Source organism: Leptospira bouyouniensis (assembly GCF_004769525.1).
GTDB lineage: Bacteria > Spirochaetota > Leptospiria > Leptospirales > Leptospiraceae > Leptospira_A > Leptospira_A bouyouniensis.
In genome coordinates this window covers 57,051-172,393 of the sequence record NZ_RQFT01000015.1, presented here as the reverse complement: position 1 = coordinate 172,393, position 115,343 = coordinate 57,051, and the positions used below count along the sequence as shown (strand labels likewise).

Annotated in this window: 104 protein-coding genes (2 of these 104 cut by a window edge); 36 read left to right on the top strand and 68 right to left on the bottom strand. The window is 36.8% G+C overall.

Annotated features, from left to right (window positions below; translation table 11 throughout):
• The 35 genes from EHQ43_RS18385 to EHQ43_RS18215 all read right to left on the bottom strand — a co-directional run.
• Positions 1–319: the start of an SIS domain-containing protein gene (locus EHQ43_RS18385; protein ID WP_135754301.1), read on the bottom strand. Its footprint begins 323 nt before the window's first position; only the first 319 of its 642 coding nucleotides appear in the window; its start codon is at positions 317–319; the stop codon falls past the left edge of the window.
• A 43-nt stretch (positions 320–362) separates the two neighbouring features.
• Positions 363–1,040 (bottom strand): 6-phosphogluconolactonase, encoded by a 678-nt coding sequence (gene pgl / locus EHQ43_RS18380; protein ID WP_135771974.1) that lies wholly within the window; start codon positions 1,038–1,040, stop codon positions 363–365.
• Positions 1,027–2,790, bottom strand: coding sequence for an LIC12162 family transferase (locus tag EHQ43_RS18375; RefSeq protein WP_135771973.1), 1,764 nt, complete (start codon positions 2,788–2,790; stop codon positions 1,027–1,029). Before EHQ43_RS18375 ends, pgl begins: the two co-directional genes overlap by 14 nt.
• Positions 2,791–3,645 (bottom strand): class I SAM-dependent methyltransferase, encoded by an 855-nt coding sequence (locus tag EHQ43_RS18370; protein WP_135754304.1) that lies wholly within the window; start codon positions 3,643–3,645, stop codon positions 2,791–2,793.
• Between the two features lie 5 nt (positions 3,646–3,650).
• Entirely contained in the window at positions 3,651–4,721 is a 1,071-nt protein-coding gene (locus EHQ43_RS18365; RefSeq protein ID WP_135754305.1) for an iron-containing alcohol dehydrogenase family protein, read from the bottom strand.
• Positions 4,721–5,347 carry an acylneuraminate cytidylyltransferase family protein gene (locus EHQ43_RS18360; RefSeq protein ID WP_135754306.1) on the bottom strand — a complete coding sequence of 209 codons (627 nt, stop codon included), beginning with the start codon at positions 5,345–5,347 and terminating at the stop codon, positions 4,721–4,723. Before EHQ43_RS18360 ends, EHQ43_RS18365 begins: the two co-directional genes overlap by 1 nt.
• A 1-nt stretch (position 5,348) precedes the next feature.
• Complete coding sequence (locus tag EHQ43_RS18355; RefSeq protein ID WP_135754307.1) at positions 5,349–6,533, bottom strand: DegT/DnrJ/EryC1/StrS aminotransferase family protein; 1,185 nt, start codon at positions 6,531–6,533, stop codon at positions 5,349–5,351.
• Between the two features lie 13 nt (positions 6,534–6,546).
• On the bottom strand, positions 6,547–8,808 hold the full coding sequence (locus EHQ43_RS18350; protein WP_135771972.1) for an N-acetylneuraminate synthase family protein: 2,262 nt from the start codon (positions 8,806–8,808) through the stop codon (positions 6,547–6,549).
• Between the two features lies 1 nt (position 8,809).
• Positions 8,810–10,066: a glycosyltransferase family protein gene (locus tag EHQ43_RS18345; RefSeq protein WP_135771971.1), complete on the bottom strand. Its 1,257-nt coding sequence runs from the start codon at positions 10,064–10,066 to the stop codon at positions 8,810–8,812.
• Positions 10,063–11,313, bottom strand: coding sequence for an N-acetyl sugar amidotransferase (locus EHQ43_RS18340; protein WP_135771970.1), 1,251 nt, complete (start codon positions 11,311–11,313; stop codon positions 10,063–10,065). Before EHQ43_RS18340 ends, EHQ43_RS18345 begins: the two co-directional genes overlap by 4 nt.
• A 54-nt stretch (positions 11,314–11,367) precedes the next feature.
• Positions 11,368–12,129, bottom strand: coding sequence for a HisA/HisF-related TIM barrel protein (locus EHQ43_RS18335; RefSeq protein ID WP_135771969.1), 762 nt, complete (start codon positions 12,127–12,129; stop codon positions 11,368–11,370).
• Positions 12,119–12,712 (bottom strand): imidazole glycerol phosphate synthase subunit HisH, encoded by a 594-nt coding sequence (gene hisH / locus EHQ43_RS18330; RefSeq protein WP_279631089.1) that lies wholly within the window; start codon positions 12,710–12,712, stop codon positions 12,119–12,121. The genes EHQ43_RS18335 and hisH overlap by 11 nt, the downstream gene beginning before the upstream one ends.
• A 20-nt stretch (positions 12,713–12,732) precedes the next feature.
• Positions 12,733–13,860 carry an N-acetyl sugar amidotransferase gene (locus EHQ43_RS18325; RefSeq protein ID WP_135754313.1) on the bottom strand — a complete coding sequence of 376 codons (1,128 nt, stop codon included), beginning with the start codon at positions 13,858–13,860 and terminating at the stop codon, positions 12,733–12,735.
• A gap of 5 nt (positions 13,861–13,865) precedes the next feature.
• Positions 13,866–14,990: a sulfotransferase family protein gene (locus EHQ43_RS18320; RefSeq protein WP_135771967.1), complete on the bottom strand. Its 1,125-nt coding sequence runs from the start codon at positions 14,988–14,990 to the stop codon at positions 13,866–13,868.
• Positions 14,987–16,360, bottom strand: coding sequence for a DUF4910 domain-containing protein (locus EHQ43_RS18315; RefSeq protein ID WP_135771966.1), 1,374 nt, complete (start codon positions 16,358–16,360; stop codon positions 14,987–14,989). Before EHQ43_RS18315 ends, EHQ43_RS18320 begins: the two co-directional genes overlap by 4 nt.
• Positions 16,361–16,362: 2 nt before the next feature.
• Positions 16,363–17,118 carry a phytanoyl-CoA dioxygenase family protein gene (locus EHQ43_RS18310; RefSeq protein ID WP_135754316.1) on the bottom strand — a complete coding sequence of 252 codons (756 nt, stop codon included), beginning with the start codon at positions 17,116–17,118 and terminating at the stop codon, positions 16,363–16,365.
• Between the two features lie 16 nt (positions 17,119–17,134).
• The gene (locus tag EHQ43_RS19835; protein ID WP_135754317.1) at positions 17,135–17,788 is read right to left on the bottom strand and encodes an acyltransferase; all 654 of its coding nucleotides are present in this window, start codon (positions 17,786–17,788) and stop codon (positions 17,135–17,137) included.
• A 9-nt stretch (positions 17,789–17,797) separates the two neighbouring features.
• Positions 17,798–18,406 (bottom strand): adenylyl-sulfate kinase, encoded by a 609-nt coding sequence (gene cysC / locus EHQ43_RS18300; RefSeq protein ID WP_135754318.1) that lies wholly within the window; start codon positions 18,404–18,406, stop codon positions 17,798–17,800.
• A 19-nt stretch (positions 18,407–18,425) separates the two neighbouring features.
• Positions 18,426–19,304: a hypothetical protein gene (locus EHQ43_RS18295; protein ID WP_135771965.1), complete on the bottom strand. Its 879-nt coding sequence runs from the start codon at positions 19,302–19,304 to the stop codon at positions 18,426–18,428.
• Between the two features lie 4 nt (positions 19,305–19,308).
• Complete coding sequence (locus tag EHQ43_RS18290) at positions 19,309–19,863, bottom strand: GNAT family N-acetyltransferase (protein WP_208731144.1); 555 nt, start codon at positions 19,861–19,863, stop codon at positions 19,309–19,311.
• A complete protein-coding gene (locus tag EHQ43_RS18285) occupies positions 19,836–21,113 on the bottom strand; it encodes a DegT/DnrJ/EryC1/StrS family aminotransferase (RefSeq protein ID WP_135771964.1) in 1,278 nt (425 codons plus the stop codon). Before EHQ43_RS18285 ends, EHQ43_RS18290 begins: the two co-directional genes overlap by 28 nt.
• Complete coding sequence (locus EHQ43_RS18280) at positions 21,110–22,075, bottom strand: Gfo/Idh/MocA family protein (RefSeq protein ID WP_135754322.1); 966 nt, start codon at positions 22,073–22,075, stop codon at positions 21,110–21,112. Before EHQ43_RS18280 ends, EHQ43_RS18285 begins: the two co-directional genes overlap by 4 nt.
• Positions 22,076–22,077: 2 nt before the next feature.
• A complete protein-coding gene (locus EHQ43_RS18275) occupies positions 22,078–22,818 on the bottom strand; it encodes a cytidylyltransferase domain-containing protein (RefSeq protein WP_135754323.1) in 741 nt (246 codons plus the stop codon).
• Between the two features lie 47 nt (positions 22,819–22,865).
• Positions 22,866–24,293, bottom strand: a complete 1,428-nt coding sequence (locus tag EHQ43_RS18270) for an FAD/NAD(P)-binding protein (protein ID WP_135754324.1) — start codon at positions 24,291–24,293, stop codon at positions 22,866–22,868.
• The gene (pseI, locus tag EHQ43_RS18265; RefSeq protein ID WP_135771963.1) at positions 24,280–25,323 is read right to left on the bottom strand and encodes a pseudaminic acid synthase; all 1,044 of its coding nucleotides are present in this window, start codon (positions 25,321–25,323) and stop codon (positions 24,280–24,282) included. Before pseI ends, EHQ43_RS18270 begins: the two co-directional genes overlap by 14 nt.
• A complete protein-coding gene (locus EHQ43_RS18260; protein WP_135754326.1) occupies positions 25,320–26,165 on the bottom strand; it encodes a methionyl-tRNA formyltransferase in 846 nt (281 codons plus the stop codon). Before EHQ43_RS18260 ends, pseI begins: the two co-directional genes overlap by 4 nt.
• Positions 26,166–27,134, bottom strand: coding sequence for a PseG/SpsG family protein (locus tag EHQ43_RS18255; protein ID WP_135771962.1), 969 nt, complete (start codon positions 27,132–27,134; stop codon positions 26,166–26,168).
• Positions 27,135–27,152: 18 nt separating this feature from the next.
• Complete coding sequence (locus EHQ43_RS18250) at positions 27,153–29,180, bottom strand: aminotransferase class III-fold pyridoxal phosphate-dependent enzyme (RefSeq protein WP_135771961.1); 2,028 nt, start codon at positions 29,178–29,180, stop codon at positions 27,153–27,155.
• Positions 29,177–30,055, bottom strand: coding sequence for an aldo/keto reductase (locus tag EHQ43_RS18245; RefSeq protein WP_135771960.1), 879 nt, complete (start codon positions 30,053–30,055; stop codon positions 29,177–29,179). Before EHQ43_RS18245 ends, EHQ43_RS18250 begins: the two co-directional genes overlap by 4 nt.
• Positions 30,056–30,057: 2 nt before the next feature.
• Positions 30,058–31,230, bottom strand: a complete 1,173-nt coding sequence (gene pseC / locus EHQ43_RS18240) for a UDP-4-amino-4,6-dideoxy-N-acetyl-beta-L-altrosamine transaminase (protein WP_135771959.1) — start codon at positions 31,228–31,230, stop codon at positions 30,058–30,060.
• Entirely contained in the window at positions 31,227–32,912 is a 1,686-nt protein-coding gene (locus tag EHQ43_RS18235) for an ABC transporter ATP-binding protein (RefSeq protein WP_167481826.1), read from the bottom strand. Before EHQ43_RS18235 ends, pseC begins: the two co-directional genes overlap by 4 nt.
• Positions 32,913–33,008: 96 nt before the next feature.
• Positions 33,009–34,745: an SLC13 family permease gene (locus tag EHQ43_RS18230; RefSeq protein ID WP_135771957.1), complete on the bottom strand. Its 1,737-nt coding sequence runs from the start codon at positions 34,743–34,745 to the stop codon at positions 33,009–33,011.
• 53 nt (positions 34,746–34,798) lie between these two features.
• Positions 34,799–35,743, bottom strand: coding sequence for a GDP-L-fucose synthase family protein (locus EHQ43_RS18225; protein ID WP_135771956.1), 945 nt, complete (start codon positions 35,741–35,743; stop codon positions 34,799–34,801).
• Between the two features lie 54 nt (positions 35,744–35,797).
• Positions 35,798–36,136: a MarR family EPS-associated transcriptional regulator gene (locus tag EHQ43_RS18220; protein WP_135594790.1), complete on the bottom strand. Its 339-nt coding sequence runs from the start codon at positions 36,134–36,136 to the stop codon at positions 35,798–35,800.
• 146 nt (positions 36,137–36,282) lie between these two features.
• Positions 36,283–36,858, bottom strand: coding sequence for a hypothetical protein (locus EHQ43_RS18215; RefSeq protein ID WP_135771955.1), 576 nt, complete (start codon positions 36,856–36,858; stop codon positions 36,283–36,285).
• 116 nt (positions 36,859–36,974) lie between these two features.
• Between EHQ43_RS18215 and EHQ43_RS18210 the strand changes: the two genes are divergently transcribed.
• Positions 36,975–38,087 carry a 1-acyl-sn-glycerol-3-phosphate acyltransferase gene (locus EHQ43_RS18210; RefSeq protein WP_135771954.1) on the top strand — a complete coding sequence of 371 codons (1,113 nt, stop codon included), beginning with the start codon at positions 36,975–36,977 and terminating at the stop codon, positions 38,085–38,087.
• Positions 38,084–38,278, top strand: coding sequence for a hypothetical protein (locus EHQ43_RS18205; RefSeq protein ID WP_135742283.1), 195 nt, complete (start codon positions 38,084–38,086; stop codon positions 38,276–38,278). The genes EHQ43_RS18210 and EHQ43_RS18205 overlap by 4 nt, the downstream gene beginning before the upstream one ends.
• Positions 38,279–38,294: 16 nt before the next feature.
• Here the strand turns inward: EHQ43_RS18205 and EHQ43_RS18200 are convergent, their stop codons facing one another.
• On the bottom strand, positions 38,295–39,143 hold the full coding sequence (locus tag EHQ43_RS18200; protein WP_244242892.1) for a TrmH family RNA methyltransferase: 849 nt from the start codon (positions 39,141–39,143) through the stop codon (positions 38,295–38,297).
• A 40-nt stretch (positions 39,144–39,183) separates the two neighbouring features.
• Positions 39,184–41,202, bottom strand: a complete 2,019-nt coding sequence (locus EHQ43_RS18195) for an oxidoreductase (protein ID WP_135771953.1) — start codon at positions 41,200–41,202, stop codon at positions 39,184–39,186.
• 79 nt (positions 41,203–41,281) lie between these two features.
• Here EHQ43_RS18195 and EHQ43_RS18190 point away from each other — a divergent pair, with 79 nt between their 5' ends.
• Entirely contained in the window at positions 41,282–41,698 is a 417-nt protein-coding gene (locus tag EHQ43_RS18190; protein WP_135742502.1) for a response regulator, read from the top strand.
• On the opposite strand, the gene EHQ43_RS18185 is transcribed toward EHQ43_RS18190, so the two are convergent.
• Both EHQ43_RS18185 and EHQ43_RS18180 read right to left on the bottom strand, forming a co-directional pair.
• Positions 41,695–44,307 carry a PAS domain S-box protein gene (locus EHQ43_RS18185; protein WP_244242897.1) on the bottom strand — a complete coding sequence of 871 codons (2,613 nt, stop codon included), beginning with the start codon at positions 44,305–44,307 and terminating at the stop codon, positions 41,695–41,697. The two genes, EHQ43_RS18190 and EHQ43_RS18185, sit on opposite strands and share 4 nt — an antisense overlap.
• Positions 44,308–44,385: 78 nt before the next feature.
• On the bottom strand, positions 44,386–45,144 hold the full coding sequence (locus tag EHQ43_RS18180) for an SDR family NAD(P)-dependent oxidoreductase (protein WP_135742286.1): 759 nt from the start codon (positions 45,142–45,144) through the stop codon (positions 44,386–44,388).
• Between the two features lie 135 nt (positions 45,145–45,279).
• On the opposite strand from EHQ43_RS18180, the gene EHQ43_RS18175 reads away from it, so the two are divergent.
• The 12 genes from EHQ43_RS18175 (at position 45,280) to lpxB (ending at position 60,738) form a co-directional block, all read left to right on the top strand.
• Positions 45,280–47,592 (top strand): PP2C family protein-serine/threonine phosphatase, encoded by a 2,313-nt coding sequence (locus EHQ43_RS18175; protein ID WP_135771951.1) that lies wholly within the window; start codon positions 45,280–45,282, stop codon positions 47,590–47,592.
• Between the two features lie 37 nt (positions 47,593–47,629).
• Entirely contained in the window at positions 47,630–49,036 is a 1,407-nt protein-coding gene (locus EHQ43_RS18170) for an Lcl C-terminal domain-containing protein (protein WP_135771950.1), read from the top strand.
• Positions 49,037–49,738, top strand: coding sequence for a hypothetical protein (locus EHQ43_RS18165; protein WP_135771949.1), 702 nt, complete (start codon positions 49,037–49,039; stop codon positions 49,736–49,738). It begins immediately after the preceding gene.
• A 9-nt stretch (positions 49,739–49,747) separates the two neighbouring features.
• Positions 49,748–51,127, top strand: a complete 1,380-nt coding sequence (locus EHQ43_RS18160) for a Vgb family protein (protein ID WP_244242891.1) — start codon at positions 49,748–49,750, stop codon at positions 51,125–51,127.
• An 89-nt stretch (positions 51,128–51,216) separates the two neighbouring features.
• Positions 51,217–53,124, top strand: a complete 1,908-nt coding sequence (locus tag EHQ43_RS18155; protein WP_135771948.1) for a PAS domain-containing sensor histidine kinase — start codon at positions 51,217–51,219, stop codon at positions 53,122–53,124.
• Positions 53,125–53,286: 162 nt separating this feature from the next.
• Positions 53,287–54,456 (top strand): ADP-forming succinate--CoA ligase subunit beta, encoded by a 1,170-nt coding sequence (sucC, locus tag EHQ43_RS18150; RefSeq protein ID WP_135754341.1) that lies wholly within the window; start codon positions 53,287–53,289, stop codon positions 54,454–54,456.
• Positions 54,457–54,468: 12 nt separating this feature from the next.
• A complete protein-coding gene (sucD, locus tag EHQ43_RS18145; RefSeq protein WP_015678143.1) occupies positions 54,469–55,359 on the top strand; it encodes a succinate--CoA ligase subunit alpha in 891 nt (296 codons plus the stop codon).
• Positions 55,360–55,417: 58 nt separating this feature from the next.
• Positions 55,418–56,959 carry a TolC family protein gene (locus tag EHQ43_RS18140; protein ID WP_135754342.1) on the top strand — a complete coding sequence of 514 codons (1,542 nt, stop codon included), beginning with the start codon at positions 55,418–55,420 and terminating at the stop codon, positions 56,957–56,959.
• A gap of 21 nt (positions 56,960–56,980) precedes the next feature.
• Positions 56,981–58,435 (top strand): SH3 domain-containing protein, encoded by a 1,455-nt coding sequence (locus EHQ43_RS18135; protein WP_135754343.1) that lies wholly within the window; start codon positions 56,981–56,983, stop codon positions 58,433–58,435.
• 10 nt (positions 58,436–58,445) lie between these two features.
• A complete protein-coding gene (locus EHQ43_RS18130) occupies positions 58,446–58,676 on the top strand; it encodes an FmdB family zinc ribbon protein (RefSeq protein WP_135742294.1) in 231 nt (76 codons plus the stop codon).
• A 12-nt stretch (positions 58,677–58,688) separates the two neighbouring features.
• The gene (locus tag EHQ43_RS18125) at positions 58,689–59,555 is read left to right on the top strand and encodes an LpxI family protein (RefSeq protein WP_135742295.1); all 867 of its coding nucleotides are present in this window, start codon (positions 58,689–58,691) and stop codon (positions 59,553–59,555) included.
• Positions 59,524–60,738 (top strand): lipid-A-disaccharide synthase, encoded by a 1,215-nt coding sequence (gene lpxB, locus EHQ43_RS18120; RefSeq protein WP_135771947.1) that lies wholly within the window; start codon positions 59,524–59,526, stop codon positions 60,736–60,738. The genes EHQ43_RS18125 and lpxB overlap by 32 nt, the downstream gene beginning before the upstream one ends.
• On the opposite strand, the gene EHQ43_RS18115 is transcribed toward lpxB, so the two are convergent.
• The 5 genes from EHQ43_RS18115 to EHQ43_RS18095 all read right to left on the bottom strand — a co-directional run bounded on the left by EHQ43_RS18115 (position 60,721) and on the right by EHQ43_RS18095 (position 66,626).
• Positions 60,721–61,083, bottom strand: a complete 363-nt coding sequence (locus EHQ43_RS18115) for a hypothetical protein (RefSeq protein WP_167481825.1) — start codon at positions 61,081–61,083, stop codon at positions 60,721–60,723. The two genes, lpxB and EHQ43_RS18115, sit on opposite strands and share 18 nt — an antisense overlap.
• Entirely contained in the window at positions 61,068–63,251 is a 2,184-nt protein-coding gene (locus tag EHQ43_RS18110) for an LIC_12586 family protein (RefSeq protein ID WP_135771946.1), read from the bottom strand. Before EHQ43_RS18110 ends, EHQ43_RS18115 begins: the two co-directional genes overlap by 16 nt.
• A gap of 6 nt (positions 63,252–63,257) precedes the next feature.
• Positions 63,258–63,947: a tetratricopeptide repeat protein gene (locus EHQ43_RS18105; RefSeq protein ID WP_108958518.1), complete on the bottom strand. Its 690-nt coding sequence runs from the start codon at positions 63,945–63,947 to the stop codon at positions 63,258–63,260.
• Positions 63,947–65,962 carry an ATP-dependent helicase gene (locus tag EHQ43_RS18100; protein WP_208731142.1) on the bottom strand — a complete coding sequence of 672 codons (2,016 nt, stop codon included), beginning with the start codon at positions 65,960–65,962 and terminating at the stop codon, positions 63,947–63,949. Before EHQ43_RS18100 ends, EHQ43_RS18105 begins: the two co-directional genes overlap by 1 nt.
• A gap of 67 nt (positions 65,963–66,029) precedes the next feature.
• Positions 66,030–66,626: a glutathione S-transferase family protein gene (locus EHQ43_RS18095; protein WP_135754347.1), complete on the bottom strand. Its 597-nt coding sequence runs from the start codon at positions 66,624–66,626 to the stop codon at positions 66,030–66,032.
• Positions 66,627–66,759: 133 nt separating this feature from the next.
• Here EHQ43_RS18095 and EHQ43_RS18090 point away from each other — a divergent pair, with 133 nt between their 5' ends.
• The 5 genes from EHQ43_RS18090 to EHQ43_RS18070 all read left to right on the top strand — a co-directional run bounded on the left by EHQ43_RS18090 (position 66,760) and on the right by EHQ43_RS18070 (position 70,797).
• Positions 66,760–67,302 (top strand): NUDIX hydrolase, encoded by a 543-nt coding sequence (locus EHQ43_RS18090; RefSeq protein ID WP_135771944.1) that lies wholly within the window; start codon positions 66,760–66,762, stop codon positions 67,300–67,302.
• 189 nt (positions 67,303–67,491) lie between these two features.
• Positions 67,492–68,277: a FecR family protein gene (locus EHQ43_RS18085; RefSeq protein WP_135754349.1), complete on the top strand. Its 786-nt coding sequence runs from the start codon at positions 67,492–67,494 to the stop codon at positions 68,275–68,277.
• Positions 68,278–68,284: 7 nt separating this feature from the next.
• Positions 68,285–69,265 carry an LBF_2017 N-terminal domain-containing protein gene (locus tag EHQ43_RS18080; protein WP_135771943.1) on the top strand — a complete coding sequence of 327 codons (981 nt, stop codon included), beginning with the start codon at positions 68,285–68,287 and terminating at the stop codon, positions 69,263–69,265.
• Between the two features lie 61 nt (positions 69,266–69,326).
• On the top strand, positions 69,327–70,568 hold the full coding sequence (locus EHQ43_RS18075) for an MFS transporter (RefSeq protein WP_135754350.1): 1,242 nt from the start codon (positions 69,327–69,329) through the stop codon (positions 70,566–70,568).
• Positions 70,569–70,611: 43 nt separating this feature from the next.
• Complete coding sequence (locus EHQ43_RS18070) at positions 70,612–70,797, top strand: hypothetical protein (RefSeq protein WP_135754351.1); 186 nt, start codon at positions 70,612–70,614, stop codon at positions 70,795–70,797.
• A gap of 8 nt (positions 70,798–70,805) precedes the next feature.
• Here EHQ43_RS18070 and EHQ43_RS18065 read toward each other — a convergent pair whose 3' ends face one another.
• Genes EHQ43_RS18065 through uvrC form a run of 4 tightly spaced genes read right to left on the bottom strand, consistent with a single transcriptional unit; the run spans position 70,806 to position 78,572 of the window.
• Positions 70,806–72,440 carry a phospholipase D-like domain-containing protein gene (locus EHQ43_RS18065; protein ID WP_135771942.1) on the bottom strand — a complete coding sequence of 545 codons (1,635 nt, stop codon included), beginning with the start codon at positions 72,438–72,440 and terminating at the stop codon, positions 70,806–70,808.
• A complete protein-coding gene (locus EHQ43_RS18060) occupies positions 72,437–73,828 on the bottom strand; it encodes an LA_2168 family protein (protein WP_135771941.1) in 1,392 nt (463 codons plus the stop codon). The genes EHQ43_RS18065 and EHQ43_RS18060 overlap by 4 nt, the downstream gene beginning before the upstream one ends.
• Positions 73,829–73,866: 38 nt before the next feature.
• Positions 73,867–76,692 (bottom strand): LIC11755 family lipoprotein, encoded by a 2,826-nt coding sequence (locus EHQ43_RS18055; RefSeq protein WP_135771940.1) that lies wholly within the window; start codon positions 76,690–76,692, stop codon positions 73,867–73,869.
• A gap of 35 nt (positions 76,693–76,727) precedes the next feature.
• Positions 76,728–78,572 (bottom strand): excinuclease ABC subunit UvrC, encoded by a 1,845-nt coding sequence (gene uvrC / locus EHQ43_RS18050; protein ID WP_135771939.1) that lies wholly within the window; start codon positions 78,570–78,572, stop codon positions 76,728–76,730.
• 74 nt (positions 78,573–78,646) lie between these two features.
• On the opposite strand from uvrC, the gene EHQ43_RS18045 reads away from it, so the two are divergent.
• Together EHQ43_RS18045 and lepB are read left to right on the top strand one after the other, a co-directional pair.
• The gene (locus EHQ43_RS18045) at positions 78,647–81,142 is read left to right on the top strand and encodes a methyl-accepting chemotaxis protein (RefSeq protein WP_167481824.1); all 2,496 of its coding nucleotides are present in this window, start codon (positions 78,647–78,649) and stop codon (positions 81,140–81,142) included.
• Positions 81,135–81,665 carry a signal peptidase I gene (gene lepB, locus EHQ43_RS18040; protein ID WP_135742310.1) on the top strand — a complete coding sequence of 177 codons (531 nt, stop codon included), beginning with the start codon at positions 81,135–81,137 and terminating at the stop codon, positions 81,663–81,665. The genes EHQ43_RS18045 and lepB overlap by 8 nt, the downstream gene beginning before the upstream one ends.
• A gap of 14 nt (positions 81,666–81,679) precedes the next feature.
• On the opposite strand, the gene EHQ43_RS18035 is transcribed toward lepB, so the two are convergent.
• Positions 81,680–83,338 carry a GAF domain-containing sensor histidine kinase gene (locus EHQ43_RS18035; protein WP_135771937.1) on the bottom strand — a complete coding sequence of 553 codons (1,659 nt, stop codon included), beginning with the start codon at positions 83,336–83,338 and terminating at the stop codon, positions 81,680–81,682.
• A 191-nt stretch (positions 83,339–83,529) separates the two neighbouring features.
• Between EHQ43_RS18035 and gap the strand changes: the two genes are divergently transcribed.
• The 7 genes from gap to EHQ43_RS18000 are packed head-to-tail and all read left to right on the top strand — an operon-like array spanning position 83,530 to position 89,607.
• Entirely contained in the window at positions 83,530–84,537 is a 1,008-nt protein-coding gene (gene gap / locus EHQ43_RS18030) for a type I glyceraldehyde-3-phosphate dehydrogenase (RefSeq protein ID WP_135642244.1), read from the top strand.
• A 1-nt stretch (position 84,538) separates the two neighbouring features.
• Positions 84,539–85,729, top strand: a complete 1,191-nt coding sequence (locus EHQ43_RS18025) for a phosphoglycerate kinase (RefSeq protein ID WP_135742312.1) — start codon at positions 84,539–84,541, stop codon at positions 85,727–85,729.
• 1 nt (position 85,730) lies between these two features.
• Positions 85,731–86,480, top strand: coding sequence for a triose-phosphate isomerase (tpiA, locus tag EHQ43_RS18020; protein WP_135742313.1), 750 nt, complete (start codon positions 85,731–85,733; stop codon positions 86,478–86,480).
• A gap of 9 nt (positions 86,481–86,489) precedes the next feature.
• The gene (gene secG, locus EHQ43_RS18015) at positions 86,490–86,822 is read left to right on the top strand and encodes a preprotein translocase subunit SecG (RefSeq protein ID WP_012389055.1); all 333 of its coding nucleotides are present in this window, start codon (positions 86,490–86,492) and stop codon (positions 86,820–86,822) included.
• Positions 86,782–87,450, top strand: a complete 669-nt coding sequence (locus EHQ43_RS18010) for an LIC_12096 family protein (RefSeq protein ID WP_135742314.1) — start codon at positions 86,782–86,784, stop codon at positions 87,448–87,450. The genes secG and EHQ43_RS18010 overlap by 41 nt, the downstream gene beginning before the upstream one ends.
• Position 87,451: 1 nt before the next feature.
• Positions 87,452–88,606, top strand: coding sequence for an LIC_12097 family sensor histidine kinase (locus tag EHQ43_RS18005; RefSeq protein WP_135742315.1), 1,155 nt, complete (start codon positions 87,452–87,454; stop codon positions 88,604–88,606).
• Entirely contained in the window at positions 88,603–89,607 is a 1,005-nt protein-coding gene (locus EHQ43_RS18000; RefSeq protein WP_135742316.1) for a response regulator transcription factor, read from the top strand. The genes EHQ43_RS18005 and EHQ43_RS18000 overlap by 4 nt, the downstream gene beginning before the upstream one ends.
• Positions 89,608–89,655: 48 nt before the next feature.
• On the opposite strand, the gene EHQ43_RS17995 is transcribed toward EHQ43_RS18000, so the two are convergent.
• From EHQ43_RS17995 to rpsF, 14 genes are all read right to left on the bottom strand, one after another.
• Positions 89,656–90,723 (bottom strand): hypothetical protein, encoded by a 1,068-nt coding sequence (locus EHQ43_RS17995; RefSeq protein WP_135742317.1) that lies wholly within the window; start codon positions 90,721–90,723, stop codon positions 89,656–89,658.
• A 3-nt stretch (positions 90,724–90,726) separates the two neighbouring features.
• The gene (locus EHQ43_RS17990) at positions 90,727–91,980 is read right to left on the bottom strand and encodes a nicotinamide-nucleotide amidohydrolase family protein (protein ID WP_135771936.1); all 1,254 of its coding nucleotides are present in this window, start codon (positions 91,978–91,980) and stop codon (positions 90,727–90,729) included.
• Between the two features lie 5 nt (positions 91,981–91,985).
• Positions 91,986–93,761: an arginine--tRNA ligase gene (argS, locus tag EHQ43_RS17985; protein WP_135771935.1), complete on the bottom strand. Its 1,776-nt coding sequence runs from the start codon at positions 93,759–93,761 to the stop codon at positions 91,986–91,988.
• A gap of 1 nt (position 93,762) precedes the next feature.
• A complete protein-coding gene (locus EHQ43_RS17980; protein WP_135742320.1) occupies positions 93,763–94,017 on the bottom strand; it encodes a hypothetical protein in 255 nt (84 codons plus the stop codon).
• A complete protein-coding gene (gene recO / locus EHQ43_RS17975; protein WP_135771934.1) occupies positions 94,014–94,763 on the bottom strand; it encodes a DNA repair protein RecO in 750 nt (249 codons plus the stop codon). Before recO ends, EHQ43_RS17980 begins: the two co-directional genes overlap by 4 nt.
• Entirely contained in the window at positions 94,764–95,228 is a 465-nt protein-coding gene (gene ybeY, locus EHQ43_RS17970) for an rRNA maturation RNase YbeY (protein WP_135742322.1), read from the bottom strand.
• The gene (locus tag EHQ43_RS17965; RefSeq protein ID WP_135771933.1) at positions 95,225–97,591 is read right to left on the bottom strand and encodes an HD family phosphohydrolase; all 2,367 of its coding nucleotides are present in this window, start codon (positions 97,589–97,591) and stop codon (positions 95,225–95,227) included. Before EHQ43_RS17965 ends, ybeY begins: the two co-directional genes overlap by 4 nt.
• A complete protein-coding gene (locus EHQ43_RS17960) occupies positions 97,588–98,595 on the bottom strand; it encodes a PhoH family protein (RefSeq protein WP_135754360.1) in 1,008 nt (335 codons plus the stop codon). Before EHQ43_RS17960 ends, EHQ43_RS17965 begins: the two co-directional genes overlap by 4 nt.
• Position 98,596: 1 nt before the next feature.
• Complete coding sequence (aspS, locus tag EHQ43_RS17955) at positions 98,597–100,402, bottom strand: aspartate--tRNA ligase (protein ID WP_135771932.1); 1,806 nt, start codon at positions 100,400–100,402, stop codon at positions 98,597–98,599.
• An 11-nt stretch (positions 100,403–100,413) separates the two neighbouring features.
• The gene (gene dnaB, locus EHQ43_RS17950; RefSeq protein ID WP_135742326.1) at positions 100,414–101,757 is read right to left on the bottom strand and encodes a replicative DNA helicase; all 1,344 of its coding nucleotides are present in this window, start codon (positions 101,755–101,757) and stop codon (positions 100,414–100,416) included.
• Between the two features lie 21 nt (positions 101,758–101,778).
• Positions 101,779–102,225: a 50S ribosomal protein L9 gene (rplI, locus tag EHQ43_RS17945; protein ID WP_015678360.1), complete on the bottom strand. Its 447-nt coding sequence runs from the start codon at positions 102,223–102,225 to the stop codon at positions 101,779–101,781.
• 9 nt (positions 102,226–102,234) lie between these two features.
• On the bottom strand, positions 102,235–102,519 hold the full coding sequence (gene rpsR / locus EHQ43_RS17940) for a 30S ribosomal protein S18 (RefSeq protein WP_174705011.1): 285 nt from the start codon (positions 102,517–102,519) through the stop codon (positions 102,235–102,237).
• Between the two features lie 72 nt (positions 102,520–102,591).
• The gene (locus tag EHQ43_RS17935) at positions 102,592–103,029 is read right to left on the bottom strand and encodes a single-stranded DNA-binding protein (protein WP_015678373.1); all 438 of its coding nucleotides are present in this window, start codon (positions 103,027–103,029) and stop codon (positions 102,592–102,594) included.
• Entirely contained in the window at positions 103,022–103,297 is a 276-nt protein-coding gene (gene rpsF, locus EHQ43_RS17930) for a 30S ribosomal protein S6 (RefSeq protein WP_135742327.1), read from the bottom strand. Before rpsF ends, EHQ43_RS17935 begins: the two co-directional genes overlap by 8 nt.
• A gap of 152 nt (positions 103,298–103,449) precedes the next feature.
• Between rpsF and EHQ43_RS17925 the strand changes: the two genes are divergently transcribed.
• Positions 103,450–104,172: a hypothetical protein gene (locus EHQ43_RS17925; RefSeq protein WP_135742328.1), complete on the top strand. Its 723-nt coding sequence runs from the start codon at positions 103,450–103,452 to the stop codon at positions 104,170–104,172.
• Here the strand turns inward: EHQ43_RS17925 and EHQ43_RS17920 are convergent.
• Genes EHQ43_RS17920 through EHQ43_RS17910 form a run of 3 tightly spaced genes read right to left on the bottom strand, consistent with a single transcriptional unit; the run spans position 104,127 to position 108,052 of the window.
• Entirely contained in the window at positions 104,127–105,269 is a 1,143-nt protein-coding gene (locus EHQ43_RS17920) for a CapA family protein (RefSeq protein ID WP_135771931.1), read from the bottom strand. The two genes, EHQ43_RS17925 and EHQ43_RS17920, sit on opposite strands and share 46 nt — an antisense overlap.
• Before the next feature lie 3 nt (positions 105,270–105,272).
• Complete coding sequence (locus tag EHQ43_RS17915) at positions 105,273–106,058, bottom strand: hypothetical protein (RefSeq protein ID WP_425269666.1); 786 nt, start codon at positions 106,056–106,058, stop codon at positions 105,273–105,275.
• Positions 106,058–108,052: a tetratricopeptide repeat protein gene (locus EHQ43_RS17910; protein WP_135771929.1), complete on the bottom strand. Its 1,995-nt coding sequence runs from the start codon at positions 108,050–108,052 to the stop codon at positions 106,058–106,060. The genes EHQ43_RS17915 and EHQ43_RS17910 overlap by 1 nt, the downstream gene beginning before the upstream one ends.
• A gap of 38 nt (positions 108,053–108,090) precedes the next feature.
• Between EHQ43_RS17910 and EHQ43_RS17905 the strand changes: the two genes are divergently transcribed.
• The 6 genes from EHQ43_RS17905 to EHQ43_RS17880 are packed head-to-tail and all read left to right on the top strand — an operon-like array spanning position 108,091 to position 113,958.
• Positions 108,091–109,347, top strand: a complete 1,257-nt coding sequence (locus EHQ43_RS17905; RefSeq protein WP_135742332.1) for a hypothetical protein — start codon at positions 108,091–108,093, stop codon at positions 109,345–109,347.
• Complete coding sequence (locus EHQ43_RS17900) at positions 109,325–110,455, top strand: cysteine desulfurase family protein (RefSeq protein WP_135754365.1); 1,131 nt, start codon at positions 109,325–109,327, stop codon at positions 110,453–110,455. The genes EHQ43_RS17905 and EHQ43_RS17900 overlap by 23 nt, the downstream gene beginning before the upstream one ends.
• 7 nt (positions 110,456–110,462) lie before the next feature.
• On the top strand, positions 110,463–111,818 hold the full coding sequence (locus tag EHQ43_RS17895) for a CHAT domain-containing protein (RefSeq protein ID WP_135742334.1): 1,356 nt from the start codon (positions 110,463–110,465) through the stop codon (positions 111,816–111,818).
• Positions 111,815–112,843: a hypothetical protein gene (locus EHQ43_RS17890; RefSeq protein WP_135742335.1), complete on the top strand. Its 1,029-nt coding sequence runs from the start codon at positions 111,815–111,817 to the stop codon at positions 112,841–112,843. Before EHQ43_RS17895 ends, EHQ43_RS17890 begins: the two co-directional genes overlap by 4 nt.
• Positions 112,840–113,409, top strand: coding sequence for an RNA polymerase sigma factor (locus EHQ43_RS17885; protein WP_135742336.1), 570 nt, complete (start codon positions 112,840–112,842; stop codon positions 113,407–113,409). The genes EHQ43_RS17890 and EHQ43_RS17885 overlap by 4 nt, the downstream gene beginning before the upstream one ends.
• A gap of 18 nt (positions 113,410–113,427) precedes the next feature.
• Positions 113,428–113,958, top strand: coding sequence for a hypothetical protein (locus EHQ43_RS17880; RefSeq protein WP_135742337.1), 531 nt, complete (start codon positions 113,428–113,430; stop codon positions 113,956–113,958).
• 139 nt (positions 113,959–114,097) lie between these two features.
• Here EHQ43_RS17880 and ychF read toward each other — a convergent pair whose 3' ends face one another.
• Positions 114,098–115,195, bottom strand: coding sequence for a redox-regulated ATPase YchF (ychF, locus tag EHQ43_RS17875; RefSeq protein ID WP_135742338.1), 1,098 nt, complete (start codon positions 115,193–115,195; stop codon positions 114,098–114,100).
• Between the two features lie 48 nt (positions 115,196–115,243).
• Positions 115,244–115,343 carry the 3' end of a hypothetical protein gene (locus EHQ43_RS17870; RefSeq protein ID WP_135771928.1) on the bottom strand. The gene runs 392 nt beyond the window's last position, so 100 of the gene's 492 nt are visible here — the last part of the coding sequence; its start codon lies beyond the right edge, outside the window — the gene reads right to left on this strand; its stop codon occupies positions 115,244–115,246.

The window sequence follows — 115,343 nt, the reverse complement described above, 5'->3', positions numbered from 1 at the left end:
TTCCTTCCGTAAAGGGTTCCTTCCCGTCGTTTGCTTGAGCCGTCAACCAAGCTGGATTGTCTAAACCATACACTCGGTAGAACTTTTGGCCAGCCTTCCCATTGATTTTTGTGCCTTTACCAAAATCGCAAGCCAGATGTGATGCAATCCCATGACTACCACCATTACCAAAGAAAAATATGTTTTTTCCTTTTTCTTTCGCTTCATATAACAATACAGCTACCTTAGCAATCGAATCAATATCCAATTCGTTTATTGATTTCTGAATTTCTGCTAAAAACTCTTTTGAAAATTTCTTTGCGCTATCAATGTTAGGCATGTCTAGATTCCTTTTTATTTCTCTTTTAAATGATTCATTCTCATTATCTTAAATAAAATAATTGCAACGATTCTTTCGGATTTAATTCCGCTATCGGATATCCCACCGTCTGGTCCATGATAGAATTCACAATTTTCTCTTTTCCTTTCACTTGGGTGAATATCAATTGAGTTTTTGCTTCGTTTAACCTTTCTAAGGTGAGTGTGATTCGATTCGACGGTTTTTTGGGTGCATTTTTCACAATGGCAACCGAATTCCCAAACATTTCAATATCAGATTGTTTACCTGGAAATAAACTGGCAATGTGCCCATCATCCCCAAGTCCAAAAAGGACCAAATCAAATGTTGGTGTATTCAAAATTTGATTTTCGTAATCCAGTGCCGAATTTTTTAAATCTAAATCTGTGTTGAATTTAAACACTTTTTTTGGATCATATTTAATTTTAGAAAAAAAATAATCATTGGCTAGATTAAAATTGAGTTCTTCACTCTCTTTATCTACATAACGTTCATCACCGAAAAAAAATTCACAACGATTCCAATCGATCCTCTCATTTACCAATGTTTCGTAAATTTTTTTGATCGTATTTCCGCCCGTTAACACAAAACGAAACACTCCAGAATGCTCGATATTTTTCTTTGCTATCTTCGAAATTAGACCACAAATCCCCTGAATAAAATCAACTTCTGAATCAAAGGCAACCGATTCAATGGGAAACAAAAGAACTCACCTCAATCGATTTGCTAAGTTCGGTGATAAAGTCATTCGATTTTTTTGCATATTGGTTTAGAAACTTTGTCACTCTCGATTGCCTTTTTTTGTCATACCACCAAGTTTCTACATCATTCCAAATATGATTCACTTCATTCGCACATTCCAAAGAAGTCTCAAAAAAAATTCCCACTTCTTTAAGTAAATCAAAGTATGGTTTTGCATCTTCTCTGATTTCCCAATGACGTGGATTCCAAAAGATCAGTGTTGGAATGTCTAAACTCATCGATTCCAAAAACGTTGTGGCGTTATAGGTAGAAATAAACAACCTAGTCGTTTTTAGAATTTGTTTCATATTGCTTTTTCGGTCTAAAATCTGAATTTTCGGAAATGATTCTCTCCACCTACGTTCATGTTCCCATCCATAATCTTGTGGATACAACTTTACATTACTTTTGACTTGGATCTCTGAGTTTAATGTTCTATAAAAAGAAAATTGATCGTTTAGATAAGCTAATACTTGTGATGATTGAGAAGAACTGTACAACCAATAGGAATACCTAGGCATAGAATTTTGGACTAATAATAAGTCACCATCTCGATCCCATTTGATTTTTTTCTGATTCCCATATTTAACACAAACAGAAGGGGTAACATTTTTATGTTGGCGGTCCTTCCAACCCCAAGTTAAGTATCGATTCGATGTTGTTACTTCATGGTCTTCATGAAATGAAAACTTACCAATCCCATAATGCCCTCCATGTTGCGAAAGAATCAACTGAGATCCATTCTGTTGTTTACGAGCCATCCAAATTTTAAATAGGTCATAACCAATATGGCTATTGCTTGTGAAGATGATTTTAGGTTGGAGTGGCCAACGTTTCACTGATGGGTGATCTTTTAAACTCTTGTAACCTTCTATATATGATCTTGGGATTTGTTTAGGAATCAGTTTCGAAACAATTTTCTCGAAACTAGACTCTCCTAAATCAATTGCCAATTTCTTACGGAGCTCCTGATTGGTTTCAAATTCAGGGATATCTTCTTCCATAAAACGTTTTGGAAATTGTCCCAGTTTTAACTGAAGGAGAAAAGAATATTTGATACCCAGATAATCTGAAATCAAAAAATACGAATCGCACTTTGCATTGGACCCAAAAATCCAGTAAATAAATTGTTTTATCACTTCTTTTGGAGAAACTTTATTACCATTTAGATTTTTCTTTGGAAAAACAAAGGATTCCTCTTTCTTTATGGTTTTGTTTGAATGCGAAAAACTGATGATGTTTTGGTATAAATTTTGGTTCCAAAGATCAGATACAAAAAACCGATAAAAATCATTCATATCATTGGGAACCAAACTTTCCTCATCGATGGATACAAGAGTTACAGATGTGATTGGATAATTGGTAAAGGCTATCCTGAGAGATTCATACCGATCCCAAAGCATATGGAGGAAATAACCTAACCAAGGGCCTATAATGATCCTCCAATAAGCGACTGTTTGGTTTTCTCCATGGATCAAATTCAAATGAGTTGTTAATTCGATTAATAACTTCTCATAAACCACCTTTAATGATTGGTAATCCTTGTAGAGTTTACCATTTTCATCCCAGTGATAGGGTAAAGTGATCGAATTGTAGTTAGACCAAAAATCCTTTTTCGAATGGAGTTTACACCACTCCCCTAAAAAAAGGACATTCGTTCCTTCTTTAGGCCAAGTGGATTCTAAAGCTGTTGTTATTAAATGATAGTTCAATTAACGATAAACTGAAAACAAAAGAGTATCACACATCCCAATAGATGCCAAACTCGCTTCATATGCCCGATTTAATTCTTCGGAATTTAAAACACTCCAATGGATATGACCACCAGGTTTTCCTTTAGATAACCAAAACAAATGATTGGACAATGGATACCTTTGCACTTGTTTAATCCAATGAATTTTTAAACCTGCTTTATCAACTAATTTAACAAGATTATTTGCATTAAATAAATACAAATGTTGACTCCAATAGGTAAACTCAGAGAACTCTTTTGACTCATACAAACGTAACAATACATCCGTTGCACTTGGAATTTCAAAAATCATTTTTCCATTTGGCTTCAATAAAAGAGCCAACTTTACCATGATATCACTTGGATCACTTAAATGTTCCAAAACATGAAACGAAGTAATGACATCAAACTTTTGTCCTGATTGTAAAGCATTCTCCAAATCCGAATACACTTTCAAACTATTGGATGTGAAATGGTCCTGTAATCTTCTCTCTAATTCAACACCATAACAGTTAGATGAAACTCCCTTTGCTTTAATTAAAAAACCACCATTACCACAACCAAAGTCTAAAACATCTTTCCCTCGAATGGTATTCTTTAAAAACTCAAACCTTCTTTCATCATCAACTTGAGTATCAGTAAGCCATTCTTGTATGGAAGGTAGGGCATTACCATGCATACCTGAATTTTTATAATGTTCTTCAGAAACGTGTTCTTGGCCTGAGAGATAAACCAAATGACAGTCATCACATTCAAAAATGTTTAGACTATCATTATCCCTTACCTTTCCCGGTAGTTTTTGAAAATGGGTGGAACCGCAAAGATAACAGCTCATCTAAATTACATTCTAGCGTAGAGTTGTAAAATTTTATCTGGAGTTAAAATCTGTTTCCAGTTTTCACCTAACGCATTGGTAAGTGGTCGTTCCATTCTCAAGGTCATCTCGACCATACGATTTAATGCAGCAGAATCCAAAGATTTTGTAACTCCTTTTGGTAAAACAATATTATGTTTTTTTAACATCTTCCTGAATTTTTCGACATAAGGTCCGTAGTATTCTTCTAAAACATCAAAGGCAATGCAATTGGCATATCCATGTCGATACCCAAGCTCTAAACTTAGACCATACGACAAAGCGTGACATACTCCTACTTCAGAATTGACAATGGAAACCCCACCTAAATAGGAAGCGGTCATCAACATATCGTCATCACCGTCAGCAAGAAACACTAGTTCGCATAAATCCAAAGCTTTACTCGCATACCCTCTTGCCAGTTCATTGATCATCGTTCCTTGTAAACTTTCAACACAATGGATATAACAATCCATCCCAGAATGGAATCTTTGATTAGTTGGCACATTTTTGATGAGAGTTCTATCCAAAATAATCGCATCAAACATACTAAAATCACTGTTAATCCCAAACTTACGATCTTTCCCCATGAGTACGGCAGTACGACTTGCTTCTGCACCGGAACCTGCAACCGTTGGAATCCCGATTTTATGGATACCAGGATTCGGAACTAAGTCCCAACCTTGGTACAAACTAGAAGAACCTTCGTTGCATAATACAACAGAAATTGCTTTGGCAACATCCATCGAACTACCACCACCAATTCCAATGATCGAAATTGGTTTTTGATTCCCCTTTTCTTTCATGATCCGTTCTTTAATTTCATCAACTTGGTAAGTAGCAGGTTCTTTTTTACTAGCAGGAAAATATTCAATGAAATCTGCATTTGTAAGATTCAACCGAGAAACAATATTCGAATCTTTATGTACATCATCAATAATAAAGACGTAATAATCCTTTGGATCTTTTTTAGCAGGTACTAATTCTGCTAAACGATTGATGCTATTTTCACCAAATAACAAACGTGGAACTTGTTTAAATATTCTAAAATTTGACATTATGCCTCGCTATACTCTTTCATTAACATTTCTAAGATTTTAAAATCAATTTCATCATCTATCTCAAAATTTTGTTCTTTTGAATTCTCAAATCGATAAATTTTTTCTCCGAACCATTTTCCTTGAGATACGATTGCTTTAGACAAAACGTAAACACTGCCATCATCGTAGAAAAAACCTTTATAGTCTTGTCGTCTCAAATTATTGTGTGAACCAAATTCTTTATACTTACACCAAAAACCAGTCGCCAAATTTGTATAATCACCTGATAAATAAGCGGCAATACAATCATCGATTAAGTTTTTTTTTCTAAAGGGAGATGTTGGCTGTAAAACGATAAAATTTTTGGCTTCCGGAATTTTTTTCGAGATGTCTTCAATCACGGAGATTGTTGTCGCTTCATCAGATGCAAGTTCTGGACTACGCATTAGCACTTCACAACCATTTGTTTCTGCGACTTTTGCAATCTCCTCACTATCAGTGGAAACCAAAACTCGATCCAACAGTTTCGCTTTTTTTGCAGCTTCAATGGACCAAACGATTAATGGTTTTCCATTTAACAAACGTATGTTTTTTCCTGGAAGACCTTTACTGCCACCTCTTGCTGGTATAATTGCTAGGTTCAATTTATCCTCTTAATTCGATTAAGGCTTTTTGAATCGAATCGATCATATAGTCAAAATCAGATTCAGACATTGTGATATGGAATGGAAAGGATACCATATTATCAAAAAAGGAATCTGCATTTGGACAGTTTGCTTCTCCAAAACCCATTTTTTTAAACAAATCGTATCGGTTGAGTGGATAATATTGTACGATCGCCTGTACTTTATATTTTTTACTTAACAAAGACAAAAATGCATCTCTTGACTTTCCTGATTCTTTCCCTTGGAACTTGGCTACCAGTAAATGATGGCTATGCGAATTTTCATTTGTAATCTTTTGGAATTTTAACTCAGGAAAATCGACCAGCGATTCTCGGAATTTTTTTGCTCTTTCTCTTCGATTGTTCGTGAGTGTATCGAGTCGGCCAAGTAAAACCGTTCCAAGGGCTGCTTGTGCTTCCGTTAAACTAAAATTGTGAGGCCAAATCCCATCAATATCCAAATCAACATTGGACATAGCGGGAATCCAATATTCAATTTTATTTAAAAATGGTGCATGACCATTATGGCGTATGCCAGGGATTTTTTTTGCTTGTGATTCATCTTTTAAAGTGATGACTCCACCTTCCCCGAGTGTCGTAATATTCTTTTGACCGTGGAAACTATAAGCTCCGTAATCACCAAAGGTTCCACACACTTTCGAATTCAATTTTGCACCTAAAGACTGCGCACAATCTTCCACTACCAAAATGTTCTTTGATTTAGCAAAATTGACTATTTCTTCAATATTTGGAATAATCATTCCATAAAGGTGAACCACAACGATTACTTTTGTTCTTTCATTCACTAAAGATTTAATACTATCTAACGAAACTAAAAAAGTATCTGGATCTACATCTGCCCAAACTAATTTTGCTCCAGTCCTTCCAAAAGGAATTGCAGAAGCACAATAAGTGTGAGAAGGAATGATAACTTCATCACCTTTTTTAACCCCTGTTAAATCAGCAATTAATTCCAATGCATGTGTAGCATTCGTCACACCAAAACAAGGTTGTCCGCCAATGTATCTTGAGAATGCACTTTCAAATTCATTCAAATACTTTCCTTGTGTTTGAGGATCTGCCGTTCTCATCACGTTCACAACTGCATTGATTTCCTCTTCCGTATAATCGATTGATTTACCAGACCACTTAACTTTGAAATCCATATTTACCCTTATATTAAAAATTAAATTTTTCTAATCTACTTAAAGCGACCCAAAAACCTTCACCTTGGTTTTTGTGGCCTTGCCAAATTTCTGGAATAAAAGATGCTTTTGGTGAAGATTCTCGGAGCAATCGAGCCAATTGAAAAAAATCAATCTCTCCTTCGCCAATTTGTAATCCTTCTCCATCCACTCCTGAAGCATCCACAACATGCATATGAGCAATGTAAGGAGAAATCTTTTCTATAAAATCAGTGAAAGACCAATGGAATTGGTTACACGCTAATTTTGAATGTGAAATATCCAAACAAACTCGAATTTTATACTTTTCACAATAATATTGGATATCCTCAAACGACATGAACAGGTTATGATACCTTTGACCACCAAAATGCCAAGGAAAAGGTGGCATCGTCTGTGGTATGATTTCTACTCCATCCAAATTTAACTCTTTTAACGATTGGAAATAATTCTCATATAACTTTGTTTTATCGGAATTTGGCAAAAAATAATCATTTGAAAATCCACCAACATTTGTAACAATGAGAGGATTTGATTGCATCTTTGGGAAAAACACTTTTAAAGATTTGGTTACATCAATCACACGTTGCATGTGTTTTATAGACTGTTGGCGATAACTTTCATCGTTCGAACAAAGATCTAGCAGATGATCACCTTCAAATAACTCAGGAGTGTGAACAACAAAATCGACACCATAAGTTCCACTTAAAAAATCACTGATGTTTAATTCTAAATCTTTATAACTCAAATGGAATTCAACGAGTTTCATACTCGATAATTTAACCATAGAATTAATATCGTGAAACCTAACTGGCAAACCCCAAGGGCGAGTGAAGGAATAGTTGTTTTTGATTTCGATAGCAGTTTCGCTTAGATCAGACGGAAAGAAAAAATCACCCTTCGAAAAATTACGTTTCGCTACTTTACCAATCAGATCTTTTTTGAAATAAGGAGCAAGTCCTTTCCCAGGACTCCTTGTAGTAATCATATTGGAAAGGATGACTTCACCCACCAGAATCTCTTGGTTACAAACCAAACTTTTTCCGAGAGTTTCTCGGTTCATCAATTCACCTTGTGTGATGATTCGATTCCGAGCCTCTCCAAGGGAATCTTCCACTTGTCGAATTCCAATGACCATCTCTTTGAATTCATCTGGAAGTAAACTAACCTTATGATCATTCCCTTCCATAGTTTTGTCCACAGTGAAATGTTTTTCAATTACCTTGGCTCCTAAAGCAATGGATGCGAGAGGTATATGGTATCCCCTTTCATGACCAGAATAACCGACAAGGCAATTCCCAATATCTTTTAGTCTTTTTAGGTATGATAGGTTGATATCCTTAAATGGTGCAGGGTAAGTTGAATTACAATGGAGTAAAATATACTGAGCTCCTACTTCTTGCAAAACTTTTACTGTATTTACAATTTCAGATTCATTTGTCATACCTGTGGAACAAATCAAAGGTTTTCCTGAAGTAGCTACTAATTTTATAAATTCATGATTCGTAAAATCTGCAGATGCTATTTTATAAGCCTCCATTCCATATTCTTCCAAGGCGTTAAAACTTTTTTCGTCCCAAGGAGTACAAAGTGGAAGGATTTCCAATTCTTTACAATAATCGAATAACTTAAAAAGTTCTTCATTCGATAATTGGAATTTATTTAATAAATCAAGAGTATATTGGGATCCCAAGTCTTCAGATGCATCATTCACATTTCCTTGGTTATTATATAGAGATAACAAATCTCTCATCTGGAATTTTGCACAATCTGCTCCCGATTTTTTAGCCAAATCAACGAGTTTTTTCGCTAGCTCAAAATCACCGTTATGGTTATTTCCAATTTCAGCAATGATGAAAGATGGACTAGATTCATCTAAAACAAAGTCACCAATTGATATCTCTTCTGAACCAATTCGTGCTACAGATTGTAATTTAAAATGATCATCAATGAGAGGAAGGATTGAAATTGTTTGGCTTAATGACTGGCGGATTCGGTCTGGGCTTTCATTCACATGTAAGTATTTAAAATTTCGATTGATGATTGATTCTACTTTCAAACTCAAGTCATGGTCTTGAATTGAGTCATCAAGTATCCACCTTCGAAAATCGCCATCGGTTAATACACCTAAAATACGATTATCTTCTGTTACCGCAAATACAGTCTTAGCTTTATTTGATTCGATTTTTTTTAATGAATTTCGAATCGAATCTTCACAAAAAACTATATATTTTGAAATCTTTTTATCTATGATCATTTCATTTGCCAAATATTTTTCTGTAATAGAATATCATAAAGCCACTAGGTCCATGAATCAAAGAATTATAATCATACTGCCTAAGATTCTGCATGGACCAAGCCCCAGAATTTTGGAGTAAACATCGTATCAAAACGAGAATTTCCAAAATCACTTTGATTGTATTAACATAGAAAATTTTAAATATACTACTCTTAGTTATACCTTGCAGATTCGTTACCATGTGTTTGACAACCGATTCTGTTGCATTTGATTTCCCTGCATCATCAATCGAATATAAATCCAAAAGATACTGGTTCAATTTTTTAGATGATTTTGGCTTTAAATCCTTGTCTAAGCATAAAGAATAAAGTTCCTTCGTATTTTTGGGAAGGTAACTTCCTTCTCTGGTTAATTTACGCCATTCTTCTAAATTTGGTGGCCCTTTATAATCAAACAAAGAGTCAATACAAATTGTTGGAATTCCTGCTAAATAAGGCTCTAGAAAGGCAGAGGATACAGTTCCAACTACCTTATCTAAAGATCCCAACCATTCATAGTAGTCAAATCCTTCATTGATTTCAAATCCATCTCCAAAAAAATTCTTCAGGATTTGATATGATTTTACGTTTTCATTTGGATGTGGGCGAAAAGATACCTTGTAACCATTGTTTAATAAATATTTTGTTAAATCCCTCACGATTAAAAAGGAATCTAAATCAACATGCCAACGTTCAATGTGTCGTTGTTCCATATACCGAAGGTTTTCAAAATTATGACGCCCATCAAATGAATTGATCAATTCATATCTACCGATGATTCCAATTCGATTTTCCTTTCGTGAAGAATCGATATATTTGATCAAATCATTCCTGATACATCCGGAAACTTCAATTTTACAGGAACCGATGGAACGTTTTTTTAGTAACCAATCCTTACTCCACTGGTTCCAAACATAAATTATATCAAAATTTTTAAATTGAACATATTCAGGGTAAGTTGCCGATATATCATGATCCACTCTCACAATACCTTCCACTTCTGTTATGACAATTTTGGTTCCTTTTCTACGAAGTTTATTTAAAAAATCATTCGGCAATGTAAAGGGATGAGAAAGGATTAGAAGGTCTGGAGTAAATAGTTTTAAAATATAATTGGTGCTTGATCTCGAAGTCATAATGACTTTAAAACCATTTTTCTCCAAATACTTTGATAGAAGCCATACCGAAGAATACTCTCGCCTTAGGGCATCAATATGTATTAATGCAATTGGTTTCATAAATCAGGATATCCCTTTCCAATCGTAACGTAATGATTGTTTTTCTTTTTATACTCATTTGATGTGGTCGGCCAAACCAATCTATTTTCTTTTTCACTGTTTTCTTCAAAATAAGTAGAGGGCCCTACAAATTGATAATTCCTATATTCAACCTCTTTCCAAAAGTATGGATGTTGGTGTTGTTCAATTATGAATTGGAAAGAACGTAGATCCAAATGTAACCAGTCCAAAAATTCTTTTTGATACATCGGTTCTTTGAATTCAAAATGTTTAACAACAGATATTGCCTGTTCTCTCGTAATTCGTTTGTGCCGTATTTCTCTAGTTACATGATCTGTAACTTTCGAATACCCAGTTTTTTTTAACTTAATCCAATCGTGTAAGTTTGAATAATTAAAGCAGTCTATATAGTCATACACATCGGGTGTTCGGTTTAATATTGCCGATTTATAATCATACAATTTTATCATTTCTTCATGTTGTGCCATTGGGTCCCAACGGAAAAAATTTCCCAAATAAATTCCCCTTGTTCCAGTCACATGCAAATCAAAATCAGTAGGATACAAATACTGCCAAACGTCCTCTTCCGCCAAACTTCCAGAATGGTCACAAAGGTCTTCCGCTTCTACACCAAACAAATCATGATCTTTCCTGTACCTTCGTGTCATCTCCACTTCATGGTTATGGGAAAACATCCCAACTTGTTCCATACCTTGGTGTGCCCCCCAAATGATGAGAGGAATTTTGTATTTCACCGAAGTTTGTACGGGAAAAACTGTCTGGCCAGCCAAACAGTGCCAATATATAGAACCATATTGAGCGAGAGTGTGCCGAGTAATCTTCTTAACTGAATTAGGATTTACATTTTGAATGAAGATATCAACATTAAATTTAATTCTTAGATTTGCTAAATTTCGAATCCCAACTTCCGTATTATAATACTTATTATAAGATACACATAATGGATTTAGTTTTAATACGTTTTTTACTAAATGTAAAATATAGTAAGAGTCATGTGCGCCTGTGACTGGGACAATGCAGTCATAGTTTTTTCCAGATTTACTACGATAATCTTGCACAAACTTTTCTAATTTTTGTTTCTTGAATCCCCAATCAATTTGGTCTTTTTCTTCATGGATTTTACAACCAGAACAAATTCCATTTTCATCGATGACTAAACCAAGCGGATGGTAGGTCGTATAAAGACATCTTTTGCAGATTTTAAATTCAGAAGAATTAAATTTCATGTTTCAAATAATAGAATTGGATTTTAAGTGAATTGTACTAATGTTGATTTAAAACTAATAAGACTCAAAAACTGGATTTCTTAATAAACTACTTGAAAGTTCCAATTTGATGTTTTGGAAATAATGTTCTTTGTAATTCAAAAAATTACCAATACATACCCCAACGACATTCTGATTTTGGAACAATCTTTCCACTTGTTGTGAGTTTGAAATCCCACCAAAGCAGATTAGGGAAATTTCATTCGGAAAATATTTTACCATTTCTTCGGAAAAGGAATTGGGTTTCCCTTCATGTAAATGATCGATGAGAAGAAATTCGGAAGCAATATACTCTTTCATAAATGGTAGAGAATGGAAATCCACAACTTCCGATTTTTTTGAAATATAATTATAATGAGAGATTTTCCCATTGGAAATAGAACAGGGCATGGAAAGAATAACCGCTTGGGATCCAATGGATTCTGAAACCATCTTAATTTGAGAAGGATTCTGAAAGTACAATTGATCAATAATGATCCGATCTGCACCTGAATGAATCACATCTAGAACATTTTTTAAATTCTTAATTCCGCCTCCATAGGCAATCGGAGTATTCACTCGTTTTGAAATTTCACTTAACAGATGAAGATCCGGATCAATTCCTTTTTTTGTACTATCAATCGATAGGATGACAATCTCATCAACTCCCCAACGATCTAGGTTTTCTGCAAGGATTACTGGATTGCCTAGGGGTAAATATTCGTTATAACCAAACGATTGAACTGCAATTCCATCTTTTACTAGAATGGAAGCTACCAGTCTTTTCTTAAAAGCCATTGACTAGTTCCTTAACAATTTTGGAAAAAAATTCTTTTCCCACATTCTGGCTCTTTTCTGGATGAAATTGGACTCCAATTACTTGCCCGTGTTTTACGATTGAGGGAAACTCGCGTACATACTTCGTAGATGCGAGTGAAACATCACTATTATTATCATAAGCAAAAGAATGATTAAAATAAAAATCCAATCCATCAAATTCCGATAAAAAGGAATTCGCCTCACGAATACTCAGTTGGTTCCATCCTATATGAAAATCATTATGATTGGACAATTGAGTTACATTCCCTTGGATAAATCCAAGTCCTTCATGAAATGCAATTTCTGTAGATGAATTTGCAAACAATTGCATACCTAAACATATTCCAAACAACGGCCTTCCATCCAGAACCCATTCTTTCAAAAAATTGTTTAGATTTTTTTTTGCAAGTGATTGTATTGCAACAGGAAATGCTCCGACGCCAGGCATAATCAGTAAATCACAAACCTTAATTTCCGATACGTCCGAAGTGATTTGAACAATAAAACCCAATTTATCCAAACATGCTTTTACGGATGCATGATTGCCAACTTCGTAATCCAGAATCGCTATCTTAATTCGTTTCAGAGTCCAAACCCTACTTTGAATTTTTTTAAAATCTTTTTATCAGGAGTGATTTCAAATAATGATTTGTTAACAGATTTATGAACAACTTCCCAAAATTGGGTAACCGATATTTCTATGTACTGGCAAAAACTTTCAATGTATTGATCAGAACAGGCTCCATCATATTTTTCAACGATTTCAATTGCCTTTTCTCTAGATATCCTACCCGCTCGAATATCTTCATTCATATAGTCCGTTACTTTTCCAAATCCAAATTTCAGAAATTTAATCATTTGGTTTAACGTTACCCAATCTTCATCTAATGCGCTTACACCGAGTGGATCTCCAGTATTCTCAGCTTTATCTTCACGAATGTGAATTCCATAAGATGTAGAGAACATCGCATTTCCTAAGTTATCCCAGTTATCAATGAACCAACCTAAATCAATAACATTTAAACCAGCAGCATTCACTTCTGATTTATCAGGAAAACCATATGAAATGAGTTCTACATCAGAAATACCAGCATCCCTCATCCAAGTTAAATCACCACCACCTAGAGTATTCATCGAAATCAGATTATTATATTCCCAAGGTTTTTCTGGATCAATTGTTTTGCGATCCCTCAAACTTTGGTTCTCACCAATAAAGATCAAAGGAATTTTATAAGCGATTGCAGTTTTAGGAACCGAACTATACAATGCCATCTCTGTCGATTTAGCCCAATTGCTAAAAGTAAGAAAAGCATGCCTCATCAATTTTTTCCACGTTCCAGGAGCTGGACCAGAAAATAAAACATCAAACCCCAAATGAATTAGATTCGAAATATTTTTAACTCCGAGCTCACTCACTTGTTCAGGTGGATAACTCAAACATACGAGTAATGGATTTAATTTCAATTTATCGCGAACCCAAATGGCTTGTCGTGTACTATCCTTCCCACCACTTACACCGATGATACAGTCAAAATGAGATCCCTTTTTCCTCGGATATTTGGCAATGATCTCCTTTAATAAATCAAACCTCTCAAGGTAATTAACATTCCTCGTCAATTCGAAGTTAATACAAGAAGAACACTTCCCATCTTCGGAAAATTGTTCATTAACCCTTGTGTTAGGCTGTAAACAAGTAAGACAATATTTCATTCAGATTAAATTGTTTTTAATTCCTCATAAAAAGAAGGGATAAGAAAATTTAATTCCTTTTCTTTCTCAGTAACATTCTTTGATAACAATCCAAGCCTGTTCTTTTCTTTTTCGAATTCTATTGGAATATTTAATTCAGAATATGGCAAAATCCATTTAGCCAATTTATCTTTTTCATCGATTAAGTAGGTAGATGAAATATCTTTATAAGATTCATCTAAGAAATCAGAATAACCAAGTAATTTCATTTCAGGATAACAGAGAAATTCAATTGCCAATCGATCTGAATTTTTGATTTTATCCTTCCATCGATTCACAGAAGATTGATTGAATCCTGTAGATGCATTTTCCTGAAAGGTTGAATTTTGAGTCCATTTTTTATTTCCACCATCTGTGATCTCTTCTGTACTCAGCAATTTTTCATCAAAATTAATACCTACAAAATTGCAAATCCCTTGAATGGTCTCTTTCGGATTTAAAATCAAATCTTCATACTTTATGATCATATTGTTTTGATTTGATTTTGTATAATGGTAAGCAAGTGTAACAAGTTTTCTCCACTGGCGAGCCAAAAATAGAATTGCGTAACGTCCTTCCGAATAAAAATTTGATACTAAAATCGCTCTTGGATCACGAATGATATGAATAACCTTTGAAGTATTCGGAAATACATTGATGATATGAGGCGCAAATTCATTTGCCCATACTTCTTTAAATCCAGACAATCTTTTGTTGCCATATACCTCGCGTAATATTTGTTCCCCTTGTTTTAAAAAGTCCCCATAGTTATCAGCACTTATTTTATGAATTTGTTTGGATAACAATTCAGAATATGGAAACGAAGAAGCTTCCGTAAACTCTTTCAAATACTTTAAGTTAGGAATTTTCACATCACCCAAACGAGTATTTTGTATTGTTCTAAAAAAATTATACTTACTCTCATCAAAATAATAATCTTCAAGAGGAGCATGTGGATCCACCTTGTGGGCAGACTCATTTGAAAGAGTATTCCGAAAGTCTTTCAATACAGCGAAAAATGGATCTGATGCAAAAGATATTTCATCCGATTGGTTTAACAGACGAGCAACAAAAGTAGTTCCCGAACGAAACATTCCTGTAACAAAAATCATAAATGTTCAACTTCCTTTAAAGAAACTAATCCCTTTGTTTCTAATTGTTTTATATACCAAAAAGCAAAACCAAATGGCATTTTAGTTTCTTCACAAATATCTAATACGGAATTTTTTCCATCAATCATCCTAAGAGTAATTCTCATAAAGTGATACAATAAATCAGTTTCACCTTGGATGTATTCACAATCTTCCTTCGATAGTTTATCACCGAACTTTTCAATTGCAGTTGTGTTTCTTGTTTGAGAAATATTGGTAGGAGATAAATAGAGATCAATTTCAGGGCTTGCGAGAGAAGGAATCCCTTTGAAATTAGCTACAGGGATACAATCATTTTCGAGGATATCCACCACCTGTAAAGTTCGTTCTATTAATTCTTCGATGGCTTCCTTTGAATAATTCTGAAAATTATCATCACTTGTGTGATAATTTTCGAATGGCCATCGCAAAAAAGTTCCCATCGGAATCTCATAACCAACCGAATCAAATACATTCTCATCATTCCCTATTTTTTCGCGATGTGAAAAGATTACTTCTTTATTACCTCGAGTATTGATTACATTGGCATATGCTCGGTCCAAAATATTTTGATGGTAAAAACTAGTTTGGTAGATCAATTGTTCGTTGATTCCACATAGAGCAAGAAAGGTTCCAGCCTTAATATTCTCAGCAAATCCTGGTTCTTTATTTAAGTAAGCAACAGAACCAACAATTTCAACACTCGCAAATGCTCTATAACTGTATTTGGTTTCCCGATTTTTTAATCGATTGATCACTTCAAAAGCAGCAATACAGCCAGATAAACCATCATTGATTTGGTCTGGGTGGTCAAAATGACCTACAAAAATAATTTCCTTTTTACTTTTACCTTCTTTTAGAAAGTCAACTTGTGTCATTTTACCATTATAATCCAAGTTAGACTGGATGTTAACGGTGTATTCACCTGGAATCAAATTTTCATAAATTTCATGAGGAATACAAAATCCCCATTCTGGATTTCTATGTCGGTATTGGTTTCTAAAATGAAATGGAATGGATTTCGGTTTTTTTGGGTTGGTAAAGAGATGAGAGCGTAAATCCTCTAAGTCTATTTTCCCAGAAAAGGATGGTGAATAACTAAAGACCGATAGATTCGATTGTTTTTTGGAGGCAATCAGTTTTCCATTTGGGTCAATTAATTCGGCTACTTCACAACTCCAGTAAGGTGGTAATTCCCAATGAAAAATTTTCTCTCCACATGGGTATTGGATTTTCCGCGCACCTGGATAAAATTTTATAACTTCGTCGTATGCAGCTTCCATTTCTGGTCCTGCATGACACCTGTCATAATTAGCAATTTTTTTGATTAAATCATGATAAGTTAGTAACATAATTATAAATTAGAAAATGGTTCTCCGATACCAGTGTACTTCGGGAAAAAAGCCAAACTCAACATATCTCGATGTTTTCCAGGCATCGGATTACCAGCCTTATGGACAACATAACCTGTTGAAATTAATAGAGCATCACCTCGTTTTCCAACTAAAGCAATGGAGTTTGCCTTAGGTTTGATTCTATTTCTTTTTCGATAATAATCAAAATGATTCGATTGTTCTTCATATGGGAGGAATTCAAATGGACCTAATTCTTCATTTGTATCATGCAATAAGATAAATAACTGCATATTCAAATGATCTCTTACTAAATCTTGATGAAAACATTCGGAAAAAATATCTTTACCATAATGTTGTTCATCTATATGAAAATTCCTCCACAAATTTGGTTTGGATACGAGAGCCTCACATCCAAAATAATGTTCTATTATGGTTTCTAAATTTTTAATGTATTCGAGTAAATTAGGAGGTAAGTCTTTAAAATCTAACTGATATCCAAAACTAAAATATTTTTCATCAATTGATTTGCCTCTTGGTTTTCCTAAACTTGGATCATAAGAAAAATCTCCAAGATTCACATGCCCTTTAAATAGGAAATAATTGAATTGTTCTTTTGCCCTCCTGATACTTCTAAGATAGGAAGACTTTAGACAATAAATTCGATACCGAAAGTAATAGAACCAACCTACGAGTGAGGTAGGATACAATTTAAACTTTGCTTTTGCTTGAACAGAAACTTGATCTTGTAATAACATATGAACCTCAGTTAGATTAAATTCTTTTCTTTAATAACTTTGCTGGAACCCCACCAACAATCGAATAGTCTGGGAAATTCTTAGTCACAACACTATTAGCACCGACAACACATCCTTTCCCTAATTTAACACCTGGTAAAATTACGGAATTTACTCCAAGCCAACAATCGTCACCGATTTCGATTGGACCATTTTTAGAATGTCCATGTTCTTTATAATAAATAGCATCTAATTCTCTGATTTTTTGCCTTCCATCGATATTATGAGTTGTGCTAAGTAAAGTTACACTAGGTCCAAATAAACAATCTTCTCCAATGTTTATCGCACCTGAGAAAATAGCATTTGAATGTATAGAAGTACCTTTTCCAATGTTTAGATGAAATCCAGACGAAACCGCGAGTGAACAATTGGCACCAATACTTACATGATCATTGATCGTAATCTTACTACCAACATCTCTAACGGTTATGATTCCATCCTTTGCAATGCGAAAATTTTCTCCGACTTGTAGTATGGCACCTTTTGAAACATAAAGAGGACAAGGAAGATGACTCGATTGGTTTAAATTTAAACTTGCTTCGTTATCAATATCCAATCGTAAGTTAAAACGAAGCGGTTTGATTCTCCAATAGGAGATGTTAGCCAAAATTCTAAATATTTTTTGCAACATAAAACAGAATCACTTTCCTTTTGAAGGAAGAATTGCCTTTGCTTTTAACTCACTAACGATCATTTCGATACTACTTGGAACATCGTAAATGTTAGTATCAATTTTGATTTCAGGATTGACTGGTTCCTCATAAGGGGATCCAATTCCTGTAAAATTTGGAATTTCACCAATTCTCGCCTTTTTATACAAGCCTTTTGGATCTCGACTCTCACAGACTCCCAATGGAGTTGAAATATACACTTCAATAAACTCATTTTCAGAAAATAAATCTCTAACCATTTTTCGATCTTTTAAAAAGGGTGAAATTAAAGACGCAATGACAATCACTCCAGCTTCTACAAAGAGTTTCCCCACTTCTCCAATTCTACGAATATTCTCTGATCTATCTTCTGGTGAAAAACCAAGGTCCTTATTCAAACCGAATCTTAAGTTATCACCATCAAGGAGAACTGTATGAAAACCATATTGATTTAAATAACTTTCCAATGCATTTGCAATAGTTGACTTACCAGAACCACTAAGGCCTGTTAACCAGAGCATACATGGTTTTTGGTTTTTGATATTTGCTCGATCCTCTGGAGTTACTTTATGATTGAGCCAAACTATATTATTTTCCATTTAAAAAAAAGTCTCCATATTATAGGCTTCTTAATTCGATGATTTTACTTTGAGGTAAGCCTAGTTTTTTCCCTTCTGGAGGAATACAACTAACAACCCTTTTATTAGCCAATGAGGCAACAATGAGAGCCATACTTTCGCAACCAACTACCAAATCCGAATTTGCAATTTGTTCAAATAGAGGAATCTTATTCGAAATTTGAATCGGGTATTCACGGTACTTATCTTTAACCCAATCATACTTTCCTTTTTCATCAGAAGGATGTGGCCTAAAGGTATATTTACCCGATTTAATGTTTAGTTTCTCTAAATTTTGAAAAAAATATTCGATTGCATCGGTTTCAGTGTAACCCCAATACCTTTCGTCATTGAAGGATTTTTTGGCATGATCACTAATATTTTCGCAAATAAATAAAATATTGAATCTATCATCAGAAAGATTTTTCGATTTCCAATTTCTAAAGTATGATTTTAAAGATTCGAAATAGGGATTTGATTTCAGTTTTACAATTTCTGGAGGGAAAATGGATTTTGCCAATTCTAAGGCATCCTCATCGCCCACCCAAATTTCATCAGGCAAAACCAACTGGTCTTTGTAAATAAATCGTTCCTTATAGTTTACCCAGTGATCAATAAAACTAACCACTCTGATATGATTATTTTTTGCAGTTAAGATCGTTAATTTTTCAATTTCACTCTGCCAACTAGTTCCCGTTAGATATAAGGATGTATTCCCAATCGTCTCTTTTAAGGACTTAATATTTATCTCCCCAAGTAACTTCGAAAATATGGAAACAGCGGGGCCATCTAAAACAAACTGATAATCATTTTTGTTTTGCAGAACATAATTGGAAAGTATCTCTGCACCGCCTGCATCGTGTGAAACGATTGTGATCAAATGATTACGTTTTCCAATCTTTAGCTAAAATGTAATACATTAGAACATCATGATAACTTCCCTCTAGAAAAAGATGATCCACACGACGTCCCTCTTCCTTCATACCCAGTTTTAAAGCTAACCTTTGCATTCCTATATTCTGATCAGAAGTTCCACAATAGATTTTATTCAAATTGAGTTTATTAAAACCATGCTCCAAGATATATTTTGATGCTTCATACGAAACACCTTTATTTTGATGATTTTGATTTCCAATAATGATTGCAAATTCAGCTGTTCGATTGATCCAAGAAATATCTTGTAAACTTAAATTGCCAATATGTCCATCTAAAGTATGAAAAATAGCTAAGACCACTTGGTCCTCTCTATTTAAATTTTCATAAAACGAAAGGAAGTAGTTCTCATTCTTAAAAAATTTCCCATGAGAACTATACTTTGTAATGGTTTGGTCAGAGAACCAAGAGGAATAAGGCCCATCTAAATCGGTTTTCCGTAGTGGCCTTAAATAATAATCTTTTAAAAATGTATGGATCATTTTAATAGATTTAGGTGATTCCAAACTTTTTGAAATGCTCTGATCACTAAGTCAACATGTTCATCAGGGAATTCTCTTACACACATTTCATATCCTAAATAAGTTGAATCATTTAAACCTTCAGCAACGGGACAAATTCCCTTAGAGTAGTCCACTTCTCTTTTACATATATCAGAAGTCCAAGGAAAACCTTTCGAACCATATGCAATTTTCTTTTGGTACATCGGCAAAAGGTGTAGGTTTGCATATTGCAAAGAAATATCAGAAACTCCCTCCGCAACCAATGCCTCATAAATTCTGTTTTTACTTACCCCTGTTACCTTTTCATCAATCTCCATTGGAAAAATGTAATAAACATGAGTTGCCCCAGATCGAATTTCAGGTAATTTTAATCCAGATAAACCTTTTAATCCATTTCTTAATCTTTCAGCGGCATGAATCCGAGACTTAATTTTGGAATCCAATTTTTTTAATTGTTCAATGCCAATTGCACACTCAATTTCACCTAATCGAAAGTTATAACCTACCATATTCGTTAGGTTGGTAACTCCCTTATCTTTCACAACAGCTTCCGCATGATTTCGAATTAACTGCATTCTCTCAGCAAGTTCATCATCATTTGTAACAAGGATACCACCTTCACCTGTGTGGATATGTTTATGGTAATTTAAACTATAACCACCAATATCACCTAACGTTCCTGTATATTTACCTTTATAAAGGGAGCCAGGAGATTGGGCAGTATCATTTATTACTTTTAAATTGTGTTTTTTTGCGATTCGATTGATCTCTTCCATATTTGCAGATTGTCCAAAGATATCTACAACCATGATTGCTTTTGTATATGGTGAGATATTTTTTTCTATGGAGACTGGATCAATACAATAGGTATTCGGTTCTATATCTGCAAAAACCGGAATTGCATTCCAGTGAAGGATTGCTGTTGCAGAGGCAGACATTGTCCAAGGGCTGACAATAATTTCATCTCCAGGTTCAATGCCAATCGCACCAATTGCGGCAATCAGTCCCGATGTCCAAGAATTAACCGTGATTGCATGTTTCACATTAAAATACTCTCTGCAATTCTTTTCGAATTCTTGTACTTTGGGGCCACCATAAAAATCAGGATCCCAACATCCCAAAAATTGAGATAAATTTCCACTTTCCACTACTTTTTTAGCAGCTTCAACTTCTTCGGGGCCCAAAGAATTATACCGATTCAATTCAAAATTAATGACCTTTGAACCACCTAACAATGCTAATGTATCACTCATTTCTCAACCTTTAATTTTCTTAACATTCTAATCATATTTAACGTACTATATGCTTCACAAACTGCTACAGAGTTATGATTTTCCATATGCTTTAAAATTTTATCTAAAACAAAATATTGGCTTTGAAGACTATTACTTTCGATTAGTTCCATATTTTTAGAAAGTATAGTATAACCAGGGAAGGTTGGATCTGGAACCTTATCTTGCCAATAGATTTCATCTCCCCCGTTTTTATAAGTGAGTTTCCCTTCGGAAGTAACTAGTTCAATGGAATAATGGGAAAAATCTGATTCCCTCGATGAGATAAAAAACACTTTTCCGTTTTGAAAACTAAATAAAGCATCAGGTTCCGTATCCTCGTTTGACCAATACTGATGTGATTCAATTGATTCAATTGACTTTAAATTTCCCAACCAAGATTCCAAAAGATTGATAAAATGGCTTCCATTATGAATTAAGCCTTTTGAATACCAACAAACACCCTTTAGAAATTCGATTTTTGTGTTAGAGGGGTATAATCTCTTCTTTATCAAATCTGATGACGGTAAGTAAAACCTTTGGTAATTAACAAATAATTTTACATTATTTTTCTGACACAATTCAACCATCTGCGTTGCCTCTTCATCATCGTAAGAAACAGGTTTTTCACACAATATGGCCTTTAAAAATTTCTGTTTTAATATTGTTTTCAGAATTTCAAAATGTGTTTCGGTCGGTGTGGAAAGGATAACAATATCGGGATTTGTTTTCGTTAGCCCCTGCAAAAGATCATCAAAACTTGAAACCTTTGATTTAGATTCAAACATGTTTCGTCTTTCTAGGGAAACATCAAATCCACCGACTAATTCATATCCATCATGTGCAAGTACAGCGTTCAAATGGGTTAAACAAGAAACATGGTAATCTTCTTTATAATCATACCCCATTCCAATTTGCCCAAGACCAACTATAAATGCTTTCAATTCTAAGTATCACCCTTTCTTAATACTTTTTTATTGATTTCTAATAATCTAGGATTCTCTTTTAAATAGGAAACACATTCATAAATACTAAAATAAGGTTTTTTGATCTCATTAAAATGTTCAATGATCGATTTCAAAAGTTCAAAGTCTTGTTTTTCATCCAGTGTAAGGCCTAATTCAGGCCAAAACACAGAAGTAGGTGCAACAAGATGTAAATGGGGAAATAACTCTGGATGATTTCTCATATATAGAGAAACGTGTTCTCGGTCTAGTTTATCATTCGTTAGATTTCCCGATTTCTCAAGATCATTTAATGAAAACACTTGCACATCCATTCCATCCGGATAACTTCTAACATGTGCATTCCCAACATAAGACGCGTTATTGTACTTATATAATTGAATACATTGGTCTATGATCTCTGGGTCAATGATAGGACAATCACCTGTAATTTCAACAATCACATCAGCTTCCACAGACTTTGCTGCACCAACCACACGGAGTAAAACATCATCTTCACTCCCTCTAAACACTGAAATCCCTTCGGATTTTGCAAAATCAACGACTGGGTTATCAGATTCATTGATTGTTGTTGCGAGTACAATTTCATCGATTGTTTGAACTTTTTTCAATCTATCAATTAGATAACCAAGGATTGGTCTTCCAAGAACTGGCAATAATACTTTACCAGGTAAACGTGAAGAAGTCATTCTTGCTTCAATGGTTGCTACAAATTTTTTCATAAGCTGATATGTTGAGTGATTTCCTAGAGAGAATATTTGTACAAATCTTATAAACTAGATTGATTCAGTGGATCGGTATTTTTTGTGTTTATGTTTGAAATAACAGAGGTTAACTCGATTACTTGGTCTCTAATTTCCCGCAGAGCAGTTGATTCCCATAATTCATTTTTTCTAAGTGGTCCCAAACAGTATAAATTCTCTAAAAACTTACCTTCTTTTGTTTTTACTTGACCTAAATTTCCTGTGACAAATCCAATTCCGTTTTCCGATTGGGTGATATATCCTTTCTTCTTCAAATTGGTATATAAATCACTTTTTACTTCCTTCAACTTTGTATCAGGTCCTGTACAATTGATCAGACGATCAAACCGATAAGATCCTAATTTTGCGTGAGGTTCTAAGGTAGAAATTTCAATAGAATCATTTTCCAGTTTGGAAGATTGAATTCTTGCTTTTAAAAATGTTAGTTTTCCAAATTGAATCCATTCAGAAATAATCGCCATAGACTCGGAAGGAATTCTGTGACGGAAGGATTCCCAAAATGGACGAACATGTCGTATGAATCGAAGTTGGTTTTTAGCATCCCAAGATTTCCAAATTTCGGAAGTGAAAGGTCTGATTACATTCATTAAATGAACATCGGAAATTCCTTCATTTTCTCGAATCCAATTCCGAATCAGATGAACATCTTCGTTTGCATTTCCTTTCAATGTAGGAAAAGGAGTTGGATTCATATGATCTGGTTTCGAATGAACTTTGGGTAATTTTCCTGACCTTGAAAACGAAACAATTTTCCCTTGGAAGTTTTTTCTTTTTAAGGTCATAATTACATCAACCATTGACAATCCAGAACCTAATATACCTAAGGATTCGTTCTGTTGAATTGATTCAAATAAACTATCATCCCATGGATTATGTAAATAACGTTTACTATCTAATACTTCCTTTGCTAGATAACTTGGATTTCCAGGTGGTATATTCCCTGTTGCGAGTATAAGATTGTCTACAATTAACTCCGCACCCGAAGAAAGTTTGATTTTCCATTGAGATTCAATTTTTGTTGCATCAATTACTTCATCATTGATTGTAAAAAATTCTTTATTGGATGATTTTGTTTGAATATTGGAATTCAAAGTAGATTCTAAATAATCACCAAAAATAAACCTAGGGAAAAATGAATTTTCATCATAACTTTCTCCCAAATAAAAATAATTCTTTCCATTCGATTTCCACCAATCCACAAAATGATTCGGATTTTCTGGAAACAAACTCATACCTTTTGCAGGAACATTTAATTTTTGATAAATTGAATTCGGTGAATATGCAACACCTCTTCCAAATCTTTTTTTTGTTGATTCAATTAAAAATATTTCAATTTTTCCATCAAAAGTATTTTTTAATAAATTGATGGCTAGTAATGAACCACTAAGTCCAGCCCCAACTATAGCAACCGATAAATGATTATTTTTTTCCATTGATCATATCCCAACTAACTGCAGTTCCTCTCGGAATATCAAACATAGCTTTAGATCCGATAATAATATCGATATACTTAGGAGGGATTCCATAACCAGGTCGAATACTCCGAACTGATTCACTCGTAAATGTTTCACCCTTTTTGACATCTTTCACTACATACAAAGATCTTTTAAAAATGATGGATTTTTCTTCTGCTTCTGATCTTTCCAGTTTTACAGAACCAAGTGATAACCAAGCTCGTTCACTTTCCACGACCAGTGCTTTCATCTCTTCTGGTTCCAGAGAAAAAGTGGAATCAACTCCACCGTCTGCTCTTCGTAACGTAAAATGTTTTTCGATAACTGTTGCCCCAAGTGCAACACTGGCAACCGCGACTCCAATTCCCATTGTGTGGTCTGACAGTCCAACCTCACAACGAAACATATCTCTCATTGCTGGGATACTAAGAATGTTGGTATTTTCGGGACTAGCAGGATATGTACTTGTACATTTCAAAAGAGTCAGTTTTTCATTCCCAACAGATCTTACGGCATCCACTGCTTCTGCAACCTCTGCTATTGTAGCCATCCCAGTTGAAATGATTATGGGTTTCTTGGTTGCAGCCACTTTCCGAATGAGTGGTAAATCGTTATTCTCAAACGATGCAATCTTATACGCTGGTGCATTTAGAGATTCTAAAAAATCTACGGCTGAAAAATCAAAGGGCGAACTAAAACACAGAACTCCTTTTTTATTTGCATATTCAAATATAGCTTTGTGCCATTCCCAAGGAGTGTAAGCTTTTTTATACAACTCGTAAAGTGAAGTCCCCTTCCATAAACTTTTTGGATCTGAAATAAAAAATTCACCATCACTTTTGTCAATGGTAAGTGTATCAGCAGTATAGGTTTGTATCTTTATTGCTGCGACTCCACAATTTGCGGCTGAGTCAACAATCTCCAATGCTCTTTCTAAAGATTGGTTGTGATTTCCTGACATCTCCGCGATGATAAAAGGTTTTTTATTTCGAGAAAATTCAAAGTTCATATAATTTCATATTCCGTTATCATTAAAATTCCATCAGAAACACTAAGCAAGTAATCTTCGTTAAACTTTCGAATACTTCCCAAAGTTAAAGTAGTTTCAAATTCTTTTGAGTTGAATACTGAGATTTTATAAATGATTATTTTATCACCTGTAGGTAAATAATAGTAAGCTCCTGGATAAGGACGAGTTTGCGCTCGAACAAAATTTATAATTGACTGTTTCGATTTGAGAATGTCGATATAACCCATCTCAGGAATCCGTTTCCCAAAATACGTTGCATCCTCTTCCTTTTGAGGAGTTGGTAGATATTGGTTTTTAATTTTTTCTAAAGTCTCTCTTAAAACGATTGGATATATTTTTTTAAACTCGTTGATGATGTCATTTCCAGTTGTATCGGAGGAAATTGGAATTTTAATTTGGCTATAAATTGGCCCAGTATCAACTGTAACTTCCATGATATGGCAAGTCACACCTGTAAAATTCTCACCATTGATAATGGCCCATATATGAGGAGCCCTTCCCCTATACTTAGGCAATAAGGATCCGTGGATATTCAGAGGGTATGATGCAGATTCTAACAACTGGATAGGGATAATATAACGGTAATTTACACTAATGAGATATTTGACTTTTTTACTCTTCAGTTCATCCAAAAGGATTTGGTCTTTTCTCAAATCAGAATAGTAAAATGGAATTTTATTTTCTAAGGCAAGGGTATCCACAGAATCAGATTTCAATTCTTTATGTGTTAATACATGAGTGACTCTTAAACCAAAGTTTATAAGTTCGGATAAACAACTTTGCCCTAAGCCACCAAAACCACAAAAGATTACTTCGTTCATTTAATTTAAAATGGATCCAACGATATCCAAAGATTTGTTCTGGAAAATCGTTTTTAGTTTTGTACTCATATTTTGTCGGATGGCAACATCTGCCAGTTTCTGGTTTAACTGGGAAAGACTTTTTAAAAAGTCTCCCATACTTGGATTTATAAAAGATTCGATCACACCAGATTTTACGAGTCCAGAAATATTTCCTAATTGGTTTTCTGCAGTTTGGATCACAATAAAAGGAATCCCCAATTTGCCTAGTTCATAGATCGTTTGTCCACCTGCAGTAATACACAAGTCAACCTTGATCATAAGATCACACATAGAACGAGCATCGAGATTTTTATATATCTTGAGAGTAGGAACGTGAATGAACTCTTCTTCTTTAAAATCCGTAAAACCTGGACCAATGATCACATCCAATTGAGAAGATGGAAATTCAGCATGGTAAAATTGTATTAATTTGGACGTTAAGTGTAAAGGATCACTTCCTCCCATCGTGATGAGTATCCTTTCTAAATTTTGATTTATCTTTTTCTCTTCTCGATTCTCTCGAAACTCTTTTCTCAATAAAGCATACTCGGGACCAGCTAATATCTTTTTAAATCGATTCGGATCATATTGGTAAATCAAACCTCCGAGTCCCCCATTGTAAATGATACAACCAGATGGATATTCTATTCGATTGTCATCATCAATCGCAACTAAATGATTTGTATATTGTTTAAAGTGTTCATAGTCAGCAGCTTGAGCTCGGTATGAATCAATGATAATTGCATCATACTTAGTTTCCAATTGCTTATGAACCAGCCAATTTTGTTGTTTTATATCTGTATGAAATACGTCTGCGTCCTCGTGGTCAGTGTTTACAAGGATTTGTTTTTTAATCCCTTTACTTTCAAACAATTCAGAGAAGGCAATACATCGCCTAAGATGCCCTAATCCATTCAATCGAAAATACTCAGTTAAAAAAAGAACCACTACAGAACTTATAACTCTTTAGTTCAAACGGCTGAATCCAGAATGGCAAACAGGTCCTTCTAAGAGTGTATCAATATCCTTTCCATTTTCACATTGTGAGATCACTTGGAAAATAGGTTTTAAATTTTCTAAGTATTTCTCTATGATCTCATCCGTATGACTGATACATGCATAGACAGAATTACCTGCTAAATATCCTTTTTTTAGCATTTCTTGTGTGATGTAAGTTTTGTACTTTAATGCATTAGAACTTTTTACAGTGAAACCACAAAGTGCAGGTAAACCCCAATAATCCAATTCAAGTTTAGTATCACTCGCTAATGATTTCCATGCGTCTGTGATTTGATTTCCAATCGCAGTGATTGTTTCCCACGATTTTAAATTTTCCATTACTTCTAAAGTTTTTAATGCAGCAGTGGGCCCAATGCGTTCTGTCCAGAACGTACTACTGATAAATGTTGCTTGCGCGGACTCCATGATATTTCTTCTTCCTATGATAGCTGTAATCGCATAACCATTTCCTAATGTTTTCCCAAAAATTGCCATGTCAGGATCAACCTTATATTGTTTATGTAAACCACCAAAGGTTTGTCGAAATCCTGAAGTACATTCGTCGAAGATAAGTATGATTCCATTCTTAGTTGCAATCTCTCTGACTTTTTCTAAGAATCCTGAGCTTGGACCAGTGTTCCGAGAAACTTCCATCATAATCACACCAATTGATTCATTTTTAACTAAGGATACCAATTCTTCGATTTGATTATAATGGAATGGAAAAACAGATCCAGCCAAAGATTTTGGGACTCCATTTGGATCTAAACCTGGTAATAAATGACCAGAGAGTCTATCATCACTTGATAGGTTTGCCGATAAATACCAGTCATGCCAGCCATGGTAACCACAGATAGCTACTTTATCCCTTCCTGAAGCTGCTCTTGCAATTCGGATAGCAATTGCATTTGCTTCTCCACCTGTCCTTGCTAAACGAACCATATCAGACCAAGGATGTAATTCAACTAACTTCTCAGCTAAGTAAACTTCTTCAGGACAGTTAAGTGTTGACATATTGCCTGATTTGATTACTTCAAAAACAGCCTGGTCAACTTCTGGATGACCATATCCTAAAGTATTCGTACCAACACCCATAAGAAACATATCGATATATTCTTTGCCATCGATATCCCAAACCTTACATCCGTTAGCTTTGCTAAAGTATGCAGGCCATTTTTCAGGCAAAAACATTTCTGCTCTTTTTGAAAGAAGCATGTTTCCACCAGGGATCACTTTTTTTGCCCTCTGCCAAAGTTTTTGGCCACTACTCATAATCGAACCTTGATTTCTTAAATATTTTTTATTAGATTGGAATAACTCAGGTTTTGATGACTCTAATGCCAATACATCTAACCAAGAGAAGCTGGTATTCGGTGAAAAGTGTTCAAATACATTTTTAATGACAACCAAATCCTCTGGTTCATCCACTGTCCATCTTAGGGATGAATGGTCATCAGCATTTACGATATTTTTTCTTCGAAACTGTTTTTCTCTTCTTAAGAAGGGAGTTACATGTTCCCGATCAAAGTCTGCTGTTGCCTTTTCGTTAGCTTCTCTTAATGCATCAAATGAGAATACTTCGATATCCAAACCGTCTGGGTAAGTTGGAGGATTGATATTTGAAGCATAGTCAACCCCACCTTGTAAATAAAGGTCGATCACTTGGTCTACCAAGTTCGCATCCACAAGAGGACAATCGCCAGTGATTCTTACAACTACATCCGCTTTATATTTTTCTGCTGCTAAATAAAAACGGTTTAAAACATCGTTTTCACTACCTCTGAAACAATCAATTTCCAACTCAAGTAGATGTTTAACAAAAGGATCATTTACGGAAGCAATTGAAGTTGCAACAATGATTTGGTTTATCAACCGAGAGGTTCTCAATCGATTGATCAGTAAATCAATCATAGGGTAACCAATAATTGGTTCCATTACCTTCCCTGGATACCTTGTGGAACCCATTCTCGCTTGTACGATCGCTAATACTTTCATTTCAATGTCCAACGAAACGGAAAAATTAAGTCTTCATCATCAGAAGAGAGTCCATCCAAAAATTGTAATGTTCGATTTTCTTTAAAATGGGAGATAATTTCTAAAAGTTGGTTCTTTGATTCTACACCAAAAACCACATTTGAAACTTTAGTTAGAGTTTTTATAAAAAGAATACAGAGGAGTGTAGGAGAAATCTGGTTCATCTCTATCGTTTTATCCCATTTTTCAAACAATCCAGACCACTTAGAAAAATAATTGGGTCTTCTTTCTTTTTTCATCAAGAGGATTCCTTGTAAAAAAATGGAACGTGCTTGGATTTCAATTCCCTTTAAATGTAAAGAATCCATCCATCCACTAGACTCTAAGGAACGATCAAATACATTGATAGGACATTGGATTCGATTGTATTCAACATAACTTGGAATTTTTTCCAAATCATGATGATTATAAATACTCAAACCAAATTTACGAATGGTTCCTTTGGAAATAAAATCCTGAATGGTTTCGTAAATTTCAGATGCATTAGGACTAAATATTACGGAAACATCATGTAAAAAAAGGGTTTCGATTTGATTGACGTTTAATCTTTCTAAAGAAGATTCAATTTGTGATTTGGTCCATTCACGAACATTCTTCTGATTCTCTAAATCCAATTTTGGTAATTTGGTAGATACCTTAAATCTTCCGTTTATCAGCTTACCCAAAATGAATTCGCTGTCCCCATAGGCAACCGCAGTATCTAACTCCGAGATTCCATTCTCATAAGCAATATCTAAAATCGATTCTACTTCTTTTGGATTTACTTTCCCTACTGAATTCGAAACTCCATAGTTTAATCCAAACTGAACCGTTCCTAAAGTTAACTGTTGTTGCATGTTTAAAAAAGAGTTTGGTGACCGATGGGTGTGGTGAGACGGAGAACAATTTCTTTTAATTGGTCATTCGTAAGTCCTGGATACATTGGGATACTCAATGCACGGCTGTAATACTCTTCCATGTTTGGGAAATCTTCAATTTTGAATCCCATTTTGGAATAGTATGGCTGACGATAAATTGGAATATAATGTAGGTTTACCAAAATGCCAGAATTTCGAAATCTCTCAAAGATTTGGGTTTGAGAAGATTCCAATTCTTCTAGTTTCAATTGAAGAACAAATAAATGAAACGAGGAATATGAATCCGGCATTTGTTTCGGTAAAATAACTGGTTTATTTTTAAAAAGTTCAAAGTATGTATTCGCAATTTGATGACGTTTGCTTACAAATTCATTTAACCTTTGGTATTGACTATAACCAAGCGCAGCTTGGATATCAGTCATTCTATAATTAAATCCAAGTTCAATTTGTTCATAATACCATGGGCCATGTGGTAAATTCACCATCTGATTTACATCACGTGTGATTCCATGACTACGAAGTCTATAAAGCGTTGCATAAATCTTCTCATCATTTGTAAGTGCCATTCCACCTTCACCCGTTGTGATGATCTTTACGGGATGAAAGCTAAAGATTGTGATATCGCTATACTCACAATTTCCAACAGGTTTACCTTTATACGATGCACCGATTGCGTGCGAAGCATCCTCAATGATTTTAAAACCATATTTTTGGGATAAAATGTGAATTTTATCCATCTCGGGAGCTTGGCCCGCAAAGTGAACTGGGATTACAACTTTGGGTAAAGTGCCTTGTTTTTCTGCTTGGATGAGTTTAGACTCTAAAGCTTCAACGGAAATATTATATGTATCTTTATCTATATCAACGAAATCAACTTTTGCTCCGCAATACAAAGCACAGTTTGAACTAGCAACAAAACTATTTGGACTTGTCCAAACATAATCTCCAGGTCCAACACCGAGAGCCAAACAAGCTATGTGTAAAGCTGAAGTTGCACTATTAACAGCCACAGCATGATTCACCTGTGAACCTGCGGCAACAGCTGCTTCGAATTTTGGAACCATGGGTCCTTGTGTTAAAAAATCACCTTTTAATACTTCAACAACTCGATCGATATCAGCTTGTGAAATATCCTGTCTACCGTATGGAATCATATTTTCTTCCTTTGTTCATGTATAGAGTGATCTTGAAAAATCATACCATTTTCGATTCTATAAATTTTGTCACAACTTTGAAGGGTACTTAGACGGTGAGCAATGATCAAAATTGTTTTTTGACCATGTAATGCATTGATTGCATCCATCACTTCACTCTCAGTATTTAAATCTAAGGAACTAGTAGCTTCATCTAAAATTAAAACAGATGGGTTATGATATAATGCACGAGCAATTCCAATTCTTTGTTTTTGCCCACCAGACAACTTAACACCCCTTTCTCCAACAATTGTTTCGATTCCAAATTCTGATTTGTTCACAAAACTCTCTAGTTGCGCAAGTTGAATTGCTTCATTCACTCGGTTGGTATCAATTTGCTTATCTGGTATACCAAAAGCAATATTGTTCTTTAAAGTATCATCAGTTAGATATATGTTCTGGGAGACATACCCAATAATCCTTTGCCAAGAATTTGGATCTTTCAATATCGAGTTATCATTTACTTTAATATCACCAGAATCAGGTGTGATTAAACCCAAAATCAGATCTAAAAGAGTACTTTTGCCTGCACCACTTTCACCGATAAATCCAATGGTAGTACCAGATTCAATTTCCAATGAAATATTTTTAATCACAGGAACCGATGAATAACTAAATTGTAAATTTTCTAATTTTAAGGAGTGAAATTCTAAAAGAGTCTCTTTAACACTTTGTACTCTTTTTTCTTTTGGAGAGTCTTTTAATTTACATTCTTGGTAAATCAAATCGATTGTCGGAAGAGAAAATTTTATATTTTGCATGATAACGAGCATCCGATTAATCGAAGGCATCACCCGAAAAGCAGCAGCACCAAATAAAGCTACCAAAGTAGCGGCTTCACTCAATGTTTTCCCTTGGCTAAGTGATGTTAAAATCAAAAGCACAAATCCTAAAATAGAAAAATACTCCAACCATAATCTAGGGAAGGCAACCAGAGTTGTATACTGTTTCACTACTCTTGCAGCACCATCACTTTCCTTTCGGTAACGACTTAAGAATTCATCCTCTCGTCCATAAATTTTGATATCCTTGATACCACCTAACCCTTGTTGAAAATGACGAATCCTTTCTGCTTCATAATTTTGCCTTTGTAAACCAAGTGTTAACAATTTTTTTCTAGCAAGGACAAATGTAATTCCAGCTGCCAACCCTAACGAACCCACTACAACAAATGCACCAACGGGTTCCACATAAACTAGAAACAAGGAAATCCCAACCATAGTGATTGCTTCATTAAAAAATGATAAGGCTTGTTGCACCATCGAAACAAGAGCAGCCACTTCCGTGGAAGTATTCCGAATTAACTCAGATGAATTTCGATTCACATGAAATAAATACGGTTGGTCTAAATATTTTTTAAAAAGTGTTCTCGATAATTTACTTTGAAATTCAGCCGCGTAACTTGCCTGTTCCCAAGTAAAATAAATTAAATAAATGGTTCGAATCGTATACAACACTACCATGAGAACCATTGCATAAATAGCCAAAGTCTCTAACGGAGGATTTCCGAGATAAGAAATCACACTTACAAAATATTGATTTTCTCTTAATTGGCTCGAATCTGTCAATACAGAGACTAAGGGAACAATCACCCCAATCCCGAATGATTCAAAAAGCAAACTAAAAAATATCAAGACAAACATATAAACAGTGCGCCTCTTCTGTGCGCTATCGAGGAGAAACCAAACTTTAGAAATATTTGACATGATAAAATTGAGAGGAATTACTTGAATTAAAATTTAAAAAGAAACGTATAAATCAAATTTATACAAGATTGAAACATATACAAAAACTACATAAGCAATTGTGAGAGGGAGTCCTAATTTAAGGAATTCTGATGGTTTGTAATGACCAATGCTAAATACCATCATATTCGTGTGGTAACCAAAAGGTGTTAAAAAACTAGCACTTGCACCAAATGCTGTTACTAAGAAAAAAGGTTCCGTTGCCGTTGAGAGTCCTTGTGCTAAAGACAAGGCAAAAGGAAATGCAATCCCTGCAGCAACAGCATTACTTACAAACTCAGTTAAAAAAATAACGAATATAAAAAACAGAAAAAGGGAAATAAAAACGGGCATTTGAAGCAAATACGGCAATAGAAACGATAAGATCAATTCAGGTGCTTTTAGATTCTTAAGGACAACTGAAATCACAAAGGCAGATCCCACTGTCATAATTAAATTGTAAGGTATTTCAGCTCTTAAGGAATTTAAGGAAATGATTTTTGTGAGGAAAGCAAACACCAACACAAGAAGTGTTCCTTTAAATAAGGAAAGTAATCCAAATAAATTTAAAATAAGGATACAGATAAAAAATACCAAAAACAAAATAGAACTCATAATTCCATTCGTTTCCACTTTTTTTTCCAAGTGGACAAAACTTAAATCATTCGTATAAGATTTATTAAAATCATCTCCAATCACAAGCGTAAGTTGGTCTCCTGACCGAATTGTTTCATCCCCAATATTTTTGTAAAAGACCTTATCCCCTCTTCTAATCGAGATGATCACAGCATTAAACCTAGCTCGAAATTGTGCATTTTTAGGTGTGAGTCCAATTAAATCAGATTCATCTGACACCATGACTTCATTTACATTCTTTAATAGATAACTAGAATCTGTGTCCAAAACAACCAAATCCTTTAGAATTCCAACAGACAGAATGTCTTCTTTATCTCCAACAAAAACCAAACGATCATTTTTTTGGATAATATGAGTTGGTGATGCAGGAGACACTAATTCCCCATTCTCACGAACAACTTCTCCTAAGAATATTTTTTTAAGATTCCGAAGTCCATTCTCTTCTATCGATTTACCAATTAATTTAGAATCAGGCGAAACGTGTACCTCAAAAATTGAACTCTTATCTTTTAAATCTGTATCTGCCTCACCAAACAATTGTAAAGGTACCTTGGCCAAATAAATTAATCCTACAGTTGCCGGTATGATACCAATCACAAAAAAATCGAATAAATTCCAGGTAGGAAATCCAGATTTCATTTTTAGATTATTCACGATCAAATTAGTCGAAGTTCCTACCAAGGTGAGCATACCACCTAAAATGGAAGCAAATGAGATTGACATTAAAAAAGGCCTTTGGTATTTGTAACGCCCTCTTAAAATTCCAATCATAGTCGATACAACAGCCGCATTATTCACAAACATGGAATAAACCATTGAAAACACATTTAACTTGAATAAAACGTATCTTTTTGTACCGTTTAATAATAAATTCCGAAAAACCTCCGTTAATCGATTGTATTCAAGCCCTTTGGAAATAAAAATAAGAGTTACAATTGTCATGAGAGTTTCATCAAAAAAAGAAGATAAAAACTCTTTTGTTTCAATCAAACCCGTTAATAAAAAGAGTATGGATAATGTAAAAAAAACAAAACCAGTTGAGATTTCAAATAAATATACAATTACTATTGCAGCAAAAATCAAAAGTAAAACAGTAAGGATGATCAGATCTTGCATTGTATCAATTGGTAAAAAATAATAAATGAAAACTCATGAATCAATATACAATCCTAAATTGATTTAGAATAATCATCGTAAGTCAGACGAACACCTTCGTTCAAATTCACTTCATGTTTCCAACCCATTTTGTGGAGTTTAGATACATCCAATAATTTTCTAGGTGTTCCATCAGGTTTTGTTGGATCAAAAATCAGTTTTCCATTATAACCAACAACTTCTTTCACTGTTTCTGCAAGTTCTTTGATACTAACTTCAATCCCAGAACCGATATTCACATGTTCGCCACCCTTTGGATCTCCTGTTACATCGTAATTCTCCATTAGAAATACGCAGGCCCTTGCCATGTCTTCAGAATATAAAAATTCACGAAGGGGTTTACCAGTTCCCCAAATCACAACTTCAGGCAACTGATTGACCTTAGCCTCATGGAACCTTCGCATAAGAGCAGGTAACACATGTGAGTTTTCTGGATGGTAATTATCACCAGGTCCATACAAATTTGTAGGCATCACCGATATAAAATTTGTACCATACTGACGGTTGTAAGACTGACACATTACTATGCCTGCAATTTTTGCAACCGCATAAGGTTCATTTGTCGGTTCCAATTTACCATCTAAAAGTTGGCCTTCATCCATGGGTTGTTTGGCAAATTTAGGATAAATGCAAGAAGATCCCAAAAAACAAAGTTTTTTGATTCCATAACGATATGATGCATCGATGATATTGTTTTGAATTTGTAAGTTTGAAAAAATAAATTCAGCAGGATAGGTATTATTAGCATGAATTCCGCCAACTTTAGCTGCTGCAAGAAATACATATTCTGGTTTCTCAGATTCAAAAAATTGAATCACATCCTTTTGGTTGGTTAAATCTAGTTCTTGATGAGACCTACCAATAACATTTGTGTATCCAGATTTGTTTAATACTTTTACTAAAGCAGATCCAACAAGACCTTTGTGTCCAGCAACATAAATTTTTGATGATACATTCATAATCGTATTTCCAGTTTATAATTAAATGAATTTTGGTTAAATAATCCAAATCGATCAGCTTAACTTTTCGATGGTCTCACCTAACTTCTCTACCTCAGCGCGAAGTGCTTCGTATTCTCTTTTTTTCTTTTCGTAAAAATGAAGAGTCATTCGAGCTTTTTCTTCGATTCCTTGTGGTGTGAGTAAATATGTGTACGCAAGTTTGTTTTTATTATTACGAAAATTATTCATTTTGATCAGCCCTTTGTCGAGAAATGCCTTCAAAATATAATTCACCTTTCCTAAACTGAGTCCCAACACATCCGATGCGTCTCTCTGTGATAAATTAGGGTTCTCATCAAGTAATTGGAGTAACTTGAGGTGGTGGTCGCTGTATTCGTATTGTTCTTTCATGGAGGAATCTGTGCCCGTTTCGGACACCTTGTGGAAATGGAATGCCACGTTTTGAATGGACCCCAGGCATAGCTTCGCCCCCTGAGTCCCATTCTTTGTCAAAATGTGTTCAGTCTTTGAACAAAGTAAAGAAATTTTTGTTCATTTTATGAACGAAAAAAATGGAAAAGGGAATGGAGACCTTCTCGGACAATCCAAACGAATCCGACAAAGAACCAAATAGTGGGTGTCATAAAAAGCAAAAATAAAAGTAGTGATGCTTGGGAATCCAAATAGGATTCCCTACTTTCATAAAAGGCTAACCAGGTGATCTTGTTTTTGGCAACAGTCGGGTATTTTTTTTCCCAATCCTTTAAGGTAGATTGTAAGTCCTCAAAACGATACCCTTCTAATTTCAAAAATTCAAACCCGTCTTTTGGCAAATTCGTTGGAATTGACTCCGGATCATACATTCGCAAATGGCTTAAGGATCTCATCTCAGAGCGAAAACTAAATTGTAAAATGAAAACGACAATGAATGAAAAGATGATCACCTCCTTCCATTTCCCAAGGGTTTGGATTAAAATCAATGCTGCTAGTGCTTCAACACTGGCTGCCAAAAAATAGGAAATCATTGGGTCCAATTTTAAACATATCAGATATCCAAAATACGTAACTGAAGCCATTACAATGGAGGAACCTAAGATTCGAATTGGATCTGATTCAAAAAATCTTTTGTTCATATTTCCATCTCAAGTGCAATTTCCCGACGTATTTCAAGAGAGAGAAGACAACCTGTAAAGTAATTTTACCCATAGAATCATTGACTGATTCTGCTTTTTTTTCGATACCTACCTCAATGAAACCTAAAAAACATACGATCCCCTATGACTTTCTGATCAAACTTGTAAGTTTGGCTAAAGGACTCGTATTCCATTCGATAGAAGAAAATTTCCATGAGAACGAAGAGTTGGAATCTCCTTATCCAACTGCTTTATTATGCAATCATGTTTCCGAAGCAGACGTTGTTTCCTTGTCAATGGTTTACCCAAGACTCAAACCAAAAATCAAAATGATCATTCCTGCTCGTGAGGACATTTTGTTGCCAGGTTTTTTACAGAAGGAATTCAGGGCGAAAGGGATTTTGAAATGGATATTTAAGTTCATTGATGCGACAAACATCATTCCTATCTTATTACGTTATATTGGGGCAGTCCCCATCAAACGCCCGTTCCGTGACAATGCAAGGGAATTGATTAAAAAGGGTGAACTTCGTGACAAAGTTGATAGCGAATGGACGGATTTAGTGGAACATATTCGCAAGGGACGTAATTTGTTTATGTTTCCAGAAGGTACCTACAATCATGATGGATTTTTAAATCAAGTGAAACGCGGAGCCTACTACATCAAATCAAAAATTGACAAACTCCATTTTAACAGCTTCACATTAACGTATGATCATCTTTCTTACCAAAAAACAAAGTTATATATTAAATATGGAAGACCATTTGAAATCCAAAAAGATATGTCTGGTGACCAAGTTGTTAAATTGGTAGCAGAAACATTGGGCAAAAACTATACTGTCACGATTGCAAACCTAACCTCATTTGTATTATTAAAATTAGAAAAAGAATCTAAAATTAAAAAACAACAGCTGATTGATTTAATCTTGCATCTGAAAAATCAAATCGAAATCAAATTTCCAGAAATCACACTCGCTTCTGAACTTCGCAAAGAAGTTTTCCATTCACAATTAGAACTGGTATTTGCAAAATTGAAAAAAGTGAACTTGATTGATTGGGAAGAGGAAACAATTCGTACGAAAGAAATTTTACACCAAATCCCAAAATCAATTCATAACTTAAAAAAATCCAATATTGTTTTGTATCATAAAAACCAATTAACTTCCCATTTTTCAAAACTCGAATCAATTTGGAATGCTATGTATTTAGGTAAAGGAGTCAACACATGAAACGAATCAAACCAATTCAAATTTTATTATTCTCCACATTATTTTTATTAGGATGTGGAACCATCTCTCGGGGTTGCGCTAAGTATTTTGGTTACGATGAGGTTTGTGTAGACGGTGTCAAATATATCCAATTCACATCAGGTGCTAGCGTAAAATACAATCCTGATGGAAGTATTGCGACATGCCGTTAAAACTTTTGATCTAACTCTAAGAATCCAATTGAATTTTGGAATGTTTAGCTACTTCCCAAAGTAAAATTGAACCTGCAGAGGACACATTCAAAGAATTCACAACTCCTAACATAGGAATTTTGACAATGTGATCACAGTGAGATTGTAATTGGACGCTCATTCCTTTTTTTTCATTCCCTAATACCAAAAGAACAGGAGTTTTGATTTTGATCTCATTTAAATTCGTGTCACCACTTGAATCAGTTCCAATGACAAGAAGTCCAATACGTTTTTTTTCTTCATGGACAAATGAAGCAAACGATTCAAAATCTTTCACAAAAACGATTTTTGTATGAAAGAGCGCACCTAAACTTGCTCGGATCACCTTTGGATCATATACATCAATGGAATGACCAATCACAAAGATTACGTTGACTTGGAATGCATCTGCTGATCGTAAGATAGAGCCAAAGTTTCCCAAATCACTTGGCCGATCAAACAATAGATAAAATGGTTTTTCGTTCAGTTTGATTTCTTTTCCTAAAGATGGAATTAAATATTTATTTTTAATTTTTGCAGTGATCAGTAACTCAGACGGGTTTTCTTTTTCAGAAAGTTCCAAATACAAATCTTCCTTTAATTCGAAAATTTTTGCCTGTTTTTCCTTCGCTAAAACTTCTTTTGCCCAACTGGATAAAGGAATATTTTCACGATAAAGAATTCGAGTGATTTGCCAATTGGCAGCTAACAACTGCTTAATCGGCTCAGTCCCTTCTACAAAAACTTCCTTATCTGAACTACGTTTTGTACGATTTGACCGAAGTGCAGAAATGATTTGGAATTCTGCATTCCGGACAGACACTTTCAGAATTTTTGATGGATTCAATTCTTACCGCAAATCAAAACTTATGGATCAATCAATTCCACTAACCAATGGATACAGCAAGCCTTGTCCCTTGGTCGATGGCACGTTTGGCATCTAACTCTGAAGCAAGATCAGCTCCACCAATCAAATGGACGGGAATCTTTGCTTTTTGCAGTGGTTCCAATAAAGCCCGGTTCGGGTCTTGTCCTGCACAAACAACCACTGTATCACAAGGGATTTTTTTTGTTTCGCCTTTCACTTCGATCACAATTCCATCTGCTTCGATTGCTTTATAGGTAACTCCAGAAATTTGGTTAACTTTTCGGTCTTCAAGAGAAGTTTTATGGATCCATCCTGTTGTTTTTCCAAGAGTTGCTCCAAATTTACTATTGGATCGTTTTAACATCGTAACATCTCTCACACCAATTGGTGTTTCTTTTGTACCAAGCCCACCGTCTTTTTCAATGTTAGTGCGTATACCCCATTCTTTAAGATAATTCTCTGTTGTGAAGGAATGCCCAGGGTCTGTCAGTAAAATGCTGACATCAAATCCAATTCCACCTGCTCCCATCACGACAGCACGTTTTCCAACTGGTTTTCCTTTCAATACGACATCCACATAACTAAGAACATTCGGTCCTTCAATTCCAGGAATTTCTGGTATCCTTGGTATCACCCCAGTAGCTAAAACCACTTCCTCAAACCCTTGTGTTATCAAATCCTCACTTGATACATAGGTGTTTAGTTTTACATCTACATTGTATTTTTTTAACATTGTATCAAAATAACGAATCGTTTCTTTAAATTCTTCTTTACCAGGGATTCTCCTTGCAATGTTCAATTGACCACCTAACTCAGATTGTGCATCAAATAATGTGACAGAATGACCACGTTCTGCCAGCGTTTTAGCACAAGACATGCCGCCAGGTCCAGCACCAACCACGGCTACTTTTTTTGCTTGGTTTGTTTTGGTGATGACAAGTTCTGTTTCGTGACAAGCTCGAGGATTCACCAAACAACTTGCCGTTTTTCCTTGGAAAATATGATCCAGGCAAGCTTGATTACAAGCGATGCATGTATTAATTTCTTCCGGTTTTCCTGCTTTTGCTTTCTCTACAAAAAATGAATCAGCAAGGAATGGCCTTGCCATAGAAACCAAATCAGCATCCCCACGAGAAAGTACAGATTCTGCAATTTCAGGAGTGTTGATCCTATTGGAAGTGACAAGCGGAATGTTCACATGTCCTTTGACCTTCGCAGTGACCCAAGTAAAAGCGGCTCTTGGCACCATCATGGCAATGGTAGGAATCCGTGCTTCGTGCCAACCAATCCCTGTGTTGATAATTGTTGCACCAGCTTTTTCTATTTCTTTAGCTAGATGAAGAACTTCTTCTATATTCCCACCTTCTTCAACCAAATCTAACATAGACAAACGGTAAATGATGATGAAGTCAGTTCCTACTTTTTTTCTAACTGCTTTGATAATTTCGATTGGAAATTTAATACGGTTTTCAAAACTACCTCCCCAATCATCGGTACGATTGTTTGTTCGTTTGGCAATGAATTGGTTGATAAGGTATCCTTCACTTCCCATGATCTCAACTCCATCATAACCAGCTAACTTTGCTAATTCGGAGCATCTCACAAAATCATCTATGGTTTTCCAAATCTCCTCTTCGGTTAATGGGTGAGGTTTGAACATATTGATAGGTGCTCTAAGATTGGAGGCACCTACAATTTTATCATGATACCCATACCTTCCTGTGTGAAGGATTTGCATGGCGATTTTTCCACCTTCTTTATGCACGGCTTCGGTTACCACTCTATGGTGCAGGGCCTCTTCTTCAGTGTCCATGACACTCCCACCCTTTGCCACACGCCCTGCTTCATTTGGTGCGATACCACCAGTCACAATAAGTGCCACACCACCTTTTGCCCTTTCCCCATAAAACGCTGCCATTCGTTCATAACCATTCGGAGCTTCTTCAAGCCCAGTGTGCATTGAACCCATGATGGTTCGGTTTTTCAAAGTTGTGAATCCTAGTGAAAGTGGAGAAAGTAAAGTGGGATATGCTGTCATAAAGACCCAAGTGTAGAAATTCAGAGAATTTGGCAAGATTTACTTGCAATCTAAAAGAGAACGGATAAAACTTTGTCCTGTGGAAATACTCACTGAGAAAAAGAATGGAAAGAAGGGAATCCTCTTTGTGGATGATGAATCCATCATTTTACTCAGCATGAAATCCCAAGTGAAACACCATTTTGGTGAAAGATTCAAATACCTTACCGCAGAAAACGCCAAAGAGGCATGGGATTTAATTTTAGAATTAGAAGAAGAAGGGAGTTCGGTTGCTGTTATCATCTCCGATTGGGCTATGCCTGGAATGAATGGTGATGAATTTTTAAGAAAAGTTCATAAACGATTCCCATCGATTGAAAAAGTCATCATCACTGGATTTGCTGAAGAAAAACTAGTGGAAGCTTTAACCAAAGAAATCGGTCTAATCACTTGTTTGAAAAAACCATGGGATGAAGAAGAACTTATCACAGCCATCACACATGCTGTCGAACCTTAATAACCTTTTGGTAGATAGATTGAAAAAATTGTTTCTCCAGGTTTGGACGTTAATTCAATCCTTCCTCCATGTCGTTTCACTATTTTATTCACAATATCAAGCCCTAGCCCACTCCCTTCCCCTGGTGGTTTAGTAGTAAAGAAAGGCTCAAAGATTTTTTCCCGTATGGAATGGTCGATACCTGGTCCAGAATCTTGGAGGGAAACGAGTATCTCTTGCCCACAATCTTTAATCGATATAATTAGTTTTCCAGAGAAAGACATTGCTTGTAATGAATTGTAAATCAAATTTGTCCAAACATGCAATAAATCATCCGGATAACATTCTATAGGTGAGATTTGCTCGTAATTTTTGATGAGAGTGATCCCACGTTTGAGTTGGTTTTGATAAATCGTCAAAACCGTTTCAATTGTATCCTGGATAGATGCTTTGATTTTTTTCCCTGTTGAATCAAAATGAGAGAAATTTTTTAAAGCATACATGATTTTAGAAACACGATCCACAGCAAGTTGGATGGACCTAGTGTTCCTTCTAAATTGAATTTCTAGTTCCAAATAATCTAAAAATACTCGCAAGTAATGAGATCGAAAGAGTGGTAAATATTTTTCTTCTAATTCCCCAATTCCTAACTCCACCCAAGCTTCCGCAAATTCATCCGCGTCATCCGCTTTGCAACCATACTCAATGAGAATTTCTTTATTTTTCTTTTTTCTTAACCTTTCTTCTTTACCAGTATAAAATTCGATGGGTTGGTCTAAATTTGATAAGATGGTTTTTAGGATGACTTGTTCTTCTTTTGGAACATTTAAGATTGCTTCACGGAACAATTGTGAGGCGATACCATATCGTTTTTGCCAATCCATCATATTTTGATTGGATGCTTTTACTGCACCTATCGGATTATTGATTTCATGTGCGATGCCTGCAATGAGTTGCCCAAGAGCTGCTAATTTTTCCGATTGGACCAATTGTTCTTGGGTTCGTTTGAGGTTTTCAAACGCCATCTCTAGTTCGATTTTTTGTTTTTCGATGAGTTTGTTTTTTTCTCTGATTTCAGAATTGATTTGTCGGAGTTCCTCCACCTCTTTCAATGGACTCAAATCAAAAATACTATATGCAATGGAATTCGATTGGTTGTATTTAAATCGTTTGATGGATACAAGTGCTGGAAACACTTCCCCATTCTTTCGTTTGCATAATATTTCAATCGAATCACTTGAGTGATCTTCAATTTTTTCACGAATTTTTTGGAGTGAGTCTGGTGTGAGTAACGATCGGATTTTCAAATTTTTTGTGTCTTCAGGTGCATATCCAAACAAGTTTTGAAAAGCAAAATTAGAATCCTTTGCTCGTAATGAATTTTCATCAAAAATGAGAAATGCTTCCGTCGAAAATTGATAAAAGGCTCGGAATCTTTCGTCTGACGTGCGTAAGGCTTCTTCCGCTAATTTTGCCTCAGTGACATCAAGAATCGTTCCCATCAATCGAAACGGTTTGCCATCTTTGTCTCTGAGTAAATTGCCCCTTGATTCAACCCAATGGACACTCCCATCTGCATGGAAAATCCGATGTTGTATGATGTATCCTGATTTTGTAGGATCATCTTTTAGAAATTGGATTTCTTCCGAAATCTTAGTAAGGTCTTCTGGATGGTTTAATGTTAAATACGTTTCGACAGTGATCTCATTTTTATTTGGATCCAATCCGTAGATTTCGTAAGTTTGTGGGGACCAATAAATTTTACTTGGATCAATGTCCAAAGTCCAAATCCCCATTTTTACAGCATCAAGTGACATGAGAAGTCTAGATTCAGATTCTTTGAGTGCTAAACTCGCTTCAATCTGTTCAGTTCGATTGATCATTGCACCAAACATCCGATAGGCGTCACCATCTTCATTGTATAAAAAGATTCCATTATCTTCAATATAAACATAGGAACCATCTTTTCTTTTGTAACGGTATTCGCAGGAGAATTTGGTTCGATTAGCCATCGATTCATCAAACACTTGGATGGTTTTTTCTTTATCTTCAGGATGGATAAGAACCATCCATGCCTCATAACCAATTGCATTGTATTCTTCTGGGGTGTAACCTGTGATTTCTTGGATGGCACCGGCCCAGTAGTTTACTCCCGAAGCTATATCTAAGTCGTACACCATACTCAAGGAAAGTTCTGTGATGGTGCGATACTTTGCTTCGCTGTCTTCTAATGCCTTTTGTTTTAGAACATTTTCTGTGATGTCAGTGATGAGAAATACCAGGGAACGTAATTCTCCCACTTCATTAAACACAGGTGAACCATTAATCGAAAGGTATTTTTTGGTCCCATTGGAATCTTCGATAGCATGCCGAATATCTGTTACTGGTTGTTTTGTTTTGAGGACAATATTAAAAGGTTGGTCTTCATCTCTCCAGGGAGCACCATCCAAGGAAGTATTTTTCCACTGAGGAGCGTCGTAAGTTCTCGTAAGGATGTCTTTTAGTTTGATACCAAGGACAGTTTCTGAAGCAGGATTTGCATACAAAATATTCCCCTGTGGATTCAGTAACACAATCGCTGTGGAACTTACATCCATGATTGTTTTTAATAAATCCGCTTCGACATTCATATGAGTGTCTGCCGAAGGCGAAATATGTGGCAATGGTCCTTCCTCTGAAGACTGCATAGTATCCACTATGCAGTAGGCTTAAGATTTATGCGATTTCAATTTTGCAGCTTCAATTTTTTGGTAAATTTTCAAAGGAAAAAACAAAAATCTGTCTAGAAATTGAATGAATCGAAATAAAAATGAAGGGAAAACTTCTGTTTTGTCCCTTAAAATTCCACTCACTATTTTTTTTGCCACTGTCTCAGCGGTTTGACTTGGAAATGGAACAGGTACTTTTTTCCCGGCTGAGTCAAAAAATTTTGTCCTAGTTGCTATTGGATAAACTATCATTGTTCGGTTTCCTGGTCTCAATTCACATTGGTAAGCATCAAGAAACGAACGGACTGCTGCTTTCGTCGCCGAATACATGGCATAACCTGGAAGAGGTAAATGGCTCATCGCAGAAGCTGTGACTACGAATAGACAAGGTGAAGTCCTTTTTCGGTTGAGAGTGACGAGAGTATAAAAAGGCGAGTAAACATTTGTACGAAAAATTCGATCAATCTGATCCCAATCTGCATCCTGAATGATTTCATAATACGCAAATCCAGCATTGGCAAAAAAGATATCAATCCCACCTAATTTTTTATCTGCATCTTTAATCAATTTGTCTAAAGACTCAGGTTTGCTTACATCACATTTATACGGAATCACATTGGGGTGAGAAACAATGTTTTTCTCATTAAGGTCACAGGCTAAAATTTTTACATTCTCATGCTTTAACATCTGCAACACGGTTTCTTTCCCTATCCCGGACCCTGCTCCAGTGACAACGATTCTCTTATTTTTTAATTCCATTGGTGAAACCTAACTAAGTCGATTCCTGATGAAAGTTTTTTTTTAATAAGATATCTAACTTTTTTAATAAATAGGCAAAAATCTCTTTACGGAGTTTGGATCATCTCCTAAACTTTGTGTTCCTTGGGGATCACAATGAGCCGATTCTTTGATCAGCTATTCAAATTTTTACATAGGTTCATATCTTATAGTTTCGCTATCGTATTTTTCTCATTACAAGGTGCCTTCTTTGGTGCGTTTTATGCTTACTTTTTTGGATCTGCACTAATCCCAGATTTTTCGATCGAGAACCATCCAGAGGTCGTGTACGTTTTTGTTGTTTCAACAATACTCGCAGCCATTGGGCATAGTATCGAATTTGGAATATTCACTCCATTAGGATATGGAGGGTTTCGGCATGACTTAAAAAAACTAAATGAGTTTTTAAAACCAAACGAAACCATACGGCATAAAGACATTCTTGAATTAGAAAACAATTTAAATACCCTGATCCACCTTCCCAAAGAAAATATGTATGCTGCCATTCGTTATGCAGTGATGGTTTTTTTAGCAGTTTCCTTCACCCACTTGTTATACGGGCATGCAACCTATGAACTTCTTTTGATTTCGATTGGATGGTTATCGGCAGTTTTTGTTTATGGTGGGTTTTCCTATATCATTTCAGATTATTTCACAGGAAACAAACGCGTTGAAGTCAAAAAGATCTTAGCATATCGAGATGTCTCAGTTCACAAAAACTATGGAATCTTAAGCCTAAAAGGAAAATTTATTTTTTTACTCATTTTGATTCTTTTATCCTTAAGTGTTTTGTCTGTTTTTATATCCTTTGGAAATGCAAGTTTACTTAAGATTTCTGCCTTTATTGGAATGACATTTGTAGAAGCTGTGATTCTGATTTATATGTTTTTCCAATCAATCAATTTAACCTTAGAACAAATTAATGAATCTGCCAATAGTTTAGCGACAGGAGGCAGAGGAGCCCTTCCTATTTTATCCATAGACAAAGAATTTATATTATTCGCAGAAAATTATGAAAAAGCAACCAGAGAAGTGGGTAGGATCAGAGAAAACTTACAAGAGTTAGTGGAAGCAAAAACATCTGAACTTCGAAACAGTTTGGAAACAGTGGAAACACTAAAAAAACAACAAGATGGAGATTATTTCCTTACATCACTGCTCATCAAACCTCTTAGCTTAAATAAAACTATAGGTTCTCATGTTAAAACTGATTTTTTAATCAAACAGAAAAAAACTTTTTTATTCCATGGTAAAGAAAATGAAATTGGTGGAGATATTTGTATCGCACGTACCATTACTTTACGTGGAAAAGATTACACATTTTTTCTAAATGCCGATGCTATGGGTAAATCTTTACAAGGTGCGGGTGGAATACTTGTCCTTGGGGCTGCAGTACAATCGATCTTAGAAAGATCAACAGCTGTAGAGTCGGTAAAATTATTATATGCAGAACGTTGGATTAAAAATGCTTACCAAGAACTCCATCATATTTTCGAAAGCTTTGACTGTTCGATGTTAGTTTCCATGGTAATGGGGCTCATTGATGATGAAACAGGGCTCATGTATTATTTGAATGCTGAGCATCCATGGTCAGTGTTATACCGCAAAGGCAGTGCAGAATTCATTAAAAACAATTCAGAACTTAGAAAATTAGGAACTCCCTTTTCAGAAAAATCTCTTGAAATCTCCACTTTACAGTTAATTCCGGGTGATGTTCTCATCCTTGGGTCTGATGGTCGGGATGATATCGAATTTGAAACCGAAACCACGGCAAGAAAAATCAACCACGATGAAGAGCTTTTCCTGAGGCATGTGGAACAAGGGAATGGGAATCTAAAAGAGATCTACCAATCGATCTTACGGATGGGAGAACTCACTGACGATTTGAGTTTGATGCGCATCGCATTCAAAGAAAATGTTCACCAACCACCTAGGGGCATTCGAAAGGAATCTTATGAATATATGCGAAAGGCAAAATCACAGATTAAATTGGAAGAATTTGAAGGGGCAAAATCAAGTTTAATCGAAGCAAACCGAATCAATCCAGAGAACCGCGAAATCCAAAGGGCTCTCATTCGACTTCTCGTCAGGATGAAAGATTACAGTTTGGCAGCAGAAAAATTAAATACCTATATCGAAGAATACCCCGGTGACACTGACCTAATCTATTTAGCATCGTTCACTTACAGACAAACCAAGGAATATGGAAAAGCCATCGATATGGGAGAAAGGATTCGGTTGCGTAACCCTGGACATTTATCAAATTTAATACAACTTGTTCAATTGTACCTCACAATTGGTAATCTACCAAAGGCAGAGAAAACATTACAACTCACATCATTCATCCCTTCTGATGCAAAACGGATTGATCAACTGAAATTACAAATTGAGAGCTTTCGTCAGAAAATAGTTGATGAAATTCCGTCTTAAACTGTTTGATTGAATTCGATCGTTTAGCATCGATTTTATGACACAGCTCCAAACAAGTTTTTTACTGCTTTGTTTATCTTTATTTCTCTTATTCTCATGCAATCGGTCAGATTTGGAAAATTTATGTGATCCTAAATCTGACCAATACAAAGACAGCTTACTCCTCCGTTATATCAATTTTGATGAGTCACCTCATTGCGGTGTTGTATTAAAAGTCAATCCACCCACTTATTTAATTTGCCCCCCACTCATACCGAAAAGGAATGGAACTTATTTTTTCGAAGCATTTGAATCAGATGGAAACAGGCTTAGTTTTTCCAGTAATCCTCCACTCCCACCTGGTATTTCGTTTTCTTTTTTTTCAAACTCACTTGAAGGCATCTATACTGGTTGGAAGGCAAACCAAGTCCAGTTCACAATCACGGCAAGTAATCCCAAAGGTAGCGCCAGTTGTGTCTACCAACCAGCATGGATGGGAAAGGCTCCTCCGAAGACCAATATCACTGTGTGTTACGATGCAGGAGGAAATGTTGATGCAACTTGTACAGCAATTCCAGGCCAAGACGGGCATCTACAAAGAGGAATTAACACAAGTTTTGTGGGACCTAGCCTAGTTTCCGGAGTTGAAATCACAGCCGATTTAGTAACGGGTCTTGTTTGGACAAGTTGTAACCGAGGGAGAACAGGCATTGGTTGCGGAACTGTGGGTACAGATACCTTTACATTTGCAGGAGCACAAACTGAATGTACAAGTTTGAATGCGGGTTCTGGTTTTGCAGATCGAACCGATTGGCGAGTACCCGAAATAGAAGAATACATAAGTATTTTTGATCACACCACAGAAAATCCATCGATCAATTCATCTTATTTTCCACAAACTAATAGTTTTAATTACAAATCCAATACATCGAATGCTGCAAATACTGGAGCGTTTTACCCAACCTATATCCAATCCTCCATCGGATTTGGAGTTTATTCAGACTTACATCACCTTCGTTGTGTCGCCACACCAAGAAATACCTTTACCAAACGATTCATTGATCAATCTGATGGAACAATACTGGATTTAGATACAGCCCTTCTTTGGCAAAAATGTACAGCGGGTCAGCCGAATGTTGCCACTTGTTCTGGGGGAACAGACAGTGCATTACAATGGTCTGGAGCGATTAATTACTGCCAAAGTTTAACACTTGCTGGAAAAACATGGAGACTTCCTAATGCAAATGAATTAATTTCACTAAAAGATATCCGATTTAATTTCGGAACTCCAGGATATAATCCATTGTATTTTCCCAATACAGCTTCTACATCGTTTTGGTCATCGAGCCCTGTCATTGGAACTCCTTCAACTATGGCATATGTTACCGATTTTGGAACCTCTGGCGGTGGACCTGTTTTAAAAACTGATGCAAGTGTTCGAACTCGCTGCGTTACTGATTATTAGATGTTAGGTTACAATTTGTTACTCCAATTCAAAAAAAATTTTCTAACTTATTTCATTCTATTACTTCTGACAAATTGTACAACAATTGGGTTTCATCAAGACAAAGTGAGAGAAGCCATTTCATTTGGTGAACCTATATCATTTCGAGTTTGTGTTATCAAAGAGAAAGGGATTTTAGACCAGGATGTATGGACATTATTTGAAGTATGGAACGAAGAATTAAGTTTATACAAATTAAAAGCAGAACCTACAATCCTATTAGAAATGGAACGTCCTGGATTTTACGGATCAGATATACTAGAATACTTAAACAATACAAGGATGCCAGACCAATGTGATCGACTTTTGTATCTAAAAGGAAGGACTTGGGGGGACATCGTATTTGAGATTTTTACCTTAGGGATCTTTGCAGGCATTGGATTAAAGTTAGAAGTTCAAGGTGCTGTTGAAGCGAGAACCAACACCAAAGGTTATATCAAAGCAAAATACATATCGACCATACAACTAATATTCACAAGCCCTAAATCAACATTGATCCATGAAGGATACCATCTACTCGGTTGTGGTCACCAATTGTTTATGAAAGAATGTTATGATAGGATCAGAGATGTAAAATTACTAATTACAGATCCAGAAAGGGATCCCAATTTTTTTCCTGTGATTAATACTTCCGGAAAAAAAATCTTAAAAAGACCTTTCTAACAATTATTTATGTCCAAATCTCAACGAACACGACTTCGGACAATTCCGCAAGTAATCCTTGGGGATTTTTCTAAACTTGATTGCGATGCCAATGCACTTACAAGTAACGTCCAATTTAGAACCTTTATGCTCCGTTACCTTGTATTGTTTTTTTTCCTGATTTTTTGTTCCCATTGTTCCAGTGCAAAGATCTCTAACAATTGTGATGTGAATTCGGATTCATTTTTGAATCAATTACTATTTCGTATTGTGGTTAAAGACAAAAGTTACCATTGTGGTTACAAAGTTGCACCAGCTGCTTGTACCTTAAGTTACGAAGAAACCCATTTGCCTGAGAACTGGAGGCAGGTGAAACAAGAAGTGGAAGCACAATTTGCACTTGGTTCGAGCGAAGGGGAAACCTTAACCCAATACAATCCGGCCACTGTTCTTTCTGTAACCGGGACTGCGGGAACAGATTTCCAAGGTGCGCTTGCCGCACCAAACGGTAAGGTTTATCTTTTGCCTTACAACTCTCCTAAAATTCTCGCTATCAATCCAAAAACAAATAACTATGAAGAGGCTACCAGTGTTCCAGGGGCGATCGATTTTATCGGAGGAACCTTAGGTCCGAGTGGAATCATTTACTTATCACCTCATACCAATAATACATTTTATAAATTTGATACATCGAATCATACCTTAACTAACATAACGAACATAACAATGAGTGGTGCGGCTTATAATGGCGGAGTTTACGCACCCAATGGTAAAATCTATTATGTACCCAGCGGGGAATCTATCATTCGCTACTATGATACAAACAAAGGTACCATAGGATCAGTTGCGACACCCGTGTCGGGAGGAATTTTTGCCAACGGAGTGTTAACGCCTGAAGGGAAAATATATTTCATCCCACATACCGCAACAAATATATATATCCTTGACACGAACACCGAGACAGTCACACAACATCCTTTTTCATTTGGTGGAGCAGGAAATTATATCTCAGGAATTTACACACCTAACGGGCGTATTTACATCATTCCTCATAATGTCGCTACCCTTTATTACGTAGATACACATGATAAAGATACCGTTGTCGAGGCAGGAACCATTCCTAATGTGACGGCTTCGATGTTTAATGGAGTTGTACTAGCTCCGAATGGGAAACTCTATCCAATTCCATTTAATTATGGAAAGTTTATCTCCATTGATTCAGTGACTTCTGATATTAAAATGCTTATGCCAAATCCGGGCACTTCTTCCTATCGAGGTGGCGCCATAGGGCAAGGAGGTCAAATTTATCTGTCTCCCCACAATGCAAACCGATTTGATTTACTCGATACAAAATCAAATGGAAGTTTTTGTGATCCTGTCAGGCTTTCTCCTTATTGGAATAAATTTTAAAGATCATTTAGAAAGGATAAATTGATTTCTTTCGTCTGATTGATTTTGAATATGTGAATCATTCCTTGCGTGGTGGTTTACGACTAATCATGAACGAAATGATCCATGAATCAGAGTTTTTTTTTAAGTTTGCAAATAAACTTCCCTATTCTTTATTTTTATTTGAATTACGAACTCAAACAATCGCAAAAACAGATCCATTAGTATTTGCTAACTCCAAAGCACAAGAAATTCACAATTTCACAACTGATACTCTCAGTATTCTTACGATCGGTTCTCTCTTTTCTTTTTTGTTTACCACCGAATTTTTGGATCAAATCCAAAATGACCTCCAAAGCAGAAAGCCTTTTGATCTCGTGGTTTCAAAAGACAAATTTAATACATTCGGAATCCTAAACCAACCGTATCTTTTAAAACTCGATCATTTAGATCCAAATTTTTATACGGTTACGATTGAAGAGTTAACTGATTCAGTTCTCGCAAACAAAATCTTAAAACAAAAAGAAACAAAACTCGATCGGTTATTAAAAACTTTGATCAGTGGTGTGGTTGTCGTAAATAAGGATGGACAAATCATTTATGCAAATGATAGCGCTACTCAAATCTTAGAATTAACATTGGAACAGATCGAACATCGATATTTTAGTTCCAAGGAATGGAAACAAATTTACGAAGATGGAAGCCCTTTCCCAGCTGATAAACTTCCATTGGCTTTGGCTCTTGGAAAACAAATGACAATTTACAATTGTGAACATGGAATCATTTCCTTGGATGGAAATGTTAAGTGGTTGAATGTAAATGCAACTCCCCTTTTTGATGAAGATGGAAATTTAGAAGGTGCCACAGCTAGTTTTTTAGACATTACGGAATTAAAAAAAACACAAAATACAATCGAACAACAAAACAAAAAATTAACATCTGTTCTCGATGCAATCGAAAAATCTGCAATCGTGAGTGTCACAAATCCAGATGGAATCATTATCCGTGCAAATTCAAAATTCATCAAAATTAGTGGATATAAAGAAGATGAGATTATAGGATCTGATCATAAAATATTAAATTCGAAATTTCACAAAAAAGAATTTTGGAAAACACTTTGGAACCAAATCAAACAGGGAAAAACATGGGAAGGAATTATTAAAAACAAATCCAAAGATGGAAACTTTTTCTGGCTCCAAACCTTTATCCATCCGTTATTCAGTCCCTCTGATGAAATAGAAGCATATCTTTCCATTCGTTTTGATATCACAGAAGAAATTCAGGCTCTAGAAAACACCAAACGCGTATTACATTTTACAGGTATCCAAAACAATCGTCTTCAAAACTTTGCTTATATCATATCTCATAATATTAGACAACATTCCTCTAACTTCACTTCCCTCATCCATCTTTTGGAAGAGTCAAAATCGGAAGAAGATAAAAAGAACTTAATTGAAATGTTACATGCTTCATCCATCCAACTTGAAGAAACCATTTCTCATTTAAATGATATCATCTCGATCAACCAAACACTTAACAAACCTATGGAAGATTGTTCTTTAAAGAAAGAAGTGAGTAAAACCCTATCAATCCTAGGTGGTTCGATCAAATTACGCAACATTATCGTCGAAACAATCATTCCAGACGATCTAAACATCAAAACGATACCCTCGTATTTAGAAAGTATCCTCTTAAATCTTGTGTCCAATGCAGTAAAGTATGTGCGATTAAAGGAAGGAGCTTGGATCAAAATCGTTGTGAGTGAGAAAAAAGAACAGATTCAAATTATTGTCGAAGACAATGGACTCGGTATCAATTTACAAAAACATGGAAATAAAATCTTTGGGATGTTCAAAACCTTCCACAGGAATGAAGATGCGAGAGGCATCGGACTTTTTATTACCAAGTCACAAGTTGAGGTGCTTGGTGGAGAAATCTCACTTGAAAGCGAAGAAGGCGTAGGTTCGCGTTTTTGTGTGAGCCTTCCCAAAAATCCTGACGAGACCCTTCGAGCCTAGGGTGATTGTATAAAGGTAAAACCAGTTCCTGGAATTCGATTCTTTCCCCCTCTTTCCTTAGTTCTATTCAATCTCTCTTGACAATCTCACCCAACCCTTGAGGCTTACCCTAGTGATCCGTTGGCGAAAGCTTTCGGACGAACCAATGACATAAGGAAATCCATGAAAGTCCACGAATACCAGGCCAAAGAAATCCTACGTAGACACAATGCCAACGTTCCATTCGGAAAGGTCATCGACACGGTCGGTGATTTCGAAAAGGCATATAACGAAGTTGTCCAAAAATCACCCGTTGTGGTGGTAAAAGCCCAAATCCACGCAGGTGGACGAGGTAAAGGTGGCGGAGTGAAAGTCGCCAAAACAAAAGACGACGCAAAAGCAGCTGCTGAGAAAATCCTAGGGATGCAACTCATCACCCCACAAACTGGGCCAGAGGGAAAAAAAGTCCTCAAAGTTTACCTCGAGCAAGGACTAGAGATTGCAAAGGAATACTACCTTTCCATTTTACTCGACCGTGCCATTCGCAAAACCATCATCATGGCTTCTACAGAAGGTGGGATGGAAATTGAAGAAGTGGCAGAAACCCACCCTGAAAAAATCATCAAAATCCAAATTGATCCAGGCATTGGAATCCAAGGTTCCCAAGTGAGAGAACTTGCGTTTGCACTTGGTATTCCACAAGAAGCACAAAAATCTTTCACTGCCTTAGTCAATTCTGTGTACAATGCCTACATCAAAGAAGATGCAGCACTTCTAGAGATCAACCCTCTCATCCTAACAAAACAAAATGAAATCATTGCAGGAGACTGCAAGATGGACTTGGATGAAAACGCTCTTTACCGTCACCCTGATAATGAAGCCCTTCGTGATATCACAGAAGAAGATCCTTATGAAGTAAAAGCAAAAGAATACAACCTCAACTATGTAAAGTTAGATGGTAATATTGGCTGTATGGTGAACGGAGCTGGTCTTGCGATGGCAACTATGGACATCGTTAAGTTGGCCGGTGCAGAACCTGCAAACTTTTTGGATGTTGGGGGTGGAGCAAACCCTACAACCGTAGAAAATGGTTTCCGACTCATTCTATCTGATCCAAACGTGAAAGGAATTTTTGTAAACGTATTTGGTGGAATTGTTCGATGTGATCGCGTTGCCGTGGGAATCATTGAAGCGACCAAAAAAGTAAACGTATCCGTACCTGTTGTGGTTCGATTAAAAGGAACCAATGCAGAAGAAGGGAAAAAAATCCTGAACGAATCTGGGATGAACATTGTGGGAGTTGAAGGACTCCGTGACGCGGCAGACAAAATTGTCTCCCTAATCAAAAAATAGGAAACAAATAACATGGCTGTATTAGTAGATGAAAATACAAGAGTAGTAGTACAAGGGATCACTGGTAAAGAAGGATCCTTTCATGCTACACAAATGTTGGAATATGGTACGAAAGTAGTGGCGGGTGTAACTCCAGGGAAAGGTGGCCAAACTTGGACATCTGAATTTGGAAAAACGGCTCCGGTTCGAAATACCATCAAAGATGCAATGAAAGAAGACGGAGCAAACGCAGCAGTGATTTTTGTTCCACCTCCATTTGCAGCGGATGCAATTCTCGAAGGAATCTTTGCAGAAATCCCACTAGTGGTTTGTATCACGGAAGGAATTCCAACACACGACATGTTAAAAGTGTACAGTGTGTTACGAAATTCCAAAACCAAACTCGTTGGACCAAACTGTCCAGGTGTGATCAACCCACGTTACAATGTAAAAATGGGAATTATGCCAGGTTTTATCCACACACCAGGGAATATTGGAATTGTTTCTCGTTCCGGAACTTTAACCTATGAATCTGTTGCCTCTTTAACAGCGGCGGGTCTTGGCCAGTCAACTTGTATTGGAATCGGGGGAGACCCAGTTCCAGGGATGAACCACACAGAAGCGGTTCGCCTTTTAAACGAAGACCCAGACACAGAAGGTATCGTGATGATCGGAGAGATCGGTGGAACTTCGGAAGAAGAAGCAGCGGCTTACATCAAAGCTCATGTGAAAAAACCCGTGGTTGGCTTCATCGCAGGGCAAACTGCCCCTCCTGGAAAACGTATGGGCCATGCTGGTGCCATCATTTCTGGTGGAATGGGAACCGCTACTTCTAAGATTGCAGCAATGCAAGATGCTGGTGTGAGCATTTGTGCTCATATTGGAGAAGTGGGTGAAAAAATGAAGGCAGCCTTTAAAAAATAAGGGCTTTTTTCAAAAAAAAACAACTTTGCAAGGGAAATGAGGAGTCTGAATTAAGAATATGGAACAACGTTCATGGGTTTCTAGCGCATTGATTCTTCTCATTTCCTTCGGACTGATCGCTGCCGAGTCGGAAGAAAAAGGATTTACCTTAAGTTTGAAAGATGCGGTTCGGTATGCGATTGATAATAACCGCGAAGTGTTACAAGCAAGGTTGGAGTTGGCAAAGGCTGATTCCAATTTGATGAAGTATGAGGCGAAGTATTCTTGGCGTGCTGTTTCTAAGGCAGAAATCGACCAAAAAAAATTCCCTTTCAACCAAAACAACATCTTCTCAGGGACAAAAACCCAAACCAATACATATAGTGCTGGGATAGAAAAACTCTTTACGACCGGAACTTATTTTAAGATTGAAGCTAGGTCACAAAGGTTTGACTCAAACGCATTTGAAAATCCAAACCAAACTCCAGCGGGTTTTACGGCACTCGGCCTCCCTCCTCTCTACACAGACTCTTTATCTGTTACCATAGCCCAGGACTTACTCAAGAATGCATTTGGTGCAAACGAAAGGAATATGGAAAAAATCCTCGAGAACCAAACAGAGATCATGCGGGAGCAAATGGAAGACCAAGTCGCATCCAAAGTGGTTTCCACACTTGTGGATTATTGGAACTACTCTGTCAAAGAGTCCGGATTCCAAACCTTCGAACAATTACTTAAAAATACAAAAAACGTAAGGGACCTTACGATCCGCAAACAAGGGCTTGGACTCTCAGAAAGTTTTGAAGTCAACCAATGGAATGCCTTACTTTCCCAAGTAGAAGGGCAAATGGCGCAAGCTACTGCTGAAAAAGAAGAAGCAAGACGTAAACTCATTCGTTCCCTAAATCTCCCAGAGGACACTGTGTTCCAAAAAACAACTCCTCTCTCTGAAGTTTTGCCTGAAAAACTCGATTACCAATCTGATATCGATTACGCATACAAACACCGAGCCGACTTCCGCGCCATCCAAAGGAAAAAAGAAAACGCGGAACTGGCAATGAAAATGGCAAAAAATGAAGCCCTACCTTCTTTAAAAGCAGCTGGAACTTACGGATACCAAGCTCAAAATACAATTAGTCCGCAAAATAATTATTCAGACAACAGGCATGGAGTGTTTTCTTACCAGTATCCAGTGATGCAAGGTTCGCTTGATTTGAGTTACCCCATCATGGACAAAGGGGTGAAGGTTGGAATCCGTGATGCAGAAATCCAAAGAAGACAGGTTTCCCTAGAAGAAGCTGATTTGGTAAAAGCTGTTTCTGATGATGTCAAAACAAGAATTGATATTTTGAAGGCTTCTTTCCGTGTGATGGAAAATGCAAAACGTACGGAAGAAGAATCTAGAAAATATTATAATGGTGTGTTACGTTCTTTCCAACAAGGAAGATTCAATGCACTTGCCGTAAAAAATGCATTGGACACATTGGTCCAGGATCAACTTTCTTTAGTTAGGGCAAAAGTTGACTATAATATCAATTTACATCGATACTACGTGGCAAAAAATGCATTATTCGAAGAATACGGAGTGGACCGAGCCAAACTCCTTCCTGAAAATCTTTAAGAGAACACCGGGAGGTTCCTTTTGATTCGCTCCCGAGTTTTTTTTGCAGTTGGGGTTTTATTTTTACTCGTTATCATTTTCACTTATACCTTTGTTGATTTTCGTGAAAGAGACGACAAAGCGTACGATTTGTACCAATCTGAAGCCTATTTAAAAGTTCTAAAACTTTACTCTGAGTCAGAGATTCCCACCAGTGAGTTGGAATTAACCATCCTTTCTCAATCCCTTTCCCAAATGGAAAAACAAATCAATGGGAAATCAAACCAAAAGGACCTTCTACAATTTTTTCAGAAAAGAAAGGATACCAAACTAATTGAATGGGAAACCACAAGAGGGACTTATTACCATATCGAGGATCCCTATTTTTCTCATTTAAAAAAACATGGAACTGGTTACAAACGAGCTCTCATCACAAAAATCAATTCGATTGCAAAACCCATACCCAAATCCGAAGTCACTCATTTCCTACTACTTCTAATTTTGGAAGACCCACGTGGGATGGAAGAAAGTTACAGTGATGCCCTATCCCATTTACTCAGTTTTCCTTTTGAGCCAATTGGCGAAATTGAAACTGGATTTTTACTCCAAACCTTACATTTTTTATCCCAAATTTCTGGTACCAATTTGTACCACCAAACAGCAACAATTCGAGGGAAAAATGTAAACCTTCGCAGTGGACCTGGCCGAGAAAACACGGAAGTGGGTAAGGTTAGTGAACCAGAACCAACCATTTGTTTGGAAGAAGACGGCGCAGAAGAAACCATCGCGGGGAATGAAGGCCATTGGAAACGTTGTTACTTTCCCAACTCCCAAAAAACTGCTTGGATCTTTTCTGGTTTTCTGAAAGAAACCATCGCTGATGGAACGATGATTTCGGAATTTGAGAAACGATTTAAAGCCGTGGACAATGAAATCCGAATCGATTTTGAAGGTTGGGATGGTAAAAAAATCCCTCAAACCTTTTTTGGAAATTACATTCCGAGAGAAACAATCCGTGTCTATGGGGAAACTGGATTTCCAATCTTTGGTACTGTTGGGAAAGGAAACCAAACCCAGAGGATATGTAAAAAACTTTCTGGGAACAAAAACTATTTCGAATTTTCATTTATGCCGACAGATTCGGAAACTCCCATCCCTTTTATCGAAATCCATTTGCAATACAACAATATTGAACACCTCGCCTATTCCATTTCCCTGGACCATACTTCGATTTGGGTGAATAAAAATCGATATGTCCTCGACGGTGCCAAAAGAAGAGAAAATCTGTCCTTACATATCGAGAATCGAGTGGGAGACAAATGGAACGCTAGTTTATGGAGGAGGAACACTGGCCTCATCCAATCCATTCGATCTTACCAACTCTCAGAATCGATTCTTGAAGCAGGCAAATACTCTTGGGAAATTTGTCTGCCTCTGGCAACAAAGCCAAACCGTGATTATGTTTTATTATTTGAAGTGAGAACTGGAATCCATTAAAGGAGAAACTATGGCAACTTACGACTACCATTGTAACACATGTGGAAAAGACTTTGAACATGTACAATCCATGAAGGATGACGCTTTGACGGTTTGCCTTTGCGAAAAAAAAGGATCCGTGGAGAGACGAATCTCAGCAAGTGCTGGTATCATTTTCAAAGGGTCTGGATTTTACGTCACAGACTACAAAAAAGAAAACACACCAGCGGCACCATCCAGCGGCGATACGGCAAGTACGTAAACAGGTCAGTTTTTGGTTTCAAAAGGCAAATTGGCAATCATCGCAGGTGGTGGAGAACTTCCTCACATTGGAATGCAGGAAGCACTCGCAGCCGGCGAGGATCCAATTTTTCTTGGTCTCATCGAATCCGATTTTTCTCCTAGGGGACAAGAAAATCGGACGATACCGGTTCATATCACACAGGTAGGTAAAATTTTAAAAACCATCCAAAAGGAAAAAATCTCTCGTATCTTGATGCTTGGAAAAGTACGAAAGGACCTCCTATTCCAAAAACTCAAATTTGATCTCAAAGCACTTTCTATTTTAGCCAAAACCATTAACCGTAACGATTACCCTATTTTCCTTGCGATTGCGGATGAGTTTGAAGCGATGGGAGTAAAAGTTATCTCCCAAAAAATTTACTTACAATCCCTCCTCTTAAAAGAAGGAAGATACACTCCCAAAAAATTTAGCTCCCAAGAATTAAAAGACATCGACTTTGGAATGTATTACGCTGAAAAAATGGCCGATTTGGATATAGGACAAATGGTTGTTGTGAGTGACGAATCTGTGATTGCAGTAGAAGCTGTTGAAGGGACAGATGAAACCATTCGACGAGGTGGTTTGTATACAAAAAAGAAAGGTGATGCAGTCGTTTGCAAAAGTCCAAAAACAAAACAAGACGAACGATTTGATCTTCCCACGATTGGAATTCATACCTTTCAAGTGATGTTAGAAAGTGGCTGTAAAACACTTTGTATTCGAGAAGGAGAAACCCTTGTCGTAAATCCAAAGGAAGTGATTCAATTTGCCACAAAACACAAATTAAACTTTTGTGTGCTGGGTAAAAATGGAAGTAAGGTTCTCAATGGTAGCCAAAAAAAAATCACATCGGTCTAACGCTAAAAAAAACATCTTATTGATTGCGGGAGAACATTCAGGCGACCTTATTGGGTCTGATCTGTTACAAGAATTAAGTTCAATCGAACCTGATTTCCATTTTTATGGAATCGGTGGTGAAGGGATGATCCAAAATGGACTCGAATCTCTTGAAGAGATGGAAAACTTAAGTGTCATTGGATTTTCAGAAGCGATCAAAAAGTATAGTTTTCTAAAAAAAGTTTTCTACAGAGTATTAGATGAAACTTCACATCGCCCTACACAACTTGCTATCTTAATTGATTATCCTGGTTTTAACTTACGATTGGCGAAAGAATTAAAAAAACGAGGAATCCAAACTGTATTTTATGTTTCTCCCCAAATATGGGCATGGAAATTCAAACGTATCTTTTTTATCAAAGAACACATCGCCCTAATGCTAACCCTCTTCCGATTTGAGGAAGAAATCTACCTTGAATATGGTGTGAATGCGAAATTTGTAGGTCACCCCATCACAAAAAGAATCCCAGAGAAATTAAAAAAAGAGCCGATCATTCCTGAAAAACTACCAGACCCTCATCACGGTTATACGGTAGGTTTGTTACCAGGATCAAGAAAGGGAGAAATTCACAGGCTCATTGATCCAATCCTTGGAACAGCAGTGTTACTCCACGAACAATGTAAGTTAGAGAAAAAGAAAATTGTATTTTTACTGCCAAACATCAATCAGAAGGAAGAAACCTTCCTATTAAATAAGATAAACGCAGTGAAACAACTTCACCCGGATATCCAAATCCATTACCTTTGGAACTCTTCGCTTCGAGTAATGGAGGCAAGTGACCTACTCCTCATTGCATCGGGAACGGCTACTTTAGAAGGTTTGTATTTTGAAACCCCAATGGTGATATTATATAAGGTAAGTTTGTTTACTTATTTTCTAGGTTCACTTCTCATTAAATCGAAGTTCATTGGTCTTGCCAATATCCTTTGTGGCCAGGAAGTTTGCCGAGAAATCACTCAAAATGAATGTAGGCCTGAATACATTGTTTCGGAAGCTTGGAAAATTCTTTCCAATGTGAAATTACGAAACAAAATCAAAGGGATTTTACGAGAAACAAAAGAGCGAGAACTCGGAACAAACAACGCTTCCAAAAAAGCAGCGAAAGAAATCCAATCTATGTTGAAACTAATTCCTTCGGATTAGTCGAACGACCCGATTCTCCCAAGTCCCAATCCAGGATTTGGGTTTGATATCTGAATATAAAAAATATCCTTTCACAGTCTCTTCATCATACGCCCGGATCCGAATCCCAAGAGAATCTAAATCTAATTCCAATCCTTCGTTTCCATCCCAAAGGATTTTTTTGTCCTCTGGGTTTAATTGGATTTGGTGGATTCCGTTCTCCCATTCTAATATCCATTCACCTTTTATATTTGGTATAGATGAAATTGCAGGTGGGATATCTGCTGGATTTGTTTTTTCTTTACATTGAAAACCAAAAAGAACAAGTGTAAACATGATGAATCCGATTTTTATTTGATTACACATTTGTTTTCCTCTTCTGATACATTAAAACTCCCTCTTGTTTCACCAAGTAGTCCATAGAGAGTCATTTGGTAGTTCCCATTCTTATTATTACCATAACCTTTTAAATCAATTGTATCACTTGTCACAACTACATCTGATAAATAATCAAGGTCAGAATATCGATTCAATGTAAATTCCATATCGAAGTTAGATTTGAGTGGTTTGATATCAAAATTACCCTTAGAAACTAAATCACCTTCTCTGAAATTTACACCAAACAATTTCAATGAATAGGACGTCCTTGCATCCTTATGCAACATATAATAATCACTACCGATGCTATTAAAACTAAAGTCGATACTCACATTAGAAGGTTTGACATCAATTCCACAAAGATTCATCCAAGGGTCAGACCATGGATATTCTTTTAAATAAAGATTAAAACTGAAGTTTGGTGTTTTACTCGCAAAATAAGAAACCATAGATACTTTAGAATCTAAATTCCCAAGACCCAAATTTAGACTGAACCGACCATCTTTGACTCCCAAATTACCCTTTGATTCCCCAAGAGATTTGGAACCTCGATAAGGGAAAAAATTTGTAATTTGGATTCCTAAATCAAAATTCATCGATTCCAAGAAATATTTATAAAGTTTGGTTTGATAAAAGTACTCCTCTGGAATGAGTTTCTCTTGCCTTTCTCTAATCTCTTCCATTGTATCTTTTTTCCAATCTTCATACAATGGTTTCCAATCATTGGCAGTGAGTTCTGTTGTTTGGAAACTTAATTTAGTTTTAGAAGACATTGGATAATAATAAGATCCATCTATTTTTTTCGATCGATTCCAATCAGAAGAACCAAAACCAAACAGGTGAGATGGTTTACCAAAAATTTCGGCATCTATTTTTAGATCCCATTCATTATTTGGTTTCCACTTTAAAGAGAGATTTCCATTTTCTAATTGAACAAGCGAAGAATCGAGTTTGATTTCGCTTCCAGTCACATCTCCAATAACTGAAAACCATTTGTTTTTTTCACCAGTTTCGTTTAGCTCTACGAACCCATGTAATTCACCAAACAAAGGATAACGAACATTCCCAGAAATATCAGTGACATGTTCAAATATATCCTCCAATGCCCCAATTTGGAATTCAATTTTACGTGAGACTAAAGTCTCTTTTGTTATTCGAGATAAAACTTGTGTTTTGATTTGGAAATCATTTCCAATGAACTCCCTTTCTTCTGAATCCTTGGTAAAATGAAACTTTTCGCGGAATCGAAAGCCTGTGAGAAGGTAATCTTCAAAAAATGGAACACTGATGTATGAATTTTCAAATTCAACATCACCATCTAAAACAAATCCAGAATTCAAATTAGCAGAAATTCTGCCTTCGCCTGAAACAACTGCCGATTGTACGTTTGCTCCAAACAGATAATTTGTCAGTAGGATCGCTTCTTCGGATGGATAATTTTTCCAAAAAAATTCAAATCGGTAATCTTCCAAATTAGATTCGGAAAACTCACCTTCACCTTTGATTCGAGTGGTGTTTGGAACCCAAAACCATCCATTATTGTATTTTAGAAAAATTCGTTTATTTTTCCTTAATAAATCTATATCCCATCCCTCTTTCCAATCAACGAGAGTTGTTTCCGATTTTTTGACTGTAAGCCTTGCATCATGGAAACGGATGTCTTTAATTCGGCTTGTTTGGATGTATTCAATGAGTCGACTCCGCATTCCAATGTCTTCATTCAAAACCAAATGAGGACTATAAAAATCGATTCGTTCGACGGTGGGAGATTCTTTAAAATAACTAGAAAGACGGAAAGTAACTTTTTTTACCTTCAACATATGATCGTTATACGAAAAATCCTCTTCATTGGATACGACCAAATCTTCAATGATAAGTCCCTCTCGAAGGGAAAAATCGAGGACTCCAATGTCGACTGCTTTGCCTAACTCTTTGTTGATCGTTGCAGAAACAACTTTCCGTAATTTAACAAGTGGGATACGGTAATTGCGGAGGTAAAATTCTAAACCATAGTAAGAGAGAACAAAAAGGAAAAAAACAAATCCAAGTGCTAAAAATGAAAATAGAACCCGCTTGTTTTCACGGATTCTATTCAGTAGTACTTCTAAGTTTTGTTTCCATAAATGGAAACGATAAGTCGAAAAAAAACGTTCCAAAAAACCTTAGAGTTTGCCCTCCGGCTGTAACACTTCCAAACATTCCTTTTGGATGGACTTTAATGTTTCGTTATTTGGAAATTCTTCCAGTCCAAGGTTTGCCACTTGTAAACCTTTTTGATAAAAACCAGTGTTTTTGTATTCAAATCCCATTTTGAGATAGGTCTTTGCCGCTGTCTCATAATAGAACTCATCTTTTTTCTGATTCCCTTTGGTATACGTCTTTGTCAGAGTCGCAAGAGCTGGGTAATATTCCCTTTCCGCAACAAGAGACTGTACGACGAGTTTTTTACGTTCCATCAGGTTCGTATTTTTATCGAGTTTTTCGGATTGGTTGAGAAACTGAATGGCTTTGCTGTATTCGTTTTTCCCAATGTATGCCTTTCCCATCGCCAAATTCCACTCAGACAATTGCACAGGATTTGCTTTTGCTTGGTTCACTTGGTTGAGGGTTGTGATCGTTTCTTCATAACGACCTAAATCGAGTAATAATTTTCCCTTTTTGATGATGAGTTTGTCGCGAGACTCGTCGGATAGTGTAGAGGATTTGAGATCAGCATCGATTGCTTCGATTTGGGCCAAATGAGACCCTGTATTGATTTTAGAAACTCCTGGGCGGATGGTTTCCTTATTTGATGCGCAATTTTCAAATGCCACTACCAACAATAGGAGGGTGAGTGGGAGAATCGATTTCATTAGCCTACCTTTAGTTTGTCTAATTCCTCTAAGAAATTCTTAGTTTCTGTGTCTCTATCCTTTGTTTCCATCGGGAAAAAAAGAACAGCGTCCTGAGACAGCTCGTTTAAAAACCGAGAGGGGGCACTCTCGATTTGCTCCCCAAATTTGCGTCTTGTACGAGCCGAAGTCAAGTACAATTTTCGTCTTGGGCGAGTCATACCCACGTAGAGAAGGCGTCGTTCTTCATCGACCACTTCCCCTTCTTCTTCTATAACACGTGAGTTCGGTAAAATTCCCTCTTCCAGTCCCACTAAAAAAACTAAATCGTATTCGAGTCCTTTGGACTGGTGCATGGTCAATAATTGTACCCGTCTGTCCTCTTCGTCTTCCTTTGGTTCGTCCTCCATCAGAAGAACAAGCCTTTGCAGGAAGTCAAAAATGGTGGCTTTTCCTTCTCTGCCCTCTTCTTCCTCAAAAAAGGACAACATGTTCACTAGTTCACTTAAATTGTAGATCCTAGCCTTCACCACCTTCTCTTCGCTTTCTTCCATGGAAATTTCTCGTTCAAACCCAATTTGGGTGATCATTTCTCTGAGAACGGGAGCCAATTTCTGGGACATCGCAAACTTCTTTTTAAAGGCATCTACCATTTCCACAAATTGGTAAATTTCTTGCCTTACCTTAGCTTTTACTTCGGGTAAATAGTCAGGACTCTCGATCATTTTATGAAAGATTTCATAGAGAGATTGTTTATGAGTGAATGCCTCTTCCTGAAGTTTTTGCATGGTACCAGGACCGATCCCACGTTTTGGGTAGTTGATGATCCGAAGGAGGGAGTAATCGTCCTTCGGGTTTGCGACATAGCGAAGGTATGAGATACAATCTCTGATTTCCTTTCGGTCAAAGAAATTATATCCACCCACTACCTTGTAAGGAATGCTACGGTTGCGAAGTTCTTCTTCGAAAGGACGAGATTGGAAATTGGTACGAAAGAGGATGGCAATTTCTTTTCCCTTAATTTCATTTTTGATGAGAAGAGACTGGATCCGACCCGCGACAAAAATAGCTTCTTCCCTTTCGTCCGAAGTTTCATAGTATTCCACTCGTTCTGCAGAAGGGATCCTACTGTACAAGGTTTTTTCTTTTCGGCCCTTATTGTTTTGGATCAGGGAGTTGGCTGCTTGGATGATGAGGGATGTAGACCGATAATTTTCGAGTAACCGCACAACTTTTGCATGAGGGAATTCCCTTTCAAAATTTAAGATGAGTTGGACATTCGAACCCCGAAAGGCATAGATACTTTGATCATCATCACCCACCACACAGAGGTTATCACTTTTCCCACGAAAAAGTGACAAAAACTCATATTGGAGTTGGTTTGTATCTTGGAACTCATCTACGAGAAAGTATTCGTGTTTCCTCTGGTAATAGGCAGCAATGTCTGGAAATTCAGCTAACAGGCGTTTTGGCAATAAGATTAAATCATCAAAGTCGATGGCATTTTTTTCTTTTAGACCATCCTCATACATGGGAAAAATCTCTGCTGCCACAAGATCGAATTCCCCGGTGAGACCATTGTCTTTTGGATGGACTTGTGTATTTTTGGCATACGAGATCCGCCGTAATATTTCCCTCGGTGGCACTTTTTTTGGGTCGAGCCGTTTGGATTTTAACAGGTCGGACACAAAGGCTTCTTGGTCTGTACCATTAAAGAGCAAAAATGTTTCGTTGTAACCAAGTTTGGTAATATGTTCTTTTAGGATTTTTAGACCTAAGGAATGAAAGGTAGAAAGGGTTATTCCCTTTAGTTTTTCCCGAGGGACCATCTTCCGGAGGCGTTCTGCCATTTCTTTGGCACTTTTATTGGTAAAAGAGAGGGCAACAATTTTACTCGCAGGGATCTTTACCCCTTCCACCATATGAGCGATCCGATTGGTGATGACCCTTGTTTTCCCAGAGCCTGCTCCTGCGAAGACAAGAAGGGGGCCTTGGATGGTGGATACTGCTTCCATTTGTGCCGCATTCAATTTCATAGGGGGTCCAGTAAGGGACATAATCCAGTGAAATCAAATGGGGTCTAGTAAAAAAGGTTTCTCCTGCCTACTTTGGTGCAGTTTCCATCCATGATTTGTTTGGACCATGGAAATTGAGAAAATTCACAAATATCTCTTCTTCCAGAATCGGCAAAACCGACCGGAATCGGATCCAATCGAGAGTGGAGTACAACGCGATTTCAGATAAACCAACTTTTTTATCAGAAAAGAAAAAATTGCCACTTAACTCGCGTTTGACGTAATCGAGAATAGAACTAATCCTAAGTGCATTTTTTGTTAAGTACGGTGCTGCATCAGGTTTTATCCCTTCTTTATTCAGATAAAACAAAAGGATAGCATTGTCGAGAGCTTGGTCAATGGCTGTGAGAAGGTTTGCTTCTCGGTAATAATGATCTCCCTCTTTCGGACGGAAGTTTCCATTCCCCTTTGTGGAAAGGATGTAGTCGGTGATGGTATGGCTGTCCCAAATTTTTAAATCACCTGATTCTAAGTAAGGCACTTTCCAAAGTGGATTTTTTTCTCTAAGTTCTTTTTGCCCAGCTTCCGTCAAGGTGTCTACCATTTCAAAGGGAATTCCCAATTCTAAACAAAGGAAACGAATCCGTCTGACATAGGGAGATGTGATGCTACCGTATAATTTCATAAGGAAAGGATTTCAGAGCATGCTTTCTTAAGCAAGGAGGAAGATTTTGATTTTTAAAAAAAGGTAGTCAAAGGTAGTTTTTTTACTTTGAATTAAAAATGCAAACCCTCAGCCGATAAGGACGATATACAACTTGAAAGAACGAAAAAATTGGAAAGATTTATTCCCAACTCCCATTTATACCTTAGCATCATTTGATATCAAACTCCCACGAGTAGAGAAAGAAAAAACATATTATGTTTTGAAATCTAAAAACTGGGTGAATGTTGTCCCAATCACAAAGTCTGGAGACATTTTACTCATCAAACAATACAGACATGGGATCGGAGAAGAGAGTTTAGAAATTCCAGGAGGAATTGTCGATGATGAAGGACCAAATGCAGAATTGGATTCTGTCATCCGAGAACTCAGAGAAGAAACTGGGTATGCTACTGATCTTTCCAAAATCCGATTGTTATCCAAATTTTCAGGTAACCCTGCCATGTTTACCAATTGGTCTTATTCCTATGTTGCCTATGATGTAGAGCCAACTCACGATGTAGAATTTGATGAAGGTGAAGATATTGAAATTGTATTAAAATCACCCAAGGAAGTCAAACAACTGTTACTAGATGGAACCATTCATCACCCCCATATGGCAGCAGCACTTGGGATCTATTTTTTACAATTGGAATAGGGCCTAACTTTGATAAGGGTAAAAATGAGTAATTTGGGGAATGAGTTTGAAAAAAATAGGCTTAAATCGGTTTTAATGCATCCATTCTTTAGATGATTCGAAACCGATGATGGAATTCTTTGTTTAGAAAAATCCCCAAGAATTACGAAATCGCTGGAAATTTAAACTGAAGTTTGAGACTATATGAATATGAGAAAGTCCATACTAACAATCCTAGTACTTATCATAATGATCTGCCAATTGCCTCTTATGGCAGAACCAGATGCGGCATTGGAACCCATTACCATCACCGTACAAAAGGGAGAGACACTTTCTCTCATCTCAGAACGCCACCTCTCGGATCCGAAACGTTGGCCTGAACTACTCAAACACAACAAAATCCCAAACCCTGATTTAATCAAACCAGGTTTGACTTTAATTGTCCCTGTCTTCCTCCGAAAGCCTGTCGTTGGTGTGACTGAATTTGTAATGGGTCAGGTTGAATGGAATGGAACAGGTGGGAAAGGTCCATGGGTTCCACTCAAACTAGGCCAAGAACTCCACCCCAATGACCAAATCAAAACGAGCGGAAAAGGTAAAACTGACATTCACATCAACCAAGTCGGAATGGTTCGTATCTTAAACAATAGCCATTTTGAAGTGAAGGGTGAAGATAAAAAAGGTGGGCCTGTAACGGTTGCTCTCTTCAAAGGAAGCCTCGACGCGAAAGTAACAAAAAGTAACCCACCAACAACCACGCATAAATTCAACATTGTAAGCCCTTCTTCGACTGCGGGTGTACGAGGGACTGAATTCCGTGTGGAATTAGATGAAAAACTTAGTTCTACAATTTCTTGTTTTGAGGGTGTTGTCGATGTCAATGCGCAAGGGAAAACGGTAGAACTCACACAAGGGATGGCAACTTTTGTTGAAAAAGGAAAATCCCCTGTTCAACCTTATAAAATTCCAGAAGCACCACGTATCAAAGAAGAATAGAAGGGATATGAAACAAACACTCACTCTCATCCTTACCGTTTTATTTCTAATTTTAGGTTCCCTTGAATCCAAACCCAAAAGGGAACTTCGGATCTTGATTGATGCAGATGCAGAAGCTAAATTCGAATTAGAACTTTGGCAAGATAAACCAAATGAAACCGAAGCATCCATAGCACCAAAACCTCCAGAAGTCATCCAATTCAAAGGGAATCGAATCACAGTCACACCAAAAGACGACTTCGAATACTTTCGAGTACGTAGGTTAGGTGATTATGGAGCCAAAGGTTTTTGGACTCAAGTGTATTCTACAAATGTTGACCCAAGTAGTCCACTTTCTGTACCCAAAGAGTTTGTTTCGAAAAAAACCTTTGAACCAAAACCAATTCCCAAAAAAATTGTCTCAGTTGTATCTTACGAAAGTTTTGTGATCGTTAAAGAAAAAGAAGAAACTCGATTCCTTACAAAGGATTTTATCACAGTTGCACCAGTTGATGATGCATCTGGTGTTGCAGAAGTGCGTTACCGTATCAATGACGGTCAATGGAATTCGGCAAAATCACTGGCATCGATTCCTTTTTCTGAGGAAGGCGAATACAAACTTCTTTATTTTTCAATTGATATGGCAGGGAATAAAGAACCCATTCAAATCATTGATTTTGTGCGTGATACAAAACCACCTGAAACGAGTGTGGAATGGATTGGTTCCCAAACAAAAGGCAAAGGGAATATGAATTTTTTATCACCAGATTCAAAAATCAGATTTGTAGCAAAAGACAATCGCAGTGGGCTCAAAGATATTTTGTATTCGACTACTTGCCAATCGGGAACACAAGCTGAATTCAAATCATTTACTTCTGATTTATCTGTTGTGAATTTAAAAACGGAATGTAAAGGTTCTTTCCAAATTTTTTATTATGCGATAGACCAAGTAGGAAATGAAGAAGCTGTCAAAACATTGAATTTCCAACTGGGAAGTGAAACGAATTAATAGATTTTTTGATTTTGTGAATTGCCCCATATTTCTTTAGGAAAACATTGGCTGAATCGAGATGAAAAAAAATCTTTCTTTGGCCATTTTCCAACACAAGGACTTTCGATTTTTTATCGTAGCTCGTTTTTTTATGGTCCTTGCGATCAATATCCAAGCAACCATTGTTGGATGGCAGGTTTATGAGCTTACAGGGAGTGTGCTAGATCTTGGCCTTGTCGGTTTATTCGAAGCAATCCCATCGATTCTTGTTGCACTTTATGCAGGCCACCTAGCAGATCTTCGAGATCGTCGCAATATCATCGTAGTTTGTCTCTTTTTTTTACTTCTATGTTCTCTCACATTATTTGCTTTTACTGGGCCTTTGTATTATTTGTTAGAAACCTATAAAGCGTATCCCATATTTCTCGTGATTTTGGTATCTGGCATTGCTCGTGGATTTATCTCCCCTGCCATCTTTAGTTTTGTTACCCAACTGGTACCAAGAGAACACTACCCACACTCTGCTGCATGGATGGGAACTTCTTTCCAAGCTGGGGCAGTCATTGGTCCTGCTCTTGGAGGGATCGTTTATGGAAGTTTAGGAATTGAATGGGCGTATGGACTCGATAGTATTTGTATTGGTCTCCCTTTCCTTTTATTCTTTTGGATCCGTAAACGAAGTTTACCTGAACGTAAGGAAAAGGAAGCGTTAAAAGATAGTTTACTCAAAGGACTTCGGTTTGTTTTAAAGAACGAAATCATGTTAGGTGCAATGGCACTCGATATGTTTGCGGTTTTATTCGGTGGTGCAGTTGCCTTACTCCCTGTATTTGCAAAAGACATTTTATTTGTAGGCTCCGAAGGACTTGGGTATTTACGTGCTGCCCCCTCATTTGGTGCTTTACTAATGGCCTACTACTTAACTTACAAACCCCCTCTTGAAAAATCAGGTAAGGTTTTACTTTCTTGTGTATTTGGTTTTGGAATTTGTATGTTGGTGTTTGGGCTTTCTACTTCGTTCTATATCTCACTTTTCGCATTATTTTTATCTGGAGTTTTTGATAGTGTATCCGTTGTCGTTCGATCAACCATTATGCAAACAATGACACCAGAAGAGATGAGAGGTCGAGTGAGTGCCATCAACAAGGTATTCATCGGTTCCTCAAATGAAATTGGAGCCTTCGAATCTGGAGTTTCTGCCAAGTTTTTAGGCACCGTTGGGTCAGTTGTGTTCGGTGCCACAATGACTGTTTTTATTGTGATTTTTACTTACAGAATGGCTCCAAAACTAAAAGAACTCGAACTGAAAAACTGGGTTTAAAAATGCTTGGAAATTCTGATTTCCATGACAGACTGGACAAGCCATGTCCGACCTAATCCATGATTCGAAACTTCCACAAGATAAAAAACACACACTCATCCTCCTCATCCAAACGATGTTAAATGATGTGAATAAACAAATCACACATCTTGGTATCAATAACTACATGAAACTACAAGAAGAGATCGCAAAATTACTAGTACCCGTCATTGAAGATAAACTTGAATGAAAATCAAACTAACCTGAGGAACAAGTAAGAGTTTGATTCTGTTTTGTAAAGATCCGATTTATTAAATACACCATCCAAATTGGTACAACTCCTTTTTGTTTTGTATGACAGAAAGATAAAACTCGATTCTCTGTTCGAACCCACATCCAAAGATTTTTACCAACGCGAAAATCGGATCGACCCATTGCGAAGGACATCCCATCGAGTGGAATGTTTTCCTTCGGACTTGACCCGTCCCAAATTGAAATCGATAACACAGGTTCACCGCTTGATAACGTAACCTTTGTACCAAAAAAGTAACTTTGTAAGTGAAGTGTGGACTTGTCCACTTCACTTTTTTCCCAAATGGGGTCGAATTGAATCGAACTGAATTCAAATCGTTCGGTCGTGGTCCCTTCTTGTGTTCCATTGGACATTGTTTGTAACCCTAGTGAATTTAGGTATTGTTTGGACAAAGCTGTGGAATTAGAGTCCAGGTTCCCTGCTTTTTGGAAAAATAAATTGGTTTCGAATAAATCATTCTGAAATGTTTGAATCGTGTATGATTTTAGTAGAGATTGGCTATTTGTATTTTCTAGTAAGGCAGCGCGAGAAATTGGTATTGCATTCAATTGTATCCTTTTCCATTCCATTAAAAATTCATTCATTACCAAAGGATGAGAAATTTTTACAAAAATTTCTTTATTTTTGTCTCTAGCTGAAACAGAATAATTGTAAGAACCTACATATACATCTTTTCCATCAACTAACATCGTTTTGTGATGTAACAAACCTCCTTTGTAGACATCATCTTTAAAAATAAAATCGACATTCCCATCTTCCCATATTTGAGATGGAAAATGTAAGTTTTGACTGAGAAACTCACCTTCCGGATTGATGGGAACATTATAAATGCCTTGTATGAAAACTCCCCTATTCGCAGCTTGCATTAACTTCCAAGTCATAACAGGATCAAAATGTGAGTATATTAAATATTGGATTGAGGATTTTGCGCCATCAATTGCATCCAGTAGTTGTGACTGGATTTCAAAACCGGCTTCTGGGGCGAATATATAATCTAACCTCCCAATTCTTAATCTCCCTAGTGGATTTTTTCCTTCTAAGGTGGAAATAAGTTGGTCTGATTCTTCATTGGAAATTGTTTGAATCCAGTATACATTGTGATCAGTTTCCAAACCATGAGAGGTAAAATTTCCAGTTCCTAAAAATAATCTGAATCGATCAAAAATGATGATTTTGGTATGATGAATCCCGGAACCAACCCATCTAACAACTTGAAATCCAAGCGATTCTAATTCTGGATATTCTTCTTCCTTATCACCAAAAATTTGGATGTTTACTCCTGACCTTTGTTTTAAATATAATTCTGTTAAAATTTCGTAATCATCTAAAGAATACACATACATTCGAATCGATTCTTTGGATTTTCGGATTTCAGATAAAATCACATCTTTGACAATTCTCTTTTTCTCTATGGAAACATTTCGCCCAGGGTAAGAAAAATAGATTTCGTTTAATGGAGGTTGGGCGTATAATAAGGATGATAGATCAAGTTTGGATTTTTGAGAATGGCATTGTATGGACAATAACGCAATGATTATAGTCACAAATCTTTGTTTCAATCCAAATGAATCTGCTTTCAAATTTGTAACCTTCCATACACATATCCAAAATTGGAATGAATCCCAAATGATTCCGGTAAAAATAATTTAGACATTCCAACTCCCAGTTCAAATCCAAACCCATCGTTTACAGATATCTCAACCATTCCTTCTCCGATGAAAAACCTTTCAAACTCACGATTTTGGAAACTGATCCTTCCATCACTTGGTCCAATCTGCTTGTATGGCACAAAATAATTCCCGATCCACTTAATGAAGAATTGTTCATATTGAAAAACCAAAACTAATTCTGATAAGTATCCGAAAGATCGACCTTCAATGATGGCAAAGTTTTTTTCATAACCATTTTCAGTCACAGCCGCAGAAGGAAACAAACGAAAGATTTGAGAAATGTAGGGTGTTTGGCTTGGGTGAGACCCTAAGGAAATAAAACCTTCTTTTACAATTTGTTGTTTTTCATTCTTTTCTGCACGATCAGATAGCATATGAGAATTCCGAAACTTAAAACGACCGAATCGAAATTCGCCTCCAACTTGAATTGCCTCTCCTGCAATAGGAATCGAACCTGGTTGACTTGCAATTTGTGAACGTGTCCGGTCATTTCCTTTACACCACAAAAAATCTATATCAAAGGAAAATTGTTCCGTATGAAAACCAAATCCAAAATTCCCTGAAAACAAAGAGTCTCCATCTGCTTCATTTATTTTCGTTTCATGTGGATGGTCTTTGTTATATGGACCTAAACTTCCGAATTCCAAATAATGAAATCCTGATCGTAAAACCAATGATTTACCATATACGAATCCAAAACTTTGCCGTCGGTGATGGTTTCTTCGAAATGAAGTCACATTGTTTGTTTGGTATTGATCTTTTTCATTTGGCAACTGTAACAAACTTCGAAATTGATCTTTTGACAAAAGAATTGATCCCGAATAAAAATCCCAAAGAAAGAATTGAAATGTCAAAAGCTCCAAAGGTTTAAGTTCTAAGAATAAACCATCACCTCCATCATAATGTGTACTAAAACTTTTTGGTGAAAAGAGATGTTCCCTTCTTCCTACTCCAAGAAAAAATTGATTTGTTATATAACCAAAGTAATGATTTTTTCCTAGATAATAATTTCTGAGACCTGTATCTGGACCTGTTGTTAATTTTATGTCTAAATCCCAAAGGATCTGATTTTTGTTATTTTTATCTTTTAGACCAACAAACATAGATTCTCCGGAGATACGATTTAAATATGGTTCACTTGTAAATACTTTTCCCAATTTTTGAAAATGAAAGTCCCAACCGGGAACTTCTGATTGTTTGTATTTTTGATTTAAGTTTTCTTTTAAAAACAATTCGTAACCATAAATTCCAACCTCCCATCCAATCGCTAGCAATGAATTCAATGGGTAAAAGAACATTAAGCAAACAAAAACCTTAGATAGAAAAAAAATGGATCTCAATTTTCCTCACGATAGATTTCAAAGTGATCGATGTTTATTCCGTCTTTCTCTTTTTTTAACCAAAGGTATTCGCCTGTGTTCACATGTTTTCGAAAAGGATTGGCACTTTCTTTATGCCCAAAAGCAGATATGAGTATGGTTTCTCCATTGACTCTTTTTTTTAATTGTAGATACTCACCTGATGAAATTCCATTCCCTATAGTTTGCGTTGATATTACGGTCAATAAACGGTCTGATTCCGAATGGAAGATTGGCAAATACCAATCCTTACCATCTGGATCGACGATCCAAGCGCAGGTAGAAGGATGAAGGATCGAATCGTTAGTGATAAATCCATTCCCATGAATCCCTTTCGGGTTTGAATTCGGAAACCGAGTTTGGTATGGCACAATCAGATCGATTGAGGTTTCATCTTCTATCGAATATTCACTTAAGTCTTCTGGATTTGTAGATCGATTGCATATATAAATCCATTCGTTCTGTGATTGAATTGGATTGGGAAAAATGGCTTCAATCTGAACCGGACCTTTCTTTTCTAAAAATCCAACAGATTTAACAAGCTCTGGGTGAGAGAAGTAGGAATATATCTGTTCTTCAGGAATACCTAAATTAACGTTTGCTAGCTGAAGTGAAAAGGTTTTATTTGATAAGGGAAGTATGTTTATCTGTTGTTTTTGCCTTACATTACCTATTTGGACTTCAATCAATGAATCGAGAAATAAATTAGTATGATACTTCTCTTCTGTGTTTGCTTTGATGATTTCCAAACTCCTCTGTTTTCCAATCCCAGGACTCCTCCAAATTCCAGGGCAAGTAGCAGATGGTCGAAGTGATGAAGAAAAGTAAATCGGTGCAGGTTCAGGATGGAGGGAACGAGTATCGCCATGTGATTTTTCTGTCAGAATGGAATCTGTCCATTGTGACAAAACTATTTGTGAAGTATCTTTATCTAAGTATTCCACAGAATTAAAATGATTGGAAAAAAATTCAGGAGGTAACTGGTAAAGTTTTTCTCCGTTACAAAGACTAGATCCGTATCCAAAACTTAAAACACCGGTTAATGCTGGTTTCCAATAGAAATACTCCTTAGTTGCAACAGTTCGGAAGGAACCAATACCTTCTTCTAATTCAGAATAACCAAAATCCAAAAACGGAAATGGAGTGACGGCAAATTCCAAAAGTTGGCTAGCCAATTGTTTTACGATAGTGCTTTCGTGTTTCCCTGGGCTCAATTGGAATCCAAATGATAGCAAGTCTTTTTGGCACACAGATTTTGGATGCGGAGTCTCAATATCATCGATATAAATGGAAAACAAGTTTTGGTCTCCTCTTCTTAATAAGTGGATTCGATTGGGACTTGGCTCGTATTGAATCGTATTTTTTGATTTTCGATTTTGGATCGAATGGGAAGGAATTTGAAAAACAACTTTTGGAATGGTAAATGGTTTTACCGTTTCGGATAAATTCCAACCAATCCAAGGTTCTCTTGTGAGGACCAAAACATCATCTTTTAGAAGTATTTTTTCTTTCGCAGATAGAGGGTATGTGACTCCTTCATAGATCCAATTTAAAGATGATACATCACAAACATCACCTTTGTTTTGGAATTCAAAAAATGAAGGGAGAGGAAAACCTGTTTCTTTATGATTCCCTGGATAAAACTCAGTGAGTTTGATTTGGTTTTCTGTGCATCCTGGAATTGTTGCATTGATTTCATCTTTTTCCATTCCATTGGGTAAACCAGGATTTCCACAAAACAATTGTTCTGTTTTCCAAATATTCATTTGGTCTCGGCAAGAAGTAGTTTTTATCTGGTTTGAGAAAAATTCTTCCCCTTGTTTGAAAAAAAATTGGGAATCATTGAAAGTTGAATCTCCAAAACTGATGCTTTCTTCAGTTCCCAGTTCAGCTAAAAAATGTTTTGGTATGGGAATTCCTTGGTATTTAGGATCATCGGAAAGAAGTAAAATTCCGTTTGGCAATACCAAACGACTGCGATTCCGAAACTCTTCGGATTGAAATCCAATGATTTCATTTTCTTTCTTCCTTACGAGTGAGTCAGCAAATGGGCAAATTACATACTCATTCGGATTTTCCCATTCCAGAAATCGTTGGAAGTTGGATTCTGTGTGACGAAATGATTCGGAAACGATAGGTGATTCTACCTTGCAATTGGATAACCAACTTTGGTTTTGTGTTAAAACTGATTCCAAAATGGAATCAATGTTGGGACAGGGAAATTCAAATACGATCACCTTTGTTTTGTTTTCAGTGACATGAAGTGCAAATGACCGAAACACAACTTCACACACTGTGTTTGATTTTTGGATAAAGGTGGGATGAGGAATGGCAAAGGTTTGGTAGGAAACATGACCCGTTGACCAAATTTGTTGTTTCCATTCGAGAATTGGCGGATTTTTATCTCGACTCACCTTCCATTTTCCATAATCGGTTAAGGAAACTTTCCAATCCTTTCCTATTTCTTGGAAATGAGAGTATTCATTTTGGGGCAGATTAAGGAGTTCAAATCCATTTTGCCAACGGACAGAACTTACCTCATCCATCTTCCAACAAATCCGAAATTTAGCACCTAACTCTTTGTTATATAATTGAATAGGGATCGAAAAAACACATAAAACTCCATTTTCATAATGAAGTAACTGATTGGATCGATTGGTATGGATCTGCGAATCCTTTTTACCGTATTCAAAATGAAATTCAGGAGAGTCACTAATCTCACTGGGAAAGAAATAAAAAGGAGAATTTCCATTTGAATTACAGGAAACAAAGAGAAATAGTAAAATATACAAACATCGATTCACTTTGCCACCCCTAACTTAGGAGTGGTGATAAATCGTTACTTCGGTTCTATTTTTTTTAAGTTTTGGATATTCGTATAAATTTTTTCAGCAAGAACAGGGCCTATTCCTTGCACCTTTTCTAACTCAGACCGCGTTGCATCAGTTACTTTTTTCTTAGACTGAAAATACGTAAGGATACTTTTTCGTCGGCTTGCGCCAATATCTGGTATATCATCCAAAATTGACTTCAGTGCTTTTTTCTTCCTTTGTAGCCTTTGGAAAGTGACACCAAAACGATGGGCTTCATCTCGTAAATTGCGAAGGAGACGCATCATTGGTGAATGGATGTCGAAACTATAGGGGTGTTTTTCACCTGGAAAATAAATCTCTTCTCGTTTTTTAGCAAGTCCCACCATGGGTATATGACCTAAGTCAAGTGCATTCGCTGCTTCGGCCGCTCGTGAAAGTTGTGTTAGACCCCCATCAATCACAATAAGATCAGGTAGAGGTTCCTCTTCATTTACAAGATGGCTTAACCGCCTTGCAATCACTTCATGGATCATACCAGGGTCGTTGATTCCTTCATACCCACGCATTTTGTAATGCCTGTAACCTGACTTATAAGGTTTACCTTCCACAAACATCACTCCACTTGCCACAGGAGAACTCCCTTGGAAATGTGAGATATCATAACATTCAATGGTTCTTGGTAAGGTAGGAAGATTTAACTTCTCTTGTAGTTCTTTCATAGCGACTGTTTGGTCGCGGAGTTTGGTTGCAAGGATCCTTTCTGTTAAACTAAGATCTGCATTTTTCTCTGCTAGACGGAGTAAAGATTTTTTAGGTCCCATCTCTGGGAATTTGAGTTTGATAGAAGTTCCAAATTTTTCTAAGATTGCTTCTAAAAAAACATCATAATTCCCTTTTGCAGAGATTGGTAAAAAAACAATACTCGGTAACAACGTCACATTTAAGTAATAATCACGCAAAAAGGAAGTAAAGGCTTCTTCATCATCTGAAAACGATAGACCAGAAAGTGGAAACGATTTTTTCCCCTCAAGCCTTCCCCCTCTCACTTCGAGAATGACAATTTGCCCTTCATCGTCTCGTCTGCTGATTCCAAGAATATCTTCATCTCCACCATCTAAACTGACAACTGTTTGTTTCTCTCGGAGTTGGTTGATTTTTTCAATCCTTTGTTTGAGAAATCCAGCACGTTCATATTCCATTTTGGCTGAGGCAGACACCATTGCCGATTTTAAATCAGCAACCAATCGTTCTTTTTTCCCTTCTAAAAATCGTAAGATCTCTTCAACCAACTCGGAATACGTTTCTTTTGTGATATTCCCTTGGCATGGACCGAGACAACGTCCCATATGAAAATTGAGGCAAGGTCTTTGTGGTTTCGGTAAAGGGAGTTTTAATTTGGTTTTACGGATCGGAAAAATCCTGTGTATCAATTCTAAGGTATCTCTTGCTGCTTTCACATCGGTAAAGGGTCCAAAATACCGATCACCATTGTCCTTTACTTTCCTGGTCAAAATAACCATTGGGTAATCTTCACTCGTCGAAACGCATAAGAAGGGATATTTTTTATCGTCTTTTAACCTAACATTGAACTTCGGATTGTATTTTTTTATCAGAGTCGCTTCGAGGAGAAGAGCTTCTTTTTCAGTCCTTGTGGCAATCCAATCTAAATCATATAATTCAACAAAAAGCGCACGAGTTTTTCTATCTTTTTGGTTGGGATTGAGATAGGACCTAACTCTCGATTGGAGTTTGAGTGCTTTACCTACGTAAATCACTTGACCCATTTGGTTTTTCCAAAGATAACACCCGGGCAAACTACCTAAATTTTTAATTTTTTCTTGGATGGTTTTGAGTACGAGTGTATCTTTCATAAAGAGTTAAGCCAGGAATTTTACGTTTACAATTCTTAGACAATCTGTATCCCTAGGGTATGGACATAAGGAAAATGATCAAATTTATAATTTTTGGTCTTGAAGGATTTAACTACTTAATTGGCTTCCCAATTTTACTGTCATATATCTATTTTTTCACTCAATGGACAAGCGAAGAACTTCAAATCATTCTAATTTCTACTGCCATCATCGTTGTTTTCCTTCTCAGTTTTTGTGCCACTTTTTATTGGATTCGATTTGCTCCTGTTTACCGTATTTTTAATGGTACCTCTTCCAAAAAGGATAACTACAAGGCCTACTTCTGGCTCGACCATTTAGAAAAAGTTTCCATGATCGATGTCATGATCCGATACAGTGTTGGGTATTTGTTCGTAGTCGTAGCTCTCCTCTTTTTCCAAAAATCTAAAAATTTTGTCTTACTCAGTGAGCTTGCCATCGGGATTGGAATGACCTTAGCTTTTACCATTTTATTCCAATCCATTTTCATTGGGCATGTTGAAACAAAATTTAATATCAAAGGAACATTACTCTCGATTCGATTGGATAAAAATTCACGGATCAATACTCGTAAGTTATCAAGGAATTTAGGATTCCAAACCGTTTTGGCGTTTCTTGCTGCCATTTTGCTTTTGTTCATCATCAATTATCGGATGAACTTCAAACAAGAGTTGGATCTCGTCAACTCATCGATGCAACAATCCGTAATGGATTCGGAAACACTTATGCGTTTGACTCTTGTTGATTTCCGAGACAAACTTACAATTTCAATATTCACTGAAAACAAACTCAAAGACCAAATTGTTAAAAGAAATTTAAATGGAATCCGTAGTGTCTTAAACGAAATCCAATTAAGAAGTACAAATCATGCCGTGGAAGCTTTGTTTTATTATAAACCAGAGGATGGAATTTTTATCTCCACAAATGAGTATGATAAATCCAAAACAGGTGGGATTTTTTATATTGAAGATGGTGATTTAGCAAGACAAGGCCCAGTCCGTCACACAAGTATCAGATCTAAGATTTCAGGAGATATAGTTTCTCCTTATACCTTGCCAGTATATGAAAACAACCAATTCCAAGGATATGTAGGTGGGTTTTTAAATATTGGAAAACTATCTAATTTCATTTTAGAGAACTTAAAAATTGGAATTTCTGGAAAAGTTGGTTTTTTTGATGGAGATGGAACCATCGTTTATTATACGGCCAAAAAAGAAATCGGAAATAACGCCAAAACGATGTTAGTCTTTGACACTCCTTACCAACAACAAGATGCACTTGGTTTTGTAGATTCAACAGAAGATGGCACTCAAAAAAGAATCTTTTATGTCAAAAATCCTGAATTCAATTACATCATTTATTGTATCTTTGAAAAAGCAGAATTGTATGAAAAAACATTAAGAAGCCTGCTTTTGACACTTGGAATATCTTTCCTTGTTGTACTTCTTATTGGGATTGTGACAGTCCTTGTCATCGAATCAAAGTTAAAACCATTAGAACGAATCAAAGTGCGAATCAGCGAAATGGTCAAAGGGAATTTAAAATCTGATTTTTATGACCCAAGCCGTGATGAAATTGGAAGTATGGCGAATGCCATGTTTGAATTCCAAAACAAACTACGCCAAATAGTAAACCAAACACAAAACGTATCAAACGAATTAACTAATACTAGTTCTGATATTTATGAATCGATGTTAACCCTTTCCGATGCCGCACAAAACCAAGCTGCGAGTAGTGAAGAAATTTCAGCATCAATTGAAGAAATTACCGCGGGGATTGAAAGTGTAGCGCAGAGAACTGAAACACAATCTTTCACGTTAGTGTCACTGATGAAAAAGATGACGGAGTTAAACCAGGCAGTTTCCGAAATCGATAAAAAATTTCAAATTGCCGATGTACGAGTCGAAGAAATCACAAATGATGCCAAAAAAGGGGAATCATCCCTCGGTGAAATGAAACAATCGATGGATAAAATTTTTCAGTCCTCTTCTGAAATGACAAATGTTGTTGAAATCATCCATAATATTTCCGAACAAATCAACCTTCTCGCACTCAATGCTGCGATCGAAGCGGCACGAGCAGGTGTTAGCGGACGTGGGTTTGCGGTAGTTGCTGATGAAATTTCAAAACTTGCTGATAAAACTGCAAAATCCATTGAAGATATCGAAGAACTTATCAAACAAAATGAAGTGGAAATTAACCAAGGCCAAGAAAAAATCGACCAATCCATTTCTATATTAAGTGAAACCATCACTGGTGTGAATTCGATCAATCAAATGACGAAAGAAATCCGAAGTGTAGTCCAAAAACAAATTGAGACAAATGAGGAAGTGAATGAAGGTGTCAGTCAAATTCGTGAGCTCTCTGAAATGATCAGAGAAGCCACAGAAGAACAAAAAACAGCAATGATGGAAATTTCTAGGTCCATTGCAGAAATCAATAATCATGCCCAAACAACTGCAATTTCAAGTGATGGAACAAAATCAAATTCACAAAACATGAACCAACTCACAGAAAGTTTACGAAAAGAGATTAATTATTTCAATGTCTAAACAAAAAAACAAAGTCCCACTCAAAACAAAACTGATTGTCATCCTACTTCCCATGAGCATTGGGCTCGGTGTTTCCCTCTTTGTTAAATACAAAATCCTTTTGCCTGTTTCCATTTCAAATGGTTACATGGAACCTACTTTAAAAAAAGGTGATACGGCTTACTTCAATCGCTTCTATAGAAAATCACAATTAGGAATTGGTGACATCGTCCTTGTTGTTTCTCCCTTAGATCCAAATTCTTATGTGATCGCAAGGATCATTGGAAAAGCAGGGGATTCCATCTCGGTGCAAAAACGAATGGTCTTTCGAAATGGCGCCATCCTTGATCCAACCTTATTCCCAGAACCGCAAACCCAACTGATTGCCCTCATCCCACAAGGAAAAACAGAACATGATGATATGAAAGAAGTCAGTGTCCCAGAAAAAAGTTTCTTTGTCCTGGCTGATAACCGTGAGAATGGTGTGGATTCGAGAACACTTGGACCCATCCAAGAGTCACAAATTTATGCTGTGTTGTGGTAAAACAAATTCCAATATCAGTTAGGTATTTTGATCGGTAGTTCAATTGCAAAGATCGTTTTACCTGGGATGGATTGAAACGTGATAGATCCGAAATGCCGGTCGACAATCTTACGACAGATATCAAGACCAAGACCACTGCCTTCCCCCAAAGGTTTCGTTGTAAAAAATGGTTCGAAGATTCGATGTTGAATCGATTCCGGAATACCTGATCCATTATCTTCCACGAGAACCAATACTTTGTTCCCCTCTGTTTTTGTTTGGATAGACAATTTTCCATGGAATGACATCGCCTGCAAGGCGTTATAGATTAAGTTTGTCCATAAATGTAATAATTCTTCTGGATAGCCTTCAATGTAAGGTACATCTTCGTATTCCTTCACAAGAGTTACTTTTTTTTTGAATTGATTTTGATAAAGTGTAAGGACAGTTTCAATATTTTCCTTTAAATTCACACGGACAGGATTTTTTGAAATTTCAAACCTTACAAAATTTTTCAAAGCAAATGTCATTTTGCTCGCACGTTCCACTGCAAGTAACATCACATGAAGGGATTGGTAAACTGTGATTTCTTCCACAAGCAGAGTTAAGATACTTTCTAATTTTTCACTTTCAAACAATTCCTTACATTGATCCAATAGATCCAAATCAAATCCAGTATCAATCAAATGGTTAGAAAATGATTTATCGATCCCTTTTGATCCCAACCAAGATTCAATACGTTTCCTTCGGTTCATTCGGTCTCTTCCGGAAATAATTTCAATTCTTGACTTAAGAATTTGGATAAGATCCAAAAATTGTTTTTGATTTTGGTAATCAGGGATAATTTCTTTTAATTCTTTTTGGAAAGGAGATAGTTCTGATTCAAATAATGATTCTTTTAAATTTTCTGCGGATGCTTGGATAGCAGCAATGGGATTATTAATCTCATGCGCAATTCCAGCGACGAGTTGCCCAAGGCTTGCCATTTTTTCAGAAAGGACCAATTGGTTCTGGGCTTTTTTTAAAGTCGAGATGGTCAACTCCAACTCTTCGTTGGATTTTTTTAATTTTTTTGTTCGTTCTTCTACTAATCGTTCTAAACTTTCATTGAGTTCTCTAAGTTCATTTTCACGAGAAATCAGTTCTTGATTAATGATATTATTTCTTTGGTTACTAATCGCTAGGGCAATCTGATCGCCTAACTGACTACAAAAAGTGATTTCATCTTCAGACCATTTGTGTTTTTTCCCCACATGTTCAAAACATAAAGTACCAATGAGTTCCTCTCCCATTCGAATGACACCATCTAACATAGCGGTGATGCCATTAGGTTTGAGATAGGATTCGATAAACCCTTTGGTGCGCGGATCCGTATAGGGATCGTTTGCATCGACATATTTTTCACATAACAAATATTGAAATTCTTCTTTGAATTCGTTTTCTTTTAAAATTGCTCCACTAGAATGAGTTTTTTGGGATCGTAAGTAAGTATCAACGTTTACCAATTCATTTTTAGTCTCATTAAAAAGCCAAACCCCTACTCGTTCAATCTCCAATATGTCAGAAACAGAATTTGTAATGAATTTTGCCAGAGTCTCGATGTCGCCTGTGCGAGCACATGGATGGGAAGAAACTTGTGCCAGGATATTCTGCTTAAGTCTAGCACGAGTGAGCTCAAATTTGAGGCGTTCCATGGCGTTTTTAGACAGGGAGAAATTACAAAATCATACAAAGTAACCAATGGATGTCACTTCAAAAATAACACTTTTCTAACAGGAACTATGCTCCTTCTGCTTTTAAAATGAGTGACATGGACCCCGAACCCGAAATTCTGTAATTAAAAAATCGTTTTATCTCTAGATACGAGCCTTTTAGGAGAAACTCAATGGTAAAAATCGCAATTAATGGTTTTGGTCGCATCGGACGACTTGTGCTTCGTTCCGGAATCAAAGATCCCAATTTAGAATTTGTCGCAATCAACGACCTTGTCACACCAGACAACCTTTCTTATCTATTCAAATATGATTCAACCCACGGCCGTTTCGACGGGGAAGTTTCTCACACAGACAACGAAATCATCATCGATGGGAAAAAAGTAAAAACCTTCTCTGAAAGAGACCCAGAAAAACTCCCATGGAAAGAATTGGGTGTGGACTTTGTCATCGAATCGACTGGACTTTTCACTGACCGAGTGGGTGCTGAAAAACACATCAAAGCCGGTGCCAAAAAAGTCGTGATCTCAGCTCCTGCCAAAGACAAAGACATCCCTACCTTTGTGATGGGAGTGAACCATGAAAAATATGATGCGGCAAAAGACAATGTTGTATCCAATGCGTCTTGTACCACAAATTGCTTGGCACCAATCACAAAAGTGGTTCTTGACAACTTTGGAATCGTAGAAGGCCTAATGACAACGATCCATGCGATGACAGCAACACAACCAACGGTTGACGGACCTTCTAAAAAAGACTTCCGTGGTGGTCGTGGGGCCGCACAAAACATCATCCCTGCCTCTACTGGTGCGGCGAAAGCTGTAGGACTTTGTATCCCGGAAGTGAATGGAAAACTCACTGGTATGAGTTTCCGCGTTCCCACTCCAGACGTATCGGTTGTGGACTTAACGGTTCGCACAGAAAAACCAACAAGCCTTGCCGAAATCAAAAAGAAAATGAAAGAAGCAAGTGAAGGTTCTATGAAAGGAATCCTTGGTTATACTGAGGATATGGTGGTATCAAACGACTTCCTAGGTGACATTCGTTCTTCTATCTTTGATGCCGATGCTTGTATCGAACTAAGCCCTACTTTTTTCAAACTTGTATCTTGGTATGATAATGAAATGGGATATTCCAACCGCGTCCTCGACCTAGTACGTTACATGGCAAAAAAAGGCTAAGATGAAATTACCTCTTCTAGAAGACCAAAATCTAAAAGGAAAACGTGTTTTTGTTCGCGTGGATTTTAATGTCCCTGTGGAAAACGGAATCGCTACGGATAAAACTCGGATTGAAAAAACCCTTCCCACTTTGGAACTCCTGATTGCAAAAGGAGCCAAAATCATTTTGGGAAGCCATTTGGGCAGACCAAAAGGTGGACCGGAACCAAAGTATTCCATGAAACCCGTGTTTGATGTCCTTGCCACACTTGTCAAAACCAAAGTCAGTTTTTCTGAATCTGTCATTGGTGCGGGTGTTGTGAAGTTATCCAATGAATTGGGTGAAGGTGAAATCCTACTTTTAGAAAACCTTCGTTTCCATAAGGAAGAAGAGGCAAATGATGCTGGTTTCTGTAAGGAACTGGCAAAACTCGCTGACGTTTATGTCAATGATGCATTTGGTACGGCTCACCGTGCGCATGCTTCCACAGAAGGTGTCGCACACCTTCTCCCAGCGTTTGCAGGACTTCTGATGCGTAAAGAAATAGAAGTCTTAAGTGGACTTCTTGCGAGACCAGAACGTCCGTTTGTTGCAATCGTAGGTGGTTCTAAAGTCAGTTCTAAATTTGCGATTTTAAAAAACCTTCTCGAGAAGGTAGACCATCTCCTCATCGGGGGTGGTATGGCGTATACATTTCTCAAATCAAGAGCTGTCCCTGTGGGAAAATCCCTTGTAGAACCAGAATTTGAATCCCAAGCCTTCCAACTCATTGACCGTGCCGGAGTGCAAGGTGTTGACCTGCAAATCCCTGTGGACCATATCATTGCGGATCAATTTGATCCAAATGCAAAGACTAAGTCCGTGGACAAAATGGGAATTATGGATGGTTGGATGGGTATGGACATTGGTCCGAAAACCATCGACAATTATGTAAAAGCCATAAAAGATGCAAAAACCATTTTATGGAACGGCCCTATGGGTGTGTTTGAAATGGATAAGTTCTCCAAAGGAACCATAGAAATCGCAAAAGCCATTAGCAAATCCAAGGCCAAAACGGTTGTGGGTGGTGGGGATTCCATTGCCGCCGTAAACAAGGCTGGTGTGGCAGACAAAATTACTCATATTTCCACTGGTGGTGGTGCTTCCTTAGAATTTTTGGAAGGACGAACTCTCCCTGGTGTGCAATGTTTACTCCCGAAGGAAGACAAATAAGATGAGAAAGAAAATCATTGCTGGGAATTGGAAAATGAATTTATCTTTGGCGGAAGCAAAAACAATCGCCAAAGGATTACTCGCGGCAAGTGAATCTTCTCCCTACGAAGTCATGGTATTTCCAAGTGCTCTCCACTTGGAGTCAGTTGCTTCTATCACAAGCGGCTCAAAAGTGATTGTTGGAGCCCAAAATGCTTATCAATCAGGGCTTACGGCAATGACAGGGGAAATTTCACCTGTCCAACTGGCAGAACTGGGGATCCAAACGGTTCTAGTAGGCCATTCCGAAAGGCGCCAATTCCTAGGTGAAACTTCAGAATTCGACAATGCAAAAATTTCTTACTTTTTAAAAGCAGGGCTACGCGTTGTGTATTGTGTGGGAGAAACCTGGGCAGAACGTGAAAAAGGCCAAACCTTTTCCGTCCTTGAAGACCAAATCAAAAAAGGTCTAAAGGATATCACAAGTGACCTTTTCAAAAATCTTGTGATCGCTTACGAACCAGTATGGGCGATTGGAACAGGAAAAGTGGCAACGCCGGTGGAAGCGGAAGAAGCCCACTCTTTTATCCGCAAAGAAATTGGAAAATTATTTGTTGGTGCAGACAAACTCGCTGAGAAAATTCAAATTTTGTATGGTGGTTCAGTCAAACCAGACAATATCAAAGAACTTCTCGCGAAACCAAACATTGACGGTGGCCTCGTAGGAGGAGCCAGTCAAAAATTAGATTCATTTTTAGGACTTTTAAAATAAGGAAACTTTATGGGATTTTTTGCAGGAACTATTCTTACTCTTTTTGTTCTACTCTCTCTTTTTCTCATCCTCCTTGTGATGATCCAAACAGGAAAAGGTGGTAGCGCAGGAATGCTCGGCGGTTCTACCGCTAGCCAATCAGTGTTTGGTGCATCGACAGCTGACGTGATGACAAAAACGACTCGAGTCGCAGCGATTTTATTTATCGTATTGTCACTTGCTCTCTCTTTTGTTTTTGCAAAGAAAGATGAAGTATTAGTTCCAGATTTGGAACCAAGTTTGGAAGCTCCGGTAGAAACTGATGGAACCACTCCCGAAGTACCGGCACCTAGCACTCCTTAGTCTTTTTTTATTAAGTGTCAGTCTCTTTGCTGAGGCTGACATTACCGAAAAAGAAAATCGATTAGACAAGGAAATCCTTAACCTTTACCGAGAGATCGCTAGAGCTAGAGATCTTTTGTCTTATGAACATTTAACTTCCTTACCCGCAAACACCACGATTAGTTTTATTGGAACTTACCCAAATCGAACAGGAATCCGGATTCGAAAATTCAAAGTCGACCCTGACCCACAAAACAAAAACCGTATCAAACATTCAGAAGAAAAATCGATTTTACTCGAATTCAATGGATCTGTTTTGTCAAAAGTAGAAATCCAAATCACAACTGAAGACACAGAAATTGAACAAAAAACAAGAACCAAAATTATAGATTCGACTCCGCTTGATGACTCCGTAAATGATTTGGAAATCCAATTTTCAGGGATTGACGGAACCGAACGTTTTCCACTTTCTTCCCTTCGAAATGATTCTGTAAAACAAGAAAGAAACGATTTCAAAAAGGACTTCTATATAAAATTTCTATTGGATTTTCATAGCCAACTTACTTCTATTAGTGCTCTCCAAAAAACAAGTGGCAATCCAAACCAAAAAAAAATGTTCAAACAATTGAATCAGTCGTTAGGATACTAAATTGTCAGAGTTTGAAAGTCTTGGTGATTCAAATTCGATTGAAAACATCGAAAAAGTGGCTGAAAAAGCACGCGAATTGGAAGCTATTTATGATGTTGTCCAAGACCCACTTGTCCTCATCGATTCCGATTTTAATATCCAAAGGGCAAATTTAGCGACCATCCTTTTTGCAAAAAATAACAAATACGATGAGTTATTGGACAGGAAATGTTATGAAGTATTATACCAACGAACCGATGTTTGTCCCTACTGTCCGAAAATCAATGTTAAATCGAAAGATAAACAACAGACGTATGCAACACCCATCACGCGTGAAATTTTTTTCCGTTCTGAAGATAAAAAACAAACACTTTTATTAGAATTTTACCCTTACCCCAAACAAGAAGATTTGTTTTGGATGGTAGAAAAAATCTCGGATGTTACAAAACAAAGAGATAAAGAAGAAGAGTCATTTCGAATGCGTAACCTTGCTTCTCTTGGGATTTTAATTTCAGGGATTGCTCATGAATTAAATAATCCACTAACAGGAATTAGTCTAACATTACAAAATTTAAAAGCAAACTGGCAAAATCAACCTCCAGAACAAATCGAAAAACGTTTGGACATGATTAAAAATGATATCTCTCGCGCAGCAATCATTGTCTCCGATATTATCTCATTTGCGAAAACTGACAAAGTTAAAGTGACCTTAGGTGATATTGTTGAAACTATCTATCGAGCCAAGGATACTGTGATTCGCTTGTATCCGCATTTAAGTAAAAACATCACTTGGAGAATTTCTTGTGATCACGAATACCAATTCCCTTTTCATCCAGGAAAAATGGAACGTCTCTTTATGAATTTGTTTCGAAACTCTTTACAAGCTTTCGATTATAGACCTGGTGAAATCTCAATAGAAATTCGCAAAACAAAAAACTGGTTACACATAATCATCGAAGACAATGCAGGTGGTATACCCGACGCAATCATCCAAAAGATCTTTGATCCTTTTTTTACAAGTAATAAATCAGGAACTGGAACTGGCCTAGGTTTGTCCATTTGCCATTCCATTGTGAAAGAACATGATGGTAATATATCTGTCAAATCAGTAGAACAAAAGACACGTTTTACTATTTCCTTTCCGCTCACTAACGACATCACGGAGCCAAATTCATGAAAAAATCCATTCTCATCGTCGAAGATATCCACTCCATTCGAGAAGCTATCATGGATTTGTTAAGCACCAAATTTAATGTGTTTGGTGCAGAACATTTTGAAGAAGCGGTTTGGTATCTTACGAATGAAAAAATTGACTTAACTATAACAGACATTCGATTGCCAGGAAAATCTGGTATTGACCTAGTGAAACTCATTCAGAAAGAGTTTCCGCATGTATTGTATGCTCTCATGACTGCCTACAATATCAATGAATACATCAAATATGCAAAAGACCTACAAATTTGGAATATCATCCCAAAATATAGTTTTTTGGACATCCATCTCATTGAAGTCATGGTAGAGAAACTTTTATCAAATGATATTTTTGGAATTGAAAAATATTTCTCAAAAGACTTTCAAGTATATGACCAAAACATCAATAGTGAATTTGAAGATGCACCGAAAAATGGTATCGTATACAAACAAATCAAATCGGACCAAGACAGGTCCATCCTATGCGGAAAAATTTCAAAGAATCTAATCCAGTTAGGTGCTCCAAAAGCCATCCAACAGGTATTGGAGGAATTAACTTCCAATGCAATGATTCGTGCACCAAGGACAAACGAAGGGGAATACAAATACCAATTTGAAATCCCTAGCCATGATATGGTGGTTCCACTTGATAATATCCAACTGATGCCTGATGATTATTTTTTAATTGGTTATGGATCAACCGAAAGTACGATTTTCATTGTTGTCCGAGACCAATTTGGTTCGTTACGTAAAGAAGAAATCTTACATCGTTTAGATCGACATATCAGCATTGACGAATCAACTGGATTTCCTAAAGGACTAGAAGATAGTCACGGACGAGGATTATATATTTGCAGAGAGATCTCCGACCAATTGATTTTCAATATCAAACCTGGTGTTTGTACAGAAACCATCGCCATGATTAACAGAGAAGGTCGAACTGGATTTAAATCCTTGTCTATTTATGAAGTAGATTCTAAAGATTAGTTTCTATAAACAGTTCCATACATTACAAATCCAATTAAAGGTTAAAACTTATAAATTTTGGAACTGCACTAAATCAGTTTTTGTTTCCATATAAAATACGGAATCCGATTTACCTGGGAAAAATCGAACTGGGAACTCAGAAGGTGAAATCCTTTTTTTTCGAATCAAATCCCCTATTTCATTATAAAACAATATTTCAGAATCAACAGCTGCCACCATAAAAGAATTGCTGGCATAAATGGATTGGTAAACTCCAGTTTGTTTGGATTTACTTTTTTCCCAGACTAAACTTCCTTTTTTATAAAAATACAAAGCCTCAGGAGTTTGCAAAAAAATCTGGCCATTATTTCCAGTGGCAAAATACAATTGGTGAGGATAAAACTTTGTGAGTGGAAATTCATTGACAACTTCCCCAACTTCATCCAAAACCAAAATCCAATCTTTATCATCAATGGAATAGTGTATAGAAGCGAGTTTTCCATTTGGGGACAATGAAACAGATTTAAAAAAAGAATTTGGTTTATCTTTCGATAGATCAAATCCAAAGATTAAATTTGCTTTTTCATCCAATCGATAAATTTCCCCACCCGAAAACAAAACAACCACACCTTTATTTCCAATATCAAACTGGTAGTCAGTTAAAAATCGGCCATTTAACTCTTGTTTTCCGATACGATTACCACTTTCATCAAGTAAAAAAACAGTATTATTATCTCCCGATAAATATAAAACTGGTGACGCAAAATATCCACTCCTCGGATAAGAATTGATTGGTTTTTTCCAATACAACTCACTACTATCTGAATAAAAATTCACTTCATCACCAATTTTTTCATATAACAAATATCCATTCCCCAAAAGAGGAAAATCTACCAAATACTTAGGATCAATTGTTGGTTTTGAACTAGATTTAAATGAATAAAATTGTTGGTTGTATTTGTAGCCATTCAAAGACTTTAGTGGGTCTTCACCAATTTTGGGAGGATTTGTTCCAAACTTACCTTCCAAATTCCAAATCCAAGTCTCCCGAATATTTGGAACGAATCTTAGATCAACATCCCAACTAAAATAAAATAAAACAAAAAAACCAACTGAATACAAAATGTTTTGAAACATATTTTATACATCCTTACCCTTTAGTGATTGGTAAATTAAAAACAATGCTGTATTACTTGCGTTTTCGCGAATAGACTCCCTGTTCCCTGGGAATACATAATGGTGCACTATGGTTTTTCCTATTGGATCTTTTATCCCAATAAAAACAGTACCAACAGGTTTTGTATCGCTTCCGCCAAGAGGTCCAGCGATTCCTGTTATCGAAATACCATAGTCCGTACCTGTTTTTTGACAAAGTCCATCCACCATAACCCTTGCAATTTCATCACTTACTGCACCATAAGTTTCGATTGTTTCTATTGGGATTTCGAGTAACTTTGATTTTAATTTGTTTGAATAAGTCAAAAAACCTCCCATAAAATAAGCACTCGAACCTGCTTGTTCCGTAAGTTTTTTTCCAAGCAAACCACCAGTACAACTTTCAACAACGGAGATAGTATACTTTTCTTTTAACAATTGTTCGTGAACAAATTGAAATACATCATCTGATATAATTTTGGGATATTGTCTTTCTAAGCGACTGATGATGGTTGTCAGCAATTCTTCATTAGTAGATTGAAAAATACATTTGATGTATCCTCTATTTGCAGTAACTCCCCATTCTGCATCCTTAAAAAACTCGTTTCGATTTGGTTCAATGAAATCGTTTTGGAATAAAGATTCACCGATATTCCACAACCATTTCGTTTTTTGTAATAAGTTTTCACGAGGGTATAGTTTTTTTAATTCAGGTACTAAACGGCGTTTGAACATCTCCGTCATCTCGGATGGAACACCAGGCATACAAACTAAATAAGAATTTTCACCGATATTTTCGATAAACCCTACTGCAATACCGACAGAATTATCTAAAGTTTTGCAACCTTCTGGAACAAAAGTTTGGCGAAATACATTTGGAAGGATGTCCTTATATTCTTTCCCTCGGGCTTCATATATTTTCACAAGCCGAAGTTTTGCTTTTTCAACGGAATATGATGTTTTACCAGTTAATTTTAAAACTGTTTCCAAAGTGTAATCGTCTTCAGTGGGTCCAAGCCCTCCTGTCATAATCACAAGGACAGGAATTTCCTTGGAAAGATTTTGTAAGGATTGTAATTCAGAAAAAATTAAATTAGGGTCATCAGGCAAAGTGACAAACTTTTTTACCTTCCAACCCAATTCAAACAATTGATTGGATATCCAACCAGAGTTTGTATCCACACTCCTTCCCGCTGTAAGTTCAGAACCAGTTGATATAATGACAATATAAGGAGACAAAATTTTTACACTTCTTCTTTTGACATTTTTTCTGGAGCCGAGATTCCGAGTAGTTCTAACCCAGACGAAAGAGCTAATTTGGTATACAAAATGAGTAACAATAATTGATCCCTTTCGTCGCCTTGTTTATCTTTAATTCGATTGTCTTTATGCGAATAAAATTTAGTAAAAGCTTTGCTAAGTGATTGTAAATAATTGGTTAGGCGATGAGGTTCGAGATTTGTTGCCGTATCATATACTTCTTCTTGGAAACGGGCAACCCAGAATAATAGTCGCAAACGTTCTTCCGATTCGAACATGTTTGCTTTTATGTTTGTAAGTAACTTCCATTCATTGATAGAAATTTGTAATTCTCGAAAAATGGAACAGATCCTTGCATGTGCATATTGGATATAAAACACTGGATTTTTATCGGATTCATCTTTTGCCAAATCCAAATCAAAATCAAGTGGTGCATCGGAACTTCTCATAAGGAAAAAATATCGACCCACATCTTTTCCATTTTTGCCAAGATATGCTAGTAAATCTCTCATCGTTTGGAAAATTCCCAATCGTTTACTCATCTTTACCTTTTCTTTGTTTTCAATCAGATTCACCTGTTGAGCAATCAAAACTAAAAAACTATCTTTAGATTTCCCAAAAGACTCCACTGCACCTTTCAATCGAGCAATGTATCCGTAATGGTCTGGCCCCCAGATATCAATGAGCTTGGTAAATCCTCTTTTGTACTTATCAAAATGATAGGCAATGTCTGCCATTAAGTATGTTGGCCGACCATCTTCTCTTCGAATCACTCTGTCTTTATCGTCACCATAATTTGTAGATAAAAAGTGGAGTTTCCCATCGATGGTGGTAACATCTTCTTTTCTTAATAAGGAGGGTACTTTTTCCACTTCACCGGCATCGTGTAAACTTCTTTCACTATAAAATTGATCAAAAGCTACGCCAAACAACTGCAAGTCTTCTTTCTGCCGACTTAAGTTGTAGTTCACTGCGTATTTCGCTAAAAATTGGACACAATCTTCCCAATTTTGATTTTGAATCCAATCTCCTACTTTTTTTGAAAGAGAAGAATCACTTAACAATTCACTTGCGATATCTTTAATGTATTCACCACGGTAACTTTCTTTTGGTAAAATCCTTTTTTCAATCAGAGAAAAAATAGACTCATTTGACTCTTCCTCTTGGAAGGTAATAGTTTCACCTTTTGATTCAAATATACGCAAAAGGACTGCAACACCAAGTAAATACACTTGGTTTCCATAATCGTTCACATAAAACTCTCGTTTCACAGAATGACCTAAACTTGAAAGTAAATTTCCAAGCGCATCACCGTAGGCTGCTGAACGAGCAGATACAATATTCATTGGCCCAGTCGGGTTCGCTGAAACAAATTCAAGCAGTATTGACTCGGTAATTTCAGTTTTGGCAAAGGATACGACTGGAGACATGACTTGGTTTGTATACTGGAAAAGAAAGTAGGAACGAATACGGAAATTGATAAAACCTGGAGGAGAAAACGTTACAAATTCAAATAGAGTGTCATTTTTGATCTCGGCAAGTAATCCTTCTGCAATTTCTTTTGGATTCAATTTGAATACATTCTTGTTTTCTAAGGCAAATGGAGTTGAATAATCTCCAAACTTCTCATCCCTCGAATATTCAATCCGTATCTTAAAATCAGATAATGGAAGATTTAAATTTAATTTAGAAATATAAATTGAGACTGCAGTTTCTAGTTCTTTTAAAACTAAATTTTTTAATAATTGGTTGGCTTTCATTTTAGTATTTTATTTCCATTTTTAATTTATCTGCATTTTCCCATAGTTCAAAACTTTTCACTTTGAAACGGGATACAAAATTAGGAATCGATTCTTGGTTGTCCCGTAGGACCGCAGAGAACATATCTTTTTTTGATTTGGTTGTGGCAATTGGAGTTTGGTTTTTGATTGTCTCAGATTTTAATAACAATTGAAATACGGCAAGAAACACAGAAAAAGTCATCAGTAGCAAAATGGTTTTAATGATAAAATTCATAAATCCCCAATTGTTTTATAAAATTCAAAATATGATTTTAGTTCTTTTCCAAACAACGAACGCAAAAACTGGTTAAGAATCAAATCCCCTTCTTTGTATTCAGTCTCTCTTGGATAGACACTTAGTACATTCGAAAATTTCTTAGATAACATAATGTGAAATAGTTTTAAAACAGGCAAATGATCTTTCGGGATTGGGTGGCAGTCAGAACATAAAAATTCTCGTGAATCAACAGAAAAATAAGCTTTTTTTTTCGAAAGAATTTCTTCTCCACAGGTAAAACAATAAAACTCAGAAGGAAAATGCCCCATATGTGTGAGAGCTCTTAATTTAAAAAATGGCAAAATTTCCTTTCGAAAACCATTGGTATTCGAAGTTTCCAAACTCCCTGAAAGCAGTTGGTATAAAAACGGATGACTCTCACCTTCTGGGTATAAATAAGAAGTAAGTTCAGTGATATACAAGACAAACAACGTGCCTATGTAATCTTTTTTAAGTTCATCGTATCGATTGATTAGGTGGATTTCCTTTGTCGATTTCCAGTCCTTCTCAGATTGGTCATAATAATCTACTTCCACCATACAACCAATCTCGGTAGAGATAATCGCTCTGCGTTTCGATTTACGAATCCCTTTGCTGATAAAATTCATCCTTACCTGAGATTCACCTGCAAGACTGATCAGTCGGTCACTATCACCTATGTCTTTACTTTGGATAATGATTCCAGTTTCTTTTCGAATGGCCATTTACGTTGTAAAAACCAAATCCAAACATTCATCTTCCATCTGTCGCATCAGTTTTGCATCTTTTTCATTTGTTTCATGATCGTATCCAAAAAGATGTAAAATCCCATGCACTAACAAGCGATAAAATTCATCAATAACGGAATGTCCAATTTCAATTGACTGTTGCCTGCATGTGTCCATTGAAATCACCACTTCTCCCAAAATCTGAACAGGAACTTGTGGAAATTCTGAATACAATGGAAAAGATAATACATCAGTTGTTTTTTCTTTGCCTCGCCTTTCCCCATTGATTGTCTTCATTTGAGAATCACTAACGAGTAAAATGGAAAGTTCTAATTCTTGTAAAAAATTAGGTGCAAGATATTGTATAATTTTTTCACAATTTTTTATCACTAAATTTGAAATAATTTCAGACTCACCTGTTTCATCATTCCAATGAGTGGAAACCAATAGGGATGGATTCATGGTTTAGACTTTTTACTGTTCGCAGATTCTAATGCTTTTGTGTCTTCTGGTTTTGGGTATTTTGGTCTTTGGTGAAGACTCGAAAGTAATACTTCTTTAAAACTCGATTTGATGATTTCTAAATCACCAATCGTTAAACCACTTTCATCCAATTGATTTTCTGCAAGTTTCGAATTAATGATTTTACGTATCAGATCATCTAAACTTTCAGGGGAGACCTCATCTAATGAACGAGAGGCGGCTTCTAAAGAATCTGCAATCATGACAATGGCAGTTTCTTTACTTTGTGGTTTTGGACCCGGGTATTGAAAGTCCTTTTTGTTGATATTTTTACGTGCACTACTCGATATCTCTTGTAATGCTTTATGATAAAAGAATGCCATAGTGGAGGTTCCATGGTGTTCCGGTATAAAACTGATAATTTCCCTAGGAAGCCTTGCTTTTTTTGCCATCTCAATTCCATCTAACACGTGATCGATGACAGTTTTTGCCGCAAGGGCAGGGTTATTTTTATCAATATGCTCTGGTTTTGGAATCAAATGTTGGTTTTCCACAAAAAAACCGGCATTTGGAATTTTTCCGATGTCATGGAAATACACACCAACTCTCACAAGTAGACGATCTAAATTTAAATTCTGTGCTGCCCGTTCCGAAAGTGCTGCGACCATAAATGTGTGTGTGTAAGTAGAAGGTGCCTTCGTTAGAAGTTGTTGTAACAAAGGATGCCCTGTATCAGCAAGTTCTATCAATTTAAATCGAGTGGGGATATTGAATATATATTCATACAGTGGGAGTAAGAACTGAACCGCTGTTGCACTTGCAAACCCATTCACAAAACACATCACCGTAATTCTAAATAAATTGGAATTGGTTAAATCTTTAAAAAAACCAGCACCGCTCGATACAAAAAACTCCCTACCATCAAATAAATACCCAGCCGTTGTCACTAGGATTTGGACAAACGTTAATAAAAATCCGGCCTTTAAAAAATCGATACGTTTGAGTAACCTACGTCCGTAAATGGAGCTCATCACTGCAACAGTAAAGGCCAACATAAACGAAGTTGGATTGTATCTAGAGGCAAAAAATACAGCAAATGCTAAAAAGAATCCAATCGCAATGGAGAGTTGTTCGTCATATACAAAACCGAGCAATAAACAGAGCATCCCCACTGGAACAAACATTCCAAAATAATATACTCCTGACAAATCACTGTCAGTTGCATAAAATACTTTTGATAGTAAATAAATCGAAGCAATGACAATCCATAATGTAAAAAAGATAATAAGGTTACTCGAAAGGTCGTTCAATCGATTTGGCCGGTAACGGATCAAATAAAAACCGACAATCACGATGAGAACACATTGTGTGAGAAAAATAGATACGATAGAAGCAAGGTTTGCTCTCGTAGCATACAAATTCATCATATCCAGTTTTAACTTTACTTCAGGAGTGATGACATCGCCTGCCCTTATAATGATTTCATTGGCTTGGATTCTACTTTTTTGAACTGAAACTGCATTCGCAGCCTTTAATCTAGAATTTTCTGTTTCCTCAGGATTGTAATTGCATGCAGGATAAGAATACACATAATACAATCCGATCCTTGAAACGGCTTTTAGGAGTGAATCAGATACATTCGGTAATTTTTCTGACGCTAACTTAGATAATACGGCAGTAACAGGTCCGTCTTTATAAATTTGAGACCTTGGGATGACCAAATTTCCATCGATGATGGTCGTGTGGTCCTGGGTTCCGATATTACGAATTTTTGCACCTGCTTTGTCCAATTCTTTGGCAAAAGGTAGGTCTTCTTTTACGATACAGTATTTAGAAAAGATTAGATTCGTGTATTGTTGGATAAAGTTTTTTAATTTTTCTTTTTTTGGATAATCCAATATTGCTTGGATTTCTTCATTAGTACGATTTCGCCATCTCGGAATTCGATCCTTAACCGTTGCCGGATTTGATTTTCCTTCTTGGATTAAAATTCGTAAGATTTCTAAGTCTTCTGATAAATTGGTATCAATGCCAGACGCAAGCACACCAAAGTCTTTGTCAAAAGCATACGGTACGTTTGATTTAGCTTTTTGTTTTTCTAAATTTGTTTTATCGATGTCTTCGTATGAAAATTCTTTGACTGATTGGATGGTTTCCGGTGCAATTTTCCCTTCGGAAAAAAGTCCATCAGGGTCTGTGTTCACTTTGGATTGCCCAAAAAAAGGAATCGAAAGGACATAAGTAACAAACAACAAAGTGAGAAAGACCAAAATGATTTGGATATTTCGAACCACAGAAACTGGCCTAACTTTTGTTAAAAAGTCAGTCACACTTGTCATTGAAGAATCAAAGAAAACTTTCATGGTTTTTTATTAAATAGACTTTCGTTTTCTTCGAAACGTCGGACAATCGATTCTACAATCGGGTGACGTGTAATGTCTTCCCTTCCGAAAAATATTGTCTCTATTCCATTCAAATTTCTAAGAGTGTAAACTGTTTTTTCCAGTCCTGAACGACCATGGGCAAGATCAATTTGAGTGGCATCTCCAGAAATTGCCATTTTGGAATTTTTCCCAAAACGAGTGAGAAACATTTTTAATTGTGGCAATGTGCAGTTCTGGGCTTCATCTAAGATGATAAAGGAATGGGAAAGTGTTCGGCCTCGCATAAAAGCAATGGGGGCAATTTCAATTTTTCCCACTTGTAAATATTCACTCGTTTTTTCAAATCCGATACACTCGTGTAACGCATCGTAGATGGGACGAAGGTATGGGTTTACTTTTTGTGTTAAGTCTCCAGGTAAAAAACCTAAGTTTTCCCCCGCTTCCACAGCAGGCCTTGTGAGGATTAACCTATCCACTTCTCCCGTTTGCATCATCCGGCATGCCGTGGCAATGGACAAAAATGTTTTCCCCGTTCCCGCAGGTCCCATCGCGATGGTGATGTAGTTTTTATGAAGGCTATCGACAAAACTTTCTTGGTTTTTTGTGCGAGGGAAAATGGGTTTTCCTTTGAAGGTGACAAAAATTTTATCTTTTGGAGTCCAAGTTTCTCCTTCCTTTTGGAAATCGGGAGAACCAGGTGTTGGCCATCCACCGCTAGAGTCTTTTACTTTGTTTACCAAATAATCGATATCAAAAAAAGAATATTCAGACTTGTCTGGTCTACGTTTGAAATTTTCTTCTACTTTTTGAAAGGTATCAAGTGCCACTTGCACTTGGTCAGGACTCCCTTGGATAATCAGGGATTTACCACGGGGGATGAGTTTTACACTCAGTCGACTTTCCCATAACGGGAGTTTGCTGTCACTAATCCCACATACAGTTTGGTAGAGGGATTCTTCCTGAAATGTAAAACTTTCATCCATATTAAATAGTGACTACCCTGAGTTTTAATTCTTCTAATTGTTTTGCTTCCACAGGACCTGGTGCTTCGCTCATCATACAAGTTCCTTTTTGTGTTTTTGGGAAAGCAATCACATCACGGATAGAAGTTCCACCAGTGAGTAACATCATGATCCGATCCACACCAAAGGCAATCCCCCCATGTGGAGGTGCACCAAAAGAAAGTGCATCCAGTAAGAATCCAAATTTGGATTTGGCATCTTCTTCCCCAATCCCAATGGCTTCCAAAACAAGACTTTGTATTTCTGGGTTGTGGATCCGAATTGAACCACCACCAATTTCTGTTCCATTGAGAACCAAGTCATAAGCTTTCGCACCAATTGACGAAAGGTCAACTTCTTTCCCTGCCTTCCAATCCCTTAGTTTCTGAAAGTCTTCTTCTTTCGGAGAGGTAAATGGATGGTGAAGGAATGTCCATGATTTGGTTGTTTCATCCAATTCAAACATAGGAAAGTCAACTACCCAATGAAAACTAAATGGAACTTTAGGTGGATCATACTTTTCAGATAATTTCAAACGTAAGGCACCGAGAGAAGCATTTACAATTTTTGATGTATCTGCTCCAAAGAATACCATATCCCCTTCCTTGGATCCGACTGCTTTTGCAATTGCCTCAAGTGCTTCTGGTGAAAAACGTTTGGTGATGGTAGATTCAAGACCATTAACTCCGTGTTTCATATAAGCAAGGCCTTTGGCACGGAAGTCACGGGAAAGCCATGCAGTGAGGTCTTCGATTTCTTTTCTTGAAATTGTCGAGCCACCAGGTACACAAATGGCTTTTACAACTCCACCACTGGCAATGGCACCAGTAAATACTTGGAAATCACAAGACTTCACATGATCCGAAACATTCACAAGTTTCATTCCAAAACGGATATCAGGTTTGTCGGAACCATATTCTTCCATCGCGACATGGTAAGGCATGGTCATAAAGGGAGCATTCACTTCTAATTGGAACACCTTCTTTAAAGCAAAGGCCCACATGGATTCAATTTCACGACGAATGTCTTCTTCTGTGACAAAAGAAAACTCCATATCGAGTTGTGTGAATTCAGGTTGGCGGTCAGCACGTAAGTCTTCATCCCGAAAACATTTAACGATTTGGAAGTATCGTTCCATCCCACCAATCATCAGGATTTGTTTGAAAAGTTGAGGTGATTGTGGTAATGCATAAAACTCACCTGCATTCAAACGAGATGGTACTAAAAAATCCCTTGCTCCTTCCGGTGTGGATTTATTTAAAATGGGAGTTTCAATTTCTAAAAAGGATTTACTATCCAAATACTCTCGCAAAGCAAATGTTAGTTTGTGACGTAAAACCAAACGATCCCTAAGTTCTTCCCTACGCATATCAAGATAACGATATTTCAAACGGATTTCTTCACCAGATGGATCAAATTCATCTAAAGTGAAAGGAGGAGTTTTGGATGTATTTAAGATTTCAACAGATTCGGCAATTAACTCGTATTTGCCGGTTTCCATCTTCGGATTGACGGATTCAGCATCTCTTAGAGCTAGTTTTCCCTTTACTGCAATCACATATTCAGATCGAATTTTTTCGACTTTGGAAAAATCATCTCCAAGGATTTCTTTCCTTGCAACAATTTGTAAAATTCCAGAACGATCACGAAGGTCGATAAAAATCACACCTCCTTGGTCGCGGTAACGAAAGGCCCAGCCCGAAAGGAATAATGTATTTCCAACAGATGCATCTGAGACATTTGTGGCGCTAATTCTATTTTTGTATTCTGATGTTACCCAGTGATTCAATTGAAAACCTCTTATAATGGAACGTTATCGAAACGACTGATTTTCGGATTGAACATCAATGGAAAATCGGCCGTTGCTCCCGCTCTGTTTTTGGCGATGATGATCTCAGCCATTCCCCTTTTGTTTGGGTCAAGCTCTTCGGGAGGTTTCACCATTTCTTCCCGATATATAAAACATACAATGTCCGCATCCTGCTCAATGGCACCTGACTCCCGTAAGTCGGAAAGTTGTGGCCTTTGGTCTTTGGAGCGGTTTTCAATGGAACGGTTCATCTGTGATAGGGCGATAATTGGGCAACCCACTTCACGTGCCATTTGTTTGAGTCCTCTCGAAATATTGGCAACTTCTTGCTGACGCCCACCCATAGCTGCTTTTGGATCACTCATCAGCTGTAAATAATCCACTATCACAAGTCCGATTTCTTCTGTGGTCCGAAGTTGTCTGAGTCTTGCCGAAAACTCTTGGATTGTCAAATATCCTGAATCATCTATGTACAAACTTGCCGATGTAATATTACCAATACTGTCTTTGAGTTGTGACATCTGAGCTGATGTCAACGTCCCGGCTTTTAATGCATAGGAATCAATCCTTGCATCGGCACTGATGAGTTTCAAAAGGAGTTCGATCCGACTCATCTCCAGTGAAAAGATAACTACCGTTTTACGCTCTTTCAAAGCTGCGTTGGCAGCAATGTTGAGGGCAAAGGTTGTTTTTCCGTTACCAGGACGCGCGGCAAGGATCATAAGTTCGTGAGACTTAAGGCCTGTGGTTGCCATATCAAGACCTGTAAAATGGGTTTTTAAACCATTGATCCCACCCGTACCATTTTGGCTTGCTGCCACGACATTTTTGATATAATCAATGAGTGCATTGGCATCATCTTTGACCTTTCGTAATCCTTTGGATCTCTCTTGGCGGGAGATATCCATAAGCGATTGTTCCACAAGACTAAAAACAGAATCGTTTTCGCCAGGTTCAATTTTGACTTTATCAATCGCTTGGCTTAATGCTTCTACATACTTACGCCTGTCCGAAACACGTTTCACTCGACGAACATAATAGTCTAACGGTTGAAAGGGGACAGTGTCTTTGTAGAGAGATGTGATGTATTCCAGGTCGCGGGATTCATCTTTAAAAAGACGTTTTTCCCGCATTTGGTTTGTGACCGTTACTAGGTCAATGTTTGTCCCTTCATTGATAAGATCCGTGACAGCCTCAAAAACTCGTCTATGGGTATCCATATAAAAGTCATCTGGGCTAAGACCTAAGTCTTCCTGCCCGGCTACCCCTCTCATGAGTAGGTAACCGATTAAGTTCTTCTCAGACTCTATCTCCTGAAGGGGGTTAGAATTCATCGAAAAAGCGTAAGTGTAAGACTATGCTTGGCCGACGACTTTAACTACGATTTGAGGTACAACACCTTCAGCCAAACGAACTTTGATTTTAAATTCACCAACTGACTTAATTGGTTCACCTAACTCTAGTTTACGTTTGTCGAGTTCTACTCCAGTGTTTTTAATTGCGAGAGCAATATCATTCGCTGTTACAGAACCAAAAAGTTTGTCGTTCTCACCCACTTTTACTTTCACTTCGTATGTTTTACCATCAATCGAAGAAGAAAGATCTTTCATCACTTTTACACGTTTTTCGCGTTTTAGATCAGCAAGTCTTTTTTGGTGGATTGCAGCTTTGGTGTTACCATCGTTTGCACGTACTGCAAGTCTTCTTGGAATGAGAAAGTTACGAGCATAACCATCAGCAACTTCTTTTACATCCCCAGCATCACCAAGATTTAATACGTCTTTTTGTAATACAACTTTCATCCGTAACTCCTACAGAACTTTAAACGGCAATAAGCCGATGGATCTGGATTTTCTGATTTCACGAGCAAGGGCTCTTTGGTGTTTGCCACATGTTCCTGTGATCCTTCTTGGAATGATTTTACCTCTGTTGGTCACAAATCTTTCTAAGATATCAACTCGTTTGTAATCAAGTCCTGCAAGTAACGCTTTGTCAGCGCAGAACTTACATACTTTCTTTTTGTATTTTGCATTTTTACGACCGAACTTACCTTCTCCGTCTTTACCACGGAAACCACCTTTTTCGTCGTCATCCATCCCGTCCATACTGTCACGGGAATCTACTCTTGTATCATCAATATTTGTCGTTTCGCTCATTGTCATCACCTATCAAAAAGGAATGTCGTCATCACCGGCTGGATAATCATCATAACCACTACTTACGCCGGAATCATAAGAATTGGAACTGTCAGAACGGTCTCCGGATCCTCCACCTTGTCCTTGCCCACCCAATAACTGTGCGGTCTCGACATAAACGCGGATTTTCGAGGCTTTTTTGCCTTCAGGAGTTTCCCATGACTGTTGTTGGAGTCTACCTTCGATTGCTACTTGTTTACCCTTGCCTGCATATTGTTTTAAAATGTCAGCAAGTCGGCCCCATGCAACGCAGTCGAAATAATGAGTTTCCTCTTTTTTTTCGCCGTTCGTCACATAAACTCTGTTATTCGCAATTGAAAAATTGACAACAGAACTTCCGTTCACCGACTTAAATTCCGGATCACGTGTCATTCGACCGATGAGTAGTACTTTGTTTAGATCGTTAGCCATTTGCCCTAATTACGAGGGTTTTTAAAATGTTCGCATTGAGTTTGAACTCATGTTCAATCTTTGCAACTTCGGCTGGAGATCCAGAACACTTAATGAGTGTAAAATGGCCTTGTTCGTCTTGTCCAACGGGATGCCAGAGTCTTTTAGAACCCCAATCCTCTTCGCCTTGGATCGTGAAGTTGTATTTGGAGAGAAGTTCTTTAACGGCAGACTTCGTCTCTTCTACATTCCCTTCACGAAGAATATTCGTGATTTCGTAGTTTCTCATATTTCTCCTATGGGTATACCTACATAGAAACACTTGTAGGTAGAAGAATTTGTTAGTTTCCACTAGGGTTTTGCCATTAGGGCCTAGGGTCAATGGAATTTCTTCTTGGAGCTCTGAATCCCATCTAATTCTATGGAATTTCTAACATTTTTATGGGTGAAAAATCAAATTTTCCTGAAGTTTGGGGCCTTGGCCTTGGTCTATTTTTAGCTCTGTATGCTGGTTTTCTAAACCATATCACCCCAAAAGAACCCGCACTCGATAACCATTCCGGATTTGAATCCACCCTGCTCGGCCTCGAAATGGCCGAAACTCCGAAACATGTCCAAGACCTAATTGGGATTCCTGATACAATTGAATTTTTCCATTTGTCAACCGAATACCGTCGCGTGCATTATTTGGATTTTGGATTTATTTTTTGTTACCTAGCTTTTTTAACGTATACTGGTCATTATGCGGGGCGTAAAGTTCGACCCATTTTTTTGAAAATTTTTATGGGTATGATCCTACTACTTGTAATAGCAGGGTTTGCAGACCTCATCGAAAATATTCTGATTTTGAATGTGTTAGATGCCAAAACAGTAGAAGAAATGACACCTTCATTGGAATACTTAAAACCCACTTCACAACTCAAATGGTTTTGTTTGTTTTCTTATGTAGCAATTGTTTCTGTTTATTTTTGGTTATACGAAAAAGGTTGGATCCTTCGAAGCGCAGCACTCCTATTTTTTACTGGATTCTTTCTTCAGATGTTTTCCATCATTCGAACCAATTTACTCGAACTCAGTTTTCCTTTTTTTGCTCTGGGTCTTGTTTGCAGTTGGTTTCACTACGGTTTTAGTTTGGCCTTTAGTTCCTTTTCAAAAAAAACATAACCCCTTCCCCCTGAAATCACCAAATCAGTTCCGAGTTGTTTACAAAGGATTGCATACTCCTTTAAAAAACTTTCAGCTTCTTTTGGTCCTAGTGGGAAAAAATAATGATCTCCAGGTAAACTTTGGTGTTTGCCAAACACAGGGATCACTTCCACAAACAACAGTTTGTCGCCGTCAAAATGTGTAACTATCGATATATTGTGTTTTAAATATTGGTTTTTAGAGCCGAAGAAAAAATTCCCAAGTGAATACACAACAATGCCTTTTGGAAACACTTCAATCCCTTGAGGAACATGAGGGTGGTGTCCGATGATTACTTTATAACCGGCATTAATTAAATATTTTGCTGCGTTTCGTTCCGTATCCATTGGTGTTGGGTTGTATTCCACTCCCCAATGTACAGATAAGATATTCACTTGATTTGGTTTTGTTTTTTTGATGAGCTTTTCTGCAGTGGCAACCCGGAAGTAAGCTGCTCCTGGTGAATTAGTTCCCGAAAAAAGCCGAGTTTCGCCCGTATCCGAAAAAGAAAACAATCGAAACTCGGTATTCCCTTTTTTTACAAGTATAGGTTGTAAGGCATGGTCTGTATTTTTTCCGGCGCCTGTATGTAAGATTTTAAATTCATCTAAGAGGTTTAAGGTTTCAAAGAGACCATTTTCACCAAAATCCATTGTATGGTTATTCCCGAGAAATACCCCATCAATACCTAATGAACGTAAAACGGTTAAGTCCCTTCGTTCTCCATAAAAAACATAGGATTTTCTTTGGTCAGCAGTGGGTGTTTTGTGTAAAATAGGAGTTTCTAAATTGATGAAACGAAAGTCAAATTGATCTAGGAATTGAAAAAAACTTCGAAAAGGAAAAAACACATCCTCTGAACGCATAGAATCGCGGACACCCCAATTGAACATTACATCCCCACCGAACCAGAGTTTTGTTGAACTTGGATACGAAATTGATTCGCCAGTTTCCGTTTGAAATTGGTAGAAAAATGATTTAGGTAATTCGAGTGGTTCTTCTTGTATTTCAGGAAGATCCAAAGCAAAAACAAGGATCGGGAAAAAAAATACTAAAAAGAAAAAACGAAGTTTCATCTCTTAGAATCGAAATACTTGTGAGGATACTTCGGTGATTTGTGATTTTTTCAATTTGATTTGGATGAGGACATTTTCTTTTTCAGTATCAAGACTTACCACTTTTGTTGTGATTTCTTTGGGAGGATGCGTTTGTTTTTGATTGGATTTGACAATTGCAATGGCCTTTAATCCACGTTTACCACTCGTTAACTCTAATCGATCCAAATTCCCTTCTGTAAAAAAATATTCATATTCACCATCTTGTTTTGTGAGATAGACACGAGAATCATTTGTATTAAACCTAGCTTTTTGGTTTTGGATTTCGTTTATATAATTTCCTGTTAGGTAAGAATAAATCACAGGAAAGGGAATTGTATATTTTTTGCCTGAGTTTGGATCTTGGATGAGGATATCACCCATAGGAAGAGTTTGGATTTCTTTTGTGCTGGTTGGTTTCAGTTGGATTTGATCGGCGTTTGCAATGAGTTCCGAAAATACCATTCCAAAAAAACTATCCATCAATTGGATTTTCACTTGTTTTGTTTCTTTTGAAAAGTAAACCTTCCCATCTAAGTAAACATTATCCTTTTTGGGAACAAAGGTTTGGATTTGCATTGAGAAATCAGATTTAAAACTCGGAAAATCTGGATTTTTATCTAAAACTTGTTTTAAAAATGTTTGGGAAGAAGTATCCTTTGCTGGTAAATATTTACCTTCCGCCTTTCCTAAAAAATTTGGATCTTCAACCTCTGTAGATTGGCACGAACCAAAAAATAAAATGAAAACAAAAATTACGACACGAACCATCATTCAGATATTTCCTTTTGGACTCTTTTGATTTTGGAAACCAAGTCCTTGTTAGACGTTTGTTTGTCTTTTGAAAGCGAAAGTTTATAAAATTGGACTGCATTCACAGGATCGTTTTTTGCTAAATATACATCACCCAGATGTTCATATATGACCGGATCTTCAAATCCACGTTCCAAAGCAAGGGAAGCCGCAAAATTCAAATGTAACAAAGCCAAGTTGTAATCTTTTTTACGATAATGCACCCATCCTAAACTATCTTGGTAAGCAGGATTGTCGGGTTCTAATGATATTGCTTGGTTTAATAATTGTTTTGCTTCTTCCGGGTGTATGTTTTTTTCCGCATACAAATACCCCAAATAATTCATTGCATTGGAAGCATTTGGATTGAGTGAAATTGTTTTTTTAAGATCAGATTCAGTTTCCGAAAATTGTTTTAACTTATCAAAAGCAGAAGCTCTGTAAAAATACAAATTTGGATTGTTTGGTTCCATACGAATGGCTTCAGAATAATCATGAATACTTTCTTTGTATTTTTCTAATTGGAAGTATGCCAATCCTCTCAAATAATAATGTGTTGGATTTGGATTTTCGTTAATCGTATCTGTAAGGATTCCCACGGAAACATGTTCCTTTTTTAAATTTCCCTGAAGATACAAATAAGCCAAACGAAACCTCAATCGGAATTTTTTTTCCAAATCAGAACTTAAAGTTATCGCTTCTTTCGTTGTTAGGATGGAGTGGTTCCATTGCCCAAACATCTCTTGGCATGAAGATATTTTTTCAAGATAGTTGACTCTTTGTTCCGTTTGGTTTTCTTTGAGGCGATTCATTCCCCGCCTTAAGATTTTTTCTGCAAGTACATATTGACGATATTCATATGCATATTGAGCAGTTTCTGCATTTAATTGTTCGTAATCTGGATCATTATTTTTTTCAGCTAATTCTAAAAGTGCTACACGGGGGGAGAGTCTTCCAGGGTTTGCTTTGATGAAGATACGTAGTTTTTCATCCAAACCAAAAGTTGTTCCATTTACCAATTGGTATAATAAAGGAATGATTCCGTCTTTGGGGATTTTTTTTTCGTTTTTTAAAGTCAAAAAAAACTGTGGAGCCAAATCGCGAGCATCTAAAAAAATAATTTCAGCTAACATATGTGAGGCATCAAGATCTCTAGAATTTTTTTCTCGGATTTGTTCCAAATAATGTTTGGACATCTTAAAATCGCCTAACACAAAATAGATTTGTGCTAATCGAAATAAAACTTCCATATCATTTTTAATGGCTGAATTGTATTCGTTATAACGTTTGATTGCAATTTTTGGGTAATCAAGTTTATAATTTAATTCACCAAGTGACTTGGAAGTGATGTTTTTATATTTGGAGTGATTGTCTCGCCTCTCTATTACAAAGGAAAGTGCAGTATAATATAAGAGAGACTGGTTCCACATTTTCCTTTCAAAATACAAATTCCCAAGTAAGTATAAAAAATCTGGGTCATTCGGAAAGGAAACCAAGTCATGTTCTAAAACATCAGTTGCCTTACCTAGATCTTGTTCCCGCAACCGGATTCTCATTTGTAAAATCACAATCTCTTTTGTGACTTCTTTCGAGTTCTGTTTTGCGATTTCAGACCATTCCCAAGCCTTGTTCGTATTGGTTAATTCCAAATAATTTTGCGCTTGGATTTCTGCCGTTTGTGCTGTTGGACCTTTGCCTTTTTCTTTTTGGCACTCATGGTATTTGTCCAAAAAAGAAACCGATGTTTCAAATGAAAGTTTGGCTTCCGTTGTCTTTTTTCGGTTGTTGGCTTGGTACCCATCGATTTGTTCCTGGATGGCGCGGGAAAGTAGGTATTCGCTAGGAACTCCTGGTTCAAGGAGCGAACATTCTTTCAATTTTGGTTTTGAATCTGCGAGAGTCGTAGAAACAGAAAGAAAACAAAAGAAAACAAAGAGGAATGGGTGGTTTACAGTTTTAATTGCTTGAAACATCAGTAGATTCCGGCAAAGATCGGGTACAGGGACAATCCTTGAACCAAATCTTCCGAGAAAATTTAAAATACATTCTGGCTGTTCTCATCGTGTGGGCAATCACTTTCCCATGGATTCTGAGAAACAAGGATACCATCCTTGCCAAAATCACCCTCACCTACAATTCGTTTTTTGGTTACCCAAATCCAAGGATTGCGCACCAGCTCATTGCCAAAGGGGATGCAGTACTTGATGGTCGAAGGGAGGGTGGCACCGATTTCCTACAGACGATTAACCAATTTTTTACGGCAGAAGAAAATACCAAGGGCACCATTTTGCCCCTGGATCTTGCACTCATGGAAAAGGCATGTTTGTATTTTCGTAGCAAAGAACATGTAGAAGACCATTTTTTAGAACTGACTTGGCGAGAAAAGGCAAGTGACTGGGGTTCTCCACTCTTCCAACGAATGGCACCTCAAGGAGAATTACTTCTTGGTCCCAATCCAAAAGAATATTGGAACTCTCATATTGAAGCAGTTTTAACTGCACTTGACTATTACAAACGGGCTCTCCGGTTTTCAGGGCCAGAACTCATCGCACCGAAAAAAATAGAATCCGTAGCTTGGGCCAGTTGCCGACCGAGTGAGATCTTACTTGCCTACAAAACCCATATGGTCGAAACAGAAACCTATGTTTTAAAAAAACTAGCTGATTTGGAAAAAGTACCGAGTGGGCTTAGTGCAGTCCAAAAACGAAGTGTTGTTTTGTCTTCCATCAAACGCAGTGATTTTTCAGAAGTCTCCGCAAATGATTATTTAGAATCCCTACTCCGACAAATTTTACTGACAGGAATGAAAAATTTTTCACCAAGGGAGATGGATGATATTTATGAAAGGATTTTATACTTTGTTGGTGCTGATGAAAGGGAATACTTAAAATTTAAGTTTAGAAGAGCAGAATTATATTTCCAACTTGGAAAAGAGGATAACACCTACTACCAAAAAGCAAGTATAGAATTTAAAGAATCATCAAATATCCAACTTGCTTCCGAATTGGAAGATATCAATTTACCCGCACTCCTCGTCCATGAATTTGAATCAAAGTTAAAACAAGCAGAAAGTCTTTACAAGCTAAAGGAATATAACAAAAGTTTAACCATCTTAGATTCATTAAAACCAAAACTTCGTAACGTAGATGAACGTAGTGTAGGTGGAAAAAAAGACGATATCTTAAAAAATTACCATAACTTAAATCGGTCCGTTCTTCGAAAGCTCGGTCGTTACGAAGAAGCAGATGAAATCCCATTCAACGAATGATATAAAGTATTTTGATTATAATGCAACTCACCCACCTTATCCAGAGATTTTAGAATCGTGTTTAAGTGAGTATTTAGAAAGTTATTACAATCCTTCTGGTATCACTCGTTTTTCCTTACAAAAACAAGGTAAAATTGAACAAACTAGAAAGTATTTAAGCCAAATCACGGGTCACAAAGAAAAACAATTCGTTTTTTCTTCCACGGGCACAGAAGCAAATCATTTACTCATCCAAAGTTTAAGGGTGATGTATCCAAATCTAAATTCAGTGATTGTATCGCCGTTTGAACATTCAAGTTTATATGCGGCACTTGGCACGTACGGCTTTCAACCAATTTTATTACAAACAAACAAAACAGGAACCATCAACTTAAACCATCTTCAAACATTACTAAAACAAGAACCCAAACCAGTCATTTGTTTGTATGCAGGGAATGAAACAGGAGTGATCCAACCTGTAGAAGAAATTCATGCTCTCACAAAACAATATGACCAATTATTGATCAGTGATTTGATGCAAGCCTTTTGTAAAATCCCAGTCCCATTTCAATTGTTTGATGGGTATAGTTTTTCAGGCCATAAAATTGGTGCTGGAATGGGTGCGGCTGTCTCATATTTACCGAAAGACAACAAAGACTTTAAGTTATTTGGTGGTGGGAACCAAGAAAATGAACATAGGGCCGGTACAGAAAATACATTTGCCATCTCTTGTTTACAAAAAGTGACAGAAACCCAACTAAATCTGTTAGACGAAAAAAACAAAAGATTAATAGAATTCCAAACACGTATCGAAACAAACTTAGAATCAGTTGGATGTGAAATTATAGCAAAATCAGAAAAGAGACTACCAAATACAACTTTTCTCATATTACCCATCCAAACAGTAGATTTTTTTCTTCTAGGACTAGAAGAAAAAGGATTGATTGTCTCAACTGGAAGTTCTTGTAAATCAAGAGCAAGAGAGGCTTCCAAATCATTATTATACATGGGTTATTCGGAAGAAGAAGCACTTAGGGCAATTCGAATTTCGACTGGTAGTTTTACAAAATTAGAAGATGTGAATTTACTAATAGACGAGATGAAACAATTAATCCAAAAACTAAGTTAGAAACTCAATGAAAATTCGTATTATATCCAAATACTCAAACCAAGGGATATCTGATGGGGAATGTTTTTGGGAAGAGAAACTAAACCAGTTTGGAACCGTTGAAAAAACAACACCCTTCTCAGGCCAATTGCTGCAAGAATTCCAAAATGATTGGGCGATTTTTGTCGATCGGATCCTCTCTCAAAACCCTAAAAAAGAAGAGTTTTTGGACAAACTAGGTAAAAAATCAGATAGTTTAGAACAAATCGTTTTTGGAGAAACTGTTCCCTTCTGGCGTTTACCAGGATTTCGAGGAAACATTGAACTCCTTGTTGATCCCGAATTTTCGCCCATCCCTTGGGAAATATTAAGGACAACGACGGGTTACCTCTTCCAAGATAAACATTTTAAACGTGGGATCCGAATCCAAAAAAACCAAAAAGAAATCTCAAAAAAAACAAATGCAGCACTGATCATTTGTAATCCAGTTAAAACAAATTTAGAAAACACTGTGAACGAAGAATGTGCCGCTCTATACCCTTTGCTTGAAAAAAAACTACCATTAAGAATTCTAAAACAAAATCACCTAACTAAAATTCGGTTCATTGAAGAATTAAATACTGTGAAATTTTTACATTATGCAGGTCATACCGAAAAAAAAGGAATTCCAATCCTTGATAATCAATTCATCTCTATAAATGAAATTGCCACTCGTTCTTTTAGCCATTTGGAATTGGTATTCTTTAATAGCTGTTATTCATCTTTTGATTCCATAGAACAATCTGGTCTTACAACAAGTTTTCTAAAAGCTGGTGCTAAACAAGTAATTGGTTTTTTATACCCAGTAGAAACAAATTTGGCAAAAGAGATTGGAATTTCTTTTTGGAAGTATTTTTTGGAATCCAAAAATACCGAAAAAAGTTTAGGGAAAATTCGTAAGAATCTTTTGAAAGGATCAGGGAAAGAAATTATCACTGCCATCAGTTTGGTTCAATTTTCAACCTTTGACCCAAACCCACTCCCGAAACGAGTTTTGAGTATCAGTTTGAGTTTACTTTTCGTTCTCTTCTTTTTGATTTTTACAAAAGAGTCACAAAAACAAAATCCAAAAATCCCTTCCGAGACAAAGGCATTGTCAAAGGAGCAAACGTTTGAGAAATCTTTGGGTGAACCAATTCAAGGAACCAATGCAAAAGATCCCTTGGTTGTTCGTATCCAAAAGATCAATCACCCTGAATTTCGGAAAAATGCGCTTTTATTTTTAGAAACAAAACACGCATTACTTGACGATTCGCATAAAAGAGAAATTTTAGAGTCAATTTTTTCCGAGGAATCTTCGGAAGAGAAAATGTATTATGAATTTAAAACTAGGAGTGGGTTTTGAAACATAGGAATTTAGTTTTTTTAGTTATCTTATGTTTTGCCTCTCCTCTTTTACCTCAATGGTTTACAAAAGCACCTTCTTTTGAAACAATTTGGACTGAATTTCAAAATTCCCCAAGTTTAAAATCAGAAGCATATTCTAAAGAAAAATTTCCAATCATCAAAGAGATTGAATCGAGAGAAAACGAAGAATATGAATATTACTTTCAAGCTTGTAAATTTTCAGAAATTCGAGAACTCACTGAAATATTAAAATTAGTTTCATTTTACGATGCTTTATTACAAATCAAACGTTGTAGCGAAACAAATAAATCTGAACTTTCCACAGCGGAAAAAAATATCAAAAAAAGAATCTTTGATCTTACTGTTTTTCCAAAACTGGAAATTTTAAATTCGGAAATCTCGAATGTTGAAATATTAAAATTGGTGAGAGAACTTCAAACTGAGTGGGAAAAAACCGTTTATGTGTATTCCAATTTTTATAAATCACATGAAGTATTGTTTTTTGGAAAAGAAAGAGAATACACAACTTCACTCAATCGTATCTTATATTCAGAGATGCCTGAGTCAAAAAGGAAATCCTTATTGTTACGTTTGTTACAAGACATTAAAGGAAATCAAAGATCCACCTACCAACTGTTTTATTACTCAAGCCAGAACCCTTGGAATTTATCTGATTTACCTTCTGAAAATACAAAATCGAAAACTTACTTTTTAGATGTTTTATCTTCATGGTCAAGTGATCCAAATCTTACAAAGTCCCAACTCAGCCAACTGAACGAATTGGCAAACTGTTTAGAAAAAATCCCGAGTGAGGAAAAGAAAATTCGAATATTCGGTTTTTTTGGTTTTTTTTCTGACTATGGCCGTTTTTCGATCAATGGACCAACACAATTCCAAAAAGATAACCTAACAAAGTTACAGTTTATCCGTAAAACGATTTTTCAATCCCATCATTTCCAAAAAAGATTAGAAAATGTAATGATATCTTGCAAAAATTCCGTCGGATCTGATATAGAACCATGAGTGATGAGATTCGGAGTTTAATTGATGACTGCCTCCTTGGAAAACGGGAAGCATGGCAATCCCTCATTCAAAAATTCCATCGTCTCATCATCGGTACATGTGCTCATTATGTACCGAGAGAAGAAGTTGTTGATACTTCCCAACTTGTATACCTCAAACTCACAGAAAACGACTACCATTTGCTTCGTAAGTTTAAAGGGGAAAGTTTACCCGCATTTATCATTTATCTCAGTGAGATTTCCAAAAATATCAGCATGTCCCATACTAGGAGTATCCGTCGTACAGAATTCAGAGAAGGAATTTCTCTCGATTTGAGTATTGATATCCTCGACGAAAGGCAAACCCAAGAAGATGTATACTTTGAATGGGAAGAAAAACAAGAGTTTTACGATCTGATTGAAGCACTGGACGAACCTCACAAAGAAATCCTCATCCTCCGACTCAAAGGGTACAAATTCAAAGAGATTGCAGAAATCCTTGAAGTTCCGATAGGGACAGTACTTGCACGTGCCAATAGAGCCAAAGAAAAGATAAAAAAATTACAAACAAAGGAAATAAAGCCTTAACGGGGGGTAATCAATATTATGGAGACAAAAGATCCGAATTCATTTATGAACCGACTCAAACTCAAAGAAGCCATATACTTGATGTCCCAAGGAGAGGAAATAGACCCTTCCACTCTCAGTAGGATCTTACATACGGTTCTACCCCACCCTGATTCCAAAATTCGGATTTATCTACAGTATTGGAATGAGTCCTGGAAAGTGCTCATGAGTGACTGGGAGAATACCACCCTCCACACCTCTCAAATGGCTCTCCGTGGCCAAGGGAATGGTGGTGCCTTCCGAGTGCATCGGCAAGTGGGTGGCAGGGATTTGGACTTTGTATTCCAACCCAATGCCGAAAAAAACCAGGTGTTTTTGTCTGTGGAAGCTTCGAATGCGGACCGGTTGTCTGCGAAGTTGTTTTTAGATGGAACCCCTGTGGAAACCCTTCCCAAACTGGGAAACCAATCTATGTTTGATTCCCCGATCACACTTGATTCAAGCCCAGAACTTGCCATCTTTGAATCAGGCAAAGAAATTGGGCGTTATCATTTTATGCTACAATCGTAATTTTTTTGTTAACAGTGCAATAAAAGAAGAGGTTTGGGCAATTGATAGGATAAGAAATGGTCCTACCTGTAGGAAACCACTTTCTTTTTCCAAACTAGTTCACACTTAAATACATCCCGGCGAAAGTCGGGATTTTTTTTTAAGCATTCACTCGGAAATAAATCACATCTCCGTCTTGGACAATGTATTCTTTACCTTCAATGCGTAGTTTACCTTCGTCTTTGACTTTGGTTTGGTCGCCTGTACGGTCTAAGTCTTCATAACGCATTACTTCTGCTCGGATATAACCTTTTTCAAAATCAGAATGGATCACACTGGCGGCGACTGGCCCCGTGCTCCCTTGTTTTGTGGTCCATGCCCTGACTTCTTCAACACCTGCAGTAAAAAAAGTAATCAGACCAAGGAGTTGGTAGGAAGCGCGGATCATACGAGAAAGTCCAGATTCTTTTTCACCGATCTCTTCCAAAAATGCCAATTGATCTTCTTTGTCCAAACCAGAGATTTCCTCTTCAAACCTACCACATAACACAACAACAGGTGCCCCTTCTTTTTTTGCAAAATCGGAAATGGTTTTTACGAGAGGATTTTCTGTGGATTTCACATCGGAATCTAAAATATTTGCAACATATAATACTGGTTTAATGGTGATTAAATTAAATTTTTTGGCGATTTTAACTTCTTCTTCTGATAGCTCAACTGTAGAAGCCCTGTTTCCTTTCTTCAATGCATCTAATATTTTATCCATTACAGATAAAATTTCTGTAGCTTCTTTGTTTCCTGTTTTTGCAGTTTTAGATACTCGTTGTTGTTGTTTTTCTAAGCTATCTAAATCTGCTAAAATTAATTCATAATTAATGACGGTGATGTCCTCAATTGGATCTACCTTTCCGTGAACATGTGTTATGTTTTCATCTTGGAAAGCACGGACAACATGACAAATTGCATCTACTTCTCGGATATGAGATAAAAACTGATTTCCAAGACCTTCCCCTTGGCTTGCCCCTTTTACGAGCCCTGCAATGTCCACAAATTCAATCATGGTTGGGACTGTGCGTTTTGGTTTATAAATTTCAGCGAGACGAAATAACCTTTCATCAGGAACTTCCACAACACCCGTATTTGGTTCAATGGTACAAAAAGGATAGTTTGCAGCCTGTGCGCCTGCTTTTGTGAGTGCGTTAAAAATAGTCGACTTACCGACGTTCGGGAGACCTACAATGCCACAATTCAAAGCCATACGGATAGAATTTTGGAAGGAAGTGTTAGGACAAGGAAAATTGTTGTCTTAGTTTTGAAATCCGGTTTCTAAATAAACAGAAGTGAGGTAATACACGGAAAAAAGAATCACCGTAATATAAAAACTTAGATAGAGTTTTCCAATTTTT

Excerpts from the sequence above, each read along its gene's own strand:
- EHQ43_RS18370 (WP_135754304.1), bottom strand. The coding sequence starts at position 3,645 with ATGAGCTGTTATCTTTGCGGTTCCACCCATTTTCAAAAACTACCGGGA.
- EHQ43_RS18365 (WP_135754305.1), bottom strand. The coding sequence starts at position 4,721 with ATGTCAAATTTTAGAATATTTAAACAAGTTCCACGTTTGTTATTTGGT.
- EHQ43_RS18355 (WP_135754307.1), bottom strand. The coding sequence starts at position 6,533 with ATGGATTTCAAAGTTAAGTGGTCTGGTAAATCAATCGATTATACGGAA.
- EHQ43_RS18350 (WP_135771972.1), bottom strand. The coding sequence starts at position 8,808 with ATGATCATAGATAAAAAGATTTCAAAATATATAGTTTTTTGTGAAGAT.
- EHQ43_RS18345 (WP_135771971.1), bottom strand. The coding sequence starts at position 10,066 with ATGAAACCAATTGCATTAATACATATTGATGCCCTAAGGCGAGAGTAT.
- EHQ43_RS18340 (WP_135771970.1), bottom strand. The coding sequence starts at position 11,313 with ATGAAATTTAATTCTTCTGAATTTAAAATCTGCAAAAGATGTCTTTAT.
- EHQ43_RS18335 (WP_135771969.1), bottom strand. The coding sequence starts at position 12,129 with ATGGCTTTTAAGAAAAGACTGGTAGCTTCCATTCTAGTAAAAGATGGA.
- EHQ43_RS18325 (WP_135754313.1), bottom strand. The coding sequence starts at position 13,860 with ATGAAATATTGTCTTACTTGTTTACAGCCTAACACAAGGGTTAATGAA.
- EHQ43_RS18320 (WP_135771967.1), bottom strand. The coding sequence starts at position 14,990 with ATGATTTTTGTTACAGGAATGTTTCGTTCGGGAACTACTTTTGTTGCT.
- EHQ43_RS18315 (WP_135771966.1), bottom strand. The coding sequence starts at position 16,360 with ATGTTACTAACTTATCATGATTTAATCAAAAAAATTGCTAATTATGAC.
- EHQ43_RS18310 (WP_135754316.1), bottom strand. The coding sequence starts at position 17,118 with ATGTTATTACAAGATCAAGTTTCTGTTCAAGCAAAAGCAAAGTTTAAA.
- EHQ43_RS19835 (WP_135754317.1), bottom strand. The coding sequence starts at position 17,788 with ATGTTGCAAAAAATATTTAGAATTTTGGCTAACATCTCCTATTGGAGA.
- cysC (WP_135754318.1), bottom strand. The coding sequence starts at position 18,406 with ATGGAAAATAATATAGTTTGGCTCAATCATAAAGTAACTCCAGAGGAT.
- EHQ43_RS18285 (WP_135771964.1), bottom strand. The coding sequence starts at position 21,113 with ATGAGTGATACATTAGCATTGTTAGGTGGTTCAAAGGTCATTAATTTT.
- EHQ43_RS18275 (WP_135754323.1), bottom strand. The coding sequence starts at position 22,818 with ATGAAAAAATTTGTAGCAACCATTGAAGCAAGAATGACTTCTTCACGT.
- EHQ43_RS18270 (WP_135754324.1), bottom strand. The coding sequence starts at position 24,293 with ATGGAAAAAAATAATCATTTATCGGTTGCTATAGTTGGGGCTGGACTT.
- pseI (WP_135771963.1), bottom strand. The coding sequence starts at position 25,323 with ATGAACTTTGAATTTTCTCGAAATAAAAAACCTTTTATCATCGCGGAG.
- EHQ43_RS18260 (WP_135754326.1), bottom strand. The coding sequence starts at position 26,165 with ATGAACGAAGTAATCTTTTGTGGTTTTGGTGGCTTAGGGCAAAGTTGT.
- EHQ43_RS18250 (WP_135771961.1), bottom strand. The coding sequence starts at position 29,180 with ATGAAAGTATTAGCGATCGTACAAGCGAGAATGGGTTCCACAAGGTAT.
- EHQ43_RS18245 (WP_135771960.1), bottom strand. The coding sequence starts at position 30,055 with ATGCAACAACAGTTAACTTTAGGAACGGTTCAGTTTGGATTAAACTAT.
- pseC (WP_135771959.1), bottom strand. The coding sequence starts at position 31,230 with ATGATTCCATACGGTAGACAGGATATTTCACAAGCTGATATCGATCGA.
- EHQ43_RS18235 (WP_167481826.1), bottom strand. The coding sequence starts at position 32,912 with ATGTTTGTCTTGATATTTTTTAGTTTGCTTTTTGAATCATTCGGGATT.
- EHQ43_RS18230 (WP_135771957.1), bottom strand. The coding sequence starts at position 34,745 with ATGCAAGATCTGATCATCCTTACTGTTTTACTTTTGATTTTTGCTGCA.
- EHQ43_RS18225 (WP_135771956.1), bottom strand. The coding sequence starts at position 35,743 with ATGAATGTATCATCAAAAATTTATGTTGCTGGACACAAAGGTCTTGTT.
- EHQ43_RS18220 (WP_135594790.1), bottom strand. The coding sequence starts at position 36,136 with ATGAAAGAACAATACGAATACAGCGACCACCACCTCAAGTTACTCCAA.
- EHQ43_RS18215 (WP_135771955.1), bottom strand. The coding sequence starts at position 36,858 with ATGAACAAAAGATTTTTTGAATCAGATCCAATTCGAATCTTAGGTTCC.
- EHQ43_RS18210 (WP_135771954.1), top strand. The coding sequence starts at position 36,975 with ATGAAACCTAAAAAACATACGATCCCCTATGACTTTCTGATCAAACTT.
- EHQ43_RS18205 (WP_135742283.1), top strand. The coding sequence starts at position 38,084 with ATGAAACGAATCAAACCAATTCAAATTTTATTATTCTCCACATTATTT.
- EHQ43_RS18195 (WP_135771953.1), bottom strand. The coding sequence starts at position 41,202 with ATGACAGCATATCCCACTTTACTTTCTCCACTTTCACTAGGATTCACA.
- EHQ43_RS18185 (WP_244242897.1), bottom strand. The coding sequence starts at position 44,307 with ATGAATGTCGAAGCGGATTTATTAAAAACAATCATGGATGTAAGTTCC.
- EHQ43_RS18180 (WP_135742286.1), bottom strand. The coding sequence starts at position 45,144 with ATGGAATTAAAAAATAAGAGAATCGTTGTCACTGGAGCAGGGTCCGGG.
- EHQ43_RS18175 (WP_135771951.1), top strand. The coding sequence starts at position 45,280 with ATGAGCCGATTCTTTGATCAGCTATTCAAATTTTTACATAGGTTCATA.
- EHQ43_RS18170 (WP_135771950.1), top strand. The coding sequence starts at position 47,630 with ATGACACAGCTCCAAACAAGTTTTTTACTGCTTTGTTTATCTTTATTT.
- EHQ43_RS18165 (WP_135771949.1), top strand. The coding sequence starts at position 49,037 with ATGTTAGGTTACAATTTGTTACTCCAATTCAAAAAAAATTTTCTAACT.
- EHQ43_RS18160 (WP_244242891.1), top strand. The coding sequence starts at position 49,748 with ATGTCCAAATCTCAACGAACACGACTTCGGACAATTCCGCAAGTAATC.
- EHQ43_RS18155 (WP_135771948.1), top strand. The coding sequence starts at position 51,217 with ATGAACGAAATGATCCATGAATCAGAGTTTTTTTTTAAGTTTGCAAAT.
- sucC (WP_135754341.1), top strand. The coding sequence starts at position 53,287 with ATGAAAGTCCACGAATACCAGGCCAAAGAAATCCTACGTAGACACAAT.
- sucD (WP_015678143.1), top strand. The coding sequence starts at position 54,469 with ATGGCTGTATTAGTAGATGAAAATACAAGAGTAGTAGTACAAGGGATC.
- EHQ43_RS18140 (WP_135754342.1), top strand. The coding sequence starts at position 55,418 with ATGGAACAACGTTCATGGGTTTCTAGCGCATTGATTCTTCTCATTTCC.
- EHQ43_RS18130 (WP_135742294.1), top strand. The coding sequence starts at position 58,446 with ATGGCAACTTACGACTACCATTGTAACACATGTGGAAAAGACTTTGAA.
- lpxB (WP_135771947.1), top strand. The coding sequence starts at position 59,524 with ATGGTAGCCAAAAAAAAATCACATCGGTCTAACGCTAAAAAAAACATC.
- EHQ43_RS18115 (WP_167481825.1), bottom strand. The coding sequence starts at position 61,083 with ATGTGTAATCAAATAAAAATCGGATTCATCATGTTTACACTTGTTCTT.
- EHQ43_RS18105 (WP_108958518.1), bottom strand. The coding sequence starts at position 63,947 with ATGAAATCGATTCTCCCACTCACCCTCCTATTGTTGGTAGTGGCATTT.
- EHQ43_RS18100 (WP_208731142.1), bottom strand. The coding sequence starts at position 65,962 with ATGAAATTGAATGCGGCACAAATGGAAGCAGTATCCACCATCCAAGGC.
- EHQ43_RS18095 (WP_135754347.1), bottom strand. The coding sequence starts at position 66,626 with ATGAAATTATACGGTAGCATCACATCTCCCTATGTCAGACGGATTCGT.
- EHQ43_RS18085 (WP_135754349.1), top strand. The coding sequence starts at position 67,492 with ATGAGAAAGTCCATACTAACAATCCTAGTACTTATCATAATGATCTGC.
- EHQ43_RS18080 (WP_135771943.1), top strand. The coding sequence starts at position 68,285 with ATGAAACAAACACTCACTCTCATCCTTACCGTTTTATTTCTAATTTTA.
- EHQ43_RS18075 (WP_135754350.1), top strand. The coding sequence starts at position 69,327 with ATGAAAAAAAATCTTTCTTTGGCCATTTTCCAACACAAGGACTTTCGA.
- EHQ43_RS18070 (WP_135754351.1), top strand. The coding sequence starts at position 70,612 with ATGTCCGACCTAATCCATGATTCGAAACTTCCACAAGATAAAAAACAC.
- EHQ43_RS18060 (WP_135771941.1), bottom strand. The coding sequence starts at position 73,828 with ATGTTCTTTTACCCATTGAATTCATTGCTAGCGATTGGATGGGAGGTT.
- uvrC (WP_135771939.1), bottom strand. The coding sequence starts at position 78,572 with ATGAAAGATACACTCGTACTCAAAACCATCCAAGAAAAAATTAAAAAT.
- EHQ43_RS18045 (WP_167481824.1), top strand. The coding sequence starts at position 78,647 with ATGATCAAATTTATAATTTTTGGTCTTGAAGGATTTAACTACTTAATT.
- lepB (WP_135742310.1), top strand. The coding sequence starts at position 81,135 with ATGTCTAAACAAAAAAACAAAGTCCCACTCAAAACAAAACTGATTGTC.
- EHQ43_RS18035 (WP_135771937.1), bottom strand. The coding sequence starts at position 83,338 with ATGGAACGCCTCAAATTTGAGCTCACTCGTGCTAGACTTAAGCAGAAT.
- gap (WP_135642244.1), top strand. The coding sequence starts at position 83,530 with ATGGTAAAAATCGCAATTAATGGTTTTGGTCGCATCGGACGACTTGTG.
- EHQ43_RS18025 (WP_135742312.1), top strand. The coding sequence starts at position 84,539 with ATGAAATTACCTCTTCTAGAAGACCAAAATCTAAAAGGAAAACGTGTT.
- tpiA (WP_135742313.1), top strand. The coding sequence starts at position 85,731 with ATGAGAAAGAAAATCATTGCTGGGAATTGGAAAATGAATTTATCTTTG.
- secG (WP_012389055.1), top strand. The coding sequence starts at position 86,490 with ATGGGATTTTTTGCAGGAACTATTCTTACTCTTTTTGTTCTACTCTCT.
- EHQ43_RS18010 (WP_135742314.1), top strand. The coding sequence starts at position 86,782 with ATGGAACCACTCCCGAAGTACCGGCACCTAGCACTCCTTAGTCTTTTT.
- EHQ43_RS18000 (WP_135742316.1), top strand. The coding sequence starts at position 88,603 with ATGAAAAAATCCATTCTCATCGTCGAAGATATCCACTCCATTCGAGAA.
- EHQ43_RS17995 (WP_135742317.1), bottom strand. The coding sequence starts at position 90,723 with ATGTTTCAAAACATTTTGTATTCAGTTGGTTTTTTTGTTTTATTTTAT.
- argS (WP_135771935.1), bottom strand. The coding sequence starts at position 93,761 with ATGAAAGCCAACCAATTATTAAAAAATTTAGTTTTAAAAGAACTAGAA.
- EHQ43_RS17980 (WP_135742320.1), bottom strand. The coding sequence starts at position 94,017 with ATGAATTTTATCATTAAAACCATTTTGCTACTGATGACTTTTTCTGTG.
- recO (WP_135771934.1), bottom strand. The coding sequence starts at position 94,763 with ATGGCCATTCGAAAAGAAACTGGAATCATTATCCAAAGTAAAGACATA.
- ybeY (WP_135742322.1), bottom strand. The coding sequence starts at position 95,228 with ATGAATCCATCCCTATTGGTTTCCACTCATTGGAATGATGAAACAGGT.
- EHQ43_RS17965 (WP_135771933.1), bottom strand. The coding sequence starts at position 97,591 with ATGAAAGTTTTCTTTGATTCTTCAATGACAAGTGTGACTGACTTTTTA.
- EHQ43_RS17960 (WP_135754360.1), bottom strand. The coding sequence starts at position 98,595 with ATGGATGAAAGTTTTACATTTCAGGAAGAATCCCTCTACCAAACTGTA.
- dnaB (WP_135742326.1), bottom strand. The coding sequence starts at position 101,757 with ATGAATTCTAACCCCCTTCAGGAGATAGAGTCTGAGAAGAACTTAATC.
- rplI (WP_015678360.1), bottom strand. The coding sequence starts at position 102,225 with ATGAAAGTTGTATTACAAAAAGACGTATTAAATCTTGGTGATGCTGGG.
- rpsR (WP_174705011.1), bottom strand. The coding sequence starts at position 102,519 with ATGGATGACGACGAAAAAGGTGGTTTCCGTGGTAAAGACGGAGAAGGT.
- EHQ43_RS17935 (WP_015678373.1), bottom strand. The coding sequence starts at position 103,029 with ATGGCTAACGATCTAAACAAAGTACTACTCATCGGTCGAATGACACGT.
- rpsF (WP_135742327.1), bottom strand. The coding sequence starts at position 103,297 with ATGAGAAACTACGAAATCACGAATATTCTTCGTGAAGGGAATGTAGAA.
- EHQ43_RS17925 (WP_135742328.1), top strand. The coding sequence starts at position 103,450 with ATGGGTGAAAAATCAAATTTTCCTGAAGTTTGGGGCCTTGGCCTTGGT.
- EHQ43_RS17920 (WP_135771931.1), bottom strand. The coding sequence starts at position 105,269 with ATGAAACTTCGTTTTTTCTTTTTAGTATTTTTTTTCCCGATCCTTGTT.
- EHQ43_RS17915 (WP_425269666.1), bottom strand. The coding sequence starts at position 106,058 with ATGGTTCGTGTCGTAATTTTTGTTTTCATTTTATTTTTTGGTTCGTGC.
- EHQ43_RS17910 (WP_135771929.1), bottom strand. The coding sequence starts at position 108,052 with ATGTTTCAAGCAATTAAAACTGTAAACCACCCATTCCTCTTTGTTTTC.
- EHQ43_RS17900 (WP_135754365.1), top strand. The coding sequence starts at position 109,325 with ATGAAATCCCATTCAACGAATGATATAAAGTATTTTGATTATAATGCA.
- EHQ43_RS17895 (WP_135742334.1), top strand. The coding sequence starts at position 110,463 with ATGAAAATTCGTATTATATCCAAATACTCAAACCAAGGGATATCTGAT.
- EHQ43_RS17885 (WP_135742336.1), top strand. The coding sequence starts at position 112,840 with ATGAGTGATGAGATTCGGAGTTTAATTGATGACTGCCTCCTTGGAAAA.
- EHQ43_RS17880 (WP_135742337.1), top strand. The coding sequence starts at position 113,428 with ATGGAGACAAAAGATCCGAATTCATTTATGAACCGACTCAAACTCAAA.
- ychF (WP_135742338.1), bottom strand. The coding sequence starts at position 115,195 with ATGGCTTTGAATTGTGGCATTGTAGGTCTCCCGAACGTCGGTAAGTCG.